A 115,343-nucleotide genomic window follows, 5' to 3' on the forward strand; every position below is an offset into this window, starting at 1 on the left:
CGAAGAACCCAGCATCTTCACCTTTGTAATGGCTGTCGACGCGCGAGGCTGTCATGCGCACGCCTGGATCGAATGCGGTCACCTGATAGAGACCCGTACCAATGCCCTGAGCAATCGCTTCTTCGATCTGTCCGGCTGGATACATCAGGATGTGATAGTCTGACATCAGATAGGGGAAATCAGCATTACCGGCGGCGAGCGTAAACTGGACCTGATGATCGGTGATCTTCTTCATCTCAGCGATATTTTCAACAATCGGCTTGGCAGCAGACTTTGATTCCTCACCAAGGTGCATCTGAAGTGACTCAAGCACATCGTCAGCACCGAAGGCCTTGCCGTTATGGAACGTCACGCCCTGGCGCAGGTTGAAGGTCCAGGTCTTTGCATCGGCAGATGCTTCCCAGCTTTCAGCCAGCTCGCCAACAAGCGAACCGTCTGCTGCAACTTCGGTCAGGCAATCGAAGACTGTACCGTGCGCAGAAGCAATCATGAAGATGTCCGAATGCGTGCGCCCATCCCAGCTGTCGGATGTGTTTGCACCACCCAAACCAGCGGTCAACTTTCCGCCACGCTTTGCTTGCGCGCGCAGTGGCATGCCCGTCAGGCTGAGTACACCTGCAGCGGCACCCGTTTTGAGCAAGCCGCGTCTACTAATTCCATACATATGTCTTCTCCCTAGTTTTCTTTTTCGGACGATACTTCGCCCGCTTCGCCGCCCTTTGGCAGGTGATTCGCGTTACATCTTATCAACAGCAGCGTCGCCGATGTTATCAACTCCGCGTTCTGCGAGCAGATAAGTGAGCCAGTCCGGGTCCATTTCGGGGACCGAGGACAAAAGCAGATCTGTATAGGCGTGATGTGGTGGCGTGAACATGTCGTCTTTCATCCCTTGTTCTACAACGCGCCCATCTTTCATCACCACAACTTCGTCAGCGATCGCTTTCACGGTCGCAAGGTCATGGGTGATAAACATATAGGATAGCGATAGTTGATCCTGCAATCGCGCCAGCAGTCGCAAGATACCCTCGGCGACCAACTGATCGAGTGCAGACGTTACTTCGTCGCAGATGATGAACTTAGGGTCCGCGGCAAGCGCGCGCGCAATACCGATCCGTTGCTTTTGTCCGCCCGAAAGCTCTGAGGGAAGGCGGTCGTAGTACGTCGCCGGGTCTAGTTCGATCTGATCCATCAATTCATCGACGCGACGGCGTTTTTCTTTCCCGCGCAAGCCCAGATAGAACTGAACCGGGCGCGCAATGATATCGCCTACGCAGACACGCGGGTTTAGCGCAGTATCGGCCATCTGATAAATCATCTGCACTTGCCGCAACTGGTCCTTAGACCGTTTGCGATAATCCGCAGGAACAGCTTCACCGTCGAACGCGATGTGCCCCGATGTAGGTGGCAACAGACCTGTGATGCAGCGCGCGGTCGTTGATTTACCTGATCCAGATTCACCTACGACTGCGACAGTCCGACCCGCATGCATATCGAAACTGACATCATGCAGTACAGGGACCTTTCCGTAGGCGGCATCGACATTGCAAACGCTAACCACCGGCACGGCACCTGCGACAACCGGTGTTTTCAATGGTCGCTGGAAACTGCGTACTGCCCAAAGCGATTTTGTATAGTCTTCTTGTGGGTTCTGAAGCATCGAACGAGTATCCGACGTTTCAACCTCGTCGCCCTTTAACAGAACCTTTATGGTGTCGGCCATCTGCGCCACGACAGCGAGGTCATGTGTGATGTAAATCGCTGCGGTATCATATTCTTCGACGATCTGGCGGATCGCGGCAAGAACTTCGATCTGGGTCGTGACATCAAGCGCAGTGGTTGGTTCGTCGAAGATAATCAGATCAGGCCGGCAGGACATGGCCATAGCCGTCATCGCTCGCTGCAACTGTCCACCTGATACCTGATGCGGATAGCGGAACCCGATTTGGTCGGGATCGGGCAAACGCAATTTGCGATAAAGCTCTTGCCCGTCTGCCATACTCTCTGCCTTTGACATGACGCCGTGCTGCACCGGACCTTCGATATGCTGGTCGATGATCTTATGCGCGGGATTGAAGCTGGCGGCGGCAGACTGCGCAACGTATGCAATCCGCTTACCCAACAAGTCGCGTTTTACTGCTGCGGAAGCTGTCAAAAGATCGATACCGTCGAAGAAGACAGACCCCTTCGAGATACGTACACCGTCACGGGTGTAACCCATTGCCGCCAGACCCAGCGTTGATTTGCCAGCACCGGACTCACCGATTAGGCCCAACACCTCACCACGTTTGAGGTCAAGATCCACTCCATTGATGATCGGGTTCCAGTTTTCATCAGATCGGCCTTCGAGCCAAATATCTCGGATTTTAACAAGCTGATCGGTCATTCTTTCAGCCCCGATGATTTATGCAGCATCCAGTCCACGACGAAGTTAACCGCAATGGTCAGCAAAGCAATGGCCCCCGCCGCCAAGAGCGGCGGAGTGGCACCAAGCGGTGCGAAGGTTGCAAATGAAATCAACGACGCACTGTCGCGTACCATTGTGCCCCAGTCGGCCAACGGTGGCTGAATACCGACACCCAAAAAGGACAGTGCGGCGATGGTCAGAAATACAAAGCAGAACCGCAGGCCGAATTCGGCAAGCAATGGTGCGGTGGCATTTGGCAGGATTTCTTTGAAGACGAGATATCCAAGCCCCTCACCACGTAGTTTGGCTGCTTCGATATAGTCCATGACGACGATGTTTTGACCGACCGCACGGGCCAAACGATAGACGCGCGTACTGTCGATCACAGCGATGATAATCACCATGAAAACAGTTAATGGAACACCAATCTGCGGAGCCCAAACGCTTGCAATTGTCATGAGCAGCAAGGCGAAGATAAGTGATGGGATCGCCATGAGCACATCGACCGCACGCGAGAGCAGTTGATCAAGCCAACCGCCAAGCGTCGCTGCAAGAAATCCAAGCGTGCCACCAAGGAAAAATGCCAACAACGTCGTCACGAAGGCGATCCCGACAGTATTCTGCGCCCCGTAGATAAGGCGCGAGAGGATATCTCGCCCGATTTTGTCAGTGCCAAGCAAGTAGTCCGGGTTGCCGCCCATCGCCGGATCTCCACCGGCGATGACGTTCGCCGCAACACCCTGAAGAATCTCGTCTTGACCATGGGGTGCAATGGCACCCGCAAAAACGGCCAAAATAATATATACGATGATTATCAGAATGCCGAATGCAGCTGTTAGTGGCATCGTCCGGAACAGCTTTCGCGTCGCCTGCGTTCCGACCTGACGTCCCAGCAGACGAAACACCCAAGCAGCTGCTGCTGACACCAAAAAGAACTGGATCAGAAAACCAAGGAAGAAGAACTTGTTCGCGACGGCTGGATCATCGCTGCGTGATTGCAGGAATGCCCAGACCAGCCAAGACAGCAGCGCAGCACCAAGGACATAACCGAACGCGACGCCAAATGGCATGTCACGGAAACGTGGGGCGTTCGACGTAGCCATTTGACCTGCATAGCGCAGCACCCAAGCCGTGCCTGCCATGAGAAAAAGTGCGCCTGCGAGCCACAATACCGTCATTTCGGATGCCTCAATCTTGGATTGGACAGGATCGACATGATGTCAGCCGTCAGGTTTAGTAGAATGTAGGCTGACGCGAAGATCAGGCAGCAGGCTTGAACAACAGGGATATCCCGAATCTTAACGCTATCGACAAACAGTTGGCCGATGCCAGGATAGACGAAAACCACTTCGACCACGACCACACCCGTGATCAGATAGGCAAGGTTCAAAGCAATTACATTGATGATCGGGGCCAAGGCATTCGGCAGCGCGTGTTTGACGATAACGCGTATTGGCGACAAACCCTTGAGCCGAGCCATCTCGATGTACGGACTTGCCAGCAAATTGATGATTGCAGCGCGGGTCATCCGCATCATGTGGGCCGTGACCACCAAAGTCAGCGTCAATGCCGGCAACAGCGTTTTTTCAAGCCGCTCACCAAAAGGCATCCCATCATAAATATTGGACAGAGATGGAAGGATCGGGTTCAGGACCGCCAGAAAGAGGATCAGCAAGTATGCCATAAAGAATTCAGGCGAGCTTATCGAACTGAGTGTCAGGACGTTTGCAGCCCGGTCAAAAACCGTGTTCCGGTACAGCGCGGCCAAAATGCCCAAAGTGACTGCGACAGGTACAGCGATTGCGGCGGTCACACTGGCCAGGAAAATCGTATTCGCGAAACGTGGTGCAATCTGCTCGGCCACCGTGACGCTGCCAGCCCCACCCATCGCATTGGCAAAATTCAACTGTGCAAAACTAGTGCCCAAATCACCGGTGAGCATGCCACCGAGCCATGTGAAATAGCGGGTGTAAAGTGGCTCATCCAAACCAAGATCACGTCGGATCGCTGCGACAGATTCAGGCGTTGCACCCTGCCCCAAGATGAGTTCAGCAAAGTCACCGGGCAACGCATTGACGGCAATAAAAATAACGATGGAGATGACGAAAAGCGTAAGGAGCCCAAGCAGAAGGCGTTTGAAAATAATTGAAAGTACGTTCTGCAACGGTTCTTCAGTCCCTCGTAGCTTCAGTTACCTTAACGGTTGATGGCACCCTGTAAAGCCTAGGCAGCTAGCGCTGACGGAAAGTGCGGGCATCCGACAGATTATCGGAAGGTTAAAGCCCCAACAGCTTACGCTGGCTTGCAAACCGGTCCATAGCATTGACCAATTCCGCACTGATCCGCGGTTCAGAAAGCGCGTGTCCGGCACGCGGGATCATGCGCAACTTGGCTTCGGGCCATCTTGCAGATAGTGCATATGCCGATTCCGGGGGGCAAATCATGTCAAACCGACCCTGCACAATCACGCCGGGGATATGCGCGACGCGGTCCATCCGATCAAGAATCTGCTGGTCGTCTGCCAAAAAACCGCCGTTTTTGAAGTAGTGGTTTTCAATTCGCGAGAATGCACGCGCGTATTCAGCAGGGCTTTCGCCGGTAACCCCATCACTATCAATTGACGCCAAAGCGTTTTCCCAAGCCGCCCAAGATCGGGCAAAGCGGGTTTCCTGCGTCAGATCACCGGAAAAGAGCCGTTTGTGATAGGCCCCGATCATGTCGTCACGCTCATCCTCGGGAATGGGCTTTGTAAATTTGGCCCAAAGATCCGGCCAGAACCGACCGGCACCTCCACCATAGAACCAGTCCAGCTCGCGTTTTGTCATCAGGAATACGCCGCGCACGACCATGGCCGCGGTGCGATCCGGATGGGATTGCCCGTAAATAAGCGAGAGCGTCGCCCCCCAGCTACCACCAAAAACGATCCAGCGGTCGATCCCAAGCACATCGCGGATATGTTCGATGTCACGAACCAGATGCCATGTTGTATTTTGTTCAACCCGCGCGTGCGGTCGCGATCTTCCACATCCGCGCTGGTCAAAAAGAACGATCCGATAGTGCGCGGGGTCAAAGTATCGGCGCATGGCAGGGCTGCAACCACCTCCCGGCCCACCGTGAAATACGACAACGGGCATCCCATCGGGATTACCACATTGTTCGACGTAGATACGGTGGCCGTCTCCGACATCCAGCATCCGTTGATCAAACGGATCAATGCTGGGATATAAATGCGCCACCGCGCTCTTTTGGCTCACCATTTTGTCCATGATCGACCTATATAGCCTTACAACTGCAGAAACCATGACCCGGAGCCAACAAATGCAAGCGCAAGCCACGAATACGGTAGACCCCGGAGAGATCGCCAAATTCGAAGCCATGGCTGCCGAATGGTGGGATCCTGCTGGCAAGTTCAAACCATTGCATATGATGAACCCTGTGCGTCTGGAATACATTACAAATCAGATCTCGGCGGAATTCGATCGTAACCTGAAAGCGGATAAGCCGTTCGAAGGGTTGCATATTCTGGATATTGGTTGCGGCGGGGGGTTGCTTTGCGAGCCCATGGCCCGCCTTGGGGCCACCGTCGTCGGGGCCGACGCAGCTGAGCGTAACATCCCCGTCGCGCAGATCCACGCCGAACAATCCGGTCTGGATATCGACTATCGCCACACCACTGCCGAAGCGATGGCGGACGCAGGAGAGCAGTTCGATGTGGTCCTAAACATGGAAGTTGTAGAACACGTCGCTGATCCGCTGGGCTATCTGACAGCATGTCAGCAACTACTGAAACCGGGTGGGTTGCACTTATGTTCGACGATCAACCGGAATCCGAAGTCATTCGCGATGGCGATTGTCGGTGCCGAATGGGTGATGCGCTGGCTGCCAAAGGGGACCCACGAATGGAAGAAATTCATTACCCCTGATGAGCTATTCAATCTGATTTCGAAGGCCGGAATGGAGCCTGTGGATCGCAAAGGCTACGTATTCAATTTCGCTAAGTTCACGTGGTCGATTTCGGATCGTGACCTGTCGGTCAACTATGTAACAGCTGCCCTGAAACCGGCTGATTAGGTCCAACCTATGCTGGCGATGTGTTCAGCCACGTTGCCAGTCGATCCCGACTGATTGGCTTTTGCGCGAACGTTACACCGATCGCAGACAAATGCGCACGCACGCCTGCATCGGCATATTCTGAAATCACCAGCGTCCGTCCGTATATGTCTTTGCCAGCCGCGCGCAGTATGTCGAGCGCCGTCAGATCCGGAAGAAGCGACACGTCCAGCAAGAGCCGGTCGTACCCGGTGAGTGTCATATCAGTGAGTTTGCGGAGACCCGCTTCTGTCGTAGGTGCCGTTACCTGATATCCCAGTTGCCGCAGCATCAAGGAAAGATGTTCGCGCAGACCTGGCTGGTCTTCGGCCAAAAGGACGTGGCCGCGGGCCTTTCTGGGGAATTGTTTCGCTTTAGTAGGCTCCGAGCGTCGGAGCCGTATTTCAAAGAGGCTGCCGTGTTCTGGCGCGCTCTTCAAGACCGCCTCCCCGCCCATGGCCTGCGTCAGGTCACGCACGATGGCAAGCCCCAGACCCACATGAGACCGGTCCTGATCGTTTTCTGCAGTATTGCGAAAATATGCGTCAAAGACACTGTCATGCTTGTCCTTTGGAATTCCGCGACCTGTGTCCGCGACAATAATACCAGTCGTTTCACCACGCTTTTTGGCACCCAGCAGAACTTTTCCGCTGTCTGTGTAGTCTATCGCGTTGAACGCCAAATTCCGCAGAACACGCCGGAGCATGTTCACGTCGGCCTTGACTGCTTGGCTGGTCGCGACATAGCGGAGCGCGAGCCCCTTTTGTTCCGCAACCGGATTCAGTTCATCGACAATGCGTTCGAAGAGCGGGCCAAGCGGAATATCCTCAATTTTCGGCAATGGACGTTCGCCCTTGCGCTGGGCGACGTCAGTGACATCCCGGATCAGGGACTTCGCGGTTTGTAAACACTTGCGCGCGGCATTCAGCGGGCCACGTGTATCTGGTGGCATCCCGGCAGATTGATCGAGCGTATACAAACACATACCCAATCCGCTTAGTGGTTGCGACAAATCGTGATTGATAGCATGTAGAAAGCGTTCGCGCAGCTGCGCCTCTTCCAGCAATTGTTCTTGCGCTTGTCGTTCCTGTTTTGCGGACCGTTCCAGTGTTTTCGATTGTTGAACTAAAAGCGCGTTCGTATCCCGCATGCGCAAGACCAGATTGGCCTCATTCAGCAACTGGATGTGCACCGCATAACCGATACCAACTGACATGGCCGCCCCGACCATCAGCGTTGCAATCAGCAGAGGCCAGAGGATCGGTTGGGTCCAGGCGACAAAAAACATCGCCGGACCGAAAAGTGTAATCCGCCCGAACAACAGTGTCGGGAGCGTTTTTGCATTCAGCGCAGCTGAGGAGATACCCGCGACGGCCATCAGTAATACCAGCATCAGTGAGCGATCATCGTCTTGTGGTATAAAGAACAGCGCAAGCCCCAATCCCCAGCCGCACATAACCAATATGTCGTTGAAGCAGAGACCGCGTTCGGTCGCATCCAGCGAAAGCTCTCGACCCATCTGACGGCGTAACTGTAAAAGAAGATAAACGATCATTGCAGCGGTTGTCGCGGACAGGTGTATCACGAGGAAAGTCAGCGATTGGGTTGCACCGAACCCGGCTGTCAACGCTGTCATCCCAACAAAGATCGAAATATTCATGTTGATGACAAGCGGCATCCAACCGTCTGTCAGCGCAGTGTTGACGAGGATTTGGCGCACTTCTGCGGGGCGGATCGCCTGAGACAGGAGATAGATTCGATCCGGTAATCCTGTAGGCTGTGCGCCATCTTGTTTCATTTCTCAGGCTCCATACCCAGATGGACATGATAAAACCACGTGAACGCACCAAGGAAGACGGGGACAAGGATCACAGCCCTGGCCAGCCGGATATAGATCGTCAGCGCGATAGCGTGATGGTCCGACGCGGTTTCTGAAAGCCATGGCAGTGCGATCGTATTGCCGAACAACTGGGCAACCGGGATAAACGACAAGATTGCGATGGGCGCCATGATCGTGAATGCCCCAAGCATGTATTGCGGAAAAGTCACCAAACCCATTCGCCAGAAAAGGCGCGCCACAAAAAAGGATACGACGACCCCGACGAACGCGCTCCAGAATGCTTCGAACCAAGGCGCAATGCCGATGCCGAACGCGCGCAAAACACTGTCGAATCCAAGACCAATTAGAAAAAGAACAAGACCCGCAAAACAAAGTGCTGAGACGTACCCGCGCATCGTGAATGGTTGTTTCTGTGGTGGCAGCTTTTTGGGTATGGGATCGGGCATTGTATGCGTTCAAACGAAGTTCTGCAGGAATGAGCGTTTTGAAGGAAACTTCACGCAAGTCTGGCTGCAGATGATCGCAGAGTCCAATCATCCGCAAAGTGACCGTGACAGGTCGGGAAGAATGAACCCGTGCATGAACGCACTTCTAAGACATTTTAAACTGATTTCGACAGGGGCACAGATTGATGCAGGATGTAGAGGATTTGCTGTCGACCCCTGTGTTTCAAAGACCGGATGACACACCGTCTTCATGGCTTTTCCTGTTGTGCGAGGCATAGGTGACCCATGCCTCGCACCCTTCATTAGAGAAGGAAGTCGCTTGCAGTGTAACTGCTTGCCAGAACACTTCCGTCTTCGATCAGGAACGAAAAGTCGACCGTGCGACCATTGTCTATGTAACCTTCGACTACGGTGAACCCGTTCACGCTATCACGCAAAGTCAGACGCCCGACACCCGGAGCCGTTCCAAGGATAAAGGCTTGATTGCCAGCAATCGTTTCGTTGGCGTCAATGCCCGCAACACTAATTACATCAACGCCTTGTTCGAAAGCGACTGCTCCGAAATTGCCCGGACGCAGGGTGTCGCGGTTGACTCCACTTGATTCATCAGTGTTCAGGAAGATAAAGATATCAGCGCCGTCGCCGCCGATAAGATCATCGCGACCGATACCGCCGACCAGACGATCATTACCGCCTGAACCTGACAGCCTGTCATTGCCATCATTGCCCCACAACCAGTCATTACCGGTGCCCCCGGACAATGCATCGTTCCCATCACCGCCATACAGCCAATCGTGGTCAGATCCACCTTCGAGATTGTCCGATCCATCACGCCCGTAAAGACGGTCGTTTCCAGTTCGTCCGATCAGGTGGTTATCGCCATCGGTACCATAGATCGTATCTGCGCTGCCTCCGCCGATAACATCTTCGAAGTTCTGTATCGACTCTACCGTACCTGTTGCCGCAGTTGCCGATTCGCTTTCCAGATCAATGGACCACGACACATTAGAGTAGCTATAATCAACAGTATCAGATCCGCCGCTACCATCCATGCGATCCACACCAATACCGCCAGAGATCGTGTCGTGGCCGCGGCCTCCGATGAGGTAGTCATCGCCACTCCCGCCTTCGATGCGGTCATTTCCCCGATCACCGCGGATAATGTCATCACCATCGAGGCCCTGCAGGTTGTTTGCACCTATCGTTCCCGAAATGACGTCGTTACCGCCAGCGCCAAGCACATTCTCGAAAAACAGAATTGTTTCTGTTCCGCCACCGCTACGGGTCGCCTCAGCTGCTTCAAGATCGATTGTCCAGTCTGCATTTGAATAGGAATAGTCGATCGTATCGATGCCCTCCTCGCCGTTCATGCGGTCAGTGCCTTGACCGCCAGAGATAAGATCATCGCCCAACCCACCGGATATACTGTCGTTGCCACGTCCGCCAAACAGCATGTCGTTACCGCCACGGCCAAGCAACGCATCATTGCCGCCCCGTCCACTGATCCGATTGGCATTCTCATCGCCCAGAAGACCGTCGATACCACGTGATCCGGCAATATTCTCGATTCCATATAGCGCGTCTCTCTGGTTGAAACCTTGACGGGCTTCACCGACATCAAGATCGACAGTCCATGGTCCGGACGTATTACCCAGATCAAGCGTATCTGATCCGGCACCACCTCTGATTTCGTCATCTCCGGCACCACCAAAGAAGACATCGGAGCCGTAGCCACCACGCAGATCATCTGCACCATTACCACCTGCTATCCGGTCCGCGCCATTACCGCCATAAACGCGATCGACGCCACTGCCTCCGTACATGGTGTCACTGCCTTGATTGCCACGCAGTAGGTCATCGCCTCCACGCCCGACAATCAAATCGTTGCCGCGCAAACCGATGATTTCATTCGCCAGACCATTGCCGCGAAGTTCATCGTCAAAATCGGTGCCGATGATATTTTCGATGTTGAATATCTGGTCTTCGTTTCCAGTCGCGACAAATGCCGTTTCAGCGTCGAGGTCGATGTCGACGTTGCTGCTTGTCGTAGTGTAATCGATAGTATCAATTCCACCATCGCCAGAAATGAGATCCAGACCATCGCCACCTACCAGTGTGTCAGCACCCTGGCCCCCGAACAGGAAATCGTCGCCCCGCCCGCCATAAAGGAAGTCAGTTCCGGCCTGTCCTCTCAAGAAATCGACACCATTACGACCGCTTATCAGATCATTGCCCTGATATCCTTCGAGGGTATTGTTCCCCGATGTACCGCGAATGATGTCGGCACCTTGCCCGCCAACGGCATGTTCAATGCTGAGAAGTTCTTCTGTTGCTCCACCAGACTGGCGCCGCGCTGTGCCAGCTGCGAGATCAATTTGCAGATCTGCCTCGGCATAGTTGTAGCTGACGCGATCCTCACCAGCACCACCGTAGATGGTGTCAGTGCCCGACCCGCCATAGAACAGGTCATTCCCTTCCTGACCGATCAACAGATCGTCGCCGTCGCGCCCGACAATCGTGTCGTTTCCAAAGTTTCCGACCAAGCGGTTGCCAACGCTATTGCCCGACAGCCAATCGTCGCCTGTGCCACCCGTCGCGTTTTCAATGACGCTACCATAGGCAATCGACAGATTGAGATCCCATGGACCGGTAGAGGAATAGTGTCCTTCACGCAGATCAATCCGACTGTCGCGCCATTCTTCTTCGAGATTGATCCTGTCGATACCACCCGTATCCCAGATCGCCCCGAACATGTGGTCGTCGTTTCCGTCCATTGTCCAAGTCGCACGATCCGTGTTGGAGTAGAACCCGTAGATCGTGTTGCCCGAAAACGCGGTGTCGTTCGCTCCATAGAGCTTTTGCATCGCCATCACATCATGCAGCTGCAACGTTCCCTCGCCAGCGCGGTTGTAGTTCGCACCTGACTCGGATGCAGCAAAATAGCTCATCAGTGTATATTGGTTGGTGTCTTGAAAATAGGCTGCGTCATTTTCGTAGGATGTATTGTTTTCCCCGTCGTCAAGGTCGTACGCACCGGGATGGTTTGCACCGATCCCGTGCATAATTTCGTGAATCGCGTGTCGTTGACTGAATGTGTCATCTGCGTCAGTGCCGGTCGCGAGCGAAATGGTTGTTGGTCGCAGCTCATCAGCTTCTCCGTCGCGCTCACGATAGCGTGGAGGCGCGTTGCCCCAATTGTCGTCGCGCGCTTGAACGCGCAGCTGGCCGTCGCTGCTCCAACCGAAAATCGGCACTCGCACAAAATCTATGTCGATGACATCTTCGATCATTTGCAGCGCATCTTCGAACTGATCCCATTCATCAAGAGTGAGCGGGCGCATCTGATCTTCGTCATCTGGATCGTAAAGATCCCCGGGGCCACGGAAAGAATATGTCACGGTTGCGCTGGTCCCAAGATCTGAATCGCCGAACTTCCGGGCGTTCAATGTCGAGACCGACCCATGGTTCCAATCAATAATCTGATCTGCCGCCAAAGCGTCAGAGAACACGGGTTTCATGGCGTTTCTCCTTAAATGGACTAGTTTAAAATTGTTCCCGGTGCTGCCGGGTGCTGACAGCGTAGAAAGCCAGACAAATCCTGTCGTTCCCCCGGATGGGGGAGCGGGTGAAGTGGGCAGGAGGTGGAAATGCCACGAACCATCGTCGTACTCGACGACCACGCATTGTTCGCAATGGGTGTAGAAATGATGATCGGAACGCTGGCGGAGCCATTCGTTTGCATTGCCCGCGCCGATGCAGACATCGCTGTTCAGGAAGTCGAATCCGGTCAGTTGGCGGCAGCGCTCTTTATTGTGGACTATTTTATTCCCGGAAGCTACGCGCCGGATCTGGTGCGGCGTCTGCGCGGAGCATCCCCAAAATCAACCGTCCTTGTCGTATCGGCCAGTCACAACCCTTCAGACCAGAAGAACGCCTTAGAGGCGGGCGCAATGGCCTACGTCAACAAATCCGAACGCCCCGAACATATCCTTGCAGCCATACAGTCTGCCTTGCGTGGTGAGGAAATCCAGCAGGGATCATCCACCGATGTTCTTGCGCAATTCGATCTGACACAGCGCCAGCTCGACATTGTTGTTCTTGTTTCAAAGGGATTAACGAACAAGGAAATTGCACAGATGTTGGACTTGTCGCCCGAGACCGTCAAAACGCATCTAAGCAACGTTTTTCGCAAGCTAGGCGTTGCGGGCCGTGTGGAGGCGATTGATCAATTACGTGGCATGGGACTCGCATAGGAACCTATTCCGACAGAAGGCCGCGCAATTCCCGCAGAACAGGTAACGCCATGCGCACCTTTTCCTCGCCAACCTGCGCAACGATATCTTCGATTACTGGCGCAATACCCGCGATTGCCGCATCACGGGCGGCTTGACCTGACGGGCTGATCGCCACTTTTTTGCGCCGCGCATCATCCCAATCCGGTCTGACATGCACCCAACCCGCCCATTCAAGCTTGTTGAGCGTGTTCGTCATCGCCCCCCGAGTGAGATGAAAGGACTTTGCCAACTGACCGGGCGATTTCTCGGAAGCCGACTGCGCGAGATGGTTCAGTACGACGAAATGCGACAGCTCCATCCCGCGCGGCATGACTTTGGCAACGCTGGCCCGGGTTAGCTGGTCAAGCGTCAGAAGTTCACTGAACAATGCGACCGCTAGGTTCTGGGTTTTGTCGGACATGCGGGGCCCTCGTAAGCACGATCATGTGTTAGCGCAGGAATGCGCTGACGTGCTTTTGCCACTTCCGCAAGGTCAATATCAATAACCGTGGCACCCGTTTCGGTCCCCGCGTCAACCAAAACGTGGCCCCAAGGCGATACGACAAGCGAATGCCCATAAGTCGCGCGCTTTGGGGAATGTTGACCGGTTTGCGCCGCCGCGATCACAAAACACCCCGTTTCGATTGCACGCGCGCGCAGCAGCGTTTCCCAATGGGCAGCACCTGTGACTGTCGAGAAAGCCGCCGGCACCAGCAGGATTTCGGCACCGGCTTTGGCGAGGTCTCGGTGCAGATGTGGAAACCGGACGTCATAGCAGATTGTAAGTCCGACTGTCGCAAAGGGCGTCTGCGCAACGACGGCCTCGTTTCCGGGACGATACCCCTTTGATTCAGCATAGGTCTCGGCGTCGTTCACCTGGACGTCAAACATATGGATCTTGTCGTATCGTGCCACGATATCGCCTGTGTCCGAAATCAGAAAAGACCGGTTTGCAAAGCGCCCATCAGCTGCGTTGGTTTTCAACCCGATCGATCCAATAGAAAGCCAGACTCCCAGCTCTTTCGCTTCCGCACGCAACCCAGCTAGGGTCAGATCTTCCTCCTCATGCTGTAGAACATCTACGAGCTTCGACCGGTTCAGCGAAATGCAATTTGTAACCTCAGGAGTCGCAATGAACTTTGCGCCTTGAGCCGCCGCATCACGCATCATCCCGCTTGTTATTTCCAGATTAGCGGCAGGATCGCCGCCGGACGTCATCTGGAGAACGCTGATTTTCATGCGGCTAACAAGGGGTCAAGTTTGCCCGACTGTTCCAGCGCAAACAGGTCGTCACAACCACCAACATGTTTTCCATCAATGAATATCTGCGGGACGGTTGTGCCGCCGTTCGCCCGCTGGACCATTTCCGACCGCTTGTCAGGTTGCGCAGTGATGTTCGTTTCTGCGTAGCTAATCCCTTTGGAATTCAGCAATCGCTTAGCCATATGGCAAAACCCGCAGGTTGGCTTGGTATAAATCTCGACAGTTGCCATCTGTGGCATCCTCTTGTTGGTTTGGATGCAATCTAGGCATCTTTCACCACCCTTGCCAGCGTAAGAACGCAGACAGACTGAGCGCAAGATAACAGACAAGCATCGCCACATGCGGCAAGTGTCGCCCCGGAAGTCATGACATCGTCGATAAGCACGACATGCCGGTCAGCGATCAAATGCTTTCGACGCGGATTGACCGAAATTGCACTTTCAAGGGCCGCAAATCGATCTTCGCGCGTGTGTCCGTCAAGCGCTTTAGTTCGTCGTGTACGCTGCAGGCCATCCGGCAGAACGTCGGCACAGGCCAGCTTTGCTATGCCCTTAGCAAGGTCGGCCGCCTGATTATAGCGTCGCCGCAGCAAGCGTGTCCAATGAAGCGGCACCGGAATCAGAAGGCTGTCGTCGTTAAGAAAATCGCGACCCGCGTGCGCCATCCAGCCGGAAACTGACGGTACAAGATCAAGCCGATCACCATGTTTCAAACCTAGTACCAACCGTCGCCCGACGTCTTTGTAGACCATGGCGGCCCGACCTCGATCCCACGGCCGCGCGATTACCATACAATCATCGCAACGCAGATCGCTGCCATCACCTGGCAAAGGCGTGCCGCATTGATCGCAGCATGTCCCATGAATAAACCAAGTGTCTCGCCAGCATCCCGAACAAAGCCCATGTTCCACTTCGGTCAATGCCTCGCAAGCGACACATTGCGCCGGATAGATCGCACGGATCACGCTTTGCATAATCATCGCAGTCCCCTACATGATCCCCATGAATGCACCGACACTCACTGACCGCGCTGCCTTGCTGCGCAACCGCCAACGCGCCACATCCAACGCGCTGTTCTTGCACGACCAGATTGCGGATGAGCTTCATGAAAGACTGGACGAGGTTAACAAATCGTTTCCATCAGTAGCGGTCGTCACGGGATTTCCTGATCATTGGAGTCAGTATTTCCCACATGCAACGACCGTTGCTGACGAAGAAACTCTCGAACTTGCCCCGGGCAGCTATGATCTTGTGTTGCATGTTATGGCGCTACACTGGGCAAACGATCCTGTAGGGCAACTGGTGCAGTGCCGCCGCGCGCTGAAACCGGATGGGCTGTTGATATGCAGCTTTCTTGGCGGCCAAACGCTGCACGAACTGCGCTCGGCACTCGGGCAGGCAGAAGCGAATATTACGGGTGGGCTATCGCCTCGAGTCGCGCCGATGGGTGAAATCCGAGATCTTGGTGCATTGCTGCAACGAGCTGGATTCGCACTGCCTGTTGCAGATGCCACACCTTTGTCGGCGTCTTATGAAACCGCATATCATCTGATGCACGATCTTCGTGCGATGGGCGAGGCCAACGCCCTAGAATCGCGATTGCGCCATCCGACAAAACGAAAGGTCATCGCCGAGGCTGCCCGGATTTACGCTGATACTTTTGCAGACGGCGACCTAGTTAAGGCGACCTTTGAAATTATTACGCTGACAGGCTGGGCTCCTGCAGAAAACCAGCCAAAGCCGCTTCGCCCCGGCAGTGCAACGACACGTTTGGCCGACGTACTGAATACCAAAGAAACCAAGTTATAAGTGGTCTGCCAATTGACCTCGCCCGTATTCCTTTTATCTGACCTATTTTCCGGGTTACTGTGAGGTGATGAACATGTTTGATGCACAAAAAGCTGATACGCCACGCGAAGCCGTGTGCCCGATCCATGCACCTGCCGACCACCCAAAGGTGAAACCTGCGAAAGTGGGCATCTTGTTGGCCAACCTCGGCACGCCTGATGCGACCGACTATTGGTCAATGCGCCGTTACCTGAACGAATTTTTGTCAGACAAACGCGTTATCGACTATTCCGCGTGGCTTTGGCAGCCACTGCTGCAACTTGTGATCCTGACAAAGCGACCATTCTCATCGGGCGCCGCATATAAATCGATTTGGAACGAGGCGGACAACGAAAGTCCGCTGATGACCATCACCAAAAAGCAGACGGCAGCCATCAAGGCGGAAATGCAGGCGCGCTACGGCGACGATGTGCACGTCGATTTTTGTATGCGTTACGGCAACCCGTCGACAAAATCCAAGGTCCGGGAAATGACTGAAGCCGGCTGCCAGAAGATCCTGTTTTTCCCGCTGTATCCACACTACGCTGGAGCGACGTCAGCGACAGCGAATGACCAATTCTTCCGCGCTTTGATGGCAGAAAAGTGGCAACCTATCGCCCGTATTGTTGAACCCTATTTCGAAGACCCAGCCTACATAGACGCGTTGGCACAGAGCATCGAAAACGCCTATGCCACTGCGGAAACAAAGCCCGAAATGCTGATCTGTTCTTATCATGGCGTTCCAGAGCGGTACTTGCGCGAAGGTGATCCCTACCACTGCCAGTGCCAGAAAACGACGCGACTACTCAAGGAACGGCTTGGGTGGGACGATACGCAGATAAAAACGACGTTCCAATCACGGTTTGGCCCCGAAGAGTGGTTGAAACCCTACACTGTGAAAGAAGTTGCCCGGCTAGCAGAAGAAGACGGTATCAAAAACATCGCCGTCTGCGCCCCAGCCTTCTCAGCCGATTGCATCGAGACGCTTGAAGAAATTAACGAAGAGATCAAAGAATCCTTCGAAGAAGCCGGTGGCGAGCACTTTACCTACATCCCATGTTTGAATGATGACGCTGCACATATTCACGCACTGTGCGGGGTGATTGACCAAAACCTGCTTGGGTGGGTGAACCGCTAGGCGAAGCACTTAGCCCGTCTTTGTCGCTGAAATCTGGTTTGGCATCGGGGCCGCACCGGGAAGTACTGGTGTTCCGCTTGCTGCCTTGATCCGATCAATTAAATCAAGCAGCACGGCTGGGTCAGCGCGCGACCGGCATGACATCGCACCGAACTCGCAACGAGCGGAAGAATTTGGGATAGGCGGACGGGACATGTTCTTTTCTCCTTGTTGCGTCCGTTATTTCCTGAATTCGGTGTGTGCGATGTGATGAGCGTCACATTCTTCCAAGCTTTTTTCTGCGATGTCTTATGGAGTGTCGCATCCGAAACGACACCGCACCGCGTCCCGCAAAGGGGACTATTCCAAAGCTCTTTGCCCCAGCTTGTGTGACAGCATCGAAAGAGGAGGGCCCCGGTTTGACTAGCAAAACGCCACCTGATCTGCGGATCATAGACAGTGATCAACCTCCTCATTCTGTAAGCAAGTCATCGAAGAAACCTCGGCTGAGAATCAAGGAAGGGGGCAAAGATATGACGCAGGTGGTTGAAGCGATGTCCGGCCAAAATGATCCGCCAGACGGTGTCAAAGTAGCGTTCCAAACCGTCGAAGCGTCATTGCGCGCAGAAAACTGGTTCTTTGAAACTGTGCGCGCCGAACTGGAGAAGACTGCCCCACTTTGCGAGTTTCCCACGATCATGGGTAGCAACGGGCATGATTATCTACTGCATTTTACTCAATTTCTGTTCTTTCTAAAAGCCTTGGATTGCACAGACGCAGACGCGATTGCGCACTATATCGAAACCCATAACGCACGCATCGAAAGCTTGCTGAAGGACCCAAATTTCGCGAAGTCCAAGAACGAATTCAGAAAGGCGATCTTTCGGCCCGAACGCAAGGCCAAGGTGCTGGACACGGTCCGAACGCTTAGCGCGCCCGTTTTCGCAATCTACGAATTCGCACATCTTCTGATTGATGAAATGTCGCCGAAAACGACAGAAAAACTGATTGAAGATCTGCGCTTTGGTGGATTGTTGTCACGTAGAACGGATAACCGGATGTCGGCCGATCAAAAAAGAATACTCATTTCATCGACAGGGTTCTTAGAGAATACATACAGCATGTCATTGCTGATGCAGCGCAGGATGGTCGCGCTCACATTAAGCGAAGATGAATTCCGTAGGGCGAAGGCCTAGATATCAGCCAGTGCTGCCAGTCGTCCACGATCAAGCAGGAAAAGCTGCCGGCGTTCGACAATGACAATTCCTTCATCTGCCCATGCCTTGATGTGTCTGTTAACGTTTTCCCGTGCCAGCCCACTGAATTCACCAATTTCGGCCTGTGAAAACCGTTCCGACAAACGCAAACGGCCATTATCGCGCTCACCCCACTTATCAAAAAGCCTCAGTAGAGCGCGGGCAAGTCGGGTACTGCCTTCCGGTGCGGACTGGGTGGTGAACATGTCGGATGCATTGCGCACCTTGCGGCACAGTTCGGTTATGATGGCCTGCGCCACATCCGAGCGCTCTGCAACGAAAGCGAGGATATTTTGCCGCGACACAACCAGGCCCTCTACGGCACTTGCGGCAACCGTATCGGCACTGCGTGTTCCACCATCAAGTGCAGCGATTTCTCCCAAGACCTCGCCTGGTCCCATATGGGCCAAAACAGACTTCCGACCAGATAAAGAGGTGACCGAGACTTCGACACGCCCCTTTTCAATCAGCATGACCATATCGCCTGGCTCACCTTCGGCAAATAACATCTCGCCTGCGGCAAAACTTCGTCGCTTGGCATCGGCAAAAAGATCGCGGCTATCCGCAGGATCCATTGCAGACAACAGGATAGAACGACTTGGAGGCAAAGAAATGTCAAAACCGGGCATATCTTCATAGGGGCCGGATGCGCACAGGGGGTCAACCTGTCTTTCTGACTTGTTGACAGAGTGGAAGATCAGCCTCCAGAATTGATGCGGGGGGAGCCATGCTGAAATATATCTGCATTTCGGACTTGCACTGCGGTGCGCCCACCAGCCTCCTGATGCCGCCGCCCAGCCGTTTCAGTGCAGATCCAGAACCTGTCGCCACAACTTTCGCTGAGGCACTTGGGAGATTCCTGAGTGTGGCTGACGCAAGCCCCCAACTGATCCTGCTTGGAGATATTCTTGACCTGCAGTTTTCGAACCGATCACATGCATATCAAAACGCAGTTTCGTTCCTGAAGCCTATTGCAGACACAGGACGGATCGCACGCGAAGTCATCGCTACAGCGGGAAATCATGATCATGCTCTCTGGACAGATGCACGCCTGTCGTTAGAGGCCGATACCTTTTCCCGCCAGCCGGACACGCCGGAGTACCGCGGCGCGACCAACGCGTTCTGCCCTACTTACAGTGCTGATAGCCGTTTGCTGACGTCATTAATTAAGCAATCCGGCTTCAAGGGCGTCGATCTGCGGTATCCAAATATTGGATTCGCCAACAAAGAGCGGGCCGTTGTTTTACATCATGGACATTTTATCGAGGAAGAATACCGCCTTGTGACTCGTATCAAGGAAAAGCTGATTGGCGATCATGCGTCTTTGCCCACTGTTGAACAAATCGCCGTCGAAAACGCCGGCTGGATCGATTTCTTCTGGTCTACGACGGGTGACTCCGGTGTCGGAATTGAGTCCAGCAGCCTCTACCAAAATGTCCTGACCAGCACTGGTTTCCGCCGGCTCGCAGGGAAGCTCGCCGACGAAATTCGTGACACGCTGCGGGACAAGCTACCCTTTGCGGGCAATATCAACGTGCAAGAAATCATCCGGTCGTTCGCAATGGCCGGTCTTGATCTTGGCCTTGGGCGGTTCCGCGATACGGAAAGGTACTCCGAAGTTACCGCACTTACGACCAAAGGGTATGAGGGCGTGGCATGGTATCTGAATGGTCCTGTGAAGAACCAGATTCAATCTGAGTTGAAAGCGGTTTTTGCAGAAACGACCTTTGTTTGCGGCCATACGCACAAGCCATTTGCTGAACGGATCGTCGCATCCGGCTTTGCGAAACCCGTAAAGACATACAACACCGGTGGTTGGACCCTGAACGGACCGAGGCTGGACAGTGCAGAGGGTGCTTCGATGATACTCATTGATAATAAGTTGAACGTTGCATCTGTGAATCTGTTTTCGACACCAAAAGGTGGCATTGTTCCGGCGGCCCGTGTCCAGATGTTGTCCGACGGGCCCGACGCCACCGCATTTCGGGATCAAATCGCAGGATGGCTGGCTCAAAGTGAAACAGAGTGGACAAGGTTGGCCGAAGTAGCTTGCAAAGCGTATTTCGAACGTCAGGAATACCTGCTTGATCTTACAGCAGATCATATTGACCGGCAGGCTGCTAAATGAAGGCAGCTTTTCCGAAGATATCCAAGCCATTCGCCGAAGCAGAGACAAAAAACCAGATCATCGTCATCGGGTCCGGCTATGGCGGTAGTGTTGCCGCTTCACGTTTGGCGCGGGCTGGCCAAAGCGTCACGGTTTTGGAGCGGGGTCGCGAGATAAGGCCCGGCGAATACCCCAACGACTTACCATCGGCCAATGATGAAATACAGGTCACGCTGTCAAAGACCGGGAAGACCATCGGGAAAACTGATGGTCTGTATGATTTTCGGATTGGCGATGACATGAACGTTTTTGTCGGCTGCGGTCTAGGTGGAACGTCGTTGATCAATGCGAACGTCGCAATCGAGCCGGACCGGCGCATTTTCAGCCAATGGCCGGATCCTTACAAAAGCGACCCAAAGATTCTTGACCCCTACTTTGACCGGGCGCGTGCGATGTTGGGATCAAACCCGCTTCCTTCTGATCAGAACCCACCGAAACTGCGCGCATTTTCACACGTTGCCAAAGGACTTGGTGTCTCGTTGGAACGACCCGACTTGAACGTTACTTTTACCGACGGGCTGAACGCGGCCGGAATCCACCAATTCGCTTGCAACCACTGCGGCGATTGCGTGTCCGGTTGCAACTATGGTGCAAAAAACACTGTCCTGATGAATTATTTGCCTGATGCGGTGGCGCATGGAGCCAGCCTATTTACGGGTGCTGAGGTCACGCATCTGATCCAAGGCGATGGGATTTGGCAGGTGCACACGACATCAAGGAAAACACCATTGACCGCTGATATTGTCATCCTCGCGGCAGGCTCCCTTGGAAGTACCGAAATCCTGCTACGATCTGATACGCTGGCACTAAGCAATCGCCTGGGGCAGCGGTTTTCCGGCAACGGTGACGTCTGGGCCTTTGGTTACAACGCGAATATCAAAGATGCGGACCAAATCAATGCAGTGGAGAACCGTTCCAATGTTTATGGCGTTGGCGCGGGCCCACACCATCCGGACGAAGGTGAAGCCTACGCGCCCGGTCCCTGCATCACTGGCATGATCCGGTTGCAAGGCGATACTCTGTCAGAGGATATGCTGATAGAAGAAGGCGTGATGCCAGGGGCCTTGGCGGCAGGATATGCTGCGGCATTCCCTGTGATTGACGCGCTAATGGGCGACCCATTCAGGTTTGGCGATGCGGCCCAGCGCTTGCAAGACATGGCCGATGTTGCAAATGCAAAATCGCTTGCCGACTCCGCCTATGACGGCCCTGTCGCTCGAACGCTTCCATTTCTCGTTATGAGCCACGATAGCTCTGCCGGCGTCTTGGAAATGAAAGCGGACCGGATCAGTGTGAGGTGGAAAAACGCCGGATTAGACCCTGCGATTGTTGCCGATGGTGCCGCAATCAGTCGCGCCAGTGATGCCATCAAGGCCGAATACCTGCCAATGCCCTTTTGGCAGGACGCTTTTGGAAACCGCTTGATTACGGTTCATCCAATTGGTGGCTGCGCAATGGGGAAGGACCACAAATCCGGTGTCGTGAATTCAGATTGTCAGGTGTTTCGACATGATGGCGGGCTCTACGAAGGGTTGTTCGTATGTGACGGTGCCTCGTTGCCCGGCGGTGTCGGCGTAAATCCACATCTGACGATTACAGCTGTTGCCGAACGGGCGATGGACGAGCTGGTGAAAGCGCAGGGTTGGCAGACGGATACAACACCTGCAAAGCCGCTTAACCAATCTGTCCCATCAAAGCCGGCCAAGTTGGGGCTATCCGATCTAGAAAAACTTCATCAGGCACTTTCTGAACTGGTCCATGCGATCACCGAAGGCGATCTGCCTTTGTCGAAAAGCAAAATTAGCAATGTCTGGTTAATGCTGAGCATTGCTTACGCGAAGCTAGTCCCGGTTGATCTGAAGAAAAGATATCCGATAGCGAGCCAAGAAACACTTTTTGAAGTGTTAAAATCAGACACCGACTATACGGCAATCGTACTTCCAATTGCTGAACAAATGCTCGATCTTCTCATCGCGTCGAAACCAACCGGGTTGAGAGAGAGACTTAAAAACCTAGAGACGCTGACAGGTGATTTTTCACCGGGCGGCGGATTTGATGAAATCATGCGCGGGCGCATTTCATCTCTCGGACTGACAGACAATCCGGCTTCACGCGATCCTTTCCGGGTCGCGGCGAAAGCGGGCGCAAACTGCACGTTCACGGCCAAAATCAGGACGGAAAAAATACGTCGCGCGACGACGCCACCAGACGGCTTTCTTTCAATCGAATCTGGCACATTTCATTCGGAAGCAATCGGCGGTTCCTTTTTCATCAAGGACGGCAAGTTCCGCTTTATGATGCCTGATCCGGAAGTCGTCGAAAAATGGGAAATGACCTATGCTGGCAATCTTATGTCGGCGGGAAGCAAAGACGAACAACTACGATTTGAATGCTTCAAAACAATTCAACGCCGTGAAGGTTCACATTGGTGGCGTGATCTGACGGAATGCCGGGTGAAGGTGTTTAAAGACAACGTGGAGATAGCACGCGGATTATTGGAACTTGAGCTGCAAGATCTGATTGAACAGGCCGTAAATTTGGATATTTCCTATACGACCAAGGCACTGATGCAGGGTTTCATAGACGCGTACGAGGTGATTAAGGGCGCTGGCCTTGATGCTCCAAGCACACTGCCAGATGTGTTCGACAACCCAGCTTTGCGGGCAAATCTTGTGTTAGGGGTCGCGCATGTTCTGAACGAAAACGGCCAACAAGCTGAGAAGGCGCTGACCGACTTCTACAAAGCGCAGGTGCTCGGAAAGTTTGGGGAGTTCGCGTTGCGGACCTACGGCGGTGTGTTCAGCTACGCATCGAACTTTCAAGAACGGGACAGAAATGAAAGTCTTGTTAAAGACCCGTATTTGAATGCCGCGACCTACCAATTCGAGTCTGAACCGGGCGTATGGCTTCAGCTGACCCACTATCCTGGCACCAAGGGACCGATCGTGCTTGCTGGCGGGTTTGGCACATGCGCATCTTCTTTTGCGCTTCCAACGGTCGATCAAAACCTCGTGCAAGCGCTAATGGCAGAAGGCTATGACATTTGGCTGTTCGACTACCGTGGTAGTGGTGCGATAACAGCAAGCCAGATACCTTTCACCCTCGATCAGGTTGCCCAGTACGATTGGCCAACCGCGATCGACGAAGTACTTAAACGAACCCCTGTCAAGAATGCATCAGACGTGCAAGTTCTGGTCCATTGCATCGGATCAATGTCATTATTCATGGCGTTGCTTTACCAGCGCTTGCCAGTTCGCCAAGTCATCGCATCCGCAACTGGTCCATTTGCAATCACAAATTGGTACAACTATGCAAAGTCAGACGTGGAATTGTCGCGCTATGTGGCCGAAGGATTGCCGCGACAGATGTGGGGGTTGATTGATATGCTCGATCTGGCCCCAGATGTTGCAGAGGCTGCGAAACATGGTCTTGCGGTCTTTGATCCGCGCGCACCAAGCCCGCATCCCTTCTATTCGAAAGACATCGATAACGCGCTTACCGGACTTGCCTGGAAAGTCCCGGGTTTCGCGCCGACGGAATGCTACAGTCCGACGTGCCACAGGATTACATTCGGATTCGGCCCAAGTTACCTGCATGCCCAGCTCAATCAGGCGACCCATAATACAATTGCTGACTTGTTCGGCCCGGTCGCATCGCGATCCTTCATCCATATCGCGAAGATATTTGAGAGAGGCACTGTCATCGATGTGAACGGCGCAGACATTTACATGCCAAATGTCGCTAATTTGGATATGCCGATCCATTTTATTGTCGGTGCGCTTAATCAAGAGATGCTGCCGGAGGCGACACTACGGGCGCAGCACTGGTTGCAGCAAAATAATGGCAATCCGGAGCGTTACACACGCCATGTCTATCCCAATTATGGGCATATGGACTGCTTCATCGGAAAAGATGCCGATAAGCATATCTTCCCCAAATTGCTTGATATGCTCAGTTCAAGGGCCTAGCCTTTTCTGCGGACGTCGGGAGAGTGTCCGGGGGACAGAAAAACATATGCTGACAACGCCGACGGGTGAAAAGAGATGGACGGCCATTCTGTCCACCGACATGGTCGGATCTACCCGTATCACACAGGAAATCGGCAACGAGAAGGTCTACGAACTGCTGCAGCACGTGTTGGGCCTGGTTCGCGAAGAAGTCGAAGCCCACGGCGGCCATGTTGTCGATACTGCAGGCGACGGTATCCTCGCCGCTTTCGGCGCACCTCGCGCATTGGAAAATGCGTCCGTGCAAGTTTGTGCTGCTGCAAACGCCTTTCGAAGGCGTTTGAACGCAGAAAGACAGACACTAGCCAAGCGTTTCGGTGTCATTCCAAGCTTCCGTACGGGAATCGCAGGTGGCAACGCAATGATCGCCCATGAGAACGATGATTCGATCAAGGTCGTTGGCGATCCCGTCATTCAAGCGACACGTTTACAAACGATTGCAGGTCCGGGTGATGTCCTCGTAACGCTGGATATTCAGCGAGAGATCGACGGCTTTGCGACTACGACCGATCTGGGCTTTCAGCCAATAAAGGGTTTCGATGATCCCGTTCATATCCATGCGCTTGGCGAAATGCTGGAGGCAATTACGCGTTTTGACGGAACACGGCGGCGTGGAATGGTCGGATTTGTCAGCCGCAAAAAAGAGCTGGATCAAGCAGTTAGTTCTGTACTGAGTCAAGAACGTCCTCGTATTCTCTTAGTGTCAGGCGTCGCCGGTGTTGGGAAATCACGTTTGGTGCACGAAGTAGTTGCGAAGGTCCCGGACGACCGAACAGTCTGTTTTGGTCAGTGCATCCCAACGGGCCAAACGCCATTTGGACCAATCTACGAAATATTGCGACAGGTGATTGGTCATGCTGGACCACCAGACGCTGTCTTGAGGAAACTTACCGACTATTGTGATGCAGAGAACCTGCGCGTTGTGCTGGATCCGAAGACTGACGCACTCACCCGAGCGCTGCAGGAACGCGAAATCCTGACAGAAATCTTGCGACAGCTATCCAAACAAAAGGCAATTATCTTCGTTATTGAAGATATCCACTGGATAGACTCTGCGTCGAACGATCTACTGGCTGGGCTTGCGTGTGAACCTTTGCCGCTGATTGTCACCGCCCGACCAACTTACGCGGCGGAATGGGCACGCGACGACGGCGTTTCAAAGGTTGTACTGTCGCCGCTGTCAGATAGCGAAATTGGAGAGATCGTAGTAGCGCGCTTTGCATCACCGGTTTCGCCGGAATTAAACGGGTTGGTCGCTCGGAAATCGGAAGGCATCCCGCTCATCGCCGAGGAAATTATTCGCGCCCTGAAATCCGGTAGTCAGCTGGTCGAAACTCCTGACGGACTCGGTCTGGGAGAAGGCGAAACCGGATTTGTCACCGGGAACCTCCAGCACCTTGTTCTTGCGCGAGTCGACAGGCTTTCGGCCTCACAAAAGGCAGCCTTGCAGCTCGCTTCTGTGATAGGCCGGGATTTCTCGACCAGCCTTCTCAAGAAAGCGATGAACACTCACGTCGATCTCGCCGGTCTGGGAGACATAGTTGAGCAGAAAGATGATGACCACTTTCGGTTTGTCCATGCTTTGATCCGTGATGCGGTTTACGGAAGTTTATTGTCGTCAGAACGGCGCATGGCGCATGGGCGCGTGGCACAGGCTCTAGAGTCTCTGGCGGACACAGAAACATTTGCACGCCTTGCTGACCATTTCACGCAAGCGGAAAACGCCGCAAAAGCCGTCAAATACTTGGTACAGGCCGCGCAACAGAGCCTGCAATCCTATGCTTTGCGGGATGTTGATATCCTATTGGAGCAAGCAATGCAGTACATCGAAGCGGATCCCACCCTTATTGAACCCGAATCCTTTGCCAGCCTCGCAATGACGTGGATCCGTGCTCTCGATCAGCTTGGCAGTTTCGGTCAAGTGCTGGACGTCGGGACGCGGTTGCTGCCACACCTTCAGACACATTCGCTAGGACACGAAGCTAATATGGTTCGGAACTTGAGCGCGATTGCTCTGACCCATACTCGTGACTACGCAGCCGCCGAACAACTGGCACAGAAAGTGCTCGCGGAAGCCGAGACAACACATGATGCGCTAGGCGCTGCATGGGCGAAATTGGCGCTTTTGCGGACGTACGAAGAGACCTATTGGCGTCCGCCAGATTGGATCATTGATCTTGCAGATCAAATCATCCCCGTTGCCGAAGCCGAAAACGACACGCACCTCGCCATGATGACACTCTACCAGAAATCCGCCGTTTATCGGTCATCAGGAAGGCGCAGATTGGCGCTCGAAACCGCAGACAAAATCGCGTCATACTCAAGAACGCATAATGATCGGCGCGGTAGATCGTACGCACTTTGGGCGCGCGCTCTTGTGAGCATCGTTGAAGGCACGCCAGAGCAGGCCTACCAGACCGTTCAAGATGGCCGAAAGCATGTCATCCCCGGATCTGCCGATGCTGTCGTCGTCAATATGGTCGAACTTTATTGCCGCATATTCCGCGATCCGCCGTCCGTTATGAAACCCTTGCTTGAAAGGTATCGCGCTGCGGTAATAGGTCGACCCGACTATAACCTGATCCATAGTGCAGATCTGTCACTTATCCTAATCGCATTCAAGGAACGCCGGCTCGCAGATGGATGGCGTATGATCAACCAGATCATGCCTGAGATTGCACATTCCGGGAACGTCAACATGTGGCGGCAATACCTGCATCTGCGGGCGGAACTGTTACTAATCTTAGCCGGGCTGGTAGATCCTGAACTTGAGAACCCGACTCCGAATGGTCCATTCGAGACGAAGAAGCCGGGAATGCGGGATGCCATCACATTTGCATTTCTGCGTCTGCGCTGGAAGAAGATTGCAGAACGCGACTTACACAAGGCTATCGCGCTCGACCCACTCAAATGCGGGGCGCATTTCGCTCGGGCACATATCGGACTTGGGCTGATCGCCAAATCGCGCGGACGCACGTCTGATGCAATTAAACACCTTGAAACAGGTTATCAAAGTGCCGCTGAAGAAGGACTGACCCTTTTGCTTTGTCGCGCTGAACGTGCGCTGTCGTCATTTGGCATCTCGACACAAAAAGAAAAAGACGGCAGGTAACATATATCCGCCGCCATGAATCCAGTCTTGTTGAACGATCGTTCCTAGATCAACAGAACCTGCGTTCCAACGCTTGCCATGCTGAAGAGTTCAGCAATGTGTTCGTTGTATAGGCCGATACACCCATTTGAGGAACGGCGTCCGATTTTGCGTGTGTCGTGCGTACCGTGGATACGATAGTACGTCCAAGACAGGTAAAGCGCATGTGTACCAAGTGGATTTTCTGGTCCAGGTCCGATGAACTCGGGCCACTCGGGATTGCGTTCACGCATGGATGGTGTTGGCCGCCAACTTGGCCCTTCGACCTTGCGGACAACTTCCGTACGCCCCTTGCGGGTCAAATCTTCGGTCAGTGGTACGCTGGACGGATACAATTTGTAGACCGACTGATCTTCGGACCAGAAATGCACGGCACGCGATTGCAGATCGCACAGGATCGCACCACCAGCCAGATTGCTGAAATAGGGCTGCCAGTCCAAGGAACGGAAGCTGGATGTATTGCGCTGCACGCTGGAGGAGATGTTCGATTCGACTTCGGTGCTATTCGCGGTCGCCTGCGCTATTGCGCTGCTACCCATCATCGCGGCGGATGCTGCGAGGAACCCGCGTCGGGACAATGCGACTGTTGTCTTTTTGGTCATCTGTAGCGCCCTTCAAAGAAGATCTCTGCCTAGTTTGCCCTCTCCTATGATGCCAATTGAGCGCAAGCAAATCAAACAAATGTCAGATCGGCACTTGTTTGCGCAACACCGTTTGAAGTGTGGCCTCTTTGCCGCTAAGCACAGCCAACAACACAGCGACGAGTTTAAAGATGCTTAGACGTGAAATCCTTCTCGGTGGTACGGCACTTGCGTTGACAGCATGTGCACGGTCAAATGCACGGGTCGGGCCAGATGGCCTCCCCTTGCCGCAAGTCTACAATATTGGACCGGGTGACAAGGATGACATTCAATTCCGTATGCTGGACAGCGTGAATACCCTGCGGCAGGCCGCAGGTGTACCCGCGGTCGAATTGGACGCTTCATTGAATGCCGCCGCAGAAACCCATTCACGTGATATGTCCGTCCAAAACCGGCCTTGGCTATTCGGCTCTGATGGTTCATCGCCCATTGATCGTGCGCAACGCGCAGGTTTTCAGGGGCGGTTGCTAGGTGAAAACATCTCCGAAAGCTACGAGACAGAGCTGGAGACGCTTGCCGCCTGGATGAAAGATCCAGACACGCGCAGTGTGATCCTTGATGCGAATGCACGTCGGATGGGTCTTGGCTGGTTCCAGGAACCGGCAGGAAAGTTGTGGTGGACAATGAATATGGGTGGTGATCCTGCCGCGTCCAGGCCGATCCCGTCAGTTCTACCAGGCATTACGCCAGTCAGCGGCCGTTAGGGATAGATGTAAATCGGCGTTCCGACATTCACCATCGCGTAAATGTCTTCCATCTCGCGGTTGGTGACAGCGAGGCATCCCCATGTCCAATCCGGTTTGCCAGCGTACACCTTTGGCGTTCCGTGAATGAATATGTCCCCGCCGGGGCTTTTTCCCATCCGCTGCGCATAGGCGATGTCCCTCGCGTTCGGATAATCGACTTTGATTGAAAGATGAAAGCGGCTGTCCGGGTTCTTGAACGAAATGCGGTACGCTCCTTCAGGCGTCTTGCCGTCGCCTTCAAACTGCTTATGCCCTTCAGGGGCAAATCCAAGATCGAAGCGATAGGATTTCAATACTTGATCGTTGTGAAAAAGGTGTAGCCGTCGCTGGCCCTTGTTTACCTGAATCTTGGTAATGACAGGGCCGCGATAGACGCGGAACTTGCTCGCGCATGCTGATAGAAAAGTGCCGATGGCACCCAGTAGAACAAAACGTCTTGAATAACCCATACTGCCCTTTGCCCCGGTCTTTGCCGATTTCCGAACCCTTAGCACATTGTCCTGGTCAAGGACATCACAGACGTGTGAACGATGCCACCATTTCCACATGGCTTGACCAACGGAATTGATCAACGACGCGAACCCATTTCAGATCATAGCCCGCGCCAACAAGTTGGGCCGCATCACGCGCAAACGTCACGGGATTGCAAGACACCATGGCAATTGTTCGCACGCTGGATTGCGCAAGTGTCGCAATCTGCGCCTCGGCCCCCGCGCGAGGTGGATCGATCACTGCGGCATCAAAGCGAGCCAGCTCGTCGGGTTCGAGCGGACGTCGAAACAGATCTCGAGTCTCTGTCGTGACCCGCTTGAGCCCATGCGCCAGCCGCCAACCCTTATCAAGTGCTGCCAGCATGGGTTCTTCGCCCTCGATCGCATGCACTTCTGCTGTTTCCGCAAGCGGAAGCGTGAAAGTGCCACAACCGGCAAAAAGATCCACGACTGTCTTGGCTCGCTCCGAGATCTCTAGCACATCGGTGACGAGCGCATTTTCTCCTTCCAGCGTCGCCTGCAAGAACGCGGCCGGCGGCGGCACGACACGGGCTTTGCCAAACTGCTGAAAAGGTGGTGCCATTTCCACAACGGGTTCGTCCAGCCACGTCAGCCGTGACACGCCATATTCACGGGAAAATTCCGCGAGATTCATGCGCATTTCAGAAGTCAGCTTCTGTTCGGTCTGTATGTGGATATCTGTTCCGACAGTTGTGTCGGTTACAGTCAGGGCGATTTCCTCTTTCCGGCTTGCAACAAGCGTAGTGAGGATTTCCAGCGCGGGGATCGCGTCGCCCAAGCGCGGCGTCAGAAGTTGGCAGTCAGGTACAGGTATGAGGAGATTCGAAGCTCTTGCGTGAAACCCAACAGTTGCCCCTTTCTTCGTACGTCTTGCAGAAAGCTTCGACCTGCGTCTGGACTTGGCGGGCGATGTATGCGTGGTACGAAAATTAGGCTCTAATCCATGGGCTTGCAGTGCTTTACGCACGATGCCGGTTTTCCATTCTGCTACAAATGGATCAGATGCGTGTTGCATCGCGCAACCGCCGCAGGATTTGAAATGTCGACATGGCGCTGCAACGCGATCGCCAGACGGTGTGATGATCCGCAATGTTCCTTCCTGTGTGACCTCGACAACTTCACCTGGAAGTACCCGTGGCACTAGCGATCGCCCATCGTCCAGCTTTCCTAACCCCAGATGAGTCAGGCCCTCAATTACACCCATGGACTATTCCGCCGCATCCTGAACATTGATAAAACCACCTGACTGCCGGTTCCAATAGCGCGCATAAAGACCGTCTTGCGCCAGCAAGTCAGCGTGTGTGCCTTGTTCTACAATGCGCCCAGCGTCAAGCACGACAATCCGGTCCATGCGAGCAAGCGTGGACAGACGATGCGCGATGGCGATGGTCGTTTTGCCATCCATGACAGTCTCTAACGCTGCCTGAATTGATGCCTCAACCTCTGAATCGAGCGCAGATGTCGCCTCGTCCAGCACAAGGATCGGAGCGTCCTTCAGAATGGCACGTGCAATGGCAATCCGTTGGCGCTGGCCGCCCGACAGTTTGACACCACGCTCGCCAAGGTGGGCATCATAGCCCTTGCGGCCCTTGAAATCAGCCAGTTCACAGATAAAGTCGTGGGCCTCAGCGCGTTTGGCTGCCTCTACCACCTGATCCTGAGTGGCATCTGGTGTGCCATAGCTGATGTTCGCACTTGCAGACCGGTTGAACATGGCCGTTTCCTGCGTGACCATGCTGATCTGGCGGCGCAGGCTTTCCTGCGTCACTTCGGAAATGTCTTGTCCGTCAATCCGCAAAACACCCCGTTCCGCATCATATAGCCGCAAAAGCAAAGCAACCAACGTCGATTTACCAGCCCCAGAAGCACCAACAATCCCGAGCTTTTCACCGCTGTTGACCGTCAAACTGACTCTATCCAAACCACCGGGCCCGCCGCCATAGGTAAAGGTCACGTCCTCCATTGTGATGTACCCGTCTGTGACAACAAGCGGTTTGGCATCAGGCTTATCGACCAATTGGTGTGCTGGGGACAATGTGCGGGCCGCGTCCTCGACCTCGCCTATGTTGGAGTACATGCCCATTAAGGTGAAGCTGACCCAGCCGGTCATTTGAGCGAGACGCAGTCCAATTGTACCCGCAACCGCGATCGCACCGGCTGTCGTCGCGCCCTGCGTCCACAATACCAGCGTCACACCGACAAGGATCAGCGGCAGGACTCCGGCAAGCGCCATAAGCCAGAACCGGAAAGAGGCCGACACCCAGCCCCACGCAATCCCCTTGATCCGGAAATCGTCAATTGCTGCATTGGCCGCCTGATCTTCGTGGTTATCGTGGGCAAAAAGTTTTACTGTTTTGATGTTCGTGACCGTATCGACGATTTGCCCCGTCACCATCGCACGTGTTGACGCGCGTGCCATCGAAGCTTTGCGGATGCGCGGCATGAATACGCGGATAAAGCCGATATACGCCGCAATCCAAATCAGGAGGATCGCCGCAGACCACGCATCAATCGTCAGAACAAGCACAACAGATCCGACGAGAGATGCCAAAGCGAACATGACGGTATGAACAAATTCAACAACAACATCAGTCAGGGCCCGTGCCGCTTGCATCTGCTTGGCAGCGATGCGTCCCGCGAAATCGTCATCAAAGAAGGTGACCCCCTGCCCCAGTGTATGCTTGTTTAAACGCGAAAGGATCAGAGAATAGACCTGTGGTGCTAAAATCACCGACTGCATGACGCCCGACAGGCCAAGCCATGCCGGACGGAAAACTAGAAAAAACACCACGATGCCCAGTATCAGACCCGTATTATCTGTAAAAAACGTGGCTGGTGTGCCCGCCAGCGCTGCATCGATGACCCAGCCAAGTATCAGCGCCGAAGCGACTTCGATCAGGCCTGAAACAATAGAGATGAACGAACCTGCAAAGATGACTGAAAAGCTGCCGGTCAACGCCCAGCGCATGAAGGCAAGCAGCGTGGCCGGCGGCGGGCCATCGGCTGGCTGAAATGGTGGAATCCATCTGCTTGGGCTCATTCTGCGGCCTCGCTTTGGCCAAGAAATCCGCCGGACTGCCGCGCCCAGAACCGTGCATATTGCCCGTTTGCTTCCAACAGGCCCTGATGATCGCCGTCTTCAATAATACGACCATTTTCAAGCACGATAATCCGGTCCATCTGGGCAATCGTCGACAAGCGGTGCGCGATCGCAATGACAGTCTTACCTTCCATCATCGTGGACAACGTGTCCTGAATCGCCGCTTCGACTTCTGAGTCGAGTGCAGACGTTGCTTCATCCAGCATAAGGATGGGCGCGTCCTTTAGCATGACACGAGCAAGCGCGATCCGCTGTCGTTGACCACCGGACAGCTTTACGCCGCGCTCTCCGACCCGCGACGCGTAACCCTTATTTCCTTCCGCGTCTTCCAGCGTCTGTATAAATTCATGCGCCTGTGCCTTTTTCGCAGCCGCGATAATCTGATCATCGGATGCGTCTGGATTACCATAGGCAATATTCTCACGCACAGACCGATGCAGAAGTGCCGAGTCCTGCTGAACCATACCGATCGCGCTACGCAAGGAATCCTGCGTCACGGATTGCGTGTTCTGCCCATCGATCAGAATTTCGCCTAGCTCAGCGTCATAAAACCGCAAGAACAGCTTTACTAGTGTCGATTTTCCGGCACCAGATTGCCCGACAAGTCCGACCTTTTGACCAGCAGGTATTGTCAGGTTGATCCTATCCAACCCACCCTTTTTCTTACCGTAGTGATGCGACAGCTCTTTGATTTCGACCTTGCCCGCGCGCACCTCCAAAGGCTTCGCACCTGGCTTGTCGAGGAGCGTCACTGGCTGCGCGATCGTTTCCATGCCTTCAGCCACGACACCAAGGTTCCGAAAGAAATTCGATACTGCCCACATGATCCAGCCGCTCATTCCGTTCAAGCGTAGGGTTAACGCAGAAGCGGCGGCCACGACACCAAGTGAAGCCGCTTCCTGGGTCCACAAGAAAATAGCGTAGCCCACAACGCCTACAACAAGGATGCCATTCAAAAGGATCAGCGCCAGATCCATTATCGAAAACAGGCGCATCTCGACCTGAAAGGTTTTTCGCGCGGTTTCTATCGCTTCCTTGGCGTAGTCCACTTCGCGGTCATGATGGGCGAACATCTTGACCGAGTGGATATTTGTATAGCTATCTACGACCCGTCCAGTGACCGCGCTGCGCGCATCCGATGCGGCCTGAGATGCAGGGGCGACCTGTTTGATCACCCAACGAAGCAGAAAAAGGTAAGGAACGAACCATGCCAGCATGGGAACGATCAACCGCACGTCCGCTTCGCCCAAAAGGACAAGCGCGCCGATCAGATAGGCCAGAGCGAATGTAATTGCATCGAAGATTTGAAAGACGACCTCGCCTACGGCGGGCGGAGTTTGCATGATGCGGTTCGCGATACGCCCTGCAAAGTCATTCTCGAACCAACCCACGGACTGCCGCAGGACGTGGCGATGCGCCCGCCACCGAACCATAGTCCCGATATTCGGCAGGATCGTGTTATTCAATAAAGCGACCTGCGCCATACCCAGCGCGGGACGCAATGTCAGGATGAAGATCGCAACGATGATCAGTTCGAAACCGTGGGTTTGCCAGAAACTGCCCGGTGTACTGTCACCCATTACATCAACGAGGCGACCCAGATAATAAAGAAGATAAATTTCGACGGACGCCACGATTACGGACATCAATCCGGTCAGCCAGAAAATCCCAGCGAATGGTCGCGCGTATTCCAGCAGAAACGGTGTCAACCGCTGCGGAGGTGCGTCGTTTTCCTTATACACCACATAAGGATCGACCAGATTTTCGAAGAATCGAAACACTGAGTTGGCCTGCCGTTGGGATAAAGCAGACCTAACGCGGTTTAAGCTAAAGGAAAACCATGATGGCGAAGACCCCCAATGCAAAAGCCATGATCCGCATGAATGTCCGCCACGCAGTTTCGTTCTGCAGGAGGTAGGACAAGAGGTGGCCTGCACTTGTCCAGAAAAAGCAGACCCCAAGATTGATCCCTGAAAACGCTATCGCGAGATGCGCCATTTGGGTGGGAATGCTGAGATCAGCAACAAAAGTGGACGCGCTGAACGCGACAGCCCAGACCTTCGGGTTCACCCATTGAAACAGAACTGCCTCGACAAAGGTGAACGGTTTGTCAGTCGCTTTCTGTGTCGCCGGGTTCGCGTTCCACAAATTCCACGCCATGTAGATGATCCACACAGACGCAATGATCTGGAGGCCGAGCTTAAGCGCAGGAAGCGCATCAAGAAGCGCACCGATGCCAAGTCCCGTGATCCCTGCCGTGATCCCGACCCCAATCGCGACACCCAGGATATGTGGCATGGTCGGCCCCAGCCCGAAACGGGCACCAGATGCTGTCAGAAGAATTACATTTGGTCCCGGCGAAAACAGTCCAAAAAAGACAAAAAGCAACAGTGCTGTATCAGGCAAGAAGATCATCCTTGCCCAGCGTGAATCCGGAAGCAATCCACCTTTGCTCAGCGTCTTTCAATGCCTTGCCAAGCGCTGGACCTTTATAGCGATCCATCAGATCGGCAGCTTTTACGGGAAAGCGCTGCTTGCCCGCGTGGCGGACAGTCGCGATGTCGTCTTCCGAAACCCCAATGCCGCCAGCCGCTGCTTCGATTACCAGCCGGTCGATGCCTACTTCCGATCCATGGCGATACGCATAATCCATCATGTTAGACACTGTTTGACAAAGAACTGCCAATCTTCTCGCCTGCTCCTTTGACAGACGAAGATTGTTTTGCGCGTCTTCCCCGCCGATCACAGCAAGCCGGCGGATCGGGTCTATCGGCAAACCGAGAATTTCTTCGAGATGGACCAAAACCGCCAGAGGCTGATGATCCGCGCCGGGCAATATTCGCAGCAGCGCTCCGATGGACGCCATGCTTGCGGTCGCCAGTGCAGGGTTGGGGGCAGCAAGCAGCTTCAACAATTCACTGCCAATCCGCTCCTTCGACAATAGATCGATTCCATCGACATTTGCGGCACAGGCAGCAAGCCCCTCTTCATCCAATCCATCCGCACCATACCAAGCATGAAACCGGAAAAAGCGTAGGATACGCAGATAGTCTTCTTTGATACGCTGATCGGCATCTTCTATGAACCGAAAGCGCCTGACTTTCAGGTCAGACAATCCATCAAGCGGATCCACAAGAACACCATCAGGCTGCGCATAGATAGCATTCATCGTAAAGTCGCGGCGCAGCGCGTCTTCTTCTAGTGTATCTGCATAGGCGACCACCGCACGCCGTCCATCTGTAGCGACATCTTTGCGCAGCGTTGTCACTTCATAAGCAGTCCCGTCCGCGACAACCGTGACCGTGCCATGATCGATACCTGTCGGCACGGCCTTGAAGCCAGATGCCTCGGCAAGGTCAGTTACCGTGTCAGGTCTGGCAGAGGTGCTGATATCAATATCCGTAACCGGCGCACCCAAGAGCGTATTTCGAACGCATCCGCCAACAAACCAAGCCTGAAATCCTGCCTCGGTCAGCATGGCGCAAATCGGCGCGGCTTGTTCGACCCAGGGCGCAAAGATCTGCTTCATTTGTTCATGCATTCCGCGAGCCCGCGCAAGATGCGTGCCGTCGCACCCCAAATGTAATAGGGTCCATACGGAACGGTGTAATAATGACGTATATCTCCCTGCCAACGCCGTCCTTCGACACGAAAATTTGCCGGATTGGTTATGTGGAACAACGGGGCCCGAAATATCTCTGCAACCTCGCCCGCTTCGGCTATTTCACGGAAATCCCCTTGAATCAGTGCCACAATCGGTGTGATCTTGTAGCTCGTAACCGTTTCATGCGGTGGTAACGCACCAAGCGGTTTGACATTCTCCACGGGCAAACCGATTTCTTCATTGGCTTCACGCAACGCTGCGTCTGTTAATGTCGCATCGGTGGGGTCTTGCTTGCCGCCGGGAAACGCCACCTGCCCTGGATGATGCTTCAACCTTGCAGAGCGTTTCGTCAGGATGACATCCGCATTTTCCGTGACACCGATCAGGACCGCTGCCGGTTTCAACACCCTGCCCTTCGGCAACTGAATACCTGCGTTGAGGTCGAAATCAGACGATGCGCTGCCAGCTTTAGACAGCGCATCTGTCAGGATCATTTGAAGATCAGGATTCCGAGCCATCTGTTGCCTCGAAACCAAGGGTTTCGGGTTGAAAGACGTAGTGCGCACCACAGAACTGGCAGTCTGCTGTGACAGTGCCGTCGTCCTTCGTCATGGTTCCGATATCCTTTGCCGAATATATCGACAGACTTTGGCGTACCCGAGCTTCTGAACAGGTACAGCCAAACTTGATCGGCTGAGCGTCATAAACGCGCGGTGCTTCCTCGTGAAACAACCGTACCAGAAGTTCGGTTGGCTGGACTGTGGGACCGATCAACTCGATCTGTTCCACTGTATCCAACAGGGCGTTTGCCCGGATCCAGTTCTCACCTTCATCCTCGTCAAGAATATCCGCTGCATTCAAAAGTCCATCATCACCCGATGGGCCATCCTGTTGTTGCATCAATGGCGACGCTTTTGGCATGTGCTGCAGCATGATACCCCCTGCACGCCATTGCACTGGCTCGCCTGGTTGCTGGTTGCGGCCATAAGTCAGCGCGAACCGTGTCGGCAACTGTTCGGACTGCGCGAAATAGGTTTCGGCACATGACGACAGCGAACCCCCGGCGATTGGTGTCACGCCCTGATACGGAGCCATGTGCTCGCCCTGATCGATGAGTATTGCGAAATAGCCTTGTCCGATCTGGCTGAACGGATCTGCAGAATGATCAAGCTTATTATCGTCATAGCTTGCATAGGCACGGATACGGGCCGGTGCGCCGTCTTTTGTCGGTCCGTAATAGTCGGTCGCAATTAGTCTTGCCGGTCCGGATCCGCGCACCTGCAAGGACAGCTTCCAATGCGTCTTGACCGATTGCCCGATCAGGGCAGTCAGCAACGCCATTTCAGCAACCAGACCTTCGATCATTGGCGGATAGTCATGCTGTTTCAGAACGGACTCCAGCACCCCATCCAGACGCGCGACGCGTCCGCGAATGTCGGATCGGTCCAGTTGGAACGGCAATACTGTGTCGTCCCAGGCGATTTGGCTGCCAAGGGTCATGGCGTTTCCTCACTTGTGCGGAATTGTGTTATCGCGCCTATATAGGCAGAACAAGTGCTGGTCCAAGGGGTAGCAGTCATGATCAGACGGTATGGCGACGTGCCACGGGCCGAACAACGGTATCGGGTGCGCGCCGGGGCCTATGGTATTCTGATGCGCGGCCAAGAGATTCTCCTGGCATGGCAGGGAGAGCCCTACAACGACCTGCTTCTACCTGGCGGTGGTATCGACCTCGGAGAAGGGGCGATACAGGCGCTGCACCGCGAAGTGTACGAAGAAACCGGTTGGCGGATTGGTAACCCTAAGAGGTTAGGGGCGTTCCGCAGATTTACCTTTATGCCCGAGTACGAAAAATGGGCCGAAAAGGTGTGCCATGTGTATACTGCACGGCCTATTGTTCGTTTGGGCCCGCCGCTTGAACCAGATCACACGGCAATCTGGATGAACGCCGCAGAGGCCATTCCACTGCTGTGCAACGAAGGAGACGCAGACTTTCTTTCCAGCCGAATACTTCGGTGACATGGCGCTTGGAAAATCTCACATAACAAGCAGAAGCAGCCGCCACGGAAGCTTCGGCGACAGTTTAATGACCAGGTATTTCAAGCACCTTCCGTCGTTGTGGAGTTGTGCCAGCAGCAAACTGCCAACGCGCAAACCTTGCCCCCTTTTGCAAAAGCCGTTATCGCGCGAAGAACATTCATGTTTGCATAAAGGCCTATGCCCATGTCCTCCCCAAAGAAAGTTGTGCTCGCCTACTCTGGCGGTTTGGATACCTCGATCATTCTGAAATGGTTGCAGACTGAATATCAGTGCGAGGTCGTCACATTTACTGCAGATCTTGGACAGGGCGAAGAACTGGAACCTGCGCGCGCCAAGGCTGAAATGATGGGTGCAAAGAGTATCTACATCGAGGATGTACGCGAAGAATTCGTGCGTGACTTCGTTTTTCCGATGTTTCGCGCGAACGCGCTCTACGAAGGGCTCTATCTTTTAGGGACATCTATTGCCCGGCCACTTATTTCCAAAAGACTTGTTGAAATCGCGGCAAAAGAAGGTGCCGATGCGATTGCACATGGTGCCACAGGCAAAGGCAACGATCAGGTACGCTTTGAACTGGCAGCTTATGCGTTGAACCCAGATATTAAGGTAATTGCACCTTGGCGCGATTGGGATCTGACCAGCCGCACCAAATTGCTGGAATTCGCTGAACAGCATCAGATTCCCGTTGCCAAAGACAAGCGTGGCGAAGCGCCGTTTTCTGTGGATGCCAACCTGCTCCACACCTCATCTGAGGGTAAAGTGCTGGAAAACCCGGCAGACGAAGCACCGGAGTACGTCTACCAACGCACCGTCGCGCCCGAAGATGCACCGAACGCGCCGGAAATGGTCGAAATCGGTTTCGAGAAGGGCGATGCAGTGTCTATCAACGGGGAATCGATGTCCCCCGCGACGATCCTGACCAAGCTGAATGAGCTTGGGGGCAAACACGGGGTCGGCCGTCTGGACCTTGTCGAAAACCGGTTTGTCGGAATGAAATCACGCGGCATCTATGAAACGCCTGGCGGCACCGTACTGCTAGAAGCACATCGCGGCATTGAACAGATCACGCTGGATTCCGGTGCTGGGCATCTTAAAGACTCGATCATGCCGCGCTACGCAGAGCTGATCTACAATGGCTTCTGGTTCTCGCCAGAACGTGAGATGTTACAGGCACTCATCGACAAGTCGCAAGAACACGTCACGGGAACCGTACGCGTGAAGTTGTATAAAGGTAGCGCAACAACGGTGGCACGTTGGTCCGACCATTCGCTTTATTCCGAAGCACATGTGACATTCGAAGACGACGCAGGTGCTTATGACCAGACCGATGCGAAGGGGTTCATCCAGCTAAACGCGTTGCGGCTCAAATTGCTTGCGGCGCGGGACCGGCGCCTGAAAGGCTAGAATGGCAGTCTTGCTCAAAGCGATCACTTCGGCGGATATCGGTCCACTCTCGCAGATTAACGTGCGCGAGGATCAAAAGGATTTCATCGCACCGAACCCGATCACTATCGCACAAGTACGTTTTGAGAAAGGCGCATACGATTTCTGTATTTGGGACGGCGAAACACGCGTTGGGTTGATCGCAGTAATTGACATCTGCGAAAACGATGAACCCGAAGAAATAGATCACCCAGAAGCCGTTTATGTCTGGCGTTTGCTTATCGGGGCCGGATTTCAGGGTAAGGGCTATGGCACAGCCGCAATTGGACAAATCGAAGATTGGGCAGCCAAACGCGGCCGTCCGCTGGTTCAAATTCAGGCAGTGGCCGAAAACAATGCTGCGATACGACTTTATGAAAAGCTCGATTATAGGCGCACTGGAAAGATGTCTGACGGCGAAATACAACTGGAAAAGTGGCTCTAGATCGCGTCCTTTGCCATCTCCTCATAAGCGGGCATTACAGATTGCAAAAGATGGTGATCCTCGCCCACATCAGGTAACGGCCCCTCAGCCCCTGCAAATCCGGTGCTCTTATGGACGGCATCATACCAATGGGTGGCCCAAACGCCATCAAATGGTCTAGGACCTGAGGGCCATGAAAGCATCGCGTCATCGAAGTCCAGACCGATGATATCACACAGGATCTGTAGCATCTCTTTGGGGTTTTTGCGGATGTCGGCGCTGTCGATGACAACGCCACCAAACGCGCGATAAAGTGCTAGCTGCTGCTGAAACCCGATATCTTCGCTCGTGATCTGCGCCCGTTTGTTCCCATAACTTGCAATGACGCGGGCAGGGTGTCGGATCAAATGGACGTTCACACATGACCTGATCCAGTCCCGCGGAAACGGGTCGAGCATATGATGTGGCATATGCTTCATGTAAAAATGCGGTTTTTGATCCGGAATAGAGTCCAAACAAAGGGAAGCAACGGTTTCAGCGTTTGCTTCATGGGATGCGATGATTTCGTCCTTCATCGGATGGTCGTAATCTGATGTAGCCAGATAGGGCGCGTAGAACGGTTCGTCCCAAACAGCGAAGTCAGCACGATTACCAAAGCTGTACATCATTGCGGTCGACAGATTGCGCGGGCCAGACCACATCGCAATCCTCATGCGCATTCTTCCATGATCATATCTTTGTAGAGGCTGCGCAAGCGTTCTGTCACCGGACCCATCCGCCCATCGCCTATTTGCCGCCCGTCAATGTGGCAGACAGGGGTTTGCGCGCCGAAAGTTCCCGTCAGAAAAGACTCATCCGCGCCATAGGTATCGACAAGCGAGAAGTTGCGTTCGAAAACCGGGATGCCATTCGCGCGACACAGGTCAATGACCTTCTGGCGCGTGATGCCATTCATGCAGTAATCGCCCGTACTGGTCCAGACTTCGCCTTTGCGCACAATAAAGAAATTGCAAGCGTTTGTCGTATTCACGAACCCATGTACATCCAACATCAGCGCCTCATCCGCGCCTGCTTTTTCGGCTGCTATGCAAGCAAGGATACAGTTCAGTTTAGAGTGACTGTTGAGCTTTGGATCTTGCGTCATCGGCAAACCACGCAGATGGGGGACCGTAGCAAGTCTAATCGGGCGCGGAATCTTTGGCCGGGAATGCTCCATTATGATCACGAAGGTCGGACCACTTCGGGAGAGACTGGGGTGCTGGAACGGACGGATCTTCGTCCCTCGCGTAATCATCAGACGCGCATGGGCGTCCGTGGTCATATCGTTCGCAGTTTGCGTTTCGAACAGTGCGTTCTTAACGCCGTTTCGATCGTGACCTATATTCAGGTCGACCGCTTTCGCTGCTTCAAACAACCGATCTAGATGGGCGTCAAGAAACGCCCATGTCCCGTTATAAAGGCGCAGACCCTCCCAGACACCGTCCCCGAGCATGAACCCACTATCATAGACGCTCACCGTCGCCTCTGATTTTGGAACAAGCTTTCCGTTCACGTAGATCAGGATGCTTTCATTCCTGGCATCATCCTCTGCCTGATGTGTCGTGACAGTGGTCATGGGCGAAAATCCTGCACTTCAAGCAAATCGGGAATGACATCAGCGGTGCCATGACGTGTTACCATTAATGCTGCTGCCTTGGTCGCGGTCTTGATCGCTTGTGCCATTGGCTGCGTCCGATCCAGACACGCAAGGAGGTATCCGGTAAACGTGTCCCCTGCCCCTGTCGTATCGACAGGATCGACTTTGATCGCGTCGAAATGTAGTTTTCCGTTTGGACCGTACCAATCCGCACCTTCTGAACCCAAAGTAACGATCACATCAGTCACAGGTAATTCTGCTGGCGTTTTGCCCGTAGCGGTTTGCAGTTGTTCGGCTTCGACGGCATTCAGGATCAGGAAATCAAGGTAACCAAGCACGGCTTCCACCCGGTTGACCGAAAACGGCGCAGCGGCATAGGCAACTTTCAAACCCATCTTACGTCCCATTTCGGCAGCAGTGCGTTGCAGATTTGTTTCATTCTGCATAACCAGCCAGTCTCCCGTTTCAGCCTCGGCCAACGCGGATTGAAGAACAGCCTGCGGAATCTCATGATTTGCACCCGGATGCAGCACAATCGCGTTTTCGCCATGCGTGTCGACAAGAATGATGGCTTGCGCACTTTCGGTGTCTATTTCAGCAATATTCCGGGTATCAACACCATATTCGAGTAACCGCTGCACCAATTCACGTCCATCCGAACCGACAGCACCGATATGCCGGACCTGTGCGGCGGCGCGGGCAGCGGCGACCGACATATTGGCTCCCTTCCCACCCAGAAACGATTGCCGCGCCGTTGATGCCAACGTTTCGCCAGGCGCGGGGATATGTGGCACGGAATAGACGACATCCGCGTTGATTGAGCCAAGGTTCCAGATCGTCATGGCTTAACCGACCTCGCACGCCGCGATAACGGCCATATTAAGGATGTCATTTACCGTCGAAACGGTTGAGCAGATCTGTACCGGATGACCGACCCCCGTCAGAATTGGGCCAATGACTGTCGCGCCAGCCATTTCTTGCATCAACTTGACCGAAATCGAGGCTGAATGACGCGCTGGGACAACAAGGATATTGGCCGGGCCCGTCAGACGGGAAAACGGGTAGTGTTCTCTCGCCTTGGGATTCAAGGCGACATCAACAGCCATTTCGCCCTCATACTCGAAATCCACGCCTCGCCGGTCAAGAACATCAGGCGCAATGTGCATTTTCTCTGCGCGTTCAGAAACAGGGTATCCGAATGTCGAAAACGAGACGAATGCGACTCTTGGCTCCAGCCCGAGATCGCGCGCTACGGATGCACTTCGCTCTGCGATATCTGCAAGATCGTTCTCGTTCGGCCACTCATGGACAAGCGTATCAGAGATCAGAACAATCTTGCCTTTGTTGAGAACAGCCGTAACGCCCACTGCACCATGATGGGGCTCTGCATCGAATACGTGATTGATTAATTCGAGAACGTGCGCGGATTTCCTGGTCGCCCCGGTGACCATTCCGTCGACATGGCCATGTGCCAGCATCAGCGCCGCAAATACATGACGATCTCGCGCGGCGAGACGATGAACGTCCTGGCGGTCGAAGCCTTTTCGCTGCAATCTCTCGTAAAGAAACGTTTTGTAAGTGTCTAAATGGGGTGTTTTGGCTGCGTTGATCACTTCAAGCTCTGCGAAGGCGTCAGCCAAACCTTCAGCCTCGAGTCGTTGTTCGACATCTGCATCGCGGCCGACAACCAGCGCCTTACCTAGCCCTGATCTCTGATAGAGCACTGCAGCTCGCAATACCCGCGGATCATCGCCTTCGGCAAAGACGACCGTCGATTGGGCAGCGCGCGCTCTAGCGTTGAGACTGCGCAACATTGATGCAGTAGGATCCATCCGGGACTTGAGCGAGAGTTCATATCCCTCCATATCCACGATCGGGCGCCGTGCGACACCTGTTTGCATTCCGGCTTGCGCAACAGCTGTGGGAATTCGGTGGATCAGACGCGGATCGAAAGGGGTTGGAATAATGTAATCTCGACCAAATGTAAGCTTGCGCCCATATGCCATTGCAACTTCGTCCGGGACATCCTCGCGGGCCAGATTGGCCAACGCGTGCGCACAGGCAATCTTCATCTCATCGTTGATTGCGCGCGCATGAATATCGAGCGCGCCGCGAAACAGGTAGGGGAACCCAAGGACGTTATTCACCTGATTTGGATAATCCGATCTACCGGTCGCAACAATTGCATCTTCGCGGACTGCGTGCGCGTCTTCGGGTGTGATTTCGGGATCAGGGTTCGCCATGGCAAAAATAACCGGATTTTCCGCCATATTAGACACCATTTCCGGTGTCACGGCGCCTTTTGCGGACACACCTAAAAAGACGTCACATCCCTTCATCGCGTCATCAAGACTGCGGGCTTCTGTGTTGGCGGCGTGCGCCGATTTCCACTGGTTCATGCCTTCTGTGCGGCCTTGGTAAATGACGCCCTTTGTGTCGCACATGATACAATTATCATGGCGGGCACCCATCGCCTTCAGAAGTTCGAGACACGCAATGCCGGCAGCACCGGCACCGTTTAGTACAATTTTGACGTCCTCAATTTTCTTACCAGAAAGATGCAAGGCGTTGATGAGTCCTGCAGCACAAATCACGGCAGTGCCGTGTTGGTCATCGTGGAAGACGGGTATATCCATCTCTTCCTTTAACCGCTGCTCTATAATGAAGCATTCTGGTGCCTTGATGTCCTCAAGATTGACGCCGCCGAAAGTTGGTCCCATCAGTCGTACCGCATCGCAGAATGCATCGGGATCTTCAGTGTCCAGTTCAATATCGACGGAGTTCACATCGGCAAAACGCTTGAACAGCACGGATTTGCCTTCCATCACCGGCTTGGAAGCGAGGGCACCTAGATTTCCCAAACCCAGTACGGCAGTTCCGTTCGAAATTACTGCAACAAGGTTACCTTTGTTGGTGTAATCATAAGCTGTTGCCGGGTCTGCATGGATTTCTTCGCACGGCACCGCAACACCGGGAGAGTATGCAAGTGACAGATCGCGCTGCGTGGTCATTGGGACCGTTGCGGCCACCTCCCATTTTCCCGGCGTCGGATGAAGATGGAACGTGAGCGCATCTTCGCGGCTCATCTTGGTTCTGGCCATGTCGTCCTCCCTTGGCGTAAGGGGCACTTTGCGCCAAGCAATGCCGCGCTGCAACGGGTTCGTTTTCGACTTTCGTCGCTAACATTGCATGGGTAGTGTCACCAGCGAAGGACCGGGGGATATATGAGCGGGAAATCGACAGTTACGCCGATGATGGCACAATATCTGGACCTGAAAGCGGGCTATCCGGATGCGCTCTTGTTTTATCGGATGGGCGATTTTTACGAGATGTTTTTTGACGATGCCGTCGAAGCCGCGGCCGCGCTCGACATCGCGCTGACAAAGCGCGGCAAGCATGAAGATGAAGACATTCCGATGTGCGGCGTTCCTGTACACGCTGCCGAAGGGTATCTGCTGACATTGATACGCAAAGGATTCCGGGTCGCCGTCTGCGAACAGATGGAAAAACCCGAAGAGGCGAAAAAGCGAGGCTACAAGTCTGTCGTCAAACGCGATGTCGTTCGGTTGGTGACACCTGGAACCCTGACAGAAGAGTCTCTGCTTGATGCAAGGAGCCACAATTTCTTGGCAGCGTTCGCGGAAATCCGGGACGAAGGGTCGCTTGCATGGGTCGATATTTCGACAGGCGCTGTACACGTTATGCTTTGTCCCCGTGTGGCACTTGGTCCCGAATTAGCACGTCTCGCCCCGCGTGAAGTCATCGTTGCCGATGGAGAAGAACAAAATTTCGCTGAATTAGTGTCTGATTCTGGTGCGGCCCTCAGCACATTGGGAAAAGCTGCCTTTGACAGCACTGCCGGTGAGAAGCGCCTGACCGACCTTTATGGGGTTAGGTCACTTGATGCTTTTGGAACATTTTCGCGGGTCGAGATTGGGGCGCTGTCCGCGATTGCCGAATATCTGGAAATCACGCAGAAGGGGAATCTGCCGCTATTGCGCCCACCCGTCCACGAAAGGCGCAAATCGGTCATGCAGATCGACGCACCTACGCGTAAGTCGCTGGAACTGACACAAGCCATCACAGGCGGTCGAGCCGGTTCATTACTTGCCACGATCGACCGGACTGCAACGGCTGGAGGCGCACGTCTATTGGAACGTCGATTGTCGAGCCCCGCGTGCGATCTTTCTGTTGTCGCCAACCGACAAGCCGCCGTAACTTTCTTCGTATCCGATGTGCGCCTCGCAGATGATATCCGCGACCTTCTGCAGGGTGTTAGCGATCTTGATCGTGCGTTGTCCCGGCTGGCGCTGGGTCGGGGCGGGCCAAGGGATATGACGGCGATCCGCAATTCGCTTGCTCAGGCAGTCCGTCTCTCTGGGTTGTTATCAGAAAGCGTGTTGCCAGAAATCTTGACCGACGCTTTTCAGGCTCTGTTCGGCCACGCTGACCTTGCGGATCTTCTCGAAAGGTCGCTTGTAGCCGAACCGCCGCTACTTGCGCGCGATGGTGGATTTATCGCGGCGGGCTTTGATACTGACCTTGATGAAGCACGGACTCTGCGTGACAAAGGTCGGGGCGTCATCGCCAAAATGCAGGCCGATTTTGCAGAGCTTTCCGGGATTTCGTCGCTGAAAATCAAGCACAATAACGTGCTCGGCTATTTCATCGAAACGACCGCCACCCATGCAGAACGCATGATGACACCGCCGCTGAACGAAACCTTCATTCACCGCCAGACAACAGCCAATCAGGTACGCTTCACAACAGTCGAATTGAACGAAATCGAAACCCGTATTCTAAATGCAGGTGGGCGGGCGCTCGACATTGAGAAGACTCATTTCGAGGGTCTAATACAGGCAATTGTTGCCCATTCCGGTCCTTTAGGCGCGCTTGCCCGCGCCTTGTCGGAAATTGATCTAGCGGTGTCCTTGGCATTTTTGGCGCGTGCAGAAGATTGGTGCGTACCGAAATTGGATGACAGTCGGGCCTTCCATATCTCTGGTGGACGTCACCCCGTCGTTGCGGCAGCTCTCGAAAAATCCGGAACACCATTCATCGCGAATGATTGTGACCTGTCAGACAGCCCTATCTGGCTGTTGACGGGGCCGAACATGGCGGGCAAATCGACATTCCTGCGGCAGAACGCTTTGATCGCCATTCTTGCACAGATGGGATCCTACGTTCCGGCCAAGTCGGCACATATCGGGATAGTCAGCCAGATCTTCAGCCGTGTCGGTGCATCCGATGATCTTGCGAAGGGCCGTTCAACATTTATGGTCGAGATGGTCGAAACGGCCGCCATCCTTAACCAGGCCGACGACCGCGCCCTCGTCATTCTTGATGAAATCGGGCGGGGCACGGCAACCTATGACGGTCTATCGATCGCTTGGGCCACGCTTGAACATCTACACGATGTGAACCGGTGTCGTGCATTGTTTGCCACGCATTATCACGAAATGTCAGCGCTTTCGGCGAAGCTGGATGGCGTCGACAATGCGACGGTCTCGGTCAAGGAATGGGATGGCGACGTCATCTTTCTGCATGAAGTACGCAAGGGCACAGCAGACAGGTCGTATGGGGTGCAGGTCGCGCGGCTCGCCGGACTTCCGCGGGTTGTCGTTGAACGGGCCAAGATCGTATTGGAAGCACTGGAAAGGGGAGAGCGGGAAGGGGGGTCTGGTCGCAAGGCAATCATCGATGATCTGCCACTTTTCGCAGCAACACCCACGGTCGCCCCGCAGAAGCCAAAAGAGAGTCAGGTTGAAAAGCGCCTCAAAGGCGTTTTGCCTGATGATCTGACCCCGAAAGAGGCACTATCCCTGATCTACGAACTCAAAGACGCACTTCAAGATACACGTGAATAAATCGCATCCGTTTCCTTGTAAGCATCGAGATACTGAGCAACTACTCGCACAAACGGCTTTGACGCCTCTTTCAGGCGCAAAACATCACCCTCCAGCGTGACGTGATCATTGAATTCGGCGGCAGAAGACATCAGATCGACCGCGAAATCGCCAAGCGGGCCGCAGTCTTCGCGTAGTTGACGCATATCTATTTTGAAATCGCAAAGCAGCATTTCAATCGCGCGCCCGCGCAACCGGTCGTCAGCAGTCCACACATGTTGGCGCGCGATTGGCAGGTTGCCAGTCGCAATGATTTTTCTGTAGTCCGCTGTGCGGGTCGCATTCTGAAAGAAACCACCGATCCGCGAAATGGCAGACGCCCCAAAAGCAAGCAGTGACGGACAGTTGTCGGCGGTGTAGCCTTGAAAATTCCGTTTCAGGCGGCCTTCCCCTAAACTTTTTACAAGGCTGTCGGTTGGTTTGGCAAAGTGATCGATCCCGACAGCTACGTAATTTGCCGCTTTGAATGCCTCGGCAGCCTTACCGAACAACTCAAACCGTCCGCGATCACCTGGCAACGCTTGCTCTGCAATCAGGCGTTGCCGCTTGGCCATATGCGGGACGTGTGCGTAGCCAAACAGAGAGAATCGATCTGGATCGAGCGAGATCGCCTCATTTAGGGTCTTTTCAAAGGTCTTGGTTGTCTGATGTGCCAACCCGTAGACAAGATCGATATTTACCGATTTCACTCCCGCGGCCCGCAAATCAGCTACGCAGTTCTCTGTCTGAGCGAAGGATTGCTCTCGCCCAATGGCGGCTTGTACAGTGCTATCAAAATCTTGAACGCCGATGCTGGCGCGGGTCATTCCATGATCCGCAAGGCACCTGATCTTATCCACGTTCACTAGTGTCGGATCGATTTCGACCGAGAACTCGAAATCCACAGCGCGATCGAAGACGTCATCAATGCCAGACATGACGCGTGTTATCAAATCTGGCGACATGATCGTCGGCGTTCCGCCACCAAAGTGAAGACGGCCCATCTGCATGCCCTCAGGCATGACGTCTGCTGCGAGCGCGACTTCCGCAAGCAGCGTTTCGATATAGGCCTGAACTGGCGTCAGACTGCGCACGCCTTGGGTCCGGCACGCACAGAACCAGCAAAGCCGTTCGCAGAATGGAATATGGACATAAATGGAAAGAGGTTCCGTGGGGTCCAGCTTTGCCAGTTGCGACCTGAAGACGCTGTCGTCTCTTGCCGTTTCAAAGGCCGTCGCCGGTGGATAACTGGTATAGCGCGGAGCGCGAATCTGGAAAAGACCAGTCTTTGCGAGTTCTTCGTATGTCATGGTCCCAGATTAGGTGCGGTTCAGTCTCGTTTTCCTTGATCTGGATCATCCTCGGACAGAATTCGCCATGCGTCCCCGCTCAAGTCTTCGTATTGGTTCGCTTTCAGACTCCACAGGAAAGCAGCGAGTCCAAGACCGCCAAGGATAAGAGACGCGGGGATCAGGATGACAAGAATATTCATGATGTTCCTTTCAGGCGCAACGCGTTGAGCACGACCATGATCGAGGAAGCGGACATCGCGATTGCGGCAAGCAATGGGGTCGCAAATCCGGCAAGCGCGACGGGAATCGCAATGGCATTATAGCCAGCTGCGATGCTGAAGTTCTCGATGATGCGCCGCTTCGCCGACCGTGCGACAACAGGTAGCTCGATCAACGGTTCAAGGGTATCATGCAAGAGAACGATATCAGATGCCGCTCGCGATGCATCGACCGCAGAAGCTGGCGAAATGGAAGCGAATGCGGCGGCAAGCGCGCCAGTGTCGTTCATCCCGTCTCCGACCATCAGAACCTTTTTGCCTGATTCAGACAGGGCGGTGACATAGGCAATCTTGTCGGCAGGATGCGTTTCCGCACGCCATTCTTTGATGTTCAATGCGTCGGCCACGGATTGTGTGGCCGCCTCACTATCGCCAGACACCAGGTGAATTTCCAGACCAAGTGCCTTCCAGCCGTCGATCAGCGCTAGGGCACCATCACGTAGCATGCCACCGACTTCAATCTGTTTCGGTGGGTTCTCACCGAACTGGAAACCAGTACCACTGCCTTGTCCAAGCCACGCCATCGCGCCAAGTTGAACCGTTATACCTTCGAACTCACCTGATATGCCTTTGCCCGGCTGTTCCTTGATGTTGTCGATTTTGGCAGCGTTTGTCGTGGGCAGACCAACCTTGATGGCCCGGGCCACAGGATGCGTAGAACTGGACGCAAGCCCGCAGATGATTTCCTTCTCGGAATCCGTCAGCGCAATACCGGAATCCGCCAAACGCGGCTGGGTCAGTGTGCCGGTCTTGTCGAAGACAACCGTGTCGACCTCTGCAATCCGTTCAAGCGCTGTTCCGTCTTTGACCAAGAGGCCGCTCCGAAACAGCCGGCCTGCGGCTGTTGTCGATACAGCTGGGACGGCAAGGCCCAGCGCGCAAGGGCAGGTGATAATCAACACGGCGATCGCAATGTTGATTGCCAACCGCGCATCACCCGTCGCATAGAGCCAGCCAAGGAACGCGAAAAATGACAGAAGGTGAACGACAGGCGCATAGACCTGAGCCGCACGATCCGCGATAGCATTGTACTTGTTACGTACGCTTTCAGCCTCGTCGACCATACTGACCATACGCCGCAGCGTCGTGTCCTCGCCGACAGTTGACGCGCGGATCTGCAAAAGACCATCTGTATTGATTTCGCCGGCGGTAACACAATCACCGGCGTCGATCGCGATTAGATCGCTCTCGCCAGTCAACATGGATCTGTCCAGTAGGCCAGAACCTTCGACTACAGTTCCATCGACCGGAATGCGCCCCCCGGGCAGGACGATGACCGTATCGCCGACGTTCAATTCGGCGAAATCGACAAGTTCCTTTACCCCGTCCGACACGCGCTGCACGCGAGGTGTTTCCAGCGCGGCGAGTTGCGCCGCAGCAGAAACAGCCGCAGCCCGGCTTCTGTGATCAAGGTATCGTCCAAGCAGAAGAAAAAATGTCAGCGACAGCGCGGCATCAAAATATGCATGTTCGCCACCAACCAGTGCCTCATAGGTGGACATACCCCCGGCAAGGATGATCGCAAGCGAGATTGGCACATCCATATTCAAACGCCGCCCACGCAGTGCGGCCATAGCGTTCAGAAAAAACGGTTGTGCAGAAAACAAGAGCGCAGGGAGCGCAATCGCTGCCGAGATCAAATGGAACAACGTCAGTGTCGCACCGACTGCCCCAGACCAGACGGCAACTGACAACAGCATCACGTTCATCATCGCAAAGCCAGCAACGGCAATGCGGGTCAACAGTGTGCGCCCAACAGTGTCCTTCTCTGCGCCCAGCAATGATCCATCAAGCGCGCGCGCTTCGAATCCTGCTAGCTCCAGCGCGTCGATAAGTGATTCCGGTGTCGTGCTGCGATCTGCGGTGACGCTAACGCGTTTTAAAGACAGATTAACTCTCGCAGATGAAACGCCTGGACACTGCAATAGAGTCTGTTCCACTCCGTTTATGCAGGCAACGCAATGGATGCCCGGCAGTGAAATCTGATGCGTGTGATGGTCCGCCTTTGTCGCATTTTTCAGCGAGGTTCCCGGCAGGCCAACACAGGCAGGACAGAAGGCAGCGTCGCTCATTCTGCAGCCTGAACGGTTAAGGGAAAACGCCGACGAAACATCGTGCCATCTGGGGCTTGAAGGACAAGCCGCAGGTTCCAATACCCGGGGTCTTGATCGACAGACGTATGAAGCGCGTTTCCTGTCCAGGTGAAATCCGGAAAACTGTCTGCCCCGGCATATGTCGCACGACCAAGTATCGCGGACACGACTTTCGGTTTAACTGTGCCATTCGCATCTGTGATTTCAATCGTCAGGTCAGTTTCAGTTAGCGCGACCGCAACGTCCCAGCCCAGTGCGTCTTGTGCGGCGCGGTCTTTGTCGAAATTCTGGCTGACAACATAGGAATTCTTGGTCTCAAGTCCTGGAAACGTCGCCACAGCATTGAAAGCGAGCGTCAAGTTTACGGCAATGATGATTCCAAATCCGCCGACCATAAGGGCCAACATGTGCCAACCGGTAAATTCGCGTGTCATTGCTGGGTCCTTCCATGAAAAATTGTATCTACATGCGCACGTTCCTGCGATTGCAGGTCCTCTACCCAAAAACGCAACGCGGTAGTGTCTGCAGAACTTGCATCGTCTTGCGGACGAGCACTGACGTAGACCCGTTGCAGCAGCGATTCATTCGCAGGGACCGTCACGGTACGTTCGTCTGTACCTTCCAAATCGATCCGCAGGATTGCATCAGAGGTCAGTGACAGATGGAACACGCGATCATCGCCTTGTTTGTTGCGCAAACGGATGTCGTAGATATTCCGGATGGTTCCGTCGCTGAGTGTAACGAATGTTGGATTGCGGACTGGCGAAACAGTCAGGTCGATATCGGCCCGAATGAACAGCGCAAAGACAAGCCCAAAACCGATCAGTGACCAAAGCGCGGTGTAAAGAATGGTCCGCGGGCGCAGGATATGCTTCCAGACCGGCTTGACAGGTTCGCCTGCGCGTTCCGCCGCTTCGTCCGACAGGGCGAGGTAATCAATCAGACCACGTGGCTTGCCGATCTTGTCCATGATGTCATCACAGGCGTCGATGCAAAGTGCGCAAGTGATGCATTCCATCTGCTGACCATCCCGGATGTCGATCCCGGCGGGGCAGACGTTCACGCAGGCCATGCAATCGATGCAATCACCTGTCGTATTGTCATGTTTCTTGCCCCGCGGTTCACCACGCCATTCGCGATAAGCAACTGTGATTGTGTCATCATCCATCATTGCCGCCTGAATGCGCGGCCAAGGACACATGTAATTGCAAACCTGTTCCCGCATGAAACCGCCGAAGACAAAGGTCGTGGCGGTCAAAATGGCGATGGACGCATAGGCAATGCTGGCTGCTTGGAAATTGATCAAATCATGCAAAAGCGTCGGTGCATCAGCAAAATAGAATACCCAGGCACCACCAGTTGCAACCGCAATCAAAAGCCAGACGATCCACTTGGTGATCCGCAAGCGCCATTTTCGCAAATCCCAGTTTGATTTCCAAAGCCGGAGACGGGCATTGCGGTCGCCTTCAATCCAGCGCTCAACGAGTATGAAAAGATCGGTCCAAACCGTCTGCGGACAGGTATAGCCACACCAGACTCTACCCAATGCAGAGGTGAACAGGAACAGGCCAAGACCCGCCATGATGAGCAGGCCAGCCACGAAATAGAATTCATGTGGCCAGATTTCGATCCAGAAAAAATAGAACCGGCGGTTCGCCATATCGACCAGAACTGCTTGATCAGGTAGGGCAGGGCCCCTGTCCCAGCGGATCCAAGGCGTCAGGTAATACACCCCCAAGGTCAAAAACATGACCCACCATTTCAGGTTGCGGAATGTGCCTTTGACCCGTTTTGGAAAAATCGGTTCCCGCGGGGCATAGAGCGGTTGGTCAGCTGAAGACATAAAGCATCTCGAATCTGGAGTTTGTTCTGTTCGCAGTATCTTTCTGGCAGTCTCTTTCGGATAGGTCCTTGACCCAGATCAATAAGGAAGAGGCACCCTTTTCAAGGTGCCTCTCGCGGGCCGCGGGCGGTGTGCAAAAGTGCGAACAGACGCACACGTTCCGTTGACCCTATTCGCCACCACCAAGTTGATGAACATAGGCTGTCACAGCGTTGATCTGCGCATCCGTCAGGCGTTCACTCCAAGGTGGCATGACGCCAAACCTGGCGTTCTGGACCGTCTCGGTCAGTGAGGCCACATCGCCGCCATATAGCCAGACAGCATCCGTTAGGTTTGGTGCACCCAAATCGCGATTTCCTGTGCCGTCATCCATATGGCAGGACGAACATTGATCCAGAAAAACCTCTTCACCGGCACTTGCAAGCGCGGCATCATGTTCGTCACCCGAAATGGCAATCACATGCTGGACGACTGCATCGATCTCGTCGCTTTCTAGGATATCCGCAAAGGCTGGCATCTCTGACCAACGTGCGTCCCAGTCAGCTTCGTTCCGAATGCCGTGTCGAATGGTATAGGCAATGTTTTCAACATCACCACCCCAAAGCCAGTCATCGTCAAGCAGGTTCGGGAAACCTGCACTACCGGCCGCACCGGACCCGTGACACTGGGAACAGTTGTTCGCAAAGACAGAAGCACCTGCTGCAGAAGCAAACCGCTGAAGGTCGGGGTTGTCAGCAAGCGTCGTCAGATCCGCCGCTGCAAGTTCTGCATTCAGCGCGGCATTGGCATCTTCGACCAAAGCAATTTCCGCAGCGACTTCAGCGCGGGTCGAATATCCAAGAAGACCGGATGTTGCGCCAGAGATCATTGGCCACGCAGGGTAGGCGATGGTATAGCCAACGCCCCAGATGATCGTCAGATAGAAAGACCAGAGCCACCAGCGGGGAAGCGGGTTGTTCAGCTCTTCAATACCGTCCCAGGAATGCCCCGTCGTCTCGGTGCCTGTGACGTCATCTACCTTGTTCGTATTGTCGCTCATGATGACATCTCCTCGAACTTGAGCGCCACAGACTTACAGTTGCAGTCGGGGCAGTTGTTGTCGCACGCTGGGGCGTCTTCGTTGCGAAAAGGAATCTGCGCGATATCCCTGTGCACCTTGTTGCTGCCAGGCCGAATGACCCAAAGCATGACGCCGACAAAGAACAGAAAAAGCGCGAGCAGTGCCCAGCTATCGGCAAATTCGCGCAAGAGTGAATATGTATCCATGATCTATCCCTCTCTAACGGCTTGCATCGGGGGTGAAGGTCGAAAAGTCGACCAGTGTGCCCAGCATCTGAAGATAAGCGACGAGTGCATCCATTTCGGAAACACCATCCTGCCCGTCGAAGTTACGGATCTGTGCACCCGGATACCTTTCCAGAAGATCGTCATAGGCTTCCGTGTCCGGATCAGCTTGCGCCAAGACGTCGGATGCAGCCACTTCCAGCATTTCTTCGGTATATGGCACGCCAACAAAGGCATTCGTGGCAACAACGTCGGCGATCATATCCGCATCGACTTCTCGATCCATGAGAAACGCGTACGGTGGCATAATCGACTCTGGGACGACAGATTGCGGATCCATCAGGTGACGGACATGCCAATCGTCAGAGTATTTGCCGCCAACACGGGCAACGTCCGGCCCTGTCCGCTTTGATCCCCACTGGTGCGGGTGGTCATATTGGGACTCTGCCGCAAGAGAGTAATGCCCATAGCGTTCGACCTCGTCCCGCATCGGACGGATCATCTGGCTGTGGCAGACATAGCACCCCTCGCGAACATAGATTTCACGCCCGGCAAGTTCGAGGGGAGAGTAGGGTCGCATCCCCTCGACGTCCTCGATCGTGTTTTCGAGGTAGAAGAGTGGCGCGATCTCAACGATTCCCCCGATCAGCACAACGCCAAGTGAGGCTGCAAGCAGCAGGATCGGGCTGCGCTCAAGAACACCGTGGCGTGACAGAAAACTGCCTTTCTTGACGCCGACTTCATTGTCAGATGTATCAGTCATTTTTCCTGATCCTTTGCTATTCAGCCGGGACGCCGACGGCGGCCAGTTTCGGTTCTGCACCACGAATGGTCATGATCATATTCCATGCCATGATCAGCGCACCGGTGAGGTAAAGGACCCCGCCCAGACCGCGAACCACATACATCGGGAACTTGGCTTCGACCGTGTCGACAAAGGAATTCACGAGGAAACCTTGTGCGTCGACTTCGCGCCACATCAGGCCTTCCATGATCCCGGTGACCCACATTGAGGCCGCGTAAAGGATGATACCGATCGTCGCCAACCAGAAGTGCCAGTTGATCGCAGACATCGAATACATCTGCGCGCGCCCCCAAAGTTTCGGTGTCAGGAAGTAAAGCGCAGCGAAGGTGATCATACCGTTCCAACCAAGGGCGCCAGAGTGCACGTGGCCGATGGTCCAGTCCGTATAGTGTGACAGGCTGTTGACAGCGCGGATCGACATCATCGGACCTTCAAAAGTCGACATGCCGTAGAAAGCGAGGCTGATCACCATCATCCGGATGATCGGATCGGTGCGCAGTTTGTCCCATGCACCCTGCAAGGTCATCAGCCCGTTGATCATGCCACCCCAGGACGGCATCCAAAGAATGATCGAGAACACCATGCCCAAGGTCGATGCCCAGTCAGGCAGCGCCGTGTAGTGCAGGTGGTGTGGACCAGCCCAGATATAAAGAAAGATCAGTGCCCAGAAGTGGATGATCGACAGCTTATAGGAAAATACGGGTCTACCGGCCTGTTTCGGCACGAAATAGTACATCATTCCAAGAAAGCCGGCCGTCAGAAAGAACCCGACCGCGTTGTGACCATACCACCACTGCGTCATCGCATCCTGCACACCGCTGAACACTTGAACTGACCGGCTACCCCAGATTGAAACAGGGACCGACAGGTTATTCACGACGTGCAACATTGCCACCGTGATGATGAAAGAGAGCAGAAACCAGTTGGCGACGTATATGTGCTTCTCTTTGCGATTAAATAGCGTGCCAAGGTAAACGAGCAGGAATGCGACCCAGACGATCGTCAACCAGATGTCGACGTACCATTCAGGCTCTGCGTACTCTTTGGACTGCGTCGCACCCAGAAGATAGCCGGTTGCCGCAAGAACAATGAACAGGTTGTAGCCCCAGAAAACGAACCATGCGAGGTTGCCGCCCCACAGCCGAGCCCCACATGTACGCTGCACGATGTAGAACGACGACATAATCAGAGCGTTGCCGCCGAACGCAAAAATTACCGCCGAAGTATGAAGCGGGCGAAGTCGTCCAAAATTCGCGTAACCCTGCGCCCAATCGAAGTTGAGCTGGGGGAAGGCAAGTTGAAATGCTATGTAAGTGCCTGCAAGAAATCCAACGACACCCCAGAACCCGGTCGCAATGACTCCTGCCCGGATAACACCGTCCATGTACCCATCCGGCGTTGCAGCGACAGGTTCATCGATCTGCCGGAGCACTCGAATAAACATGAAGGCCGAAACGCCCATAATTATCGCAGCATGGACTTGATATGCCAAATCGCGACCCCAGCTCAGTGCCAGTGCCGCAAACAGCGTGATCAAACCGAGTGCGATGAGCTTTACGTAGTTCGCCATTGCGTTCCCTTTCGATTCGTCGACTCGCCCACCAATAGCGGGGAGTGTTATGGGGGCCTTTTTTCCAGCAATGCATTCCGGCGTCTTTGACTTGGATCAATGAACGGCAACGACCTTCTTGAGCGGGATCAATGTGGTTACCTGAAATACGGGGCAGGGTGTTCGAGAAAGCATCATCAAGAAGGAACGCCTGATGTCATACAAAGTGATTTCGACACTCGTTACTGCTGACTCTGCGAACACGACTGCCGCCGAGGCAGCAATCTCTCTGGCTGACAGAACCGGTGCACATCTGGATTTCTTTGCGCTCGGGCTCGAACGGACAGAGGCCAATTTCTATTATGCGGGCGCAGAAGCCGTCGTCATGGCTGAAAACGCGAAACATGCGAAGGAAGATCGCGACGCGGCAGAAGCATGGGTGGCAAACCGGATGAGAGGCGAAATCATCCCGTTCACTTGTTTTCCGGCGATCGTGCCAAATTCCGCCCTGCAACGCTTTCTCGCGTTACGCCTTCGCTTTACGGACTTGGTTGTTCTCCCACAGCCATCCGGCGGTGCCACGTCACGCCAGGACTCCATAATACTTGAAGCCTGCCTGTTCGAAGCAGAGCGACCCGCACTGATCATACCGGACAGCGTTGCGGGACCAAAGCCAGGCGGGCGCATTGTTCTTGGTTGGAACGAAGGGGCAGAAGCAATGTCCGCTCTCCGCGCAGCGCTACCGTTCCTGCAACAAGCCAGGCAGGTAGATATCTGCATTATTGATCCACCAAAACATGGCGAGAACCGGTCAGACCCCGGTGGGCTTGTCGCGGAATACCTTGTGCGTCACGGTGTCAAAGCGCAGGTTGACGTTCTGGCAAAGACAGAATCCAACATTGGCGCGATCCTGATCCGCAAGGCGCAAGAAATCGGTGCGGAAATGATCGTCACCGGGGCCTATGGCCATTCACGTCTTCGCGAAGCCGTTTTTGGGGGTACAAGTCGTGAACTGATCGAGAATTGTCCATTGCCGTTGTTCATGGCGCGCTGATCAATTCAGGAAACCACCGTCTGAATCGTCCCCGGTCTCAGCAAGCAACGCTTCCAGATCAGGGACGATAATCTGGCGTTTACCATCGAATGAAATCAAACCGTCTTTTTTCAAGGCGGACATCTGGCGGCTGACAGTTTCGATAGTCAAACCAAGATAGTTGCCCATTGCCTCACGGGTGATGGGCAGTATGAACTCTGTCCCTTCGGTAGGCTTACGCATCTGAAGGGAAGCAGTCCGCATCGCAATCATGGACAGCAGGCTTGCGATCTTTTCACGGGCTGTTTTGCGGCCAAGAACCAACATCCATTCCCGCGCTGCATCCAGTTCATCAAGGGTCATTTCAAGCAGGCGCTGACCAACGTGTGGTGTGGATTCAATCAGTTTTTCAAAGGGACGCCGGCGGAAACAGCACAACATCACATCGGTTTCTGCAACGATATCGCTTTCGATGGTTGTTCGGTTCGGGCGACCCATAAAATCAGACGGCAGCAGAAGGCCAACCATTTGCACCCGCCCGTCCGGCATCGTTCGCGTCAGGCTGGCGACGCCGGACACGATTGACCCAACAAATTCGAGATCATCCCCAGCAAAAAAAATCGTCTGACCAGCATCGTAAGTCCGGTAATATTTGATTTCTTCAAGCTCGGACAATTCGGCTTCGTCGCACTTCGAACAAACGGCATTGTAGCGAATTGGACAATCAGAGCAGTTCTTCATTTTTGGCAGGGTTATGTTCATCGCACTCTCCATAACCCTAACTCAATCGGGATTAGATCGCAGAATCAATCGTCTGCGCTGCAACATATCACCACAGTGCCGGATTGGCAGACGTAAGTTGACGGATCAGCTGGCAGGTGTTGAAGAAACGCCCACCTGCGCGGGGCGCAGCAAACGATCATGTAACATGAATCCTTCAGCCGCAACTTGGATGATTTCACCTGCCTTCGTGCCGGGCAAAGGTGCTTCGAACATCGCCTGATGAAGCTGCGGATCAAACTTATCGCCTATTTCCGGTGTAATAGGGTCGATTCCGTGCTTCTTGAAAACGCTGATTAGCTCGCGCATGGTTAACTCAACTCCCTCCAAAAGGGCGGCGTTTACCTGCTTCTCAGATTCTTCCACAGCCTGAAGCGCGCGACGCATGTTGTCGTACACGGGCAACATATCCCGCGCGAGTTTTGATCCACCATAGTTTTCGGCTTCTTTTCGATCTCGTTCGGATCGTTTGCGCATGTTTTCCGCATCAGCAAGGGCACGCATAAATTTGTCTTTGAATTCATCACGTTCAGCCTGCAGCGCGGCAATTTCTTCGAACGCGCCCTCACCTGCCTCCATTGCGTCGCCTTCGGCGGCAAGTTCATCAAGGCTCATTGGTTCAGCTTCGTGGTCAGACATTTCAGCTCCGGTCTTCTTATGAGCGGTCGGCGATCATACGCCCGACGCGCTGTGCAGTGTAATTCACAATAGGCACAATCCGCCCGTAATTCAGCCGGGTCGGCCCAATGACGCCAACAGCGCCGATAATCTTTCGGTCGGCGTTCATATAAGGGGAAACAACGAGAGAGGAACCCGATAAAGAGAACAATTTGTTTTCTGAGCCGATAAAAATGCGCACACCATCTCCGTCTTCGGCCAAATCAAGGAAATGAGCGATGTCTCGCTTGCGTTCAAGGTCGTCAAACAGTGTCTTGATGCGGTCGAAATCAGCCTCAGTCCCATGTTCGCTCAGTAGATTTCCCCGACCTCTGACGATGAGGCGTTCATTCGATTCGCCTTCGTTCTCCCATAGGGCGAAGCCGCTTTCGACAAGATCGGCGGCAAGTTTATCGATTTCTTGCCGGCGTGCCGCGATTTCACGAGCGATAATGGCACCAAGATCGGACAGTGTGTGACCTTCGGCAATCGCGTTCAGGAAATTTGCGGCTTCGCGCATTGAGGACGGCGTTTGTCCTGCAGGTGGCGAAAAGAGACGGTTCTCAACATGACCATCGGCAAAAACCAGAACGACCAATGCCCGTTCCGCTGAGAGAGAAACGAACTCGATATGCTTTATTGCGGCCTCATGTTTCGGGGTCAGGACCAGACTTGCGCCTTTGGTCACACCCGACAGGGCCGAACCGACCCTGTCCAGAAGGGTCGCAACATCCTGTTCGTTGTTACCAAGCGTCTGATCAATACGATCACGGTCCTCGCCACTCAGGTCACCGACCTCCAGAAGACCGTCAACAAACATGCGCAAGCCAAGCTGTGTCGGGATCCGTCCGGCACTGACATGCGGGCTATCCAGCAAACCAAGGTATTCAAGGTCTTGCATAACGTTACGGACTGTCGCCGCGCTCACCTGCTCCGAAAGGGTCCGGGTAAGTGTACGCGAACCGACGGGATCACCGGTTTCCAGATATCCTTCGACAACGCGGCGAAAGACTTCGCGCGATCGGTCGTTTAGATCTTCCAGTTTTTGTTTCGTGTCGCTCAATCGAACCACCCATAGGCACAGCGTCAGCAATAAATGCGAGGACGGGTGAAAGGTCAATCAGGGTTGGATTTATGACATGGGCAGCGTATGCCTCGAACTCAACCCACGAAGGAGATGACAAATGCGCCCATCTGGCCGCCAAACTGACGAAATGCGTTCAGTGACAATCGAAGTCGGAACGACCCGGCACGCCGAAGGATCATGCCTGATTAAATGCGGCGATACCCATGTCCTGTGCACTGCCAGCGTCGATGATCGGGTGCCGCCATTCCTCAAAGGGACAGGTCTTGGATGGGTAACGGCGGAATACGGAATGCTTCCACGTGCGACGCATACCCGCATGCGACGCGAGGCAAAGAACGGCCAATCGGGACGCACACAGGAAATCCAGCGTCTGATTGGTCGCAGTCTACGGGCCGGAGTTGACCGTGTCGCGATGGGCGAACGCCAGATCGTTGTTGATTGTGACGTGCTGCAGGCGGACGGTGGAACGCGTTGCGCGTCGATTACAGGTGGATGGGTCGCTCTGAAACTGGCAGTCAACCAGTTGATGAAGGCTGGGGATATCATCAGCGATCCATTAATCGACCCTGTTGCAGCGATTTCGTGTGGAATCTATGCGGGCCAAGAGGTGCTTGACCTGGACTATCCAGAGGACAGCGAAGCCGGTGTTGATGGGAATTTCATCCTGACAGGTGGGAAATTGGTCGAAATTCAGATGTCTGCAGAAGGATCGACCTTCACACGCGCCCAGATGGACAAACTGCTCGACCTTGCCGAGAAAGGCATCGGTGAGTTGAACACAGTACAACGCGCGGCCGTAACCTGATGCGCAAGTTCACGGGCGATCAGCTTGTCGTCGCAACGCATAACATCGGAAAGTTGGAAGAGATCGCTGATTTGTTGTCGTCTTTTCAAATCAAACTCACGTCGAATGCGGATCACGACTTGCCAGAACCTGAAGAAACCGAAACGACCTTTGTTGGAAACGCGCGGATCAAAGCGCATGCTGCGGCAAGGGCAACTGGCCTGCCTGCCTTGGCGGATGACAGCGGGATCGAGGTTGATGCGTTGGGTGGCGCACCCGGTGTCTATACTGCCGACTGGGCGGAAACGGCCGATGGACGTGATTTTGAGATGGCAATGACACGCACGTGGCAAGAACTCGAAGCGATTGACGCACCCTATCCTCGCACAGCTCGGTTTTGCGCCACACTTGTGCTGGCCTGGCCTGATGGGCACGATGAAGTGTTCGAGGGTAGAATGGAAGGTCAGGTTGTTTGGCCGATGCGTGGAACACAAGGTCATGGGTATGATCCGATATTCCAACCCGATGGGTTTGATATAACTTGCGGCGAAATGGATCGCTGGGAGAAAAACAAGATCAGCCATCGCGGAAACGCCTTCGCAAAGCTGGTACAGGGCTGTTTTGCGTAAGGATTGGCAGAACGGTGGGTTTGGGCTTTATATCCATTGGCCGTTCTGTCAGGCCAAGTGCCCCTATTGCGATTTCAACAGTCACGTTGTTAATCAGATTGATCAGGACCGGTGGCAAGCGGCTTATAAATCAGAAATCTCGCGTATTGGATCGGAGACCAAAGGACGAACACTGAATACGGTGTTCTTTGGTGGCGGCACCCCCAGTTTGATGGATCCCGAACTGGTCCATGCAGTTATGGAAACAATCCGCGCAACATGGCGAACATCGAATTCGTTCGAAGTCACATTGGAAGCGAATCCAACGTCAGTCGAAGCCGGGCGGTTTCGGGGATATCGTGACGCTGGTGTGAACCGTGTTTCACTTGGCGTTCAGGCATTGAATGACATTGACCTGAAAGCGCTCGGGCGACTGCATTCTGTCGCAGAAGCACGAAAGGCATTTGATGTCGCGCGAGATACGTTTGAGCGCGTTAGCTTTGATTTGATCTATGCACGTCAGGACCAGTCACTTGCTGATTGGAAAGCAGAACTGTCCGAAGCACTCGCGATGGCAGCTGATCACTTGTCACTTTACCAACTGACCATTGAGGATGGGACCGCTTTCGGAGATCGCTATGCGGCAGGAAAACTGAAAGGCCTTCCAGATGAGGATGTTGGAGCGGACCTGTATCTCGCCACACAAGACATGTGCGAAGCCGCCGGTATGCCAGCCTATGAAGTGTCTAATCACGCCAAAAACGGGGAAGAGAGCCAACATAACCTGATCTATTGGACATACGGGGACTATGCAGGAGTTGGCCCGGGCGCGCACGGACGTTTGACACTGGACGGGGAACGTATGGCAACCTCAACCCCACTGGGACCAACAGCATGGCTGCGCCAAGTTGAGAGTGCGGGTATTGGTGAGGAAACGCGCGTGGCTCTGTCGCAAGACGACATCGTATCAGAGTTTCTTTTGATGGGGTTGCGATTAACGCAAGGGATCAGTCTTTCACGGCTGAAAGCGCTCTCTAACCAAGATTTTTCATTTAAAATCAATAATTTAGAAGAACTTGGTCTGCTTTCGAGTCGGGATGGGCGCTTGCGCGTAACGTCCAAGGGACGAGCCGTACTCAACGGCGTTCTACGCGAGCTTCTAAACGATTAGCTCCCCGAAAGCAGGCGCAGAAGATCGTCGAGCTGTTCAAGCGATTTGTAGCGGATGGACAGCGTTCCACCCTCGCTGTTTGGCTTGTGGTCGATCGTCACAGACATTCCAATTTGTGCGGCAAGCTCGCCCTCAATCTGCAAAGTATCCGCATCTTTGGACTGTTTCTCCGCTGGCTTTGACGTTTTCGGCTTAAGACCTTGCTTTACCAATTTCTCAGTGTCGCGGACCGAAAGGTTCTTCTGGATTACCTGACGGGCCAGTTGGCTAGCATCGTCGTGCCCGATCAACGCCCGCGCATGACCAGCGGAAAGGTCACCACGCGCCAGGAAATCAAGTACATCCTGTGGAAGGGACAAAAGACGCATTTGGTTAGCAACGTGACTGCGACTTTTCCCCAAAACTTTGGAAAGTTGATCCTGCGTGTGACCAAACCGTTCCATCAGGTGGCGATAGCCTGCGGCCTCATCAACTGGATTAAGATCGGCGCGCTGAATGTTTTCAATGATAGCGACTTCCAGAACTTCGGTATCATCGAAGCTACGAATAAGAACGGGAACCTCGTGGAGGTTCGCGATTTGCGCAGCGCGCCAGCGGCGTTCCCCAGCCACGATCTGATAGAGATCCGCATTGCGAGGATCCTCGCGTACAATGATCGGCTGAATGATCCCTTTTTCTCTGATCGAGGCCGCCAAATCGCTAAGTGCATCTTGATCAAAACTGCGTCGCGGCTGATCTGGATTCGGGACGACACGCTCAATCGGCATTTTCGCATCAGGACGGCGTGGCGTGGCGTTGTCCTGAGGTACATCCGCGTTTACGTCAGCCATCAGCGCTGAAAGACCACGGCCCAAACCGCGCGACTTGCTCGTTGCCATTATCCTGTCCTTTTCGCTTGGTTGAGTTCCACCGACATGACCTCCGCAGCAAGACTGCGATAGGCTTGACTGCCTTTCGAAGCGGGATCGTACGTCAGAACCGGCATGGCGAATGACGGTGCCTCACTCAGTCGTACGTTGCGCGGTATAACAGTCTTGAACACCAGCTCGCCCAGATTTTCCCGCGCATCATTTTCGACTTGGATCGAGAGATTGTTGCGACGATCATACATGGTCAAAACAATTCCCTCGATACGCAGCCCCTTGTTTGCTGTCTCACGCACTTCGCGGATCGTCAGCATTAGTTGTGACAATCCTTCCAAAGCAAAGAACTCGCTTTGCAATGGGACAATAATCGAATGCGCTGCAATAAACGCGTTTACTGTCAATATATTGAGCGAGGGAGGGCAATCAATCAATATGTAGTCAAGTTCCAATGAATCCATAGAAAGCTGGCGCAAGGCGTCACGCAACAGAAAACTGCGCTTTTCATTTGAAATCAGCTCGATGTCAGCGGAACTCAGGTCGGTTGTGGCAGGAACGATAAAGAGATTCTCGAACTCTGTCATCTGCGTGGCCTGCACGGGTGTGGCATCCCCAGTCAGCAAATCATAGGTCGTGATATCCCGGCGGTCCTGATCAATTCCAAGACCTGTAGATGCATTACCCTGTGGATCGAGGTCGACAATTAAGACACGCTGCCCCAGTTCAGCAAGACCGGCCGCAAGGTTGATTGTAGTGGTGGTTTTGCCCACTCCGCCTTTTTGATTGGCAATCGCGATAATGCGGGCACCACCTGTGCGCGGTTTATGGGTTGGCACGTTCAAATGTCCTGATCTCGAGAATCTTCGCCTCGTTATCCGTCATACTGGGGTGTGCAACAACATCAAAGTTCCAATGCTCCCGCGCTTCTTTGATTTCTTTCGCCGCGGTGCGGCCCTTAAGAACAAGGATCTTACCGCCATCGTTTAGGTGGCGCTGTGCAAGAAAAAGCAGGCCATCCAGTGACATGAGCGCACGGGCGCTGAACACGTCTGCTCCAACTGGATCAATCTTTTCGGCCCGGTCGGAACGTACGAGCGCATTTAAGTCAAGTTGTCGGATTACTGTGCGAAGAAACACGGATTTACGTTGATCGCTCTCGATCAATATTGTTTTCGATTTCGGTGCTTGCTCCTTCAGGATTGTAGCAACGACTATCCCAGGAAGGCCCCCTCCGGATCCGGCGTCGACCCATAGACGCGGGTCGCTCTCGCAATAACGCATGATCTGCGCGGAATCTTCAATATGACGAGACCAAATATCAGCAATTGTTGAATTTGAAATCAGATTGATACGCTTGTTCCATTGAACAAGTAGCGCGACATAAGCTTCTAGACGTTCTATTGTTTCACGTGAAACATTCAATCCAACCAGATTCGGCAATGGCATCAACTGGCCTTTTTGCCTTGGTTACGTCGGATCCATGCGGACAACACCAGCAGCGCAGCAGGGGTCATTCCATCGATTTTTGCAGCGTGCGCAATGGTGTGTGGTTTCGCCTGCCGAAGCTTCTGCTGCAGCTCACAAGAAAGCCCACCGATGTCCGCGTAGTTTAAATCGCCCGGTATTAACACTTTCTCATCCTTCTCCAATGCAGCAATGTCTCTCGCCTGCCGTTCGACATAGTGGGCATAGAGCGCGTCATACTTGATTTGCTGCATGGTCTCCGACGGAATTTCGTTTGCTTCAGGCACCAAGGTGTTCAGCATCTCAATCGAAAAGTCATTCAGCGAGAGCGCATCAATTGCAGTTCGATTTGGTGTATCCGGATTGATCTTAACACCAAGCCCTGCAATCTGGCGCGCCGTCAGCACTTTGCTTCCAAAGAGCATTCGGCCACGTTCGATGTCGTCCATTTTAGCTTGAAAGTGATCCCAACGCTTGTTCTTAACAATTCCAAGCTCTCGGCCAAGGCCGGTAAGGCGTTGGTCCGCATTGTCAGACCGCAACGAAAGCCGGAACTCAGCACGAGATGTAAACATGCGGTACGGTTCCGTGACACCACGCGTAACAAGGTCATCAATCATGACGCCGATATAAGACGTCCGCCGGCTAAATAAATGCGGATCTGCGCCGTTTGCAGCACGCGCGGCGTTCAATCCAGCCACAAGACCTTGCGCTGCAGCCTCTTCATAGCCCGTGGTTCCATTGATCTGTCCTGCAAGGTAAAGCCCCAGACATGACTTCAGTTCAAGCGTTGGTTTCAGCGCCCGTGGATCGACGTAATCATACTCAATAGCGTAGCCAGGCTGCAAAATTACTGCATGTTCCAAACCACGAATCGTGCGAACGTAATCTTCTTGGACCTCCACCGGTAAAGACGTAGAAATACCGTTTGGATAGATCGTTTCGTCGCTCAGGCCTTCTGGTTCAAGAAAAACCTGATGAGACTTCTTATCAGCAAATCTTACAACCTTGTCCTCAATTGATGGGCAGTACCTCGGTCCAACACCCCCGATATGTCCACCATACATGGCAGAACGTCTGAGATTCTTCTCGATAATCGCATGCGTTTGCGCATTCGTATGTGTAATTCCGCAAGAAATCTGATCAGCCGACGGCCTTTTAGACAATGCGCTAAACAGACTTGGATCATCATCGCCGGACTGCATTTCAAGCCCTTCCCAATTGATCGACGCTCGATCAAGACGAGGTGGCGTGCCTGTTTTCAAACGCCCAAGGGGCAAGCCAAAGCTATCGAGACGTTCCGCCATCTTGATTGATGGTCTGTCGCCCATCCTCCCACCAGGGCGGGAAACATCACCAATATGAATGACACCACGCAGAAATGTTCCTGTTGTCAGGATAACAGCACTTGCACGCAATTCACTTTCGTCTGCAAGCCGAACCCCGACGCACTGTTTAGCCTCCACAATCAGGTCGACAGCTTCGCCAAGTACCACATCGAGGTTTTCTTGCGACAAGGTTATAGACTGCGCAAACTTACGGTAGAGTTGCCGATCAACTTGCGCGCGTGGTCCTTGGACGGCCGGGCCCTTCTTACGATTCAAAAGGCGGAATTGGATTCCTGACGCGTCCGCCGCCAAACCCATTACGCCGTCAAGTGCGTCAATTTCTCTGACAAGATGCCCTTTGCCTAAGCCACCAATCGCAGGATTACACGACAGCGTACCGATGCTTGATGCAGTCAGCGTTACAAGGGCTGTCTGCGCCCCGACACGGGCAGCGGTATGGGCAGCCTCAGTTCCAGCATGTCCACCACCCACAACAATGACATCAAAATGTTTCACGTGAAACATCCTCACTTTCCAATGCAAAAGCTCGCAAATATTTCGTCCAGCAGATCTTCTACATCAACACGCCCAACGATCATGTCAACTGCACGGATCGCAGCGCGTAAATCATCAGCGATCAAATCAAGGCCGGCCTCTGCCTGAATCATGCCATCGACGCGCTCAATTAGATCTACTGCCGAACGCATAGCAGAACGATGCCGCGCCCGCATTGCAACACCCGCGCTCGCAGCTCTTTGCTGTAAGGTAGAGGTAATAAGCTTAATAAGGTCATCTACGCCGTCACCCGTTAGTCCGGATACGCTATCTTCTGGATTATCCCGCAAATCAGCCTTGCTTTGAAGGACGATGTCATCCACCTGTTTCTGAACGATGAGATCTTGATCATCTTCAATCAAGAAAACCCGAAGATCGGCAGCACGAGCTCGATCTTTCGCCAGGGCAATTCCCATGCCCTCCACAATATCTTCCGTTTCACGAATGCCAGCCGTGTCCAGCAAGGTTACTGGGAGACCGCCAAGGTTCATGCGCACCTCGATCACATCGCGGGTTGTCCCGGCAATCGCCGATGTAATAGCCGCCTTCCGTCCAGCGATCCGGTTAAGTAAGGTAGATTTGCCTGTATTCGGCGCGCCGACAATAGCGACCTCAAAGCCGTCCCGAATCCGCTCGGCCGCCTGAACACCCGATATCTGTATTTCCATTGCGATGCGGGTCTTGTCCAAAAGCTCCTGCACCTCAGGAAAAACGTTCTCCGGAATATCCTCGTCGGCAAAATCTATCGTGGCTTCAATCAAGGCCGCTGCCCTAACCAGTGCCCTACGCCAATCATCCGCCAAATGGCCGAGTTCGCCATCAAAAACCCGGATGGCCTGTCGACGCTGTGCTTCTGTTTCAGCATCGATCAGATCAGCAAGACCTTCAACCTGCGCAAGATCCAGTTTGCCATTTTCCAAAGCGCGTCGCGTGAATTCACCAGCCTCCGCAAGCCGAGTTGAAGCGTCCCGCCCGAGTGCCTCCAGCACAGCGGCCACAATCGCCGGACTTCCATGCAGGTGGAGTTCTACAACCGGTTCACCGGTAAAGCTCGACGTGCCCGGAAAATAAAGCACAAGCGCCTGATCAATCAGATCATCTTTGTCATTCACAATTCGACGGATACCGCGACCAGCCGGTACCGTGCCGCACAGACGCTGCGCGACATCTTCGGCTGAATGGCCCGAAATGCGGATTATGGAAACGCCAGCGCGACCAGGCGCAGTCGCCAATGCAAAAATCGTTTCTTTCATCTTAACCCATTGTATTAAAACAATAAGTTACGTGTTCATTGAATCAAAGAAGTCTTCGTTTGTCTTCGTCTGTTTCAACTTACCGATCAGGAACTCGATTGCATCTGTCGTGCCCATCGGATTCAAAATGCGTCGCAAAACATACGTCTTCTGCAGATCGACTTTGTCCACCAAAAGCTCTTCTTTCCGCGTCCCGGATTTCAGAATGTCCATCGCTGGGAAGACACGCTTGTCAGCAACCTTGCGATCCAGAACGATTTCGGAATTACCGGTACCTTTGAATTCCTCAAAGATGACTTCGTCCATCCGCGAACCTGTATCGATAAGGGCCGTAGCGATGATCGTCAGCGAACCGCCTTCCTCGATGTTCCGTGCAGCACCAAAGAAGCGCTTGGGGCGCTGCAACGCGTTGGCGTCAACACCACCTGTCAGAACCTTGCCGGATGATGGAACGGTTGTGTTAAAGGCCCGGCCCAGTCGCGTAATCGAATCGAGAAGAATAACAACGTCCCGCTTATGCTCTACAAGACGTTTCGCTTTTTCGATTACCATCTCTGAAACGGCAACGTGGCGCGACGCGGGTTCATCAAACGTGGAAGATACAACCTCGCCCTTCACAGACCGCTGCATGTCGGTCACTTCTTCTGGACGTTCGTCGATCAGCAGTACGATCAGATAACATTCCGGATGGTTCTTCTCGATCGAATTTGCGATATTCTGCAGAAGGACTGTCTTACCCGTCCGCGGTGGGGCCACGATCAAGGAACGCTGGCCTTTGCCGATCGGCGCAACCAAGTCGATGATCCGGGCAGATCGGTCCTTCGAATTGTTCTCCGACGTCACTTCCATATTCAGACGTTCATCGGGATAAAGCGGGGTCAGGTTATCGAACGCGACCTTGTGCTTTGCTTTTTCCGGGTCTTCAAAATTAATCCGCTCCACTGCAATGAGCGCAAAGTACCGTTCGTTGTCGTTCGGTTCTTTCATGACACCTTCGACAGTGTCACCGGTCCGTAGCGAATGCTTGCGGATCATTTCAGGTGACACATAGATATCATCCGGGCCTGGAAGATAGTTTGCCTCTGGAGACCGCAGAAAGCCAAAGCCATCCTGCAGCACTTCGAGAACGCCATCACCACCAATCGTCCATTCCTCGTCCGCGCGTTCCTTGAGGATGGCGAACATCATGTCGCCTTTGCGCATCGTTGACGCGTTCTCGATCTCCAACTCTTCAGCAAGAGAGAGCAGATCTTTCGGGCTCTGCGCCTTCAAGTCAGCGAGGTTCAGGCGGTGTGTTGTCATGAGAATACCAGTCGCCTCGCGCGCGAGGCCTCTTGTCGAATGAGTATGGAAAATGCTGATGTCCGGACGGACAGCAAAGACCGTCTACGATGGAAATCTCTCTGAGTCAACAAACACTAGAACGGCTTCACAACGACTGAGATCACAATCAAGAACATCAGCACGGTCGGAACCTCGTTCATCAGCCGATAGGTTCTCCCGGTTCGCGTGTTCTGACCTGACGCGAACTCTTTCCGTCTGGCACCCAGCCATCCATGCATCCCTGTCATCGCCACCACACCGACGATTTTCACCCAACCCCAGACCGACGAAAAATCAAGCATACCAAGTCCGATCAGGACCAGACCAAAAAACCAAGTGCTGATCATCGCAGGATTCATGATAAGCTTGAGCAGTTTCCGTTCCATCGTCTGAAACGTCAGATCAAGCTCTGACCCGACTTCAGCCTTCTCGGCGTGATAAACAAACAGTCTCGGGAGGTAAAACATCCCAGCCATCCAGGCGATCACCGACATCACATGAAACGCCTTGATCCATTCATAGTATTCAGCGAGCCATGTCATATTGATCTTCCTACGGTTGGAACCCCTTAATTAAATATAAAGATATAGAAAGGAAGTAGTTGTTTTAGGGATCACCGAATCTGGGGATAAGAATTCTATCCTCGAAGTTATCCACAACCATTGTGAGGTAAATCAGGAATTTTTCCCACCTTCATGATTGTAAAAGTATATATTTTTCATATACTTAGATTGTTTGATCAGTATCTAAATTTCTGCGTTCTGACATTGACTCATCTGCCATACCAGAATCATTCACATATCAGATTCGTCCTTATGCACCGTGGACTATCGTTCTGACGGTGTGTCGAAACAGTCAACTTATCCCTCCCCTTGACCATGTCCTGTCTTTTGCCACATGTCAGACACATGCAGATACCGACCTTGTCCATGCAGTTGTCCACATGACAGAATCTCTCATTCTTGCCTCCAGCTCGACAATCCGCGCCGAATTGTTGCGCAATGCGGGGGTCCCTTTCGACGTTTTGGTTCCAAAGGTCGACGAAGATCAAATGCGCGAGTCGTTGGTTGCAGAAGGGGCAACACCCCGCGACATCGCGGATACGCTTGCCGAAGTCAAAGCCCAGCGCATTTCCGCGAAAAATCCAGGCTCATTGGTCCTGGGTTGCGATCAGGTGCTCGCTCTCAAGTCACAGATACTTTCCAAGCCTGCAGATGTTGATGAGGCGCGAGATCAACTCAGCATGCTACGCGGCCAGACGCATCAGCTCTTGTCAGCGGCGGTCCTCTACGAAGATGGTAAACCAGTCTGGCGGCATGTCGGCGTTGCACGGATGCATATGCGCGACGCAAGTGATGCTTATATCAAGGACTACATCACCCGAAATTGGGAAGACATCCGCCACTGCGTCGGCTGCTACCAACTCGAAGCCGAAGGCGCACGTCTGTTCTCCCGCGTTGATGGAGATTTTTTCGCCGTCTTGGGCCTCCCCCTTCTTGAACTCTTGTCATATCTGACTCTTCGCGGGACATTGCCTGGATGACCCAACCTTTCCCTCTTGCTGGCGTTATCGGAAATCCGATTGGCCAATCAAAGTCGCCACGCCTCCATCGTCATTGGCTCACTCGGTATGGAATCCGGGGCGATTACGTCCCGATGCAAGTCGAAGAAGCTGACCTGGAAACTGTCCTTCGCACGCTGCCGAAAATGGGTTTTGTGGGTGCGAACGTCACTTTGCCGCACAAGGTTTCGGTTTTGTCGATCGCAGATCGAGTCACGGATCGTGCCATTCTGATCGGTGCTGCGAATACGCTGATTTTTCGTGAAGACGGGACGATCCATGCCGACAACACAGACGGTTACGGTTTCATATCGAATCTGAAGCAGGGTGCGCCCGATTGGGATCCGAAAGCAGGTCCGACTGCGGTATTCGGCGCGGGCGGCGCTGCAAGAGCGATCATCGTCGCGCTTGCGCAGGAAGGCGTTGATGAAATCCTGCTCTCGAACCGCACGCGTCCCAAGGCAGAGGCTCTTCGCGCCGAATTTGGACCGCGCATTCAGGTTGTCGACTGGGTCCAGGCCGGCAATATGCTTGAAGAGGCTACAACCGTGGTGAACACGACATCATTGGGCATGGCAGGCCAGCCCGAATTGCGCGTTCCATTGGATGGGCTCCGGTCCGATGCCGTGGTGACAGATATTGTATATGCGCCGCTGCGTACGCAATTACTGCAATCCGCTGCAGAAAAAGGGTGTATCACCGTAGATGGACTAGGCATGTTGCTTCATCAGGGCGTCCCTGGATTTGAAAGATGGTTCGGCCACCGTCCAGTTGTGGATGATGAATTGCGCAAGGCTGTATTGGGATGACGTTCGCGTTGGGTCTGACCGGATCTATCGGCATGGGCAAAACAACGACGGCTCGCATGTTTGCCGACGAAGGAATCCCTGTTTGGGACGCAGACGAAACCGTGCATCGCCTGTATGCTGCGGGTGGAGCAGCGGTCACACCAGTCGCGAAGCTCATTCCGGCAGCGATTCAGGACGGTGCGGTTTCGCGGTCCAAGCTGAAAGAAGCAATCGCATCTGATCCAGACATTCTGCGCAAACTTGAAGAGATCGTGCATCCGCTTGTGAAGGCAGATCGTGAAGCCTTTCGCGCGGAACAGTCCGGCCTTATTCTTTTTGACATTCCACTTCTGTTTGAAACAAGAGCAGACGTCTGGCTCGACGCTGTTCTTGTTGTGACTTCGCCACAAGATGTTCAGCGTCAGCGCGTTCTTGATCGCCCAGGCATGACGGAGGACCAGTTCGAGCTGATCCTGTCGCGCCAGATGCCCGATAGCGAAAAACGTGTGCGCGCTGATTATATCATCGAAACCATCTCGCTGGATCAAACACGCAAAGAGGTCCAAAATGTAATCGCGGATATACGGGGAAAACTGCCAGATGCGTGAAATCGTACTTGATACCGAAACCACCGGCTTTGAACCGTCAGAAGGTGACCGTATTGTTGAAATCGGCGCAGTTGAACTGATTGGACACGTGCCGACCGGGCGCACCTATCATCAATATATTAACCCTCAACGCGCCATGCCCGCAGATGCGTTTGCGGTTCACGGCCTCGGTGACGATTTCCTCGCGAACAAACCGGTCTTCAAAGACATCGCACAAGCATTCGTCGACTTCATTGGTAACGACAAACTCGTTATCCACAACGCGGCGTTCGACATGAAGTTTCTGAATGCTGAACTTGGGTGGCTCGACCGGCAGCTTTTACCAATGGATCAAGCTATCGACACGCTTGCGATTGCGCGCCGCCGGTTTCCCGGATCACCCGCATCGCTTGATGCGCTTTGCCGTCGTTTCAATATTGATAATTCGTCAAGAACACTGCACGGGGCCTTGCTCGACAGCGAGATTTTGGCGGAAGTCTATCTGGAGCTGATCGGTGGCCGACAACCGGACTTCGCTTTATCGGGTCAGACGCAATCCAAAGATTCAGCGAACCTCAATGACAACTGGCGTCCGCAGCCGCGCCCGAATCCGCTTGCGGCAAGGGTCACAGCCGAAGAAGCCGCCGCCCATACTGCGTTTGTCGAAACGCTGGGCGACGGCTCTGTCTGGAAAAAGCTCGGCTAGTTGACTGGCTGCTTCTTGTCTTTCTCTGCTTCCGCACGGCGAGCAAGCTCGGAGCGATAAAGTTGCAGAAAATCAATTGTTTCAAGGTTCAAAGGCGGGAACCCACCGTCGCGAGTAACGTCACTGACGATACGGCGCAGGAACGGAAATGTAATTCTGGGGCACTCGATCAATAGGTACGGGTGCATTTGTTCTTCCGGGATGCCTTCAACGTGGAAAATCCCCGCGTAGTCAATTTCCAACAAGAAAAGCGGGTCGCCTTTCTCCTTGGTCTTGCTGGTGATGTTCAACTTCGTGATCACCTCATACTGGTTTTCGGCACCACGCTTGCGTGCATCAAGGTTCACCTGGACGGAAATTTCAGGCTGTGCGTCGCCAGAAACGCCCTTCTGGGCAAGGATGTTCTCGAAAGACAAATCGCGGACGTATTGCGCCATGACGCGGCTGGTGACTTTTGGTGCGGCTGCTGCGTCAGCCGTGCCTGTTTCGGGGATATCGGACATATGGAATAATTCCTGAGTAATGGGGTCGCGCATGCTTATCAGGCGCCGCAGAGAGGCTCAACCTCAGTGCTTGGTCCAACCGGACGGACCCTTGGGGGCATCATGCGTCGTACGGATCTCTTCGAATTCACCGTCAATAACCCGGTCCCGATCATGTGGGTGGCGCGCACGGCCCGTTCCCATCTCGAATGTCTGAATGTTGGCCCGCTTTTTCGCCCACTGAAACACAGCCGCTCTCACTGGCGGTACGAGAAGCGCAAAACCCACAAAGTCTGTAAAAAACCCGGGCGTCAGCAACAATGCGCCCGAGAACAGGATCATGGCACCATTCGCAAGCGGCTCACTCGGGTCACGCATATCTGAAAAAGACGACCGCAGGTTCTGCATTTCCCGGGCCCCCTGGCTTCTGACAAGGGCGGAGCCGATGATCGCGGTCACGACAACGATCAGCAGTGTTGGCCAAAGTCCAAGCCATCCACCAACCTGAATGAACAGGGCAATCTCGATCAACGGGACGGCGATGAACGCAATAAGGAGCCACATCGGCTATTCCTTTCTCAACAAAGCGTGGGCCAAGGTGGACTCGGCCCCTTACGTGACCTACATAAGGTCGGTCATGAGCCGTTTCCATGCCACCCCCGAAAAGAGGTCCAAATGAACTCTCCCATTTTGCAGCTGCTGGTACTTGCCGCGATTGCAGTATTTCTGATTTTGCGTTTGCGCGGCGTTCTTGGGACGCGGGAAGGCTTTGAAAAGCCGCCAGTCAAGCAAAGCAGCCGTCGTGCATCGACCGGTCGTGCGGATTTCGAGGTCATCGATGGTGGCCCGGACCGCGATATCGTGGATCATGTGCCCGAAGGCAGCGACTCAGCTATCCATCTTGCTGCAATGAAGCGGATTGATCCGTCGTTCAACGTGGGCGAATTCCTGTCCGGTGCCCGCGGGGCCTACGAAATGATTCTGATGGCCTTCGAACGTGGCGATCTTGCTTCGATCAAGTCGTTCTTGTCCGATGACGTCTATGAAGCCTTCGAAACCGTGGTTGCAGAACGTCAGGCAAAGGGCCTGACGATCGAAGCAACATTCGTCGGCTTGGGTGATCTCGCCCTGACTCGCGCAGAATTCGACGAAGACACGGGCGAGGCTGAACTGACCGTGCGCTTCAAAGGTGAGCTGACCTATCAGGTCCGCGATGCTGGCGGCGATGTCATCGAGGGGAATGCCAACGAAATCAAGCGACAAAAAGACGTTTGGACCTTCGCCCGCACCATGGGTACCGATGATCCAAACTGGATTCTTGTCGCAACGGGCGAATGATTCAAGAAAGCGCCGGGCCTCTGTGTCTGGCGCTTTTGCTTTCGGGGCCTGTTATGGCGGAAACGACATATACGTTGCTTGACTACGCTGATCTGAATGGTTGGGCCCAAGACGATCATGACGCAGCACTCTCGGTTTTTGCCCAGACTTGCGGCGATATCCCAAGGTACGAATTCGAAAGGCTCTGCGCCTTCGCGAAAGACGCTCCGCCAGCGAGGGATTTCTTCGAGACATTCTTTCAGCCGGTCTTGATCGAAGACGGCGACCCAATGCTTTTCACTGGATACTACGAACCGGAAATTTCAGGCTCGCTCGCACCGACCGATGAATTCCGCTTTCCTCTTTACCGCGTCCCGCCTGATCTTGTCGAAGGTCAGACTTACCTGTCACGCCGCGAAATTGACGAGTCAGACGCGCTGAAGGACAAAGCCCTTGAAATTGCTTGGCTGTCCGACCCGGTCGACCTCTTCTTTCTGCAAGTGCAGGGATCGGGGCGGATCAAACTTCCCGACGGCGGCGTCATACGCGTCGGTTATGGCGGAAAGAACGGACGTGATTACTCATCGCTGGGTCAGACTCTTGTATCCCGCGGTGTCTATCAGCCGCATCAGGTCTCGGCAGAAGTGATCCGCAACTGGGTGCGCGATAACCCTGATGAAGGGCAAGAATTGCTCTGGACCAACGAAAGCTATGTCTTTTTTCGAGAAGTGAGCGAAGTACCAGCTGAACTGGGCCCGCTGGGTGCCATGAATCGCTCGATTACGGCGATGCGCTCGATTGCGGTCGATCCCAGCATCACACTCTTGGGCGCACCCGTTTGGATCGAAAAAGAAGGTGAGTCACCGCTGAACAGATTAATGATCGCGCAAGATACAGGCTCGGCGATCAAAGGTGCCCAGCGCGCGGACATCTTTTACGGGACGGGTACCAAAGCTGGGCTGGAGGCAGGCCAAATCAAGGATGGCGGACGAATGGTTGTTCTGATGCCCGTCGACTACGCCTTGGCCAAAACGGAACAAGGCTTCGAATGAAAAAGCCCCGTCATCTCTCTCCCGTCGAGAGGGCGTTATGGGACAAGGTTGCGGAAAGAACCGCGCCTCTGCATCCAATGCGACCTCCGACGCAACCAAATCCGATCCAGAAGCCCAAAGAAGCGCTCGGGCCCCAGAAAATCCGCTCTTTCACTGTTGGTGAAAAAGCGGTTCGCGAGAACGTCAAACCCCGACCGACGAGTACGGCTTTGCAGCTTCGCACTGCGCCTGTCCAGATGGACAACAAGTCTTTCGGCAAGATGAAAAAAGGCAAGTTGAAGCCTGAACGGCGCATCGATCTTCACGGAATGACGCTGGCCCAAGCCCATCCAGAGCTTATTTCCTTCATCTTGGGATCACATGCTGCAGGAAAACGGCTTGTGCTTGTAATCACTGGCAAGGGCAGGGCGCGTCACGATACTGGTCCGATGCCTGCGATGCGGGGTCTACTACGCACGCAGGTGCCGCAGTGGTTGTCCTTGCCGCCACTGACTTCGGTCGTTTTGCAAGTAACGCCAGCCCATATCCGTCATGGCGGGGAAGGGGCCTATTATATCTATCTACGCCGCAGGAACTAACGCGCGTTTCCAAACAGCTTGCGGATAAAGCAAGAGCAGACCTGCGCTAGCGAAAATCAATGCATAGCCCAGCATTTGAATTTCAAACCCAATGCCGAAATCGATCAGAATGCCGCTTAAGCCCGGCCCGACGGCTGACCCGAGCACCATCAGTGCAGCGACAGCGGCCTTGATCGCTCCAAGATGCCGTGTGCCGTAGAATTCCGCCCAACACGCATTCAGCAATGTTGACTGCCCGCCGCCGGCAAGCCCCATCAGGATGACAGCGATGGCTGTGGTAAAAAGCGAACCAGACCACCAATGCAGAACAAACGCGGCGACATAAGGGATCAGGTAGATCGGCAAAAGCCGCACAGCACCGACCCGATCGATTGCCCAGCCAAAAACGATTGTAGAAACGGCAAGGGTGAGCGTGCCAAGCGGAAAGACCGCAACCAATGCCAGATGATCCCAACCTTTGATCTCGGCGAAATGAACCTGATGAAACCAGAAGGCTGTACCGAAACCGGAAAAAGACATGACCGCAGGCGCCATCGCCCAGAAGATGGGATTGCGAAGCGCTTCCATACGAGTCCAATGCCTGCCGCCCATTCCTTCGGATTGTTCAATTTCGGCTTCCGCCTGCGGTGTTCGTTCCAGTTTCAGCAAACGGAACAGAACCAATGTTGATCCAACGCAAATTATCCCAAAGACCACCCAAAGCGTGCGCCATTCGATCATGGATTTCAGCCAGACCATCGTCAGGGGCAGCGATGCCTCTCCGAACATGAAACCAAGCCCGGCAACGGCAAGCGCTTTGCCGCGCGTCGCGATGAACCAGCGCGCCATTGCGACAACCGCGACATGGCTAGTCATGCCTTGACCGGTAAAGCGAAGCGCAAAAATTACAAACGGCAAAAGGCCCGCAGCCGTGTTCCACGCCATCAATACGCAGGAAAAGCCAAGCAAAAGCACGACTGTAATGCCCAATGTCCGTACGCGGAAGCGGTCTGCAAGCACGCCGGCAAATACCATCACAGCGGCAGAGGCAGACGTGCCGACCATATAGACCAGCCCCCATTCACCGTTGGTCAGACCGAATTCTTCTCTGATTTCTCCGCCAAAGATCGAGATAAAGAACGTCTGTCCGAAACTTGACAGAAACGACAGCAACACGCCGACCGCAAGGAAGGGCGCGTTGCTTCGGATAAAGGCGATGTATCCCGTTTGCGCTGTCATGCCGCCCTTGATGGAGGGCTTTTGCCAACTGGAAAAGCCCTAAAGCACGTAACGGCTGATGTCCGTGCTGCGCGAAAGCTCGCCAAGGTGTTCTTCGACAAATGCCGCATCGACTTCGATCTTGTCGCCCGCTCGATCGGGCGCATTAAACGAAAGATCTTCGAACACCCGTTCAATGACAGTGTAGAGGCGCCGCGCACCAATATTCTCGATGCTTTCGTTTACTTCGGCCGCGATCTTGGCAAGGGCCGCGATACCGTCTTCAGCGAAAGTCACTGTTACGTCTTCGGTTTTCATCAATGCCGAATATTGCAGCGTCAGCGCGTTATCCGTTTCGGTCAAAATGCGAACGAAGTCCTCTTCCGTCAGGGCCCGCAATTCCACGCGGATCGGCAGACGACCCTGCAGTTCGGGAAGCAGATCGGAGGGTTTAGCGACGTGGAAAGCGCCTGACGCGATAAAGAGAATATGATCGGTCTTGATAGGCCCGTATTTGGTCGACACGGTCGTACCTTCAATCAGTGGCAGCAAATCGCGCTGCACTCCCTCACGAGAAACATCAGCACCACGTGCATCCGCACGGGCGCAGACTTTGTCGATCTCGTCAAGAAAAACGATGCCATTCTGCTCGACGGATTCCAGCGCAGCCTTCGTCACGGTTTCATCGTCTAGCAGTTTGTCGGCTTCATCCGCCAAAAGCGCTTCATAGCTTTCTGCAACAGTCATGCGCTTCTTGATCTTGCGACCGCCCATCGCTTTGCCGAATAGGTCGCCAAGATTCATCATGCCACCCATCCCACCAGCGGGTTGACCCGGAATCTCAAAGCCGCCCAGCGGATTGGCATTATCAGTCAGTTCGAGCTCGATGATCGTGTCGTCAAGGTCGCCCGCACTTAACTTCTTGCGAAACATCTCGCGCGTGCTGTCGCGCGCGTCGGTTCCGGCAACCGCCGTGATCACACGATCTTCGGCAGCTTGCAGCGCCTTTGCCCTGACATCCTCGCGCATGTATTCGCGCGTTTCGTTGATCGCAGCTTCGATCAGATCGCGGATAATCTGTTCAACGTCGCGCCCCACATAGCCCACCTCGGTAAATTTTGTCGCTTCGACCTTGATGAACGGCGCACGGGCCAGCTTCGCCAGACGGCGCGAGATCTCGGTCTTGCCGACACCGGTCGGCCCGATCATCAGAATGTTCTTAGGATACACCTCATCACGCAGGTCATCACCAAGCTGCTTGCGCCGCCAGCGATTACGCAGTGCGACTGCAACGGCCCGTTTTGCGTCTTTCTGGCCGATGATGAACCGGTCAAGTTCCGAAACAATTTCGCGCGGGGTCAGGTCTGTCATGTTTTCACTACTCGATTTGAAGGGGGAAGCCGGTGCAACGGCAGAAAGGGAAGGGCAGACAGTATCACAGCCCGGATTCTTTCCCAGAACGCACCAAGAAGAAGCAGTACAATGCCAAGTATCAGGATCGTGGCGGCAGCGCCTTCGCCGTCAAGTACGGTCATGGAGAGCGCAACGATATAACCGATCGCTGCAATCAGGAAGGAGCGACGATCAATGACGATCGCGATCAGTGCAAATATCGTCAGGATAAAAAGCAATAGCGGATTGGCCAACGCACTTTCAGACTCCAGAAGCGTCAGGGCCAGCGTATTGACCAGCGCCGGTGCGGCAACGACATGAAGCCAGAACCCGTTGGCCGCGCGGCGTGTCACACGATGCGGATCGCTCATATCGAAAATCAATGCGACCGCAAAAACGCCGAAACCAAGCAACAGCGTGATCAACGCAAAAGGCCCGTCAGCGGAAAGCAAAAACAGATCAGTCGGGCTCTGGGGGGTGCCGCTGGACGTCGCCGCCATAAGGATCGCGACGATGAAAAGCCCGACCGCTATCATGGCCAGCGCAAACGGCACGCGAAAGCGGAACCAGAACAGGAAAAGCGCGAACGTTCCGATAGCAAAGGGCAAAGGCAAGCTACTGTAGTCTTCCTGCGCAACCATGAACGGCTGGGCGAAATACGCTGTCAGGCTAAATGCTGCGTTCATCGCAAAAAGAACCGACAATGCAATGGCAGGGGCGACCATGCGGCGGCGATGGATAAAATACTCGGATAACAACCAAAGCACGGCGATGCCGATCAGACCAAATCCAATGGCGAACTGCTGCGGGTTTGTGATCTGCTGCGAATACCATATAGCGCTCACGCTTGACCAACCAGTTGCAAGAATGACCAGACCAATAACGATAAAAATCTCGTTGAACCCTTTGAACAACTCGAACGGTTCATCGCCCGGCAAGAGGTTTTCGCGCGCGCCGCGTCTGCTGTCGGCCAAACTCGTCAAGGATGCAGCCTGGGCCTCTGTCAGGATACCGGCGCTGATCCCAGCTTTCAGATCATCGCGTTCAATCATGGTTCACAAGCGCGTGGGTAGCGTATCTTTGGTTGCTAAGCGACGCTAGCGTCGACCCATCGCTAATTTGGAGAGACCCATGAACCGCCGCCATTTTCTGATCACTGGCCTTGCCGTCACCGCCGCACCAGCCTTTGCGGGTGGACATGGGCGCCTTGGCAATTTTCGCGGGCTGAGCAACCACGTCACAACCGGCACTGCCGAACTTGCGTCTGACGGTGTCCAGCTTCTTGATGATTTCACCTTTGACGGTGCGCCCGACCCCAAGGTCGCGCTGGGCAAGGACGGCACTTACGATCCGTCGACGTTGATGGGCCCGCTGCAAAGCAACACCGGCGCGTCCAAATATGCGCTGCCCGCAGGCATCAATCCCGACGACTACAACGAAGTCTGGATTTGGTGTGAACGCTTCAACGTCCCACTGGGTGTCGCGTCTGTTAGCTGATCGTTTCAACTGTCAGTTTACCATTCGTATAAACACAGATGTCCGCTGCAATCGCCATCGCGCGGCGGGCAATCTCTTCGGCCTTCAGGTCGCTGTCCATTAGAGCGCGGCCAGCAGCCAGTGCAAAATTACCGCCAGATCCGATCGCGGTGATATCGTGTTCGGGTTCCAATACATCGCCCGCGCCAGTGATGACAAAGAGATCTTTGCCGTCGCTGACGATCAACATCGCTTCCAGTTTTTGCAGATACTTGTCCGTGCGCCAGTCTTTGGCGAGTTCAACAGAGGCGCGGGCAAGCTGACCGGGCGTCGCCTCCAGCTTTTTTTCAAGGCGTTCAAGCAGCGTGAAGGCATCAGCAGTTGATCCGGCGAAGCCACAGACGACATCATTCCCACCAGGGGACAGGCGTCGCACCTTTTTTGCGGTGCCCTTCATGACGGTTTGCCCGACACTGACCTGTCCGTCGCCGGCGATTACGACCTCACCACCTTTGCGTACACCGATGATCGTGGTGCCGTGCCAGCCTGGAAACTCTTCTTTTGCCATATCTGCTGTCCTTCTGCTTAGGGTCTATATGGCGGCGCTGGACTGGATGAACAAGGTGGACACAAAAAAGGGCACCGCCGTCGGGTGCCCTTGATCTTCAAATGCAGTTCTGACGTTAAATGGATTCTTCGATCCATCCCTGCAGCGCCGCTTTGGGGGCCGCACCGGTCTTGTTCGAAATTACCTCACCGCCTTTGAACATGAACAACGCCGGAATGCCGCGCACGCCCATTTGAGCAGGGGAATTCGGGTTCTCGTCAACGTTCACTTTGACGATCTTCACTTTGCCTTCCATCTCGGTGGACAGTTCTTCCAAGGCTGGGCCGATCTGTTTGCATGGGCCACACCATTCGGCCCAGAAATCCACCACAACGGGGATATCGGACTGGCGCACTTCGGCGTCGAATGTTGCATCTGTGACTGCGACTGTAGCCATTGCGGCTCTCCTCAAATCGGTTTGTTCAGACCAGGAAACTATGACCGCCGGGCAGGGGCGTCAAGCCACGCTCACACGGGCGAGAGCGTCTGAAACAAGTGGTGCGGGTAAGCGCATCAATGTGCCGGTCTGGGTCCAAAGAATTGCAGTTTCAATTTTGTGGTTCGGATAGATTTCAGCAAGTGCGGCGGCATAAGCCCCCATTTGCCGCAACAGACCCTCGGGTGTTTCTTCGGGCGTCGGCGGCACAAGCCGGTTCGTCTTGAAATCAACGGCAAGTATCCGATCGTCATGAATCTGCAATAGGTCGATCGCACCATGTATCCGCTTACCACCCAATGCTGGCAGGCTCGCCGTAATCCCGATTTCCGACAGCGTCTCCGGTCCGAACAGAAACGTCAGTTCATCCTTCACAAGCAGATTGATCACGTCCCGGACAAGTTCTTCGGCATCAGGCGCAAAATCAGGACTAGCCGTAATCAGTTGCAAGCCCAATGACCCTCTCTCGTCTACTGGCACTTGTGGAAGATGCTCCAGCAGAAGGTGAACCAGTCGACCCCGTTCTAGCGCAACGTCCCGATCTTCTCCTGCTGGATCGCCAGCCATGATCTTGTCGCCACCAAGGTCAGAGGGTGAGAGAGTCTTTTGCGGTCTGATTTCCGGCAGCGCTGTAAAAATGGGGGCGGAAGGTTTCAACGTTTCGGTTTTGTCGGTTGCCAACAATTCTCCGGCCGACCAATCACCATGGGTCACGCGCCTGATCTGTATGTCACCCGATTGTGCATCAATTGCGCCTGATGTTTCGATTCCGGCTTCGGCAATTCTGTACCAGCTTTCAGTCTGTTCACCCACGTCACCCGCAGCCGCAACGATCAGCCATTTCTCGGCGCGGGTCATCGCGACGTAAAGCAAGCGCATCCTCTCACGCATTTCTCGCGCCCTGATATCATCGCGCATGGCGTTGACGGAATCAGATGATTGCGGTTTGGTCGGTGGCCATATCAGGTGATCGCCAAGATCGAAAATTTCTGACTGATTGCGCGGCTCCCGCTTTGCAGTGTCAGGCAGTATAACGATCGGCGCTTCCAGACCCTTGGCACCGTGCACAGTCATCACGCGAATCCGGTTGCCCTGATTGTCCATCTGCCGTTTGATCTCAAGGTCATCAGTCTGCATCCACGTCAGAAAGCCGGTTAGGCTCGGCACGCCGTTGCTTTCATAGGCAAGGGCCTGAGACAGCAAGGCATCAATCCCGTCTTCGGCTTCGGCACCAAGACGGGCCAACAATTTTTTGCGACCTTCATGCACAGTCAAAATGCGTTCAATCAAATCGTAGGGCCGTAGAAAATCTGACTTCCCGCGCAGATCATTGAGAATCCGAAATGTGTTTGGATGCGCATCGCTGTTGCGCAATGTTGCCCAAAGATAACCCTTCTCTGGTCGATAGTGGGCCAGCGTGAAAAGGTCTTGTTCCGACCAACCAAAAAGGGGTGACCGCAAAGCCGTAGCCAACGACAGATCGTCTTCCGGCAGCGCAAGAAAGCTCAGCAACGCGGCAAGGTCTTTGACAGCCATCTCCGCTCCGACGCGCAACCTGTCCGCGCCAGCAATGCTGAGGTCCGCCGCTTTGCAAGCGCGAATAATCTCAGAGAACAGGTCTGACCGCCGCTGCACAAGGATCAGGACGTCGCCTTCGGTGACAAGGCGGCGCGCTGCCGGCTTCCCGTCCTTCGCGTCAACGGGAAGGGTTTCTTCCTGGGTCATCCGCTTGATTTCCGCGGCAATCTGGTTCGCCAGTATGACAGTGTGATGCTGTTCGCTTTTCTTGTCGACTGGATCGTACCAAACCCTGTCATCCTCCGCTGCCGGGTTATTTTCAATAACTGGCCAAAGATCGACACGCCCGGGCATATCTTCATTAAAGGCGCTGTGCTGCACCTCGCCGCCCAGCCCTTCAATGGTCTCACCATCCAGTGCCGCATCGACAACGCGTAGGACAGCTTGGGACGACCGGAAAGAATGCTGCAACGTCAGATTATGAAGCTGATCATTTGCTTCTTTCAGCTTGGTTTCGAAATGGCGCTGCATGCGATCGAACTCATCCGGATCCGCACCCTGAAACGAATAGATCGACTGTTTCTTATCCCCGACGACAAAGATCGTGCGCCGTTGGTTTGCTCTGGCACCTTCACCGCTGACAAATTCCTGCGTCAAATGCTTGATGACGGCCCATTGGTCCGGCGAAGTGTCCTGCGCCTCATCTACCAACACATGATCGATCCCCCCATCAAGGCGGAACAACACCCACTGTGCAACATGCGGATCTGTCAGCAGTGCGCGGGCCTTTCGGATCTGATCGTCGAAATCCAGCAAGCCCATTTCAAGCTTGCGCGCCTCATAGGCCGGAACAAAAACGCGCCCGAACGCGTATAGCGCTTTCGTTCTTTCCAGCGCGATCAAAGCAAGCCGATCCTGTCGTGATGCCGCGACGGTCTCCATGATGAAGTTCAGCTCAGAAAAAAGATCGGAATTCTTTGCGCGCGTGGGTTTTGTCGGGAAACTGTCGATCTTTGGGGAAAAATCTCCACTGATCTTGCTCGATTTGAAAAGAAGGACATCCTCCAAGGTTTCAAGATCAGCTGGTTTGGGGTTTTCCAGATCAATCGTTGCAAGCTTTTCCGCTGCTTTCACGTCATTTGAAGAACCGTCGCGGCAAAGTGTGACAACCTCGCGAAGTACAGCGATTTCGGCAGGGCCAAAAATATTGGCCATCAAGTCTGCGGTCTCCACAGAACTCGCTAACCCGAGCATTTTGCGTAGCTCCGCCTCATCGAAGCCTTGCGCAAAATGATCACGATGCCTCGCAACCTCTGCGACCAATTTATCAAGCTCGGCACCGGTGTGATACATCATCAGGTCACGCACGACATCTGCATGCGGACCGGTCACCATTGCATCTAGAACGTCAGAGCGTAAAAGCTCCGCTGTCCGGTCTTCCATTTCCTTGAACTGGGGGCTGATCCCGGCCTCGAGCGGGAAGCGGCGCAGGATACTGGCGCAGAAAGAGTGGATTGTTTGAATTTTTAGACCGCCCGGCGTTTCGATTGCCCGCGCGAACAGCGTGCGTGCCTCTTGCAAATTGGGGGTACCATCGACGCCAAGCTCTTTCAGATCTGCGAACAAAGCGTCATCAGCGCGCATTGCCCATTCACCCAAAAGTTTGAAAAGGCGGTTCTGCATCTCTGCCGCTGCAGCTTTGGTATAGGTCAGACACAGGATGTTCTGAGGTTCGACTCCGCTCAGCAAAAGACGCGCCACTCGATCTGTCAGCACACGGGTCTTGCCAGACCCGGCATTCGCTGACAGCCATGTCGTATGGTTCGGCTCAGCCGCATTGACCTGATTTTGTGTGGCTTCGTTGCGGATCATTTCAGAACCTCAGGCGCGATATCATCTGCCATCGACCACTCTCCAAAGCGCGATAGATGATCGTATTGGCTTGACTGCTTGTTGCTGAAATGCGCAAGCCGCGCCGTATAACCGGTGCCCGGATCCTGCCAGTTCCGCAAAAGTTCCAGAAATTCGGACCATACCTGATCGGCGGGGCTTTTCTCCAACGGAGCTGGTTTGATCCGCATACTGGAGTTGACCTCAATGAAGGCAGCAGAAGCGACCTTGGCCGGGCCAAGGTCATCGAATGCACCCCGTTCGACCATCGCAGCTTCAAGCAGCAGTTGCTTGTCGAATTTCTCTTGCTGAGGGGCTGATGGCATTTCACCCGTCTTGTAGTCGTAGATGATGATATCGCCATTCTGGTCGCGATCCATGCGGTCCGCCTTTGCGATCAGACGAAATGCCGGATTGAGTATGTCGACCGCGCCATCGGCCTCGATCAGGACGAGCGAGCCAATACTCTGCCGCGCAGCCTCATCGGAAAGAAACCGTGGCGCGATACGCGTAAGCCGGGTGAGCCATTGCATCCTGACGGTTGGCCATGGGCACCGCTCTTGCAGGACCCTTTCTGTTATCGTCAGAAATGCGCGCAGTGCAGCAGGATCTGTGGCATCAGGTCGGCTTGCAATGAACAACTCAAGAATCTTGTGGAAGACTTCACCGCGCAAAGACGGATCAGCCGTGACCTTCAGTGGATCGAGCTGTTTCAAACGCAATATCTTTTCCGCATAGATCGCAAAAGGATCGCGTATCAGCGTTTTGATGCGAGTGACGGACAGCTCTTTTGGTCGGGCGGCGACAGGCGGTTGTGGCGATGGGCGTTTGGCCTTTGGCGTCACTTGCTCCGGCACCTGAAGGGCAGCCGCTTTCGCAATCCACATTGCACCATCATCGCGCATCCGCTCAAGCAGCTCCGGCCCTCCCTGTTCTGGCAAACCAGAAAGCAGGTTCGTCAGGCGGTTCAGCCAACGCGAAGGCACAGTTTCGGAATCTGCGGAACGCAGCGCACGGGTAATCCACACTTCTTTCGCGCAGACAGCTTGTTGGTAATCATGCGCCGACAATCCAATGCGCCGCTCTGGTAACAGCAGGCCGACTGCCTGCCGCATCTGCCGGTTCAACCACGGATCAGGTGCGGGGCTTTCGGGCCAGACACCGTCGTTCAGCCCACCCAGAATCACAAGATCAGCGCCCTGAACACGCGCCTCTAAAGTACCCCAGATCAAGATGTTGGGATGACCAAGGTCACGGTCCCGGACGACACCCTGCGCCAGGACGGCATTGAACAGATGGACATAATCAAAAGTCGACAGAACGCCACCAGCGTCTGAATCTGTTTGCAGCATTGTGCAGACGCGCTGGGCTTCACGACCGGCTGTCTGCTCCCATAGCGCGCCAGCGTCATCGCCGTCCGGCCCACGTGCAAGCCATTCGGTGCAATGGATGTGAAACGCCAACAGATCAGCCAACAGCGCTTCATCCGCCGCGGCAAGGTCGTTGATCACATCGCCCAGCCAGTTGGCCCAAGCCAGCCGTCCGGGGTCATTTTCGCTGGTCCGCTCAGCCCAATCAACCAGTGCTGTCTTGTCAAGGATCGGGGGACCATATCGACGTAAACGTAGCTCCAACTCGCGTGTCCGCAGCAGGTGCTGGTTGCGATCCCCGCCACCAGTATTGCAAAGCGGATGCTTGAGGACGATCAGCACCTTTTCAGCTGTTTGTTCCGTACCGATCAGATCCCCGACATGCCGCAGCAATCGGCCCGGTGCCGATTGCGCCAATGGCACACCGGCACTGTCATCCGGCGTGATATCCCAACGGTCCAGCGCAGCGGCCACCTGTCGGGTCAGCATTCTGTCCGGCGTGATCAGGGCCGCAGTTACCCCGTCTTCGGCCGCTTGACGCAGTCGCAAGGCAATGGTTTCTGCTTCAATTCGGGGGGACGGAGCCTCGACCAGCACCATATCGCGGGTTGCCTCTGCAAGATCGTCAAGCTTGGGGCCTTCGCGCATCCAGTCGTTGGTGACAGGTGCCGGACGCAGGGACAGTGAAACAAGCTTGTTGCGGGCGTTGGAATATATCGGATCCTCCGTCCAATTAACGACGTCCTTTGGTGTCAAAGATAGATTTTCCAGAAGTGTCTTGAACCGGTACTGCGGGTGATCTTCACCACTTCCTTGCTTTCCAAGACTATCCCACGCGCTTTCCGGCATGATGCTGTCAAATCCTGGCAGAACAAGCGCACCTTGCGGCAGCCGCGCCACCGCCTGCATCAATAGTCCCGTTGCGCCGCGCGAACCTGTCGATCCAGCGACAATAATCGGATGGGTCGGGGGAGATATGCGCCAGCTTTCCACCAGCTGTTCAATCACGAGCCGCTGTCGCGCTTCCTTGTCAGGGGCGACGGCAATGGCGCTAAAGAACGGACCAAGAATATTGAGAAACTTCAAGGCGCGCTGCCAGTGACCAGACTGGTCTGACACGTCCAGATTCTGCAGAGTTTCGGGATTGACGCCTTCGCCCTGCATTTCGTCCATCAACGTCGCAAGACTGTCCGCCAGATCATATAGTGCCGCGCGCGGTGCCAGATCGGGCTCCTTATCCAGAAGCGCAGAAATCACACCGATCAACTCCAACCGGCGACGCAATGACGACACAGGCAAAGGAATGCCGGATGCCTGCGCATCAAACGCCAGATCGGTAACAAGGCGCACGCGGGGCAAAAGACGGGCCAGACCGTCATCGAAAATGCTGCGGATGCGCCTTTGCATCCGGGCGGTGTTCACGAAAATCTCTGTGCGGGCGATATCAACGACCGACATATTTCGGAACCGGGCATGAAGTCCGGCGACAAGCTCGTTCCCGAAATCCGCACCGGGTGGCAGGCCAAAGACCCGCGGCTGATCTGTCGATTCAAACATCTGCAGATTGCGCCAGCAGCCTGGTGGCAAGCGGAATACTCTCGGGCCGCCCCACGTCGCACCACTCACCGTCGTAGATGCAGCCAAACACACTTTGCCGTTGGATGAGCTTGTCCCAGATGACATTCATTGAAAAACAGCTGTCGGCCACTTCGTCCAGAATTGCGGGCCTGATAATCTGGAGTCCGGAATAGATCATCTTCGTGCCGCGCGTAAGGCGGCCAGTGTCGCACAGTTCGAAATCGCCCTTCCCGATGTGCCCGTGTGTCTTGGCCATCGGCAAAAGAAGAAGCAATGCGTCCATTTCTGGGTCCCAGGCATTCAGGATTTCCACAATCGGGTTCCGACCCGACCAGACCGCATCCGTATTCATCGTGATGATAGGCCCGCCCCCCAAAAGCGGCAACGCATGCCGCAGCCCGCCACCTGTTTCACGCAACATGTCTGTTTCGTCCGAGATGATGACGGTGCTGTCACGCAAATGATCGCGGATCATCTCCGCCTTGTAATGGACGTTGACGACCCGGCGCTTGATCGCGGAAATATGCGTGAGGTCCAGCGTCCGATCAAGCAATGTGCGCCCCGCAACGTCGACCAACGGCTTCGGGCAATCAGCGACCAGCGGCCCCATGCGCGTGCCAAGACCGGCGGCAAACAACAGGATAGAGGTTGGGGCGGTCATTCTGTCCAGGCCATGATTATCGGGTCCGTTGGTTCTGGTAAGCGGTCGCGCAACACCGCGTTCAGTCGATGAAGTGCGGGATGCTGAAGGTCCTGCATGACATGGGACCAGACGCGCGGCAACATCTGCACATAACGGCGCTTACCCTGCATTCGGATAAGGCGCGCGAACACCCCCAGAATGCGAAGATTGCGCTGTACTGACAGGCAGGCAACTGCTGCGGAAACGGTGCCCTCATCCTGTTGCGTATATTTCGCAAAATACGCAATCACCTCTTTCACTGTATCTTCGCTGACATCGCGCCGTGCATCCCGCAATAACGAAGCAAGATCATACCCGTCCGGTGCCAAAAACGCGTCCTGAAAGTCCAATAATCCCACACGCTGAAGTCCTCTGTATTCGGGTCGCCAGATCAGGTTTTCAGCATGATAGTCACGCAACGCCAAGATGTTTGGAGGGCCGCACAGATCGCGCAGATGCGCAGCCATTTCCTTGGCCATTTCATCTGCCAAAGCGGGATCATTGACATAGAACTCGCAAGTGATGCGGGTCATTTCGCCGCCGACATCCGGATTCATTGTCACCGAAGGCGGTGCATCCAATTCGCGAAGCCTAATGAGCACATCAGTGGCGGCTTCATAGAGCCCCGGTTCCTGCGATGGATCTTTTTGCAATGCACGGGCAAAGTCAGTTCGACCAAGATCCTCGAGAACCAGAAAGCCGTTTTCCAAGTTAGATTTGTAGATTTTCGGTGCAGCGAGACCGGCGCTTTCAAGGTAGTTGGCGATATGGCAGAACGGCTCGATATCCTCGCCCGTTTCCGGAGGTGCGTCCATCACCATGACCGCCTGTGTGTCATGTGTCAGTCGCAGATAACGTCTGGAAGAAGCATCCGCCGCGATAGGGGCCTGATCCCAGTCCTCCCAGACTGTTCCCCCAAGGAATATGCGCAGCAGTTCATGGCGATCAGGCATGAAGCGCATTCATACGTGTCGCCCATTCAGCATTCCCGCGAATTGTTACACGGTGGCCAGTGTCGGTCGCTTCAAACGCCAGGTTCAAGGCATTTGCAGGTGCGAGGGAACCAAGTCGATCCGGCCATTCGATCAAGCATATCGCGTCGGAAAAGGCCTCTTCCAACCCCAGTTCCAGCACATCATCAGGGTGCGAGAGCCGATAAAGATCACAATGCCAGATATCCCCGTCCGGATGCGGATAGGTCTGCACAAGCGTGAATGTCGGTGAAGGAATATCTTCGCGCGTGTGCGTACGGGCACGGATCAAGGCGCGACAGAAAAACGATTTTCCAGCACCGACGGGTCCGGACAACAACAACACGTCACCCACCTGCAACAGCGGGGCAAGCCCGCCAGCAAGGTTGCGGGTCGCGTCTTCGGTGGGCAAATCAAGGCAAAATGGATCGGACAGCATGGCGCAAGATTATGGACTTGGCGACAAGCCGCAAGCGCAATCAGACCTTTCGCTGTTGCAGCGCAAAATCCGGCGCGGTCAGCTTTTCCAGTGTTAATGAACGAGTCGTCCGCGGTGTGAACTTCACCATCGTCATGCTGCCTTTAAGCGGCGTGACGCTGCAAGCGACTTGCCGCCCGTCTTTCAGCACAACGGTTTCTGACCATGCCTCGCGCTCTGACAAACTGCCGGCAAAAGACTCGATACGCCGCCAGACTGCACTCGAAACACAGCCCGATTTCCACTGTCGCAGCGCGATCCTGAGGTCATAGGCAATTGAGTCAGGCGTAACATCATCGGCCCACATTTCACTGTAGGCAACGTTCGAGATTACGAGCGATTGCGAGGCGGAGAATACAGCGATTGCATCTGGCATGCTGTCGATCACAGCTTGACTGGTTTCGATTTCAGACCGGAACCGGCGGGTCAAAGAAATTTCGGCTGTGATGTCCTCGAACAGAAACGCCAGTGCGCCACCCGGATGCGGTTTACCGGTCACACGATAGGTCTGTCCGTCAGGCATGTCCCAGTTTTCGACGTACGTCCCTTGCTGTGCTGCCGTTTCGAGTGCCGAGAACTGTTCCCGGAACGAAGAATAATCCTTTGGCTCTGGCAGTTTACGCATCTCGCGCAACTGATCGAGAACGATCTCGATAGACGGGCGCCCGACAAGAAAACTGGCTGGCAATCCGGTCAGATCGCCAAAAGCGGGGTTGTAGCTGGCCAACCTGCGTTTGCGATCAAAAACGGCAAGTCCGATCGACAGCTGCGCAAATGTGTTCGAAATCGTGGTGACAAATGCCTTCTGTGACTCCTCCGCGCGCATGATCTCGTTTGCGTCAATTGCATAGTGTAGAGCCCCGTTCGCCGTTGGCATCGACGTCACATTGAACCAATGCTCCGCCTCCTCTCCATGAAGCTGGAGCGATCTACGTTTTGTCAGGGGCAAAGCGTCATGTGCGATGGGAAAAGGAGCATCCGAAAACAGGCGCTTTTTGGGCCATGCCTGACCTATGTTCTCATCGGCTCGAACATGTAGATCCGCATATCGCAGATAGGTCGCGTTGGCCCAGACGACCTGCCCTTCATTGTTTTCCTGCCAGATCAGCTGTGGTGCATTCTGGCAAATAGTTTTGTGAGTCTCTGCCTCCTTGCGAAATGCGTCCTCTTCCAGCTCTTTGTAGCGCAATGTGGCGTCTACATGCTGTGCGCTATCAAGTGTCAGGCGAAGGCGTGGTCCATCACGCAAAAGCCGCACAGAAAGTGTTTCATCGTCCGGGTGAACGATGTTTTGCGCGCCGTTCGATGACATTTCCGCGATTGCAACAGGAAGTGAGGGGAACAAGGGCGCAAGAAACCCAACCAACGCATCAAATTCGGATTCATTAGTTGGCATTCTGTCAACGATCGTCTGCGCCGCAGGGGTCGCGTCAATCAGGGTCTGTCCTTCAAATAGAAAGACCGGAAGATTTGGAACAGCGCGTGCCTCCCGCGTAAGCGCATGACCATGTGAACGCTGAAATGCAAAACGGTATAAAAGCAACGCCAAACCGATCGCCATGAAGACGACAATAAGCAACTGAAGAGTCTCACCCAATACCATTTGAAGCGCCCTATCCATCGAAAGCAGAATGGCGGGAGAAGGTTAATGAGCTATTAAATAGAAGGGCTAAGACGTGATCGGCTGGTTTTTACCCAATGGTTTGCCGGCCTGCGCATGATGATTATCTACCACTACGCGCGGCCAATTAACCGAAACAATTGCACCGCCGGTCGCCTGTCCAGCCCAACCCGATCGCCCGTGGCGTCGGCCATTCGTGAAAGAAATGCGCGCACCAGAGCGTTCGAGCAGTGTCTTGGCAATGAAAAGGCCCAGACCCATGCCTTCGTATCCAGGACGGCGCGACCCATCCAAAGACACCCGACGGCGGCGCACGAAAGGGTCGCCGATACGTCCGATGACAGATTGCGGAAAGCCTGGACCGTCGTCCGCAATCTGCACACTGATTTCATCGTCTGACCAGTTCACGTCGATTTCGACCCGCTGTTCAGAAAAATCGACAGCGTTCTGGATCAGATTGCGCAACCCGTGAATGATTTCCGGCCTGCGCGTAATCACCGGCTGCGAATGATCATCCGACCCTTTTGGCGCGATATCAAAAAGCACTTGCTTACCGCGGCTCAGATGTGGCTCCGCAGCTTCGCGCACAACGGTTTCAAGCGGCGCGGTGCGTAGATGCAAATCGTCCTTTCCGGCCCGGCCCATGGAATGAAGGATTTCGCGGCACCGGTCTGCCTGCTGGCGGATCAGCGCGGCATCTTCCCGCTGGTCTGGCATGTCGTCCAGTTCTTCCATCAGCTCTGCGCTAACCAGCTTGATCGTCGCAAGGGGCGTCCCGAGTTCGTGCGCCGCCGCCGCGACAACACCCCCCAGATCGGTCAGTTTTTGTTCACGGGCCAATGCAAGTTGTGTGGCGACCAAAGCCTCGCGCATGGTGTGCATTTCGGTCGTGACTTGCCGCGCATAGATCGCAAGAAAGACAACGCCGATCACTAGAGAAACCCAAAACCCAAGCTGAAAGACGGGTGGCAAGGTCAATATCTCGCCGCTGCTTGTCACAAGTGGGATGTGCACGCGTGCGATGATGGAAATCAGGGCAATTGCAATGACGCCAACGACGATCATGCTGCGGAGTTTCAATACAGTCGCGGCGATCGTAACCGGTGCAAGGATCAACAGGGCGAACGGATTGTTCAAACCGCCGGTCAGGAAAAGCAGCAGCCCCAACTGCACCACGTCGAATATCAGCATCATCATGGTTTCGCGTTCGGACAGCCGCTTGTTTTCGGGATAAAGCGAACTTGAAAACAGATTTGCTATAACGGCGCTGCCGATGATTAGTGCAGCAGAGCCGATTTCGATCTCAAGGTTATAGATGCGTGCAGCCACAAGAATCGCAATGATCTGCCCGCTGATCGCAAACCAGCGCAGGACGACAAGCGTCCGCAACCGCACCCAGTCGCTGCGGTGCTGTTCTGCAAACATATGCAATTCGGAACCGGCCATCGTATGTCTTCCGTTCTCCCGCTGCGGACTCCTAAAGTGTTAAATGGGGACCGCCCCCGGATCAATGCGACCAACTCAACCTGTGTTGAAGGTATGCCGCCAGCCGCTGATTGCCATCCCATGGACAGCAAACCGTTCTTCCTGGTCTCTGATCTTGACGTGGTTTGCCAGAAAGACCTGTCCGCAAGTGACAGATTTCAAGCATCTTGTCCGGTTTGACCCTTGCAGATGGCAAGCTATCTCAAGCTTGAACCTAATAAGGACAAAGGCAATGGATATCGCCAACATTGATCTCGGAGTAGACCCGTCGCTGCTATTGGTTGACGACGACGAAGCGTTTCTAAAACGGCTTGCGAAAGCTATGGAAAAGCGTGGCTTTTCTGTTGAAACAGCAGAGACAGTCGCAGGTGGTAAGGCAATTGCGACAGCACGCCCACCAGCTTATGCCGTTGTCGACCTGCGGCTTGAGGACGGTAATGGTCTCGACGTGGTCGAGGTTCTGCGCGAACGCCGTCCCGATAGCCGTATCGTTGTGCTTACAGGCTACGGGGCCATTGCAACGGCAGTTGCGGCTGTAAAGATCGGTGCCACTGATTATCTGGCAAAACCAGCTGACGCGACAGATGTGACAAACGCTCTTCTGGCGCAAAAAGACGAACTGCCACCGCCCCCTGAGAACCCGATGAGTGCAGACCGCGTTCGGTGGGAGCATATTCAAAGGGTCTACGAGCTATGTGATCGTAACGTGTCGGAAACTGCGCGGCGGTTGAATATGCACCGTCGGACATTGCAGCGCATTTTGGCAAAACGCAGCCCGCGCTAGAAACCGACAACCGTCCTGCTGGCTACATGAAGCGACCTGTCAAAGCTGCGCCATCAGTGCGCTGTGACGACGAGTGAAGTCTTCACGCACGTCAACCGGTGGCCGTAGCCGAATAGGGAACTGGTCAGTGAACACGGGGTCGAATTTGCCGAAAAAGCGGTTCGCTTCAGCGTGCGAAAAACCGGCGATCTGAGTCGCTTCAAGCCATGCAGATATCTTGTCAGCCTGCTTGATCTGTTTCTTGATCCGAACGGGGATTTGCGCGGGCAGGCCGAAACGCAAATGAATGGCCGCAGTCAAGCGATCGTCAAGTTCACCGTATCCTGAACCAACGGCAGCCTTAACCGGGCTGATCATATCGCCGATCACGTACTCGGGCGCGTCGTGCAAAAGCGCGGCCAAGCGCCATTTCACAGGTGCACTTGGCTGACATGCCTGAAAAATCTGTTCGACAAGCAAGGAATGTTCCGCAACGGAATACGCGAAATCACCATTGGTTTGACCATTCCAGCGGGCCACAAAGGCCAGACCATGCGCGATATCCTCGATCTCGATATCCATCGGAGTCGGATCAAGTAGGTCAAGACGTCGACCCGAAAGCATCCGTTGCCAAGCGCGTGGTTGTTTCATTGGATCAGACAGCCACTTTCTTGTGCTCGGTTAGTTCGCTTTTCAGGTATCTTGGCATTCACTTCACGATCCCTGTTTCCGCACGCAGCGACATCTCGGTCACTCAATCAAAACTGCCTTACGGTCGCAAGCCCTTCCGCCACATTGCCCCGACCCCGTCCGGGTGCTAGATCACCCTCGAACATTGATTTGAAGGAGCCATCCGTATGGCCAAAGACTACGTTGTCAAAGACATCGAACTTGCCTCATTCGGGCGCAAGGAACTGGATATCGCGGAAACCGAAATGCCGGGTCTGATGGCGTTGCGCGAAGAATACGGTGAATCCAAGCCGCTGAAAGGCGCGCGCATCGTCGGATCGCTCCATATGACGATCCAGACAGCCGTTCTTATCGAGACGCTTGTCGAACTTGGCGCAGACGTGCGCTGGGCGTCTTGCAACATCTTCTCCACTCAGGATCACGCTGCTGCAGCAATCGCTGCTGGCGGAACACCAGTCTTCGCCGTCAAAGGGCAATCGCTCGAAGAGCACTGGGATTACCTCGATAAGTCATTCATGTTCCCGGACGGCCCGAACATGATCCTTGATGACGGGGGCGATGCCACACTTTACGTCCTGCTTGGTGCGCGCATGGAAGCGGGTGAAGACGTTCTGGCGGTTCCGACATCCGAAGAAGAAGAAGTCATCAAGGCGCAAATCAAAAAGCGCATGGCAGAAACGCCCGGCTGGTTCGCGAAAACCAAAGCAGCCATCAAAGGCGTTTCAGAAGAAACGACGACAGGCGTCCATCGCTTGTACGATCTGCACAAGAACGGCCAATTGCCTTTCCCTGCAATCAACGTCAACGACTCTGTTACAAAGTCGAAATTCGACAACAAGTACGGCTGCAAGGAAAGCCTCGTCGACGGGATCCGCCGCGCGACTGACACGATGCTGGCGGGTAAGGTCGCTGTGGTCTGCGGCTACGGCGACGTTGGCAAAGGATCTGCTGCATCATTGTCCGGTGCGGGTGCTCGTGTGAAAGTGACGGAAGTCGACCCGATCTGCGCGCTTCAGGCCGCCATGGATGGCTACGAGGTCGTGACACTTGAGGATGTAGTCCAGACTGCCGACGTGTTCATTACGACAACCGGCAACAAGGACGTCATCCGCATCGAACATATGCGCGAGATGAAGGATATGGCCATCGTTGGGAATATCGGTCACTTCGACAATGAAATTCAGGTGGCCGCCCTCAAGAACCATAAGTGGACGAATATCAAGGATCAGGTCGATATGATCGAAATGCCGTCCGGCAACCGCATGATCCTGCTGTCCGAAGGTCGGCTGCTAAACCTTGGCAACGCAACAGGCCATCCGTCCTTCGTGATGTCTGCGTCTTTCACAAATCAGGTGCTGGCACAGATCGAGCTTTGGACAAAGGGCGATGAATACCAGCCCGGTGTGTACATCCTGCCAAAACATCTGGATGAAAAAGTGGCGCGCCTCCACCTCGGCCGGATTGGTGTGAAACTGACCGAACTGAAGAAAGAGCAAGCGGATTACATTGGCGTCGCTGTCGATGGCCCCTTCAAACCGGAGCATTACCGTTATTAAGGACCGGATCATTTGACGTTGAAGACAAAATGGCAAAGCCGCGCGAAAATACTTCGCGCGGCTTTCCTGTTTCTGGTGCTTTTCGGCGGCATCCTGGGCAGTGCGTTGATCCTGCACCCTGATACGCCGCTGCCCGATGCATGGAACCCACTGAAGCCACTCGCAGTATCTGACGAACTGACGCCGCTGACAGGCTGGAAGCTATCGCGCACGGTGCGGGACCCAGCCGCCTGTCTTGTGGCGCTGAACGATGCCGGACGAATTTCCGCAAATCCAGCTTTCTTCGACTCAAACGACCAATGCTATATTTCAGCGCCGGTTGAAGTGCAGCAGATCGGGTCAGCGCGAATGAGCGGCATTGAAACCGATTGCGCCACGGCTCTCCGACTTGCGATGTGGGAACAGCATGATCTTCAAGCGCTCGCCCGTACGCATCTACAAACGGATGTGTCTGCCATTCGTGATATCGGCAGCTACAACTGCCGCGCGATGCGGACCTCGCGGGGCGCAACAGGGCGGATGAGTTCGCATGCAACAGCTTCGGCGATCGACATCGTCGGTTTCAGATTTGGAAACGGGGACAGCGTCAGTCTGCTGCGCGATTGGGATGGGGCAGGACAAAAGTCGGCGTTTCTCAAGGCAGCGCGGGATAGCGCGTGCAAATGGTTTCCGGTCACGCTCTCACCCGACTACAACACGCTTCATGCGGATCATTTTCATCTGCAGGCAACGGGATGGGGGCTTTGCCGATGATCCGCCCAAACAAGTTTTCCCCCTTATTTACCCTTTACCGCGCAGTCATGCGCACATTAACGTCTGGCCAACGCACGTAATCGCGGGCGGAATACGATCAGCCGATACGGCACCAACACCAACGTGGGGATAGAAAATATGGGAAAAAGAGACGAGTGGATCGCAAAGTATGCGGACGATCTGAAAAACAAATGCGGCATGACACCTGACATGGACCTGCTTACAAAAGTGACCATCGGTTGTGGCCCCGCGATTTACAACGCAGACGCATCCACTGTCGCTGGCTCTCAGGAAGCAGAACTTGAGACAGTGAAGAACAACTTCCTCATCAAAAAGCTTGGCCTGAAAGACGGGCCAGAATTGATGGAAGCAATCAATGCCGTTATCGAAAAATACGGCAAGTCAGAGCGCAACAAGTACCGCGCTGTAATCTACTACATGCTGACAAAGCACTTCGGCAAAGAATCCGTTTACGCTTAAGCCATTCCGACATGACCGAAACGCCCGCCAGATGGCGGGCGTTTTTCGTTAGAACAACATCAAAACAGCACCGATGATCCCACACCCGAAAGTCGCATAGCCGGCATCGATCAGCGTCAGCTTGAATGGTCGCATGCCGTAGGCGTTGTTGATCATGATCCATGGACTGATAAAGAACAGACCGATCCCAAGACCCGAGATCAGACCCTTGCCGACGGTGTCGATGCTCGACAGTGCAAAGGTGTGACGCATCATGCCCGCCACCAGCAACATCGCGATCCCTGACAGAACGAACGGCAACGGTGATCCGTTTCCATCCGGTTTTCCGTCTGCAGTCATCGGTATTCCTGCTGCTTCTATCCAAGGTTTCGACAGTGTCATGTACCAGATGGCACCAAACGCAAATCCGGCAAGTGCGGCCACGAAAACAGATAGATATCCCATTCTACCCTCCCAATCTATTGGCTGAGAGAAGTATGACTGACAGATTGTCGCAGGGCTAGGGGTCTGTTTGGCCAAGCGCGCAGATGGCTTTCCATTCTGTTTCAGTGACAGGTTGCACCGAAAGCCGCGTATTCTTGACCAAAGCCATGTCGTCGAACCGGCCATCGGCCTTGATGGATTCGAGTGTGACCGGAACCTTGAATGGGCGAACAGCTTTGATATCGACACAATCCCAACGGGGATCGTCCGTGGTGCTGTCTTGACTGCGTTCCGCAGTCACCTCGACAATTCCGACGATTTCAAGGCCGGACCGCGAGTGGTAAAAGAAACCGCGATCCCCGACTTTCATCTCGCGCATGTTGTTACGCGCTTGATAGTTCCGGATACCGTCCCATTCCTCGCCCTTCTCTCCTTTAGCGACAAGATCATCCCAGCCAAAGACCTCCGGTTCGGATTTGAACAACCAATAGGCCATCAGCCGATCACCTTCTTCCAGGCTTGCAAGCGCACATCTGCGAACAGACCCGCCTTTGCATAGGGATCGTTGTCGGCCCAGGCCTGCGCCGCGGCTTTGTCTGCGACCTCAAGGACAATCAGGGATCCGCACATGGCACCTTCTTCATCCAGAACCGGCCCTGCCATTTCTACGACGCCGGTTTCAGCAATATAGGCAAGATGGGCGTCGCGGTTGTCCATCCGGGTTTGCAACGCGCCGGGCTTATCCTTGGTCATCAGTACAAAACGCATGTCTATTCTTCCTTCAATGGTCGGGACAGAAGCGTATCAAGCGCCTGTTTGACCGTTATTTCCTGATTGCAAAGCTTTGCCACGACAGTGCAGATCGGCAGATCAATGTCCAGATCGTGGGCCAGTTTGCGCACGGCTTTTGCGGTCGACGCGCCTTCGACGGTGACGCTTGGATCGAATGGCGCGTTGCGTCCTATCGCGATGCCAAAGCGATAATTGCGGGATTGCTGCGATGTGCAGGTCAACGCCAAATCGCCAAAGCCCGCCAAGCCGCCAAGCGTTTGAGGATCGGCCCCCATCCTTTCGGCAAGTTGGCGGACTTCGTGTGATCCGCGCGTCATCAAGGCAGCGCGCGCACTATCACCTAGTTCAGCTCCGGTGCTGACGCCGCAGGCAATCGCGATCACGTTCTTTAACGCACCGCCTAGCTCGACGCCTGTGGTGTCAGTCGTCCGGTACAGACGCAGCGTCGGCGTCGAAAGGGCGGTCTGCAGGGTCTGCCCAACAGCGTCGTCGGGGCAGGCGATGGTCAGGGCGGTCGGCAACCCTTTTGCGATGTCCGCTGCAAAGGAAGGGCCAGACAGGATGGCGGGGGTCGCAGTCGGCACGGCGGTCTTGATCGTCGCGGTCGGACCGGACAGCGTTGTCATGTCGATTCCCTTGCAGCAGGCCACCAACGCTTTGCCCGAAAGTTTATCAGAGTGTGAGTCGAGGTATGATCGCAAGGCTTGCGCGGGCATCGCCAAAAGTACGATGTCGGCGTCTGCCAATACCTCGGGCGATGCTGTCAGCGCCAGTTGGTCTGGCAGTGGGCGATCCGGCAAACGGGGATTTTCGCGCGTGGCGGTCATTTGCTCCATGGCGTCCGCGTCACGACCCAAAAGGGTAACGGTCTTGCCTGCTGCTGCCAGTGCAATTGCCAATGCCGTCCCAAAGGCACCAGATCCTGCGACGCAAATCTTCATGCCTTCGCTCCTTTCTTACCGGACCCCAGCATCGCAGGACTATCCTGATCAAGGGGCCAGCGCGGTCGGGCCGACAGAGTCATGTCGTCTGTCTCTCCTGCGATGTGCGCCAGCAAACCGGCGTAAGCAATCATCGCCGCATTATCCGTGCAAAGCGCAAGGGGAGGGGCGACGAAATCCACACCGCGCGATGCACAAAGCGACTGCAATTCGGCGCGGATCGAGGTGTTCGCCGCGACGCCACCTGCGACCGCCAGCGTTGGCTGTGCAGGATTGAATTCAAGATACTCGTCCAGCGCACGCCTGCTCTTTTCAGTCAGGACAGAGGCGACAGTCGCCTGAAAACTCGCGGCCAGATCAGCCTGGTCCTGCCGGTGCAAACCGCCGTTCGCCTGAACCAGCGCATCGCGGGCGCGCAGCAAGGCGGTTTTCAACCCCGAAAAGGACATATCGCACCCCGGTCGGTCAAGCAGCGGACGCGGTAGGACAAATCGGGCCGCATTGCCGGTTTCAGCGATCTTTTGGATCGAAGGGCCACCGGGCTGCGGCAGGCCAAGCAGTCGGGCAGTTTTGTCGAATGCCTCGCCAGGGGCATCATCGATCGTACCGCCAAGGCGGGTAAAAGATTGCGGATCATGCGCGACAAGGAACTGGCAGTGCCCGCCTGAAACAAGCAACAGCAGATACGGAAAGGCGACACCATCCGTCAGGCGCGGCGTCAGGGCATGTCCAGCCAGATGATTGACACCGATCAGCGGCGTGCCAGTTGCCCTCGCCAGCCCCTTGGCCATCATCACGCCCGAGACAACACCACCAATCAACCCAGGCCCGGCGGTAACAGCGATCAGATCGATATCAGCCAGACTACACCCGGATTGCGACAACGCGGCCTCGATCGCGTGGTCTAGCTTCTCAACATGGGCGCGGGCTGCGATTTCTGGAACGACCCCGCCAAAGGCCGCGTGCAATTCGTCTTGTCCCACAACAATCGATGCAAGGATCTCTGGCGTATCATCGGTAACCCGAACAACCGCTGCCGCCGTATCATCGCAGCTGCTTTCGATGCCAAGGACAGTGTGAGTGGTCATAAGTGATCCGGTTGCAGTAGCCTGCGTTGCAGGTAACACTGCCGTGTCATGCAAACAATGCCAGCCAAGCTTATCATCACCCGCCCGTCTTCAAGTGGCAAAGATTTCGCGCGCAAGGTGAACAGCCAGCTTGGCTATGACGTGCCAGCCGTCTTGGCCCCCGGTCTCGCTATTCGAGAGTGTGACCCGAAGATCCCTGATGGCATTCAACACGTGATCTTCACCTCGGTACATGGCGTGGCCCAGGCGCGCAGGCTGCGTGTACCGACGACTGCACACGCGTGGTGTGTCGGGGAAAAGACAAGAAGAGCGGCGGACGAGATCGGGTTCGAATCCACCGTCGGTGGTGGCGATGCTCAGCAACTTCTCCAGACAATTCTGAATGCGAAACCTGTCGGGCTGATCGCGCATATCGCAGGTCGTCATACCCGGGGGGACATAGCCTACGTTTTGCAATGTGCGGGCCTGACCGCAGTCGAGGTGACAGCCTACGACCAAGTTGTTCTGCCTGCGCCTGAAGAATTGATAGCAGCGCTTCATGGAAATATACCGCTGGTTGCACCGCTTTTCTCGGCACGCTCAGGTTTGATCCTCACAGCGACAGAATGGCACCCCCCTGTCCACGTCATTGCAATCAGCCGACAAGTCGCAGACTTTGTAACAGACTGGGGGGCAGATACGGTGCAAATTGCTGAAATGCCGAACGAAATGGCGATGCTTGACGCAACGTGTCGCACTGTCGATTGGCTGAAAGATGGTATGTCCGTGACTTGAGGGTCCCTGACTTGCAAGCTAAGTTCACATTTGCATCTCTGCCGGATGCTGCAACGCAAAGTGGGGAAACGCCGTGGCGAAAAAAACTTCGAGCACTCGCAAGAAACAGACAGCGGTCAAAAAAACCGACGTGGTCGAACCCACAAAAGAAAACGTAATCGAAGACGCCGAAGTCATCGCGGAAGATTCGGCGATAGAAACACCTCCAGAACCGGAAAAAGAACCAGAGCCCGAGTCGGACGTGACCGAGGAAGCATCCGTCACCGAATCGCACGAAGTACGCGACGCTGAGCCGGAAGAAGAAACAAAAACAGATACTTATACGCCTCCAGCCGCTCCGCCGGAAACACCGCAAAAACAGAACGTGTTTATCCCGATGGTTTTGGGCGGCCTCGTCGCCGGCGCAATCGGTTACGGCATTGCGACGCTGCAAAGGGGCGATAATACCGTCGAACTTCAGGCGGCGATCTCTGCCCAATCCGATGACATATCGGCGCTGCGTGATGAGGTTGCGACCTTGTCGGACGGTCCTGCTATGGACGGAATCACTGAACAGATCGCCGCTGTCGATCAATCGGTCAGCAGCCTGTCAGATCGAATCGACGCATCAATCGCCGATTTGGAAGACCGGATCGAAACCGTCGAAAAACAACCAAGCGCAGATGGAACGCTGCAAGAGGCCGCAATTGCGGCCTACGAACGTGATCTTGCCGACCTGCGGGATCAGATTGCTTCGCAACAGGAAGAACTGCGCACGCTCCTTTCCGAGACCCGTGAAGAAGCACAGGCAATCGAAGAAAACGCCATCGCGACTGCCCGTAAGGCACAGGCGCGGACAGCCCTTGCTATCGTGCGCGAGTCATTGGAAACGGGCCGGCCCATGGGCGCAGCCCTTGCTGATCTCGAAGCAGGAATAGAAGGCAGTCTGCCCGAAGGTCTGGCTGATGCAGCAGACGGTGTCGCAACCTTGTCTTCGTTGCAAAACAGCTTTCCCGAAGCCGCGCGCGCCGCACTCGCCACCGCACGGCGCGAAGGTGCGGCCGGTGAAGAAGAAGGCGGATTGTCAGGCTTTCTGCGCAACCAGCTTGATGTGCGGTCCGTCGAACCGCAGGAAGGCAACAGCGCCGATGCGATCCTTTCGCGCGCAGAAGCTGCCGTGCGCGAAGGTCGGTTGAACGACACGCTGGCAGAACTGGCAACGCTTCCCGAAGTGGCACGCGCTGATCTGACCGACTGGATCGGGCAGGCGGAACAGCGTGCTGCGGCACTTGATGCGGCTGCGACCCTCGCATCCCAACTAAACGTTAATTGAAGGCTCACTCCATGATCGTGTCATTGCTCAAAATCCTTGCCTTCATCGCAGTCGTCACTGCGCTAACGTTCGGGGCAACCCAGTTGATGGAAGTCGACGGCGGGGCGCTGATCACCGTCGGCGGTCAGGAATACAACGTTTCGCCGTTGCAGATGGCTTTCGGCCTTGTGGCGCTCGTCGTTCTGGTGTGGCTGGTGATCAACCTGCTCAAATTTTTGGTCGCAACATTCCATTTCCTGAACGGCGATGAAACCGCGATTTCGCGCTATTTCGACCGCAATCGTGAACGGAAAGGATACGAGGCGCTGTCCGAAGGGATGCTCGCACTCGCATCTGGTGAAGGTCATCTCGCGATGACCAAGGCGTCCCGTGCGGAGCGTCTGCTCGACAAGCCGCAGCTTACTACGCTGCTGACAGCGCAGGCCGCCGAACTTGCCGGTGATAGGCGTAAGGCTGAAGAAAGCTATAAGAAATTGATCGCGAACGACCAGACCCGCTTTGTTGGGGTGCGCGGTATCATGAAGCAAAAGCTGGCAGAGGGAAAAACCGATGTGGCCATGGCGCTGGCGCAGAAAGCCTTCGCGCTCAAGCCCAAGCACGAGGAAACGCAGGACATCCTGCTGCGCCTGCAAGCGGAAACCGAAGACTGGAAAGGCGCGCGCACGACCCTGAATGCCAAGTTGAAAGCAGGCCACCTGCCGCGCGATGTGCACAAACGGCGCGACGCCGTTCTTGCACTCTCAGAGGCGAAAGACGTACTTGCGACCGGCAAGACAATCGAAGCCCGCGAAGCGGCGATCGAGGCGAATCGCTTGTCACCCGATCTGATACCTGCGGCGGTCATGGCTGCACGCAGCTACATAGAAGATGGCAAACCCAAATACGCAGCCCGTGTCCTGACAAAGACATGGGGTGTCACACCTCATCCCGATATCGCCGCCGCCTTCGCCGAGATCGTGCCGGATGAGGATGCCACAGCGCGCCTGAAACGGTTCAAGGCACTGACAAACCAGAACCCGAACGATCCCGAAACCAAGATGCTACTGGCCGAACTGCACATCGCGGCAGAGAATTTCCCCGATGCAAAACGTGCACTGGGCGATCTCGTCAACGATGACCCGACTGCGCGGAACCTGACATTGATGGCCGCAATCGAACGTGGTGAAGGTGCAGACGATGCCGTCGTCAAAGGGTGGCTGACACGGGCGCTGACAGCGGACCGGGGACCGCAGTGGGTCTGCGAGAATTGCCAACACATCCATCCGTCATGGGGCCCTGTCTGCACGAACTGCGGATCTTTCGATACGCTCGCCTGGAAACGACCACCCGCAGGAGAGGTCGCAATGCCTGTCGGCACTGCGATGTTGCCGCTTATCGTTGGACAGTCCCCAGTTGCCGAAGAAACGCCAACAGTCGTTCCGGTCGAGGCAGAGGTCGTCGAAACAGAAGACACAAAATAGGTCTTTTCGGAGTGAAGACGCGGTGCTAGAGAGCCGCAAAACGCCGCTGTAGCTCAGATGGTAGAGCACGTCATTCGTAATGATGGGGTCGGGGGTTCGAGTCCCTTCAGCGGCACCACTTCCCCTTAGTCTTTGTCCTAACTTCAAACCGCCGCGCGGTGGTGTCAGACCGCGTTAGGCCTGATCTGTCAGAACCCGGTCTATGTTTCATGACCTCGGGATTCTCAAATGACTGACCCATTCAAAAACCATGCCACCGGTATGTCCGATCCTATTCAGGCCGCCGCAGAAATCACGCCGGACGATGCGAACGCGCTCGCGGTTGCGACACGCGCAATTCATGTCGGAACTGCGGGCAATCTGCGTGTCACGCTCGTGTCCGGTGATATTGTGACCTTTCCGAACCTCGGTCAGGGCTGGCACCCGCTGCGTGTCGCAAAGGTCTGGGCCACAGGGACGACGGCGACCGCCATTGTCGGGTGTCACTGATGCTTAGCATTGCACAGGCAATTTTTGCGGTTGCGCTGCGTCGCCATTCAGAAGGCGGGGCAGCTGATCCCGGCATTCTGTCTTTCACCACAATTGCAACAAACCTTGAAAGGTAGGCATCATGGCAACGCAACAAGACCTTGATAACGCCGGGATCGACGCGATCGCTCTGACGTCTTTCATTACCAGCCCTGCGGGAACGCAGAACGTAAACTCCCAAGGGAACGACATCGGCACGCTTGCAGATATATCGTTCAGCGGGGGCGCGCAATTTGCAGATGTTGAAGGCGTCGTCGCGGATACGCAGGCACATGCAGTTGGCACCATGCTGGTGGCACAGCGCGAAAGCGCGACGTACCAGGTCGTCGACAATAATACCCCGGCCCAACTGGTAACAGCAGGCGGCACGCGGCTCGTACATATCGAGGGGCCCTATGTCATCGTGATCACAGGCCAGTCGAACGCGGCCGGATCAAACAGCGACGGGCCAAATCCGGCCTCACCGCTTGTGGAAATCTGGGACGGGGTAACGGACGACTGGGGCAGTTCGGATCGCACGCTGGCACCGCTCAACCGGTCAACGCCGCATGGCAACATCGGCAACAACAACTATGCGCTCGGGCGGGCCCATCGGATCGTGCGGGACACGGGACGTCCGGTACGGATCATCTACGATGCGCTGGGCGGTCAGGAAATCGCGCAATGGGTGGGCAACGGAACAGACTCGACGCGCTACGCGGCAATTGCAGGCAAGGTTATCAGCGCCCTGGCAAGCCCGATCCTCAGCGCGGCGAACAAGACAGTGGTCGACGAAATCATCGTGGCCCAAGGCGAAGCCGACTTTAACGACGACTTCGCGACGTATCTGGGCAAGATCGAACAGCTACGCAATCAGTTGCGGGCGGAAACGTGGTGCGGCTTTGAAACCCCGATCTACATGATGTCGCCATCCGACCTGCACGACAGATATCAATGGCGCGACGCCCTCGTTTATCTCTGCACGCAAAAGGACAACCGCTGCATCTTTGTGACATCCAACGGATTGCGCACAGAGTTCGGGCTGACAGGGTCAGGGGACTACACGCATTTCACCGGCGAAAGCCTGTGGGAAGCCGGGTTCCACCGCATCGCAGATGCCGGTCCGACAGAAGGCACGCCAACCTGCTTTTACGGACGGGGTACCGGGCCGGTCGATGCTACAGATGCGACAGCCATGACAACGTTCAGCACAATCGTCTCGCGCGACAGCTGGACAACCGAAGTCCCGCCAAACGGTCCCGCCGCGACCGGATCGATGAGTTGGGGCTTCAACTGCGCGGCCGAAGGCAACTATACGTTCGCGCTTGGATATGACTGCACGACGCACAATCTGGCAAACTATGGCCTTGTGGCGGGTCGGGCGAATGCGGCCGATCAGTCCGCCGACTATTTCGGGTGCTTTGGCTATCAGAACACCCTGTCTGCGCGCTATACGCTTGCGTCTGGGCGGGGCAATACGGTGGCGGATGAAGGCGGGACAAGCATCGGCATGTTCACGGAATACACAGCCGCCCAAACCGACCCGGTGATGTTTCAGGTTGGAACGGGTGTGTCTTCATCAACGCGAAGCAATGGTCTTTCTGTGCGAAAATCGGGCGTGGTCGAGATGAAGAACCTGCCGGTCTTTGCTGATAACGCCGATGCTGTGTCCAACGGTGCAGAGGCAGGGACACTCTATCGCAACAACGGTGGTGGTCTGCGCATCGTTGTCTAAGGAAATGCTCGGGGCGTCGTCAGTATTGGCGACGCCCTGATACGCAAGCACTCCACAGCGCAAAAACCGCAATCGAAAGCACGCCGACCAGAACAAGTATTGCCGGCACGTTGGGTGATGTCGGAATTGCTGCCGTACGGGGTGGAACGACCACTTGAAACAGACTCCGCGACAGGGCGGCAGATTGCGTCGCTTCGGTCTGTGCCGCCAGTGCAACGGTAAGTGCCTCTTCGGCAATTCCAACCCGCAACGCCGCAAGCTGGTGCTGCATCATGACGGCATTTAACGATTGTTCTTTCGCATCACCGGCACTGACAAGTATTGCGCGTTGATCAGCGATCTGTGTTTGCAGCCGATCATAAAGCTCGTTCGCCCGCTGGGTCTGGAAACTATCTCCATTGCCGGCGACTTCGGCGCGCTGGATGTCCTGACCCAGCAAAAGCGATTCCTCTTCAAGCTGGCGGATGATCATATAGACGCCCGCGATGCGTGCGGCAGGGTCCGCCTCTCCACTATCAAGCTGTAGCTCAAGCAATGCGGTCTGCGCCGCGGTCAGTTGTGCCTGCGCCGCTTGGACGGATTGCTCTGCTAGTAGCAGCCGCTGGCCAATCACATCGACATTCAACGCATTCACCTGCGTCGCCACCATCGCAAGGATCGTGTCAGATACGGCAATCGAATCCGCTGGATCAGGCGTGCGCACATACAGCGTGATCAGGCCGGTTTGGATATCAACGGCACTGTCCACGAACCGGGAAAACTGGTCATGTTTGTCGATCGAAAGCGCATCAAGATCGCGCAGTCGCTGCACGGGATCGACCCTGTCGCTGCTCAGGTGTGTGATGAACCCGCGGTCATTTTCAAGCCCGTCCATCATCGCCTGCGACTGAATGAAAGCGTGCGCCATGAAAACCTCTTGCAGGTTCGGCGCGCTGTTCAACGATCCCAGCAGTCCCCCGGCACTTGCACCCGAAACCGCCACCGGCTTGGTCACAGCGATGACGGATCGCGCTTCATACATCGGTGTCGCGACAGCCAGCAGATAGACTGTCGCCAGCACCATCGGCAGGACGCAAAGGATTGCGAACCGAAGGTAAAGCCGTCGCCGCATCCCGACGTTCACCCGATCAATTCTGGCCGCTTCCGCCGCGATGTCCTGATCGGACGGCAATAACCGATCCCGTTCTTCCACCTGACGCGCGGCTTCCTCTTCAACGGCGCGCAGTCGCTCTGCCTCGCGAAGACGCAACCGTTCTGCTTTTTCAGTCTCGGCGACGCGTAAACGTTCCTCGCGCCATTTGCGAATGCGTGCCTCCTCTGGCGTTTCCGTGTCACGGTCCATCAGGTCAGACATAGGCTGGCTCCTCTGCCAAAAGAGATTGCGCCGTTTCAACGGTGTCACATGGGATCAACTGCCCATGGGCAAGTGCAAAGAAACGATCACAATGCGCACGCAATTGTCGGGCATTTCGTGACAGGAAGATCAGTCCGTTGCGCGACAAATGACGGGCGACAAGCGCGTCGCAGACCTTGCGCCGCTCTGGTGAGCCGACGGATAAAACCTCATCTGCGACAAGCAAACCCGCAGGTCGTGCCATTGCGCACATGAACGAAAGAACAGCGCGTTGCGTTGGTGTGAGTGTCTGAACTTTGTTCCAAGCACGCTCTTGCAAGCCCGACAAGATCGTCACCTGTGCAACATACCAGTCCGGTTTCTGGCCTGTCAGCCGCGCGATCAGCAAAAGGTTTTCGATGATCGAAAGATTTGGATGTAGAAATCCTGCATAGCCAAGGGGCCATGAAACGAAACCCGTGGACGTGACACTGCCTAGCGCGGGCGCTTCGACACCACTTAGCACGCGCGCAAGTGATGACTTGCCGCTGCCGGGCATGGCCAGAATGCCGATCTTTTCGCGCGCGCCGACTGTCAGATCACAATCGCTCAGGATCGGGCGGGCGTTGCTGTCGTCAGGTCGACGCACAGTGACATGGCGCAGTGTCATCATAAGCGGTACCGCGCAATCCGGCGGCGCATGATCGCAGTCTCGATCGGGCTTGCGACAACGTAAAAGAATGCCCCGCAGAAAACCGGGTACCAGACCGTCGCAACGGGCGAGGTATAACCAAGGAAGTATCCCTCGCGAACGATCTCGGTCACATGCAACAGCGGACTGTACCAAAGGGCGTCTTGCACAGCTGGCGGCAATTCGGTCGCCGTGTAAAAGATACCCGATAACCAGAACACAGGCCGCAGCAGAATGGGAACAAAGCGGGCAAAGCTGTCGCTGATCAAGCCAACCGCCGCGATGAAACGGCCAACGCCAATGGCCAGAAACCAGGCAAGTGCCAGTCCGGTGACAACTTGCGCCGCATCGGCGGGCAAGCGGTTCCCATAGATCAGCGTAATCCCACCAAAGATGACAAGCGCGGAAATGATCAGGTTCAGCCCGTCCCGCAATCCGCTGGCTGTCAGGATGTCATGTGACGTAACCTGCGGAAGATACAGCAGGCTCCGGTTCGCTGGAATGGCGCGGCTCAGCGACGTGATGGTCTGTCGAAACGCCAAATAGGGCAGGATGCCCGTCGCCACGAAAATTTCTGCAGGAACGTAAATCGGCGGTGCGCGGTTCAAAGCGTGAAACAGGATGACGACAAAGGCGATCCACGCAATCGGCGTCAGATAAGCCCAGAAATGCCCGATCACGCCGCCTGAAAACCGGGTCAGACGCTCGCGCCGGATCAGGGCGGCAATGCGGTCAGGATAAAGTGCGATACTCATGCGGGCTCGATGGCGGCTTCAGGGGCGCCGTGACAATCGCGATACCAGGATACGAACTCGGTGATCCCTTCAGTGATCCCGGTCTCGGGGCGAAATCCGGTAAGCGCATGCAGCAGATCGGTATTCGCCCATGTCCCAGGCACATCACCCATCTGCATGCCCATCATGTTCTTCTTGATCTTCTGGCCCAGCGCATCCTCCAGCGCAGTTATGAAATCCATCAAAGGCACGCGCTGTCCGGCCCCGATGTTCACGACGCGGTACGGGGCCACAGGGCTTAGTGTGTCATGGTCAATCGGGTCCGCGCCCAGAACGGGCGGTGTGCCGATCAGCAACCGGATGGCGCGGACAAGATCAATGACATGGGTAAAGTCCCGCGCCATCTGCCCGTTGTTATAGACATCGATCGGCTCACCAGCCAAAGCTGCCTTAACGAACTTGAACAGCGCAAGATCGGGGCGCCCCCACGTGCCATAGACGGTGAAAAACCGGAACATCGTGGTCGGGATATCCCAAAGGTGGGCATAGGCATGGGCCATATGCTCGTTCGCCTTTTTCGTAGCGGCATAAAGCGTCAGCGGCGTGTCGGTATTCTGTCCTTCATTGAATGGCATCACCGTATTGCCCCCGTAGACCGAAGACGTCGACGCCATCAAAAGATGTCCCACCTGCATGGTCCGGGCTTGCTCAATGACATTGAACGTTCCGATCAGATTGGCATCGATGTAGGCGCGCGGGTTTTCAAGGCTGTAACGCACGCCGGCCTGTGCGGCGAGGTGAACGATCACATCAGGCTTTGCATCGCAGATCGCCTGTCCTAACGCATCCGCATCTTCCAGCATTGCCACATGCGCCTGAAATCCGGGGTGGGCCGATAGCATGCGATGGCGGTGCTTTTTCAGTTCAACATCATAGTAATCGGTCAAACCGTCATAACCGACGACACGGTATCCGTGGCCCAGCAATTCGTTTGCAAGGTGGTAGCCGATGAAACCTGCTGTGCCCGTGATGAAAACCGTCGTCATGATGAAGCCTCTTCTGTCTGTGAAAATAGCGCGGCGGTGCGGTCCAGAATATGATCCAGCAGAAACCGTGGCGGGGCTGTGGTCGCGGCCAGATCGCCCATCAGTTCCAGCGTTTCGGAATCGGACAGCATGGCCGTCAACCTTGCAGCGACCTCCGCTGCAACCGGGGCGTCTGCGTCCGGTAAGATGTGACCTGTGGCACCGTCTGATATGACCTCTCCCGTTCCGCCTGCCGGGGTTGCCAGAACGGGAACGCCTGCAAGTTGCGCTTCGATCAGGACGTTGGGCAGGCCTTCCATCTGCGCAAGGTGCATGACCAGATCGGCCTTGTGCATGAAAAAGCCGACGTTCTCCTGCACGCCGGTCAGAAAGATGCGGTCGGTCAATCCCAGCTCTGCGATGCGCGACCGGCAGGCAGCGAACTGATAGCCCGTGCCGACGATGACAAAACGCGTGTCAGGCTGGCGTTTCAAATGCGCGGCGGCGACATCGATCCAGAAAAGAGGGCGCTTGTTATCGTCAAAACGAAAGACACCCAGAACGGTTTGCGTACAGTCAGCACTGGCGCGGACAATCCTGTCCCAGGTCGTGGCGTCCTCTGGTTCGCCATCAGGCAGAACAGGCAACATGGCGTTCGGTAAAACGATGACAGTCCCCGCAGGCAGACCAAGCCAGTCCTCATACGCGGTCGCTGCAATCTGGCTGTTCGCGGAAAAAGTCACGTGCGGCAAGGCGGCGAGCGCCTTGTAAAGCACCGGCAGTTCAGGGCGAAACAGGTTCGGGCGCAGGTTTGGCGGCAGCCCGCGAAAGGACGTCAGGATGCGTGGTACACCGGCGATCAACGCGGCAAGCGTCGCAAACAGTACGCCGCCATCCTGCCAGATATAGGCAATCTGCGTGCGCCGTTCCTGAAAGTGGGGGATCAGTTTGCAGGTCGTCTCGAACACGTCACCGGGAAGCAGTTCAAGCAGATTGATGACTTCAGGCGTAACGTGCTTGAGTTGATCGAGCGGAACAGGCGCGACGTTGGCAAGCGATGTCGTCATGACGCGCGCGCGGCGCAGAACCGGCACATAGAAATCCGCACCGGTCTCTGGCGTCGTGTGCTTGACCACCACATCCGTCGGTGCAGTCAGCGCAAGGCCACCGACCGTCTGCCCCCGCTGGAACTGCGCCTGAAAAGCCGAGGCGATACGGGTCATCTGACGCTCAGCCCCGCCTGTCCCCAATTGACCCGTATAAAAAGTGATCGCGCCCAATGCGTTCCCGACCGCACGCTCAGGCACCGGTAATTCCGCGATGATGCGTGCGAACGTATCCGCGGCGTCGTTTGAATACAGCAGCGCCATCTTTGCAGCACGCCGTTGCGCAGTGTCGATCAGATCGCGTGACGACGGTCCCATCTTGTCGACATCGGCCACGCTGTCTGCGACGGCTTTGGCTTCCAGATAACGCGTTTGCTGGTTCAGGATCTTGATATACCGCATCCGGATCGCCCGCGCGTCCGGATAAGCAGGCAGGACCGCGTCCATGATCCGGTCAATCTCGTCAAAGGCGCGCAATTCGGCAAAACCCAGACAGGCGCTTTCGGCCTCGTCGACATCACTATGACTTTCAGGAAATAGCAGGTGCAGTTTTGCGATGCCGGACGATACGCGCCGTTCGCGGCGATACCAACGCATCATCATGCGCAAGGCGGTCTGATCATCCGGAAACAACCCACGCAGATCAGACCAGAATTCCAGCATACCATCGGTGTTGCGCTGTTTCTCGACCAGCATCGCGCAACTGACGCTGAACACGCGGTCAGGCTGGTACTGCTGCAGGGCAGGGGCCAGTCGTTCGAATGCCGCTTTTGCCCGGTCGGGTTCTTTCACATCGCGGCTGGCATCAAGGGCCTCTGCAACCAAACCGCTTGGAACATGCGGGGCCTGCGCATCGAAATTCAGCCTATCCGACATCAGCATGACCATCACGCAACGACCCGCTTGCTTTGAAAACGGACCAGTGTCAGTTTACTTGCGCCTTCGCGCGGCAAGGACCTGCATTGGTCCAAAAGCCGGTTGGCTTCGATCCGCAACCGTGCGGTCTTGTCGTCTGAGAGCGCACAAACCTGTTCCGCAGCACCGATTGCCGTAACCAGATCACCAGACCGCATCGCAGCGCGCATCAACAAGACACGCACCGAGATATTGTCAGGCAGGTCCGTGGCAACCTGATCTCCAATGCGGATCGCCGCCGCATCATCGCCCGCCGCAAAACAAAGCCGCGCGCGATATAACCCAAGTTCATGAAGCGGATCGGGCAATGCCGTATTCGCCGCGACAAAGCTATCCAGCATAGGCAGATCTTCCGCATCAAATGCCGCACGGATTTCCAGACGCAACTTCCGGCGCAGATCACGCAAGGCAGTGCGCGCTGGGCGATGCTGCGGCACCAGAAACAGGATATCCGCCAGTATCGAAAGCGCCACCTCCCTGTCCTTGACTGTGTCCACAGCGGCGCTCCAGCGATCGAACATCGGGTGCAAATCGGCTGGCAAAGGCCCCGCGTCTGTTTGCGCTGTCCGCCAGTCGCGCACCGCCCGCGCAGCACCAGCAATATCATCGACGACCGTCAAATGGGCCGCGATGGCGACAATCTCTTCTGCCGAAGCCACAGCCGTATCAACCGCGCACGCCACCCCCGCCGCATGACATAGCTTCAGCTGCAAAAGTGGCCCGATATGGCGCAGCAATGTTTCTTTGGCTTGCGGCGCAAGATCGGTCAACATCTCCGGACGCTCATCCAAAAGACGCTGCGCCAGATCATGCGCGATATCGGAATTGTTTGGTTTGGCCTCCCAGGCGGCTTTCAGAATTTGTAGCGCTGCCGCAGCGGTTCCGAACTTCGCCGCAATCTCGACGATCTTGCGTAACGCGAAGACAGACCCAAACCCGCCTTTGGCCACATGATCAGCAACCGCATCGAACCGGCCTAGTTGCAGCGCAAGTGCTGCCTTCTTTCGCACAGCAGATAACGCGCTACCGGTTTCTGCGGCATAAGCCTCAGCCGTGTCCGCCCTCGCGGTTGACAGCAAATCCCTCACCGTCTCAAGGCGCGGCACATCAGGGCGACTACGGATCAGATCGTCCAGCTTGTCCCCGACCTCTAACAGATCACCATGGGCGAGGCAATTTTGCGCATAGGGCAAAAATACATCCGCCGCCCGGTCGGGGGCCGCGTGACGCACAACATCACGCACAGCGGGTGCAATCGCGACAGTCATCCAGTCCGCGACAAGGGCTTTCGCAAAATCATCGGAGAAATGCGCCAGCCCGGTACTGTCGTCCGCGATTGCGTCCTTCTGGCCAAAGGACAACATCAGCGCAGTTGGATCGTAAACGCGGGCTCCGGTCTTTCGCGCCGCGTCTTTGACATCTGCAATGTAGGATGAACGCGATGCAATCGGGACGCCATCCGCCTGCCGCGCGTCCACATGGGTGACGAACAGCGTGCGGGGCAGCAAATCTTGCAACGCTTTGATATCAGCACGCAGATGCTCTGGCGTTGTGAACTCCATACGCAAACGCCGCAACAGCGCAAAATCCTCATCCGACAAATCGCGCGCTTCAAGGAATGCGTCGATCAGCGACTGGTCACCATCCGCAGCACAATCCCAAAAGGCGCGCGCAATTGATTGATCACCAAAGACGTCAGGGTAAGCATGAGCAAGATAGTTCAACTGAACGAAGAACCCGTCGACAGTGATACGCTTGGCGGATGAAAGCTCGACGACATAAAGATCGGACAGATCGTGGGCTTGCCCCGCAAGAACTCCGAAATCCGCATTGCGCGCGATCAGCGGCCAAAGCTCTTCAGGCGGTGTTTGCAAACCCAGCATGAAACGGGCCTGCTGCACCGCTTCACCGGACGCGTGGCAATAGCCATAATTGCGGGCACGGTTCACCACATAGCCGTACCGGTCCTGCGCCATCGCCAGCGGTCCCGTGACCCGGCATGACCCTATGGGCGTGATCGCGAACACAGGTTAAAGCGACCAGTATCGCAGGCCACGCGTTGCAGCCTCTTTCGCAAAGACACCACGCACATCGATCAAGGCACCCCCGGGCTTGAGCCGATCAAGAAAGTTGGATTCCTTGGCATAGGCATCGTGCGGCGTGGTCAGGATCAACACGTCCAGTCGCCGCATCTCTGCCTTGTTGCACAGGGCGATATCAACGGCTGCGGCATCCCGCTTGCTGCAAACCGGATCATGCACCATCGGATCGAACCCGAAGGCGCGCAGGCGCTGCACGACTTCCACCGCTTTCGAATTGCGGGCGTCGGGTACGTTTTCCTTGAAGGTCATGCCGAACACCCCGATGCGCGCGTCCCGACCCGCGCCCTTGGTCTGTATCAGCAACCGGACAGCGGCCTGTGTCACATGCTCTGCCATCGCGTCGTTCAAACGGCGGCCCGCAAGTATCACCTGCGGATGCAGCCCGACCTGTTCTGCAGCAGATGCCAGGTAGTAAGGATCGACCCCGATGCAGTGACCGCCGACAAGACCGGGCGTGAACGGGACAAAATTCCACTTCGTCGCCGCCGCAT

At 54.9% G+C, this 115,343-nt stretch carries 107 protein-coding genes, 1 tRNA gene and 1 pseudogene (2 of these 109 only partly in view); 36 read left to right on the forward strand and 73 right to left on the reverse strand.

What is annotated here, in order from left to right; all coding sequences use genetic code 11:
* The 5 genes from BMY44_RS14695 to pip all read right to left on the reverse strand — a co-directional run.
* A protein-coding gene (locus tag BMY44_RS14695) for an ABC transporter substrate-binding protein (RefSeq protein WP_089996414.1) crosses the window boundary here: on the reverse strand, positions 1-664 show its start. It extends 881 nt beyond the left edge of the window; 664 of the gene's 1,545 nt are visible here — the first part of the coding sequence; it begins with the start codon at positions 662-664; its stop codon lies beyond the left edge, outside the window.
* A gap of 72 nt (positions 665-736) precedes the next feature.
* A complete protein-coding gene (locus BMY44_RS14700) occupies positions 737-2,383 on the reverse strand; it encodes an ABC transporter ATP-binding protein (RefSeq protein WP_089996417.1) in 1,647 nt (548 codons plus the stop codon).
* Positions 2,380-3,582, reverse strand: coding sequence for an ABC transporter permease (locus BMY44_RS14705; RefSeq protein WP_089996420.1), 1,203 nt, complete (start codon positions 3,580-3,582; stop codon positions 2,380-2,382). The genes BMY44_RS14700 and BMY44_RS14705 overlap by 4 nt, the downstream gene beginning before the upstream one ends.
* On the reverse strand, positions 3,579-4,568 hold the full coding sequence (locus BMY44_RS14710) for an ABC transporter permease (RefSeq protein ID WP_089996423.1): 990 nt from the start codon (positions 4,566-4,568) through the stop codon (positions 3,579-3,581). The genes BMY44_RS14705 and BMY44_RS14710 overlap by 4 nt, the downstream gene beginning before the upstream one ends.
* Before the next feature lie 112 nt (positions 4,569-4,680).
* Positions 4,681-5,670 (reverse strand): prolyl aminopeptidase, encoded by a 990-nt coding sequence (pip, locus tag BMY44_RS14715; protein WP_089996426.1) that lies wholly within the window; start codon positions 5,668-5,670, stop codon positions 4,681-4,683.
* Between the two features lie 52 nt (positions 5,671-5,722).
* On the opposite strand from pip, the gene ubiG reads away from it, so the two are divergent.
* Positions 5,723-6,475, forward strand: a complete 753-nt coding sequence (ubiG, locus tag BMY44_RS14720; protein WP_089996429.1) for a bifunctional 2-polyprenyl-6-hydroxyphenol methylase/3-demethylubiquinol 3-O-methyltransferase UbiG — start codon at positions 5,723-5,725, stop codon at positions 6,473-6,475.
* Between the two features lie 7 nt (positions 6,476-6,482).
* On the opposite strand, the gene BMY44_RS14725 is transcribed toward ubiG, so the two are convergent.
* The 3 genes from BMY44_RS14725 to BMY44_RS18480 all read right to left on the reverse strand — a co-directional run bounded on the left by BMY44_RS14725 (position 6,483) and on the right by BMY44_RS18480 (position 12,297).
* Positions 6,483-8,291, reverse strand: coding sequence for a hybrid sensor histidine kinase/response regulator (locus BMY44_RS14725; protein WP_089996432.1), 1,809 nt, complete (start codon positions 8,289-8,291; stop codon positions 6,483-6,485).
* On the reverse strand, positions 8,288-8,779 hold the full coding sequence (locus BMY44_RS14730; protein WP_089996435.1) for a hypothetical protein: 492 nt from the start codon (positions 8,777-8,779) through the stop codon (positions 8,288-8,290). The genes BMY44_RS14725 and BMY44_RS14730 overlap by 4 nt, the downstream gene beginning before the upstream one ends.
* Before the next feature lie 302 nt (positions 8,780-9,081).
* Positions 9,082-12,297, reverse strand: coding sequence for a M10 family metallopeptidase C-terminal domain-containing protein (locus tag BMY44_RS18480; protein ID WP_089996438.1), 3,216 nt, complete (start codon positions 12,295-12,297; stop codon positions 9,082-9,084).
* A gap of 129 nt (positions 12,298-12,426) precedes the next feature.
* Between BMY44_RS18480 and BMY44_RS14740 the strand changes: the two genes are divergently transcribed.
* Positions 12,427-13,032, forward strand: a complete 606-nt coding sequence (locus BMY44_RS14740; protein WP_089996441.1) for a LuxR C-terminal-related transcriptional regulator — start codon at positions 12,427-12,429, stop codon at positions 13,030-13,032.
* A gap of 4 nt (positions 13,033-13,036) precedes the next feature.
* Here BMY44_RS14740 and BMY44_RS14745 read toward each other — a convergent pair whose 3' ends face one another.
* Genes BMY44_RS14745 through BMY44_RS14760 form a run of 4 tightly spaced genes read right to left on the reverse strand, consistent with a single transcriptional unit; the run spans position 13,037 to position 15,295 of the window.
* Positions 13,037-13,474 (reverse strand): MarR family winged helix-turn-helix transcriptional regulator, encoded by a 438-nt coding sequence (locus BMY44_RS14745; RefSeq protein ID WP_089996444.1) that lies wholly within the window; start codon positions 13,472-13,474, stop codon positions 13,037-13,039.
* Positions 13,450-14,292: a carbon-nitrogen hydrolase family protein gene (locus tag BMY44_RS14750; protein ID WP_089996446.1), complete on the reverse strand. Its 843-nt coding sequence runs from the start codon at positions 14,290-14,292 to the stop codon at positions 13,450-13,452. Before BMY44_RS14750 ends, BMY44_RS14745 begins: the two co-directional genes overlap by 25 nt.
* Positions 14,289-14,546: a glutaredoxin 3 gene (gene grxC, locus BMY44_RS14755; protein WP_089997191.1), complete on the reverse strand. Its 258-nt coding sequence runs from the start codon at positions 14,544-14,546 to the stop codon at positions 14,289-14,291. The genes BMY44_RS14750 and grxC overlap by 4 nt, the downstream gene beginning before the upstream one ends.
* Positions 14,547-14,578: 32 nt before the next feature.
* Positions 14,579-15,295 (reverse strand): ComF family protein, encoded by a 717-nt coding sequence (locus BMY44_RS14760; RefSeq protein ID WP_089996449.1) that lies wholly within the window; start codon positions 15,293-15,295, stop codon positions 14,579-14,581.
* Between the two features lie 22 nt (positions 15,296-15,317).
* Here BMY44_RS14760 and BMY44_RS14765 point away from each other — a divergent pair, with 22 nt between their 5' ends.
* Together BMY44_RS14765 and hemH are read left to right on the forward strand one after the other, a co-directional pair.
* Entirely contained in the window at positions 15,318-16,124 is an 807-nt protein-coding gene (locus tag BMY44_RS14765; RefSeq protein WP_089997192.1) for a methyltransferase domain-containing protein, read from the forward strand.
* Between the two features lie 67 nt (positions 16,125-16,191).
* Positions 16,192-17,280: a ferrochelatase gene (gene hemH / locus BMY44_RS14770; RefSeq protein ID WP_089996452.1), complete on the forward strand. Its 1,089-nt coding sequence runs from the start codon at positions 16,192-16,194 to the stop codon at positions 17,278-17,280.
* Positions 17,281-17,289: 9 nt separating this feature from the next.
* On the opposite strand, the gene BMY44_RS18245 is transcribed toward hemH, so the two are convergent.
* Positions 17,290-17,475, reverse strand: a complete 186-nt coding sequence (locus BMY44_RS18245) for a hypothetical protein (protein ID WP_165611856.1) — start codon at positions 17,473-17,475, stop codon at positions 17,290-17,292.
* Positions 17,476-17,792: 317 nt separating this feature from the next.
* Between BMY44_RS18245 and BMY44_RS14775 the strand changes: the two genes are divergently transcribed.
* Positions 17,793-18,455 (forward strand): hypothetical protein, encoded by a 663-nt coding sequence (locus BMY44_RS14775; protein WP_089996456.1) that lies wholly within the window; start codon positions 17,793-17,795, stop codon positions 18,453-18,455.
* On the opposite strand, the gene BMY44_RS14780 is transcribed toward BMY44_RS14775, so the two are convergent.
* Complete coding sequence (locus tag BMY44_RS14780; RefSeq protein ID WP_165611857.1) at positions 18,452-19,090, reverse strand: Crp/Fnr family transcriptional regulator; 639 nt, start codon at positions 19,088-19,090, stop codon at positions 18,452-18,454. The two genes, BMY44_RS14775 and BMY44_RS14780, sit on opposite strands and share 4 nt — an antisense overlap.
* 152 nt (positions 19,091-19,242) lie before the next feature.
* Between BMY44_RS14780 and BMY44_RS14785 the strand changes: the two genes are divergently transcribed.
* The 4 genes and pseudogenes from BMY44_RS14785 (at position 19,243) to BMY44_RS14795 (ending at position 27,801) form a co-directional block, all read left to right on the forward strand.
* The gene (locus BMY44_RS14785) at positions 19,243-20,643 is read left to right on the forward strand and encodes a metallophosphoesterase (RefSeq protein WP_089996461.1); all 1,401 of its coding nucleotides are present in this window, start codon (positions 19,243-19,245) and stop codon (positions 20,641-20,643) included.
* Positions 20,640-21,467, forward strand: a pseudogene (locus tag BMY44_RS18515) (GMC family oxidoreductase N-terminal domain-containing protein); the annotation flags it as partial. The gene BMY44_RS14785 and the pseudogene BMY44_RS18515, both read left to right, overlap by 4 nt.
* Positions 21,468-21,677: 210 nt before the next feature.
* Complete coding sequence (locus BMY44_RS14790) at positions 21,678-24,650, forward strand: GMC oxidoreductase (protein ID WP_242650575.1); 2,973 nt, start codon at positions 21,678-21,680, stop codon at positions 24,648-24,650.
* Positions 24,651-24,696: 46 nt separating this feature from the next.
* Complete coding sequence (locus tag BMY44_RS14795; RefSeq protein ID WP_165611858.1) at positions 24,697-27,801, forward strand: ATP-binding protein; 3,105 nt, start codon at positions 24,697-24,699, stop codon at positions 27,799-27,801.
* A gap of 44 nt (positions 27,802-27,845) precedes the next feature.
* On the opposite strand, the gene BMY44_RS14800 is transcribed toward BMY44_RS14795, so the two are convergent.
* On the reverse strand, positions 27,846-28,442 hold the full coding sequence (locus BMY44_RS14800) for a L,D-transpeptidase (RefSeq protein WP_089996469.1): 597 nt from the start codon (positions 28,440-28,442) through the stop codon (positions 27,846-27,848).
* 170 nt (positions 28,443-28,612) lie between these two features.
* Here BMY44_RS14800 and dalA point away from each other — a divergent pair, with 170 nt between their 5' ends.
* On the forward strand, positions 28,613-29,185 hold the full coding sequence (gene dalA, locus BMY44_RS14805) for a divisome-associated lipoprotein DalA (protein WP_089996472.1): 573 nt from the start codon (positions 28,613-28,615) through the stop codon (positions 29,183-29,185).
* Here the strand turns inward: dalA and BMY44_RS14810 are convergent.
* The 8 genes from BMY44_RS14810 to hslO all read right to left on the reverse strand — a co-directional run bounded on the left by BMY44_RS14810 (position 29,182) and on the right by hslO (position 37,943).
* Entirely contained in the window at positions 29,182-29,676 is a 495-nt protein-coding gene (locus BMY44_RS14810) for a L,D-transpeptidase family protein (RefSeq protein ID WP_089996475.1), read from the reverse strand. The genes dalA and BMY44_RS14810 overlap by 4 nt on opposite strands.
* A gap of 64 nt (positions 29,677-29,740) precedes the next feature.
* Positions 29,741-30,943: a class I SAM-dependent RNA methyltransferase gene (locus BMY44_RS18520; RefSeq protein ID WP_089996477.1), complete on the reverse strand. Its 1,203-nt coding sequence runs from the start codon at positions 30,941-30,943 to the stop codon at positions 29,741-29,743.
* Between the two features lie 3 nt (positions 30,944-30,946).
* The gene (locus BMY44_RS14820; protein WP_089996480.1) at positions 30,947-32,779 is read right to left on the reverse strand and encodes an ABC transporter ATP-binding protein; all 1,833 of its coding nucleotides are present in this window, start codon (positions 32,777-32,779) and stop codon (positions 30,947-30,949) included.
* A complete protein-coding gene (locus BMY44_RS14825) occupies positions 32,776-34,620 on the reverse strand; it encodes an ABC transporter ATP-binding protein (RefSeq protein ID WP_089996483.1) in 1,845 nt (614 codons plus the stop codon). The genes BMY44_RS14820 and BMY44_RS14825 overlap by 4 nt, the downstream gene beginning before the upstream one ends.
* A 46-nt stretch (positions 34,621-34,666) precedes the next feature.
* Positions 34,667-35,254 carry a LysE family translocator gene (locus BMY44_RS14830; protein ID WP_089996487.1) on the reverse strand — a complete coding sequence of 196 codons (588 nt, stop codon included), beginning with the start codon at positions 35,252-35,254 and terminating at the stop codon, positions 34,667-34,669.
* Positions 35,238-36,368, reverse strand: coding sequence for a CCA tRNA nucleotidyltransferase (locus BMY44_RS14835; RefSeq protein ID WP_089996489.1), 1,131 nt, complete (start codon positions 36,366-36,368; stop codon positions 35,238-35,240). Before BMY44_RS14835 ends, BMY44_RS14830 begins: the two co-directional genes overlap by 17 nt.
* Complete coding sequence (locus BMY44_RS14840) at positions 36,365-36,961, reverse strand: CoA pyrophosphatase (protein WP_089996492.1); 597 nt, start codon at positions 36,959-36,961, stop codon at positions 36,365-36,367. Before BMY44_RS14840 ends, BMY44_RS14835 begins: the two co-directional genes overlap by 4 nt.
* Positions 36,945-37,943, reverse strand: a complete 999-nt coding sequence (hslO, locus tag BMY44_RS14845; RefSeq protein ID WP_089996494.1) for an Hsp33 family molecular chaperone HslO — start codon at positions 37,941-37,943, stop codon at positions 36,945-36,947. Before hslO ends, BMY44_RS14840 begins: the two co-directional genes overlap by 17 nt.
* A 78-nt stretch (positions 37,944-38,021) precedes the next feature.
* Here hslO and BMY44_RS14850 point away from each other — a divergent pair, with 78 nt between their 5' ends.
* The 3 genes from BMY44_RS14850 to BMY44_RS14860 all read left to right on the forward strand — a co-directional run bounded on the left by BMY44_RS14850 (position 38,022) and on the right by BMY44_RS14860 (position 40,350).
* Positions 38,022-38,462: an NUDIX domain-containing protein gene (locus tag BMY44_RS14850; RefSeq protein ID WP_089996497.1), complete on the forward strand. Its 441-nt coding sequence runs from the start codon at positions 38,022-38,024 to the stop codon at positions 38,460-38,462.
* Positions 38,463-38,666: 204 nt separating this feature from the next.
* Positions 38,667-39,887, forward strand: coding sequence for an argininosuccinate synthase (locus BMY44_RS14855; RefSeq protein WP_089997193.1), 1,221 nt, complete (start codon positions 38,667-38,669; stop codon positions 39,885-39,887).
* A gap of 1 nt (position 39,888) precedes the next feature.
* Positions 39,889-40,350, forward strand: a complete 462-nt coding sequence (locus tag BMY44_RS14860) for a GNAT family N-acetyltransferase (RefSeq protein ID WP_089996498.1) — start codon at positions 39,889-39,891, stop codon at positions 40,348-40,350.
* Here BMY44_RS14860 and BMY44_RS14865 read toward each other — a convergent pair.
* The 4 genes from BMY44_RS14865 to BMY44_RS14880 are packed head-to-tail and all read right to left on the reverse strand — an operon-like array spanning position 40,347 to position 45,066.
* The gene (locus tag BMY44_RS14865; protein WP_089996501.1) at positions 40,347-41,042 is read right to left on the reverse strand and encodes a sulfotransferase-like domain-containing protein; all 696 of its coding nucleotides are present in this window, start codon (positions 41,040-41,042) and stop codon (positions 40,347-40,349) included. The genes BMY44_RS14860 and BMY44_RS14865 overlap by 4 nt on opposite strands.
* A complete protein-coding gene (locus tag BMY44_RS14870) occupies positions 41,039-41,944 on the reverse strand; it encodes a D-amino acid aminotransferase (protein ID WP_089996503.1) in 906 nt (301 codons plus the stop codon). Before BMY44_RS14870 ends, BMY44_RS14865 begins: the two co-directional genes overlap by 4 nt.
* Complete coding sequence (locus BMY44_RS14875) at positions 41,941-42,807, reverse strand: ribokinase (RefSeq protein ID WP_089996506.1); 867 nt, start codon at positions 42,805-42,807, stop codon at positions 41,941-41,943. Before BMY44_RS14875 ends, BMY44_RS14870 begins: the two co-directional genes overlap by 4 nt.
* Positions 42,808-42,810: 3 nt before the next feature.
* On the reverse strand, positions 42,811-45,066 hold the full coding sequence (locus tag BMY44_RS14880) for an NADP-dependent malic enzyme (protein ID WP_089996510.1): 2,256 nt from the start codon (positions 45,064-45,066) through the stop codon (positions 42,811-42,813).
* A 123-nt stretch (positions 45,067-45,189) separates the two neighbouring features.
* Between BMY44_RS14880 and mutS the strand changes: the two genes are divergently transcribed.
* The gene (mutS, locus tag BMY44_RS14885) at positions 45,190-47,832 is read left to right on the forward strand and encodes a DNA mismatch repair protein MutS (protein ID WP_242650576.1); all 2,643 of its coding nucleotides are present in this window, start codon (positions 45,190-45,192) and stop codon (positions 47,830-47,832) included.
* Here the strand turns inward: mutS and hemN are convergent.
* The 9 genes from hemN to ccoN form a co-directional block, all read right to left on the reverse strand.
* Positions 47,814-49,160 (reverse strand): oxygen-independent coproporphyrinogen III oxidase, encoded by a 1,347-nt coding sequence (gene hemN, locus BMY44_RS14890; RefSeq protein WP_089996515.1) that lies wholly within the window; start codon positions 49,158-49,160, stop codon positions 47,814-47,816. The two genes, mutS and hemN, sit on opposite strands and share 19 nt — an antisense overlap.
* Positions 49,161-49,180: 20 nt before the next feature.
* Positions 49,181-49,342: a cbb3-type cytochrome oxidase assembly protein CcoS gene (ccoS, locus tag BMY44_RS14895; protein ID WP_089996518.1), complete on the reverse strand. Its 162-nt coding sequence runs from the start codon at positions 49,340-49,342 to the stop codon at positions 49,181-49,183.
* Entirely contained in the window at positions 49,339-51,492 is a 2,154-nt protein-coding gene (locus BMY44_RS14900; RefSeq protein WP_089996521.1) for a heavy metal translocating P-type ATPase, read from the reverse strand. Before BMY44_RS14900 ends, ccoS begins: the two co-directional genes overlap by 4 nt.
* Positions 51,489-51,947, reverse strand: coding sequence for a FixH family protein (locus BMY44_RS14905; protein WP_089996522.1), 459 nt, complete (start codon positions 51,945-51,947; stop codon positions 51,489-51,491). The genes BMY44_RS14900 and BMY44_RS14905 overlap by 4 nt, the downstream gene beginning before the upstream one ends.
* A complete protein-coding gene (gene ccoG, locus BMY44_RS14910; RefSeq protein WP_089996525.1) occupies positions 51,944-53,356 on the reverse strand; it encodes a cytochrome c oxidase accessory protein CcoG in 1,413 nt (470 codons plus the stop codon). The genes BMY44_RS14905 and ccoG overlap by 4 nt, the downstream gene beginning before the upstream one ends.
* A 169-nt stretch (positions 53,357-53,525) precedes the next feature.
* The gene (gene ccoP / locus BMY44_RS14915; protein ID WP_089996527.1) at positions 53,526-54,395 is read right to left on the reverse strand and encodes a cytochrome-c oxidase, cbb3-type subunit III; all 870 of its coding nucleotides are present in this window, start codon (positions 54,393-54,395) and stop codon (positions 53,526-53,528) included.
* The gene (locus tag BMY44_RS14920) at positions 54,392-54,622 is read right to left on the reverse strand and encodes a cbb3-type cytochrome c oxidase subunit 3 (protein WP_089996530.1); all 231 of its coding nucleotides are present in this window, start codon (positions 54,620-54,622) and stop codon (positions 54,392-54,394) included. The genes ccoP and BMY44_RS14920 overlap by 4 nt, the downstream gene beginning before the upstream one ends.
* A gap of 13 nt (positions 54,623-54,635) precedes the next feature.
* Positions 54,636-55,403: a cytochrome-c oxidase, cbb3-type subunit II gene (ccoO, locus tag BMY44_RS14925; protein ID WP_089996533.1), complete on the reverse strand. Its 768-nt coding sequence runs from the start codon at positions 55,401-55,403 to the stop codon at positions 54,636-54,638.
* A 16-nt stretch (positions 55,404-55,419) separates the two neighbouring features.
* The gene (gene ccoN / locus BMY44_RS14930; RefSeq protein WP_089996535.1) at positions 55,420-57,015 is read right to left on the reverse strand and encodes a cytochrome-c oxidase, cbb3-type subunit I; all 1,596 of its coding nucleotides are present in this window, start codon (positions 57,013-57,015) and stop codon (positions 55,420-55,422) included.
* 193 nt (positions 57,016-57,208) lie between these two features.
* Between ccoN and BMY44_RS14935 the strand changes: the two genes are divergently transcribed.
* Positions 57,209-58,048, forward strand: coding sequence for a universal stress protein (locus tag BMY44_RS14935; protein WP_089996538.1), 840 nt, complete (start codon positions 57,209-57,211; stop codon positions 58,046-58,048).
* Here the strand turns inward: BMY44_RS14935 and fnrL are convergent, their stop codons facing one another.
* The 3 genes from fnrL to hrcA form a co-directional block, all read right to left on the reverse strand.
* The gene (gene fnrL, locus BMY44_RS14940) at positions 58,049-58,789 is read right to left on the reverse strand and encodes a transcriptional regulator FnrL (protein WP_207510557.1); all 741 of its coding nucleotides are present in this window, start codon (positions 58,787-58,789) and stop codon (positions 58,049-58,051) included.
* A gap of 105 nt (positions 58,790-58,894) precedes the next feature.
* Entirely contained in the window at positions 58,895-59,446 is a 552-nt protein-coding gene (locus tag BMY44_RS14945; RefSeq protein WP_089996544.1) for a nucleotide exchange factor GrpE, read from the reverse strand.
* A gap of 16 nt (positions 59,447-59,462) precedes the next feature.
* The gene (gene hrcA, locus BMY44_RS14950) at positions 59,463-60,527 is read right to left on the reverse strand and encodes a heat-inducible transcriptional repressor HrcA (RefSeq protein ID WP_089996547.1); all 1,065 of its coding nucleotides are present in this window, start codon (positions 60,525-60,527) and stop codon (positions 59,463-59,465) included.
* Between the two features lie 121 nt (positions 60,528-60,648).
* Here hrcA and rph point away from each other — a divergent pair, with 121 nt between their 5' ends.
* Genes rph through hemW form a run of 3 tightly spaced genes read left to right on the forward strand, consistent with a single transcriptional unit; the run spans position 60,649 to position 63,114 of the window.
* Positions 60,649-61,356: a ribonuclease PH gene (gene rph / locus BMY44_RS14955; RefSeq protein WP_089996551.1), complete on the forward strand. Its 708-nt coding sequence runs from the start codon at positions 60,649-60,651 to the stop codon at positions 61,354-61,356.
* Positions 61,356-61,964, forward strand: coding sequence for an RdgB/HAM1 family non-canonical purine NTP pyrophosphatase (rdgB, locus tag BMY44_RS14960; RefSeq protein WP_089996554.1), 609 nt, complete (start codon positions 61,356-61,358; stop codon positions 61,962-61,964). The genes rph and rdgB overlap by 1 nt, the downstream gene beginning before the upstream one ends.
* Entirely contained in the window at positions 61,957-63,114 is a 1,158-nt protein-coding gene (gene hemW, locus BMY44_RS14965) for a radical SAM family heme chaperone HemW (RefSeq protein ID WP_089996556.1), read from the forward strand. The genes rdgB and hemW overlap by 8 nt, the downstream gene beginning before the upstream one ends.
* Here the strand turns inward: hemW and BMY44_RS14970 are convergent.
* The 7 genes from BMY44_RS14970 to hemJ all read right to left on the reverse strand — a co-directional run bounded on the left by BMY44_RS14970 (position 63,111) and on the right by hemJ (position 70,442).
* On the reverse strand, positions 63,111-63,992 hold the full coding sequence (locus BMY44_RS14970; RefSeq protein WP_089996558.1) for a ParB/RepB/Spo0J family partition protein: 882 nt from the start codon (positions 63,990-63,992) through the stop codon (positions 63,111-63,113). The genes hemW and BMY44_RS14970 overlap by 4 nt on opposite strands.
* A complete protein-coding gene (locus BMY44_RS14975) occupies positions 63,992-64,813 on the reverse strand; it encodes a ParA family protein (RefSeq protein ID WP_423219755.1) in 822 nt (273 codons plus the stop codon). The genes BMY44_RS14970 and BMY44_RS14975 overlap by 1 nt, the downstream gene beginning before the upstream one ends.
* On the reverse strand, positions 64,800-65,423 hold the full coding sequence (gene rsmG, locus BMY44_RS14980) for a 16S rRNA (guanine(527)-N(7))-methyltransferase RsmG (protein ID WP_089996563.1): 624 nt from the start codon (positions 65,421-65,423) through the stop codon (positions 64,800-64,802). The genes BMY44_RS14975 and rsmG overlap by 14 nt, the downstream gene beginning before the upstream one ends.
* Complete coding sequence (mnmG, locus tag BMY44_RS14985) at positions 65,423-67,294, reverse strand: tRNA uridine-5-carboxymethylaminomethyl(34) synthesis enzyme MnmG (protein WP_207510559.1); 1,872 nt, start codon at positions 67,292-67,294, stop codon at positions 65,423-65,425. Before mnmG ends, rsmG begins: the two co-directional genes overlap by 1 nt.
* A 2-nt stretch (positions 67,295-67,296) precedes the next feature.
* A complete protein-coding gene (gene mnmE / locus BMY44_RS14990) occupies positions 67,297-68,577 on the reverse strand; it encodes a tRNA uridine-5-carboxymethylaminomethyl(34) synthesis GTPase MnmE (RefSeq protein ID WP_089996566.1) in 1,281 nt (426 codons plus the stop codon).
* Between the two features lie 27 nt (positions 68,578-68,604).
* Positions 68,605-69,879, reverse strand: coding sequence for a transcription termination factor Rho (rho, locus tag BMY44_RS14995; protein WP_089996569.1), 1,275 nt, complete (start codon positions 69,877-69,879; stop codon positions 68,605-68,607).
* 116 nt (positions 69,880-69,995) lie between these two features.
* The gene (gene hemJ / locus BMY44_RS15000; RefSeq protein ID WP_089996571.1) at positions 69,996-70,442 is read right to left on the reverse strand and encodes a protoporphyrinogen oxidase HemJ; all 447 of its coding nucleotides are present in this window, start codon (positions 70,440-70,442) and stop codon (positions 69,996-69,998) included.
* 401 nt (positions 70,443-70,843) lie between these two features.
* Between hemJ and BMY44_RS15005 the strand changes: the two genes are divergently transcribed.
* The 4 genes from BMY44_RS15005 to dnaQ are packed head-to-tail and all read left to right on the forward strand — an operon-like array spanning position 70,844 to position 73,542.
* Positions 70,844-71,443: a Maf family protein gene (locus tag BMY44_RS15005; RefSeq protein ID WP_089996573.1), complete on the forward strand. Its 600-nt coding sequence runs from the start codon at positions 70,844-70,846 to the stop codon at positions 71,441-71,443.
* Positions 71,440-72,270: a shikimate dehydrogenase gene (locus tag BMY44_RS15010; RefSeq protein ID WP_089996574.1), complete on the forward strand. Its 831-nt coding sequence runs from the start codon at positions 71,440-71,442 to the stop codon at positions 72,268-72,270. The genes BMY44_RS15005 and BMY44_RS15010 overlap by 4 nt, the downstream gene beginning before the upstream one ends.
* Positions 72,267-72,857 carry a dephospho-CoA kinase gene (gene coaE / locus BMY44_RS15015; protein ID WP_089996578.1) on the forward strand — a complete coding sequence of 197 codons (591 nt, stop codon included), beginning with the start codon at positions 72,267-72,269 and terminating at the stop codon, positions 72,855-72,857. The genes BMY44_RS15010 and coaE overlap by 4 nt, the downstream gene beginning before the upstream one ends.
* Positions 72,850-73,542 carry a DNA polymerase III subunit epsilon gene (gene dnaQ / locus BMY44_RS15020; RefSeq protein WP_089996581.1) on the forward strand — a complete coding sequence of 231 codons (693 nt, stop codon included), beginning with the start codon at positions 72,850-72,852 and terminating at the stop codon, positions 73,540-73,542. Before coaE ends, dnaQ begins: the two co-directional genes overlap by 8 nt.
* Here dnaQ and secB read toward each other — a convergent pair.
* Both secB and BMY44_RS15030 read right to left on the reverse strand, forming a co-directional pair.
* On the reverse strand, positions 73,539-74,045 hold the full coding sequence (secB, locus tag BMY44_RS15025; protein ID WP_089996584.1) for a protein-export chaperone SecB: 507 nt from the start codon (positions 74,043-74,045) through the stop codon (positions 73,539-73,541). The genes dnaQ and secB overlap by 4 nt on opposite strands.
* Positions 74,046-74,108: 63 nt before the next feature.
* Positions 74,109-74,588: an FxsA family protein gene (locus BMY44_RS15030; RefSeq protein ID WP_089996586.1), complete on the reverse strand. Its 480-nt coding sequence runs from the start codon at positions 74,586-74,588 to the stop codon at positions 74,109-74,111.
* A gap of 111 nt (positions 74,589-74,699) precedes the next feature.
* Between BMY44_RS15030 and BMY44_RS15035 the strand changes: the two genes are divergently transcribed.
* The 3 genes from BMY44_RS15035 (at position 74,700) to BMY44_RS18500 (ending at position 76,971) form a co-directional block, all read left to right on the forward strand.
* On the forward strand, positions 74,700-75,362 hold the full coding sequence (locus BMY44_RS15035; protein ID WP_089996589.1) for a Tim44/TimA family putative adaptor protein: 663 nt from the start codon (positions 74,700-74,702) through the stop codon (positions 75,360-75,362).
* A gap of 53 nt (positions 75,363-75,415) precedes the next feature.
* Positions 75,416-76,393: a murein transglycosylase A gene (gene mltA / locus BMY44_RS15040; RefSeq protein WP_089997195.1), complete on the forward strand. Its 978-nt coding sequence runs from the start codon at positions 75,416-75,418 to the stop codon at positions 76,391-76,393.
* Positions 76,394-76,629: 236 nt separating this feature from the next.
* On the forward strand, positions 76,630-76,971 hold the full coding sequence (locus tag BMY44_RS18500; RefSeq protein ID WP_341349663.1) for a Smr/MutS family protein: 342 nt from the start codon (positions 76,630-76,632) through the stop codon (positions 76,969-76,971).
* On the opposite strand, the gene BMY44_RS15050 is transcribed toward BMY44_RS18500, so the two are convergent.
* The 3 genes from BMY44_RS15050 to BMY44_RS15060 are packed head-to-tail and all read right to left on the reverse strand — an operon-like array spanning position 76,954 to position 80,612.
* Entirely contained in the window at positions 76,954-78,189 is a 1,236-nt protein-coding gene (locus BMY44_RS15050; protein ID WP_089996594.1) for an MFS transporter, read from the reverse strand. The genes BMY44_RS18500 and BMY44_RS15050 overlap by 18 nt on opposite strands.
* Positions 78,190-78,228: 39 nt before the next feature.
* Entirely contained in the window at positions 78,229-79,539 is a 1,311-nt protein-coding gene (hslU, locus tag BMY44_RS15055; protein WP_089996597.1) for an ATP-dependent protease ATPase subunit HslU, read from the reverse strand.
* Positions 79,536-80,612, reverse strand: coding sequence for a hypothetical protein (locus BMY44_RS15060; protein WP_089996599.1), 1,077 nt, complete (start codon positions 80,610-80,612; stop codon positions 79,536-79,538). Before BMY44_RS15060 ends, hslU begins: the two co-directional genes overlap by 4 nt.
* Positions 80,613-80,691: 79 nt before the next feature.
* Between BMY44_RS15060 and BMY44_RS15065 the strand changes: the two genes are divergently transcribed.
* The gene (locus BMY44_RS15065; RefSeq protein ID WP_089996602.1) at positions 80,692-81,057 is read left to right on the forward strand and encodes a DM13 domain-containing protein; all 366 of its coding nucleotides are present in this window, start codon (positions 80,692-80,694) and stop codon (positions 81,055-81,057) included.
* Here BMY44_RS15065 and hslV read toward each other — a convergent pair.
* From hslV to regB, 9 genes are all read right to left on the reverse strand, one after another.
* Positions 81,050-81,604: an ATP-dependent protease subunit HslV gene (gene hslV, locus BMY44_RS15070; protein WP_089996604.1), complete on the reverse strand. Its 555-nt coding sequence runs from the start codon at positions 81,602-81,604 to the stop codon at positions 81,050-81,052. The genes BMY44_RS15065 and hslV overlap by 8 nt on opposite strands.
* Before the next feature lie 115 nt (positions 81,605-81,719).
* On the reverse strand, positions 81,720-82,040 hold the full coding sequence (gene trxA / locus BMY44_RS15075) for a thioredoxin (protein WP_089996607.1): 321 nt from the start codon (positions 82,038-82,040) through the stop codon (positions 81,720-81,722).
* A 60-nt stretch (positions 82,041-82,100) separates the two neighbouring features.
* Entirely contained in the window at positions 82,101-85,469 is a 3,369-nt protein-coding gene (gene addA / locus BMY44_RS15080; protein WP_089996609.1) for a double-strand break repair helicase AddA, read from the reverse strand.
* Positions 85,466-88,414 (reverse strand): double-strand break repair protein AddB, encoded by a 2,949-nt coding sequence (gene addB, locus BMY44_RS15085; protein ID WP_089996613.1) that lies wholly within the window; start codon positions 88,412-88,414, stop codon positions 85,466-85,468. Before addB ends, addA begins: the two co-directional genes overlap by 4 nt.
* The gene (locus BMY44_RS15090) at positions 88,407-89,096 is read right to left on the reverse strand and encodes a nucleotidyltransferase family protein (protein WP_089996616.1); all 690 of its coding nucleotides are present in this window, start codon (positions 89,094-89,096) and stop codon (positions 88,407-88,409) included. Before BMY44_RS15090 ends, addB begins: the two co-directional genes overlap by 8 nt.
* Complete coding sequence (locus BMY44_RS15095) at positions 89,093-90,070, reverse strand: aminoglycoside phosphotransferase family protein (RefSeq protein WP_089997196.1); 978 nt, start codon at positions 90,068-90,070, stop codon at positions 89,093-89,095. The genes BMY44_RS15090 and BMY44_RS15095 overlap by 4 nt, the downstream gene beginning before the upstream one ends.
* Entirely contained in the window at positions 90,063-90,527 is a 465-nt protein-coding gene (tsaE, locus tag BMY44_RS15100) for a tRNA (adenosine(37)-N6)-threonylcarbamoyltransferase complex ATPase subunit type 1 TsaE (protein WP_089996618.1), read from the reverse strand. The genes BMY44_RS15095 and tsaE overlap by 8 nt, the downstream gene beginning before the upstream one ends.
* Before the next feature lie 40 nt (positions 90,528-90,567).
* A complete protein-coding gene (locus BMY44_RS15105; protein ID WP_165611859.1) occupies positions 90,568-91,962 on the reverse strand; it encodes a PAS-domain containing protein in 1,395 nt (464 codons plus the stop codon).
* 273 nt (positions 91,963-92,235) lie between these two features.
* Positions 92,236-93,633 (reverse strand): sensor histidine kinase RegB, encoded by a 1,398-nt coding sequence (regB, locus tag BMY44_RS15110; protein ID WP_089996623.1) that lies wholly within the window; start codon positions 93,631-93,633, stop codon positions 92,236-92,238.
* 271 nt (positions 93,634-93,904) lie between these two features.
* Here regB and BMY44_RS15115 point away from each other — a divergent pair, with 271 nt between their 5' ends.
* The gene (locus BMY44_RS15115) at positions 93,905-94,456 is read left to right on the forward strand and encodes an ActR/PrrA/RegA family redox response regulator transcription factor (RefSeq protein ID WP_089996625.1); all 552 of its coding nucleotides are present in this window, start codon (positions 93,905-93,907) and stop codon (positions 94,454-94,456) included.
* Positions 94,457-94,495: 39 nt separating this feature from the next.
* Here BMY44_RS15115 and BMY44_RS15120 read toward each other — a convergent pair whose 3' ends face one another.
* Entirely contained in the window at positions 94,496-95,086 is a 591-nt protein-coding gene (locus tag BMY44_RS15120) for an HD domain-containing protein (protein ID WP_089996629.1), read from the reverse strand.
* Between the two features lie 206 nt (positions 95,087-95,292).
* Here BMY44_RS15120 and ahcY point away from each other — a divergent pair, with 206 nt between their 5' ends.
* The 3 genes from ahcY (at position 95,293) to BMY44_RS15135 (ending at position 97,914) form a co-directional block, all read left to right on the forward strand.
* Positions 95,293-96,681, forward strand: coding sequence for an adenosylhomocysteinase (gene ahcY / locus BMY44_RS15125; RefSeq protein WP_089996632.1), 1,389 nt, complete (start codon positions 95,293-95,295; stop codon positions 96,679-96,681).
* A gap of 12 nt (positions 96,682-96,693) precedes the next feature.
* Entirely contained in the window at positions 96,694-97,434 is a 741-nt protein-coding gene (locus BMY44_RS15130; protein WP_242650577.1) for an extensin-like domain-containing protein, read from the forward strand.
* Between the two features lie 138 nt (positions 97,435-97,572).
* On the forward strand, positions 97,573-97,914 hold the full coding sequence (locus BMY44_RS15135; protein WP_089996634.1) for a DUF2853 family protein: 342 nt from the start codon (positions 97,573-97,575) through the stop codon (positions 97,912-97,914).
* 48 nt (positions 97,915-97,962) lie between these two features.
* Here BMY44_RS15135 and BMY44_RS15140 read toward each other — a convergent pair whose 3' ends face one another.
* From BMY44_RS15140 to tsaD, 5 genes are read right to left on the reverse strand one after another with little or no spacing between them, the layout of a single operon-like run.
* Positions 97,963-98,358 (reverse strand): DUF1761 domain-containing protein, encoded by a 396-nt coding sequence (locus BMY44_RS15140; protein WP_089996637.1) that lies wholly within the window; start codon positions 98,356-98,358, stop codon positions 97,963-97,965.
* A 55-nt stretch (positions 98,359-98,413) separates the two neighbouring features.
* A complete protein-coding gene (locus BMY44_RS15145) occupies positions 98,414-98,833 on the reverse strand; it encodes an EVE domain-containing protein (protein ID WP_089996639.1) in 420 nt (139 codons plus the stop codon).
* The gene (locus BMY44_RS15150; protein ID WP_089996642.1) at positions 98,833-99,105 is read right to left on the reverse strand and encodes a YciI family protein; all 273 of its coding nucleotides are present in this window, start codon (positions 99,103-99,105) and stop codon (positions 98,833-98,835) included. Before BMY44_RS15150 ends, BMY44_RS15145 begins: the two co-directional genes overlap by 1 nt.
* 2 nt (positions 99,106-99,107) lie before the next feature.
* Positions 99,108-100,070, reverse strand: coding sequence for an NAD(P)H-dependent glycerol-3-phosphate dehydrogenase (locus tag BMY44_RS15155; RefSeq protein WP_089996644.1), 963 nt, complete (start codon positions 100,068-100,070; stop codon positions 99,108-99,110).
* The gene (gene tsaD, locus BMY44_RS15160; protein ID WP_089996646.1) at positions 100,067-101,158 is read right to left on the reverse strand and encodes a tRNA (adenosine(37)-N6)-threonylcarbamoyltransferase complex transferase subunit TsaD; all 1,092 of its coding nucleotides are present in this window, start codon (positions 101,156-101,158) and stop codon (positions 100,067-100,069) included. Before tsaD ends, BMY44_RS15155 begins: the two co-directional genes overlap by 4 nt.
* Before the next feature lie 57 nt (positions 101,159-101,215).
* On the opposite strand from tsaD, the gene BMY44_RS15165 reads away from it, so the two are divergent.
* From BMY44_RS15165 to BMY44_RS15190, 6 genes are all read left to right on the forward strand, one after another.
* Complete coding sequence (locus tag BMY44_RS15165; RefSeq protein ID WP_165611860.1) at positions 101,216-101,932, forward strand: uroporphyrinogen-III synthase; 717 nt, start codon at positions 101,216-101,218, stop codon at positions 101,930-101,932.
* Between the two features lie 73 nt (positions 101,933-102,005).
* Positions 102,006-103,244 carry a COG4223 family protein gene (locus BMY44_RS15170; protein WP_089996652.1) on the forward strand — a complete coding sequence of 413 codons (1,239 nt, stop codon included), beginning with the start codon at positions 102,006-102,008 and terminating at the stop codon, positions 103,242-103,244.
* 11 nt (positions 103,245-103,255) lie between these two features.
* A complete protein-coding gene (locus tag BMY44_RS15175) occupies positions 103,256-104,704 on the forward strand; it encodes a heme biosynthesis protein HemY (RefSeq protein ID WP_089996654.1) in 1,449 nt (482 codons plus the stop codon).
* Positions 104,705-104,746: 42 nt separating this feature from the next.
* Positions 104,747-104,822, forward strand: a tRNA-Thr gene (locus BMY44_RS15180).
* A gap of 110 nt (positions 104,823-104,932) precedes the next feature.
* On the forward strand, positions 104,933-105,193 hold the full coding sequence (locus BMY44_RS15185; protein ID WP_089996657.1) for a spike base protein, RCAP_Rcc01079 family: 261 nt from the start codon (positions 104,933-104,935) through the stop codon (positions 105,191-105,193).
* Between the two features lie 121 nt (positions 105,194-105,314).
* Positions 105,315-106,946: a sialate O-acetylesterase gene (locus tag BMY44_RS15190; RefSeq protein WP_089996660.1), complete on the forward strand. Its 1,632-nt coding sequence runs from the start codon at positions 105,315-105,317 to the stop codon at positions 106,944-106,946.
* Positions 106,947-106,965: 19 nt separating this feature from the next.
* Here the strand turns inward: BMY44_RS15190 and BMY44_RS15195 are convergent, their stop codons facing one another.
* The 7 genes in view from BMY44_RS15195 to BMY44_RS15225 are tightly spaced (at most 54 nt apart) and all read right to left on the reverse strand, a layout consistent with a single transcriptional unit that may run on beyond the window.
* Positions 106,966-108,300, reverse strand: a complete 1,335-nt coding sequence (locus BMY44_RS15195) for a hypothetical protein (RefSeq protein WP_089996662.1) — start codon at positions 108,298-108,300, stop codon at positions 106,966-106,968.
* Complete coding sequence (locus tag BMY44_RS15200; protein WP_089996665.1) at positions 108,293-108,952, reverse strand: ATP-binding cassette domain-containing protein; 660 nt, start codon at positions 108,950-108,952, stop codon at positions 108,293-108,295. The genes BMY44_RS15195 and BMY44_RS15200 overlap by 8 nt, the downstream gene beginning before the upstream one ends.
* Complete coding sequence (locus BMY44_RS15205) at positions 108,949-109,725, reverse strand: ABC transporter permease (protein ID WP_089996668.1); 777 nt, start codon at positions 109,723-109,725, stop codon at positions 108,949-108,951. Before BMY44_RS15205 ends, BMY44_RS15200 begins: the two co-directional genes overlap by 4 nt.
* Positions 109,722-110,750 (reverse strand): NAD-dependent epimerase/dehydratase family protein, encoded by a 1,029-nt coding sequence (locus BMY44_RS15210; RefSeq protein WP_089996671.1) that lies wholly within the window; start codon positions 110,748-110,750, stop codon positions 109,722-109,724. The genes BMY44_RS15205 and BMY44_RS15210 overlap by 4 nt, the downstream gene beginning before the upstream one ends.
* Positions 110,747-112,711 carry a glycosyltransferase gene (locus BMY44_RS15215; protein WP_165611861.1) on the reverse strand — a complete coding sequence of 655 codons (1,965 nt, stop codon included), beginning with the start codon at positions 112,709-112,711 and terminating at the stop codon, positions 110,747-110,749. The genes BMY44_RS15210 and BMY44_RS15215 overlap by 4 nt, the downstream gene beginning before the upstream one ends.
* An 11-nt stretch (positions 112,712-112,722) precedes the next feature.
* On the reverse strand, positions 112,723-114,726 hold the full coding sequence (locus tag BMY44_RS15220; RefSeq protein ID WP_089996675.1) for a hypothetical protein: 2,004 nt from the start codon (positions 114,724-114,726) through the stop codon (positions 112,723-112,725).
* Between the two features lie 54 nt (positions 114,727-114,780).
* A protein-coding gene (locus BMY44_RS15225; RefSeq protein WP_089996677.1) for a nucleotide sugar dehydrogenase crosses the window boundary here: on the reverse strand, positions 114,781-115,343 show its 3' portion. 787 nt of this gene lie beyond the right edge of the window; only the last 563 of its 1,350 coding nucleotides appear in the window; the start codon falls outside the window, past its right edge; the stop codon is at positions 114,781-114,783.

Source organism: Cognatiyoonia koreensis (assembly GCF_900109295.1).
Lineage (GTDB): Bacteria > Pseudomonadota > Alphaproteobacteria > Rhodobacterales > Rhodobacteraceae > Cognatiyoonia > Cognatiyoonia koreensis.

Coding starts and splice junctions, on each gene's coding strand:
- BMY44_RS15215 (WP_165611861.1), bottom strand. CDS start 112,711: ATGTCGGATAGGCTGAATTTCGATGCGCAGGCCCCGCATGTTCCAAGC.
- mutS (WP_242650576.1), top strand. CDS start 45,190: ATGAGCGGGAAATCGACAGTTACGCCGATGATGGCACAATATCTGGAC.
- hslV (WP_089996604.1), bottom strand. CDS start 81,604: ATGGCAAAAGAAGAGTTTCCAGGCTGGCACGGCACCACGATCATCGGT.
- dnaQ (WP_089996581.1), top strand. CDS start 72,850: ATGCGTGAAATCGTACTTGATACCGAAACCACCGGCTTTGAACCGTCA.
- BMY44_RS15150 (WP_089996642.1), bottom strand. CDS start 99,105: ATGCGTTTTGTACTGATGACCAAGGATAAGCCCGGCGCGTTGCAAACC.
- BMY44_RS15065 (WP_089996602.1), top strand. CDS start 80,692: ATGAACCGCCGCCATTTTCTGATCACTGGCCTTGCCGTCACCGCCGCA.
- BMY44_RS14860 (WP_089996498.1), top strand. CDS start 39,889: ATGGCAGTCTTGCTCAAAGCGATCACTTCGGCGGATATCGGTCCACTC.
- pip (WP_089996426.1), bottom strand. CDS start 5,670: ATGGACAAAATGGTGAGCCAAAAGAGCGCGGTGGCGCATTTATATCCC.
- BMY44_RS15220 (WP_089996675.1), bottom strand. CDS start 114,726: ATGGCGCAGGACCGGTACGGCTATGTGGTGAACCGTGCCCGCAATTAT.
- hemH (WP_089996452.1), top strand. CDS start 16,192: ATGAACATGTTTGATGCACAAAAAGCTGATACGCCACGCGAAGCCGTG.
- BMY44_RS14730 (WP_089996435.1), bottom strand. CDS start 8,779: ATGCCCGATCCCATACCCAAAAAGCTGCCACCACAGAAACAACCATTC.
- trxA (WP_089996607.1), bottom strand. CDS start 82,040: ATGGCTACAGTCGCAGTCACAGATGCAACATTCGACGCCGAAGTGCGC.
- BMY44_RS14875 (WP_089996506.1), bottom strand. CDS start 42,807: ATGACGATCTGGAACCTTGGCTCAATCAACGCGGATGTCGTCTATTCC.
- fnrL (WP_207510557.1), bottom strand. CDS start 58,789: ATGAACATAACCCTGCCAAAAATGAAGAACTGCTCTGATTGTCCAATT.
- BMY44_RS14820 (WP_089996480.1), bottom strand. CDS start 32,779: ATGAGCCCAAGCAGATGGATTCCACCATTTCAGCCAGCCGATGGCCCG.
- rho (WP_089996569.1), bottom strand. CDS start 69,879: ATGACAACACACCGCCTGAACCTCGCTGACTTGAAGGCGCAGAGCCCG.
- grxC (WP_089997191.1), bottom strand. CDS start 14,546: ATGGCAACTGTCGAGATTTATACCAAGCCAACCTGCGGGTTTTGCCAT.
- BMY44_RS15120 (WP_089996629.1), bottom strand. CDS start 95,086: ATGAAACAACCACGCGCTTGGCAACGGATGCTTTCGGGTCGACGTCTT.
- BMY44_RS14795 (WP_165611858.1), top strand. CDS start 24,697: ATGCTGACAACGCCGACGGGTGAAAAGAGATGGACGGCCATTCTGTCC.
- BMY44_RS14810 (WP_089996475.1), bottom strand. CDS start 29,676: ATGGGTTATTCAAGACGTTTTGTTCTACTGGGTGCCATCGGCACTTTT.
- BMY44_RS15210 (WP_089996671.1), bottom strand. CDS start 110,750: ATGACGACGGTTTTCATCACGGGCACAGCAGGTTTCATCGGCTACCAC.
- BMY44_RS14900 (WP_089996521.1), bottom strand. CDS start 51,492: ATGAGCGACGCTGCCTTCTGTCCTGCCTGTGTTGGCCTGCCGGGAACC.
- BMY44_RS14760 (WP_089996449.1), bottom strand. CDS start 15,295: ATGATTATGCAAAGCGTGATCCGTGCGATCTATCCGGCGCAATGTGTC.
- ccoP (WP_089996527.1), bottom strand. CDS start 54,395: ATGAGCGACAATACGAACAAGGTAGATGACGTCACAGGCACCGAGACG.
- coaE (WP_089996578.1), top strand. CDS start 72,267: ATGACGTTCGCGTTGGGTCTGACCGGATCTATCGGCATGGGCAAAACA.
- BMY44_RS15185 (WP_089996657.1), top strand. CDS start 104,933: ATGACTGACCCATTCAAAAACCATGCCACCGGTATGTCCGATCCTATT.
- BMY44_RS14840 (WP_089996492.1), bottom strand. CDS start 36,961: ATGGCTCGGAATCCTGATCTTCAAATGATCCTGACAGATGCGCTGTCT.
- BMY44_RS14830 (WP_089996487.1), bottom strand. CDS start 35,254: ATGATCTTCTTGCCTGATACAGCACTGTTGCTTTTTGTCTTTTTTGGA.
- BMY44_RS14865 (WP_089996501.1), bottom strand. CDS start 41,042: ATGAGGATTGCGATGTGGTCTGGCCCGCGCAATCTGTCGACCGCAATG.
- ccoG (WP_089996525.1), bottom strand. CDS start 53,356: ATGTCTTCAGCTGACCAACCGCTCTATGCCCCGCGGGAACCGATTTTT.
- BMY44_RS15090 (WP_089996616.1), bottom strand. CDS start 89,096: ATGACCGCCCCAACCTCTATCCTGTTGTTTGCCGCCGGTCTTGGCACG.
- rph (WP_089996551.1), top strand. CDS start 60,649: ATGCGCCCATCTGGCCGCCAAACTGACGAAATGCGTTCAGTGACAATC.
- regB (WP_089996623.1), bottom strand. CDS start 93,633: ATGGCCGGTTCCGAATTGCATATGTTTGCAGAACAGCACCGCAGCGAC.
- BMY44_RS14790 (WP_242650575.1), top strand. CDS start 21,678: ATGATCCGGTTGCAAGGCGATACTCTGTCAGAGGATATGCTGATAGAA.
- BMY44_RS15195 (WP_089996662.1), bottom strand. CDS start 108,300: ATGTCTGACCTGATGGACCGTGACACGGAAACGCCAGAGGAGGCACGC.
- BMY44_RS14765 (WP_089997192.1), top strand. CDS start 15,318: ATGAATGCACCGACACTCACTGACCGCGCTGCCTTGCTGCGCAACCGC.
- BMY44_RS14945 (WP_089996544.1), bottom strand. CDS start 59,446: ATGTCTGACCACGAAGCTGAACCAATGAGCCTTGATGAACTTGCCGCC.
- BMY44_RS15005 (WP_089996573.1), top strand. CDS start 70,844: ATGACAGAATCTCTCATTCTTGCCTCCAGCTCGACAATCCGCGCCGAA.
- BMY44_RS15155 (WP_089996644.1), bottom strand. CDS start 100,070: ATGAAGATTTGCGTCGCAGGATCTGGTGCCTTTGGGACGGCATTGGCA.
- BMY44_RS18500 (WP_341349663.1), top strand. CDS start 76,630: ATGGACAACAAGTCTTTCGGCAAGATGAAAAAAGGCAAGTTGAAGCCT.
- BMY44_RS15030 (WP_089996586.1), bottom strand. CDS start 74,588: ATGTGGCTCCTTATTGCGTTCATCGCCGTCCCGTTGATCGAGATTGCC.
- BMY44_RS18245 (WP_165611856.1), bottom strand. CDS start 17,475: ATGTCCCGTCCGCCTATCCCAAATTCTTCCGCTCGTTGCGAGTTCGGT.
- BMY44_RS14880 (WP_089996510.1), bottom strand. CDS start 45,066: ATGGCCAGAACCAAGATGAGCCGCGAAGATGCGCTCACGTTCCATCTT.
- mnmE (WP_089996566.1), bottom strand. CDS start 68,577: ATGAAAGAAACGATTTTTGCATTGGCGACTGCGCCTGGTCGCGCTGGC.
- BMY44_RS15105 (WP_165611859.1), bottom strand. CDS start 91,962: ATGCCAACTAATGAATCCGAATTTGATGCGTTGGTTGGGTTTCTTGCG.
- BMY44_RS14740 (WP_089996441.1), top strand. CDS start 12,427: ATGCCACGAACCATCGTCGTACTCGACGACCACGCATTGTTCGCAATG.
- BMY44_RS14785 (WP_089996461.1), top strand. CDS start 19,243: ATGCTGAAATATATCTGCATTTCGGACTTGCACTGCGGTGCGCCCACC.
- addB (WP_089996613.1), bottom strand. CDS start 88,414: ATGTTTGAATCGACAGATCAGCCGCGGGTCTTTGGCCTGCCACCCGGT.
- BMY44_RS15175 (WP_089996654.1), top strand. CDS start 103,256: ATGATCGTGTCATTGCTCAAAATCCTTGCCTTCATCGCAGTCGTCACT.
- BMY44_RS15200 (WP_089996665.1), bottom strand. CDS start 108,952: ATGATGACACTGCGCCATGTCACTGTGCGTCGACCTGACGACAGCAAC.
- rsmG (WP_089996563.1), bottom strand. CDS start 65,423: ATGCCATTGCCGAATCTGGTTGGATTGAATGTTTCACGTGAAACAATA.
- ahcY (WP_089996632.1), top strand. CDS start 95,293: ATGGCCAAAGACTACGTTGTCAAAGACATCGAACTTGCCTCATTCGGG.
- BMY44_RS14905 (WP_089996522.1), bottom strand. CDS start 51,947: ATGACACGCGAATTTACCGGTTGGCACATGTTGGCCCTTATGGTCGGC.
- BMY44_RS15060 (WP_089996599.1), bottom strand. CDS start 80,612: ATGATTGAACGCGATGATCTGAAAGCTGGGATCAGCGCCGGTATCCTG.
- BMY44_RS14935 (WP_089996538.1), top strand. CDS start 57,209: ATGTCATACAAAGTGATTTCGACACTCGTTACTGCTGACTCTGCGAAC.
- hslU (WP_089996597.1), bottom strand. CDS start 79,539: ATGACAGACCTGACCCCGCGCGAAATTGTTTCGGAACTTGACCGGTTC.
- BMY44_RS15035 (WP_089996589.1), top strand. CDS start 74,700: ATGAACTCTCCCATTTTGCAGCTGCTGGTACTTGCCGCGATTGCAGTA.
- hemN (WP_089996515.1), bottom strand. CDS start 49,160: ATGACATACGAAGAACTCGCAAAGACTGGTCTTTTCCAGATTCGCGCT.
- BMY44_RS15140 (WP_089996637.1), bottom strand. CDS start 98,358: ATGGGATATCTATCTGTTTTCGTGGCCGCACTTGCCGGATTTGCGTTT.
- BMY44_RS18520 (WP_089996477.1), bottom strand. CDS start 30,943: ATGGGTGTAATTGAGGGCCTGACTCATCTGGGGTTAGGAAAGCTGGAC.
- BMY44_RS15205 (WP_089996668.1), bottom strand. CDS start 109,725: ATGAGTATCGCACTTTATCCTGACCGCATTGCCGCCCTGATCCGGCGC.
- BMY44_RS14725 (WP_089996432.1), bottom strand. CDS start 8,291: ATGAAACAAGATGGCGCACAGCCTACAGGATTACCGGATCGAATCTAT.
- BMY44_RS14775 (WP_089996456.1), top strand. CDS start 17,793: ATGACGCAGGTGGTTGAAGCGATGTCCGGCCAAAATGATCCGCCAGAC.
- BMY44_RS14700 (WP_089996417.1), bottom strand. CDS start 2,383: ATGACCGATCAGCTTGTTAAAATCCGAGATATTTGGCTCGAAGGCCGA.
- BMY44_RS15010 (WP_089996574.1), top strand. CDS start 71,440: ATGACCCAACCTTTCCCTCTTGCTGGCGTTATCGGAAATCCGATTGGC.
- BMY44_RS15145 (WP_089996639.1), bottom strand. CDS start 98,833: ATGGCCTATTGGTTGTTCAAATCCGAACCGGAGGTCTTTGGCTGGGAT.
- BMY44_RS14835 (WP_089996489.1), bottom strand. CDS start 36,368: ATGAAGCAGATCTTTGCGCCCTGGGTCGAACAAGCCGCGCCGATTTGC.
- ubiG (WP_089996429.1), top strand. CDS start 5,723: ATGCAAGCGCAAGCCACGAATACGGTAGACCCCGGAGAGATCGCCAAA.
- BMY44_RS15135 (WP_089996634.1), top strand. CDS start 97,573: ATGGGAAAAAGAGACGAGTGGATCGCAAAGTATGCGGACGATCTGAAA.
- BMY44_RS14705 (WP_089996420.1), bottom strand. CDS start 3,582: ATGACGGTATTGTGGCTCGCAGGCGCACTTTTTCTCATGGCAGGCACG.
- ccoS (WP_089996518.1), bottom strand. CDS start 49,342: ATGAATATTCTTGTCATCCTGATCCCCGCGTCTCTTATCCTTGGCGGT.
- addA (WP_089996609.1), bottom strand. CDS start 85,469: ATGATCCGCAACGAAGCCACACAAAATCAGGTCAATGCGGCTGAGCCG.
- tsaE (WP_089996618.1), bottom strand. CDS start 90,527: ATGCTGTCCGATCCATTTTGCCTTGATTTGCCCACCGAAGACGCGACC.
- rdgB (WP_089996554.1), top strand. CDS start 61,356: ATGCGCAAGTTCACGGGCGATCAGCTTGTCGTCGCAACGCATAACATC.
- BMY44_RS15190 (WP_089996660.1), top strand. CDS start 105,315: ATGGCAACGCAACAAGACCTTGATAACGCCGGGATCGACGCGATCGCT.
- BMY44_RS15115 (WP_089996625.1), top strand. CDS start 93,905: ATGGATATCGCCAACATTGATCTCGGAGTAGACCCGTCGCTGCTATTG.
- BMY44_RS14870 (WP_089996503.1), bottom strand. CDS start 41,944: ATGACCACTGTCACGACACATCAGGCAGAGGATGATGCCAGGAATGAA.
- BMY44_RS14855 (WP_089997193.1), top strand. CDS start 38,667: ATGTCCTCCCCAAAGAAAGTTGTGCTCGCCTACTCTGGCGGTTTGGAT.
- BMY44_RS15095 (WP_089997196.1), bottom strand. CDS start 90,070: ATGCCTGATCGCCATGAACTGCTGCGCATATTCCTTGGGGGAACAGTC.
- ccoN (WP_089996535.1), bottom strand. CDS start 57,015: ATGGCGAACTACGTAAAGCTCATCGCACTCGGTTTGATCACGCTGTTT.
- BMY44_RS15050 (WP_089996594.1), bottom strand. CDS start 78,189: ATGACAGCGCAAACGGGATACATCGCCTTTATCCGAAGCAACGCGCCC.
- secB (WP_089996584.1), bottom strand. CDS start 74,045: ATGTCCGATATCCCCGAAACAGGCACGGCTGACGCAGCAGCCGCACCA.
- BMY44_RS14920 (WP_089996530.1), bottom strand. CDS start 54,622: ATGGATACATATTCACTCTTGCGCGAATTTGCCGATAGCTGGGCACTG.
- BMY44_RS14800 (WP_089996469.1), bottom strand. CDS start 28,442: ATGACCAAAAAGACAACAGTCGCATTGTCCCGACGCGGGTTCCTCGCA.
- hslO (WP_089996494.1), bottom strand. CDS start 37,943: ATGACCCTTGGCAGCCAAATCGCCTGGGACGACACAGTATTGCCGTTC.
- mltA (WP_089997195.1), top strand. CDS start 75,416: ATGGCGGAAACGACATATACGTTGCTTGACTACGCTGATCTGAATGGT.
- BMY44_RS14745 (WP_089996444.1), bottom strand. CDS start 13,474: ATGTCCGACAAAACCCAGAACCTAGCGGTCGCATTGTTCAGTGAACTT.
- BMY44_RS14970 (WP_089996558.1), bottom strand. CDS start 63,992: ATGGCAACGAGCAAGTCGCGCGGTTTGGGCCGTGGTCTTTCAGCGCTG.
- ccoO (WP_089996533.1), bottom strand. CDS start 55,403: ATGACTGATACATCTGACAATGAAGTCGGCGTCAAGAAAGGCAGTTTT.
- BMY44_RS15165 (WP_165611860.1), top strand. CDS start 101,216: ATGCCAGCCAAGCTTATCATCACCCGCCCGTCTTCAAGTGGCAAAGAT.
- BMY44_RS14780 (WP_165611857.1), bottom strand. CDS start 19,090: ATGGATCCTGCGGATAGCCGCGATCTTTTTGCCGATGCCAAGCGACGA.
- BMY44_RS14850 (WP_089996497.1), top strand. CDS start 38,022: ATGATCAGACGGTATGGCGACGTGCCACGGGCCGAACAACGGTATCGG.
- hemJ (WP_089996571.1), bottom strand. CDS start 70,442: ATGACATGGCTCGCTGAATACTATGAATGGATCAAGGCGTTTCATGTG.
- mnmG (WP_207510559.1), bottom strand. CDS start 67,294: ATGTTTCACGTGAAACATTTTGATGTCATTGTTGTGGGTGGTGGACAT.
- dalA (WP_089996472.1), top strand. CDS start 28,613: ATGCTTAGACGTGAAATCCTTCTCGGTGGTACGGCACTTGCGTTGACA.
- tsaD (WP_089996646.1), bottom strand. CDS start 101,158: ATGACCACTCACACTGTCCTTGGCATCGAAAGCAGCTGCGATGATACG.
- BMY44_RS14750 (WP_089996446.1), bottom strand. CDS start 14,292: ATGAAAATCAGCGTTCTCCAGATGACGTCCGGCGGCGATCCTGCCGCT.
- BMY44_RS18480 (WP_089996438.1), bottom strand. CDS start 12,297: ATGAAACCCGTGTTCTCTGACGCTTTGGCGGCAGATCAGATTATTGAT.